Below are 115,343 nucleotides of genomic sequence, written 5' to 3'. Positions count from 1 at the left end.
TATGTGGGAAATAACATGCAACTCCAGTAGAGAAAACCAACAACCATTTTTTCTTTTATTTTTTAACTTAGCTTTTTTACTTTCAAAATTGGCCTAGCAATTTCTTGGAAAATATTGCTTTGCTATTTTAAGACAATTTCTTCCTGAAATAAAATCCTTCTTTTAAAATATCACTGTAATATCTTGCAAACTCATGTACTGCTCTTAGAGAAAGTTTGTAATAGGACCGTGCCTTACATGGTGTTTATTGTGATGTGTATAACGGAAAAATTAAGAGCGCGTATTATCTTTTCGACACTCAACCACAATCTTACTTTATCACAATATTTATCTTGAGAAGGTACTTTTACAAAGATACTGATAATCTATAAATCGCCCTCACCTAATTCACCTTCTCGCTCATCCTTCCATGCATTGCCCGTCCACCTTTTAAACTACCTTCAATTTTTGATATAGAATTTTTTCTTTAATTTTTTTATTGAATCATAAAAATGATATGTCTCAATCTCACCTCTATGCATCTTTATACGCTTTGATTCTTATTTCTAAAGCCCAGACAGCCCGCATATCGCACTGTTTTTTATATTTAATATATATTTTTAGATTTATTCGTAACTTGTTAGAAAAGTTGCTATATTTTGATAGAAAATCTTCTATCAATTCACTTTTTTTAAAAGGTTCTGAAAGGATTCTTAAAAAGTCTGTAAAGTTAAAGACTATTTAATACGTATTGTTTCTTTTTTAGAAATCAAAATTGGTGATGCCCATTCCTTACCAGCAATTGTGTTATTTGCAGAGCAATCTGTATAAGATGGTGTAACCTCTTTTATGAAGTTAACTAAAGTTTTTTGAATTTCTAGCATATTGCTTAAAGACAAAAAACTCCCCTTTATTTATGCAAACAGCTTAGACATCGGCTGATAATCCTCTCGCTTATAAAAAATCCTTTCTTTATAACCTTCAGAACCACAATTAAAGTGGTAAAAGATAGAACAAGATTTTTAGACGATCATAACGCACAATAAAAATAGACCAGTTTAAATGTTCAATGCTAACACCTGCTAAACAGAGGAAAATAAGTTTTAGCACGCCTTCAAATTGTAAGGGCTTAAGCCCCCGCGCGCTACGATGGGTTTCACCTCTCATCGTACGATTTACTTTCTCTCAAAAATTTAATCGCTGTAAATATAAAAATCTTGAAGCCCGTCTAAATCCGTGAGAGTTTCTGGAGCTTGCTGTATTAAACGTTGAAACTCCTCACAGCTGCTTATCTGAAGTGCTAACATTTTTCATAAAAGGACGATAGTGGTGTTGAAACATCCCCAAAAAGTTTACGCCATAACCTGAGAGATTATTGCTGATTTCAGGGGATAGAATCAATTTCAGCTCAAAGAAAATCCCACCCATACCAACAAAAAGGTTTAGTCTACATGCCATGAGGAATGTCCTCAATAATTTTGATAATTTTTTGGTAAAATTTCTTTTGCCACCAATATCAGCTGCAACAGGTGTGGAATTAACAGGATTATAATTTTTTATCCTAAAATGTATCCATCATTTTTTACATTCTTTCATCTATCTTCGCCTTCTTTTCACAGCTTCAAGTGATAAAAAGTAACTGCAATTTAAATTATCTTGCATCGAACAAATTGCTCGCAAACTATCCCTATTGGCTAGATGACAACCCATCATCTATTTAAAGAGAGAAAAACTTTTCTTTTTTATTCAGCGATATAGTAAATATTATCCAATTACTTATGAGAGTAATTCGATCAAATGGAAACTGCTAATCTGAGTAATCTTGTACCCGTTTATATAGGTTTAGGAAAGCGTGCTGTTATGAATATTCATAAAAATGCTTTAAAAATTGATATCAGCAAAACTTCTGTTAAAAAAAGGAAAAGATGTTCTCTTACTTGCTACTGAAAAAACTGTTCAGATTTGTCTTATATTACTGAAGAGCTTCAAAAAACATGAAGTTATCCCAATAATTACAAGTGTGCCAACAATTCAACTTTGAGATAATATATCTGTGCTAGAGTTATGCCAATCTCACCAATCTGTTGTTGTCTGTGAAGAGCATAGTATCCATGGAGAAGCTTGGAGATGTAATTGTTAAATCGATTATGGAACATTCTATGCCAATTTGTATCATTATGAATACACAACGACCCCATCTGTAATAAAAATAAACTGGATATTTTTAACAAATTATGAAATAAATCTAGAACACATAAATAGTGTTAGAAATGACATACTATACAAAAAAATATTCAACTGCTTCCTAATATGTTCGCCAGTTCAAAAACATCATAAATCATTGAGTATGCAAGAAAAGCACATTAATTCACGCAGTCTTGCTCTCAGTAAACCAGCTTTTTTTAAAGATAGTACAGGTATTTTTTTCATTGCTTAAAAACGTACTCCATAAAAACAATATCATATCCTTATAATATATTATTCAATAAAATTAATATAAATAATATATATATTATAGAAAAATTATTTATATTGATCCAATTTTATTATAATTAAATGTTACAATAAATACATATTGACATTTTTAATAATTTTATTTATATATCATAATTAATATTATTCTATATTAAAATAAAACTAAATGAGGTTTATATTTTATGCTAATGTGGAAAAAGAGTGATTAATATATTATGTTTTTATATATAGGAGGGAAAAATGCTCACAGCATTATTTATATCTATTTTTTCTATATCAACAGTTGTTTTGCCTTTAATATCAGCGCTTGTTCCTTTTTATCCATAGAATGAGCTGTTAATAACGTAAATAAAAGATGTATGCAATGTTATTAGTATTTTTTTTGTGTTTATTATTATTAAGATTTTTGCGTTAATATTATTGTAGTTACTTAGTATTATTGTAGTTACTTAGTATTTTCTGTGATTTTATAGAGGAGCTTCTTGATCTTTTCTATTTAAATTTAACTATCAACATATTTGTAAAGTATATAATTATGCTCCTCTATAAAAAGACTTTCTTTTTCTAAAATAAGTATAACATATTGATTTCGTTACTTAAAAACATCTATATTTACTAAACTCTTGCGTGTAATATCTTTGATTGTCTGAGTACCGGTCAGTGTCATAGCTACCCGCATTTCATTAGCAAAAAGATCAAGGAGATGCATAACACCTTTCTTACCTGCTGCTGCAAGCGCATAAACAAAAGCACGACCAATCATAACAGCATCCGCACCTTGTGCTATCATGCGTACAACATCAAGACCAGAACGAACACCTGAGTCCACTAAAATAGTCAAATGATCCTTTACAGCATCCGCAATTGCAGGCAACGCTCGTGTTGTTGATAATACACCATCAAGCTGACGTCCGCCGTGATTAGAAACAACAATACCATCCGCACCAAATTTTACTGCTTCTCGCGCATCTTCTGGATCAAGAATACCTTTCAAAATCATTTTTCCTTTCCAAAAATCGCGAATCCATTGTAGATCATGCCAACCAATTGATGGATCAAAATTTGCACCAAGCCAACCAACGTAATCATCCAATGCAATTTTCTTTTTGAGATAAGTGGAGACATTTCCAAGATCATGAGGGCGCCCCATAACACCAACGTTCCAAGCCCAATATGGATGAGTCAAAGCTTGTAAAAAACGGCGTAAACCAGCATAAGGACCAGACATTCCCGAATGCGCATCACGATAACGTGCACCAGGAATTGGCATATCAACTGTAAAAACCAACGTGCGTACACCAGCCAACCAAGCCCGTTCTAGTGCATCACGCATGAAACCGCGATCTTTGAGAACATAAAGTTGAAACCAAAATGCATCTCCAACCGCCTCTTGTACTTCCGCAATGGGACAAACTGAAACAGAGGATAGAGTAAAAGGAATCCCTTTTGCCGCTGCGGCACGCGCTGCTTTTACTTCTCCACGACGTGCATACATGCCCGTTAGCCCAACAGGTGCAAGTACAATCGGTAAATCAAGTGTCTGATCAAAAAGCTTGATTGAAAGATCAACTTCACCAACTTGCCTTAGAATCCTTTGACGCAATGCAAGTGCTTGAAGTTCTGTACAATTACGTCGCATCGTTTCTTCAGCATAAGCCCCACCATCAATATAGTGAAAAAGAAAGGGAGGAAGACGACGCTTTGCTGCTTTACGATAATCAAGTGTTGAAGAAATAATCATTGATGGCACCATTGTTCCTAAATGAAAAAAGAAAACATCCTAAAACGCATAAAAGCGAATCCGTATACCTACCTATTCGACATCCTCCCAAAACGCTCTATTGAATAGATAAAAGCAACAGAGATTGCAACTTTCTAAAAAAACTAATTGATAAAAACAACGTCTTTATTTCTCTTATCCAAATTTAAAATCTCACAGTATGTAGTATCATTAATAACGTATCTACTCATATATCGTTCATGTGCAATTGAAATGTTATACTCTCGTTAAACCAATACCTCTTCGAAAGCGATTGCTCCGTAGCTTAATTAGTTATAATTTAAAGTCGTTTCTCCCTCCAAAGGTCCTTACATTATCAGTTATTAAGAATATAGAGTGTCATTAAGTATAAACCATAATCTCCCCCAAAAGATGAAAAAATCCTTTATTAATACTGTAAATAAAGCTGTCGCATACATCCATAAATCTTCTTATATCAATATTCAAAACTGAGACCTGTTACTTGTTCATGAAAGTTTATAAAAATATACAGTGTCTAATTCACATAAAGCATAAAAAAACTTTTAATGTTCATACTAATAGAAGCTCTTCATATTTAATTGAATAATTTTCTAGCAATATTATATCTTGAGGCTATAAATGAGTTACTAAAATTAGAACAATGTTTAAAAAAATTGTTACTAAACTGTAGTGAAAAACTTATTTATTGGCTCTTAAGGATAATTTTTATACGAAATAAAATATACTGGTCATTTAAGCTCTAGAAAAATGGCGCCAAGTGTAGCATCCAATCTCGCATATTTACTTTGAAAAGTGAATACGCTACTGTTATATTGAATTTTATTAACCTATTGATTTATTATAATAATAAATATGAATAACATATTGAATATAGTAAAATTCTTTCATTGTAGATTTTGTCATGATGAAATAACCAAAACTATTCTTTTGCACATCATAAATGGAGTTTGTATAGATAAAACCTCTTTAAAAAAGAAGTAAAAATGCCTCTCATACCCTCTCAAATACAAAACCATAACTTTGAAAACTGAAAATAAAATGCATAGTGCCGGTTTTATGAAGGATAAATTTTTCTTTTATCTAAAATACGCTTTCTGCATACATGTTATCAAAATTCGTGGTTCCCAACTCATTTAAAATGCTTGGACAACTTTAAACCCTGTGCTTGATAATGTGATCCAACATCATGTCCATAAAGGGTTGATGGCCGATTAAGCATATGCTCATAGACCAAACGGCCAATAATTTGACCATGCTCTAAGATAAAAGGAACTTCATGGCTCCGCACTTCTAAAACCGCTCTTGCTCCTTTTCCACCCGCCTCCTTATGCCCAAATCCTGGATCAAAAAAGCCTGCATAATGCACCCTAAACTCACCAACTAAAGGATCAAAAGGAGTCATTTCTGCGGCATAAAGCGGAGGCACATGAACAGACTCTCGTGAAACTAAAATGTAAAATTCATCAGGATCAAGAACCAACTCTCTCTGACCACGATCAAAAAGAGGTTCCCAAAAATCTAAAACGTGGGCAACAGCACGTTTATCAATATCAATAACACTTGTATGATGTTTACCACGATAACCTATAAGCCCGTTTTCGTCTCCCTTTAAATTAATGGAAAGACCAATACCACCAACACTAATATTAGGAAAATCATCCGATATCAGTGTTTCTTGCCTTTGCAAAGTGTGCAACTCTATTTCATTTAAATAACTTTGCCCTTTTCTAAACCGAAGCTGTGATAAATGTGAGCCTGTATGCACCAAAATTGGAAATGTGCGTGGACTAATTTCCAAATAAAGTGGACCATGATAACCAGCACAAACTTTATCAAACTCCTGAGCATTATCCGTAATGACACGTGTAAAAATATCTAATCGGCCTGTAGAACTTTTGGGATTGGCAACAGCAGATAAAAATTCTGGTAACGCTAAACTTTCCAAAAGAGGAGCAATATAAACACACCCCGTTTCCAAAACGGCTCCGTCTCGTAAGTCAAACTCATGCAACTTTAACCGTTCAAGCTTATCCAAAACTTTTGTATTAGGGCCCGGCATAAAAGAAGCACGTATACGATAAGCCTTCTCCCCTAAACGAAGATCAAGGCTTGCTGGTTGTATTTGAGATCTATCAAATGGATACTGAGCCTTGAGAACGTTATTCTCAATCAAAGCTTGTATATCACTATCTGCTAAAATACCGCTTATACGCGCCATATATATTGCCTTCCCTTTTTACATTGTTTCTTTTTTGACCTAGATGATAAATCGGTGCAAGCTATTTTAAAGTGATAAAAACTATTTCTATGTTTTTTCCAACTGATTTGTTAACATAAAATAAAATAGGAGGTATTGTAAAAATAATACCTCTCAGCTCTCTTGTTCTTGAATGTCGCGCAAATGATGTTATCATAATTTTCTATAGAACCCTTAAGATTCCTGTTAGAATTTATTATGATTATACGCCATCTTAGCGAAAATATTATTAATCAAATCGCCGCCGGTGAAGTTATTGAACGACCAGCAAATGTTGTCAAAGAACTTGTTGAAAACGCTATTGATGCTGGTGCAACACGCATTGAAATTATTACAGCAAATGGTGGAAAAAATTTTATAAAGGTGAGTGATAATGGTTATGGAATTCCTGCAGATCAGTTAACTTTAGCAGTTTCTCGCCATTGTACCTCAAAGATTACCGATGACGTACACAATATCTGCTTCCTTGGATTTAGAGGAGAAGCCCTCCCTTCTATTGGTTCTGTTGCTAAACTTAAACTCATTTCACGAACAAAAGATGCTGAGAGCGCTGCTGAAATTTCCGTTACTGCAGGAAAAATTGTAGGACCCAAACCAGCTGCTGCAAATCTTGGAACAATTGTTGAAGTTCGTGATCTTTTCTTTGTCACGCCGGCACGATTAAAATTTATGAAAACTGATCGGGCTGAAACAAATGCTATTAGCGATATGATTAAGCGAATTGCTATTGCATTTCCACATATCCGCTTTTCTCTTTCAGGATTAGACAGAACATCTATGGAACTGTCTGCTACAGAAAATAATATTCAAGGACAATTACAACGTATTACGCAAATTATGGGAAAAGAATTTGCCCCTAATAGCATTGCGCTGAATGCTGAACGCGAAGGGGTGCGCTTAACAGGTTTTGCCTGTTTACCATCTTTCAACCGAAATAACAGCCTTCATCAATTTGCTTATGTTAATGGGCGTCCCGTGCGTGACAAGTTTCTATGGGGCGCTATCCGAGGTGCTTATGCTGATGTCATGACACGAGATCGTTATCCTGTCGCTATTCTTTTTATTGATCTCCCACCTGCTGAGGTAGATGTTAATGTTCACCCAGCCAAAGCTGATGTACGATTCCGTGATCCGGGATTAATTCGTGGTTTGATTGTTGGAGCTATTCGTGAAGCATTGCAGCAATCTGGTATTCGTCCTACCTCAACCCGTTCTGAAGCAATGCTTGCTGCATTTCAAACACAACAATCATTGGCACAACAATCATTGGCACAACAACCATTAGGCAATTTTAAGAACACGCACCTGTCCTCTTCTTACAGTTCACAGCCTCATCATTTTACCAGCGCTTCAATGGTCCAAAAACCATTGGATAGTACTAGCTCTTTTGATTTAAAAGAAGATGCCGCTCCTATTATGGAGGGCTTAAATATACCAAGTGGGGATGCATACATTCCAAGCACTACATCTTCATCAGAAGAGTTATCTTATCCATTAGGAGCGGCCAGAGCACAAATCCATAAAAACTATATTATCGCCCAAACACAAGATAGTTTGATCATTGTCGATCAGCATGCAGCTCACGAACGATTGGTTTATGAAGCACTCAAAAATGCACTTTATTCCAAACCACTTCCTTCACAGTTATTACTTATTCCTGAAATTGTAGAACTCTCTGAAGAGGATGCAACATGTCTTTTAACGCATAAAGATGCTTTGCAAAAATTTGGATTAGGAATAGAATCATTTGGACCAGGAGCAATTGTTGTGCGTGAAACACCTTCCATGTTAGGAGAGATCAACGTCCAAGCCCTTATTAAAGATCTCGCAGATGAGGCCGCTGAGTATGATACAACAAATAATTTAAAAGAAATGCTTGATTATGTTGCAGCAACGATGGCCTGTCACGGCTCAATACGGTCAGGGCGCCTTTTACGCCCCGAAGAAATGAACACACTATTACGGCAAATGGAGGCAATACCTAATACAAGTACATGTAATCATGGACGCCCTACTTATATTGAACTCAAATTGGCAGATATAGAACGGCTTTTTGGCAGAAAATAAACTCTTCATCATTTTGACAAGAAAAATATTTTTAAATTAACTCTCGACTTTATAATATATTTTATGGCACTTTTCTTGAATCTCTTGTATCAAGCAAAAAGGAGTTATAATGTTTTCCGATAGTGAACGCGAAGCAAAAATTCATTATTCTAATAACGGATATGACATTATAGAATATGGTACCTATACTATTTGTGCTGTTAGCGGGCAAAAAATCCCTATAGATGATTTAAAATATTGGAATCATCACCGCCAAGAAGCATATGCTAGTTGTGAAATCTCCTATCAACGTGAACTTGAGTGCAACCCATATCTCAAGCAATTGTTAAAAACAAAAGAAAAATAACCCTTTGAAAGCTATAAATTTAGCCTTTGCCTTTTAGACAAGAAAACTCAAGGGAACGTTTTCTAAAGCGGGTCATGACCTCCTCAAGAACCATGCGACAGAAGTCTTTTTGAACAAAATCGACATTCACATCAAAGACAATAAGATTTTTCAAATCTTTTTGCGTGTGAATTGTCTGTATACGGGTATAATCTTTAGCTGTTGTTGCGAGCCATAAATTGTGCATTTTAGCCTTTTGTATAAGGCTTTTTAAATTTTCATCTGTGAAAAAATAGTGGTCTGGATATATGTAAGTTTGCACCACATGACCAGACAATTCTTTAATAGATTTAAAAAATTTATCTGGATTGCCAATACCGGCAAATGCCAAAAATGATTTTCCTGAAACCTCATCAGAAGCACTGGCTTTAAGATGAGCACGATATAAAGGCTTTCCAGTACGCGAAACAAGAAAAGCAACATTATCAGGCACATCGGAGTGACCAATCAATAAAACACTATCCATAAAAGAAAACTGCGTTTTTAATGGTACGCGCAAAGGTCCTGCTGGAAAGACAGCTCCATTACCAAAACCGCGCATCGCATCAACAACGAGTAACGCATAATCCATATAAAGACGGCGACTTTGAAATCCATCATCCATTAAAATAAGATTACATCCCTCTTGCTTAAGCCGTTGCGCCGCTGCATAACGATTAGGTGATACAGCTACAAAAGCATGCCGTGCAAGTAAAAGTGCCTCATCTCCAACATTGTGTGGAGTATCATATTTCTCATTTACAAGATGTACCCCTTTAACTGATCCACCATAACCACGAGATACAATACCAGGTACAAAACCAAGTTCTTTAGCCACCTTGGTAAAAGCAATAACAACCGGCGTTTTACCCGCACCACCACATGTAAAATTTCCAATACACAAAACAGGCAGATTAATCACGGGAGGCTGTCTTGCCATAAAACGACTTGAAAAATAACCATACCCCCATGAAACTGGGGCTAATACAAAACGCAAAAAGCTTTTATTTTTCCACCAAAAATGGGGGGCGCTAATATGCATATCTACCCTGACGCTGACGTAAACCTGTTTGTATTACAAGGGGTTGTAAAAATGGATCTAAAATCTTTAATGTGCGCTCAAGTGCACCTGCCATACCTGTCGCCACTTCATGAGCCTTATCAACCATTTCTTGTCGCAATGTTTCATTTGTTAAAAGCTTATACACCTGAATAGCAAGCTGCTTTGTATCTTGAACCATATATGCTGCATCATGCGTTAGAAATTGTTTGAACATCTCTTGAAAATTTGAAACATGGGGCCCTGTCAAAATAGCGGAACCAAGTAAAGCCAATTCCAATGGATTGTGTCCACCATTTCCACATAACGATTTACCAACGAAAGAAACTTTCGATAAGCGAAGAAAAAGCCCCATTTCTCCAATGGTATCTCCCCATAAAATATCGGTATTCATGTTTGGAACAGCATCTCTACTCCTACGAATAAAACTTAACCCCTTATTATCGCATTTTCTGATAAGATCTTCTGAACGTTCAGGATGACGAGGCACAATAATTGTCAATAAATCTGGCAAATAATTTTTAACAATCTTATGGACCTCAAAAGCAATCTCCTCTTCCCCTTCATGCGTTGAAACAGCTGCCCAAACTGGGCGATTGCCGATAGCATTACGATAACGTGCAAGCAATGCTTGATTTTCAACCAGAAAAACATCAGCCTTGAGATTACCAGAAAACGTAACAGATTTTACGCCAAGTTTATGGTAATAAGCTACATCTCTTTCGTTTTGACCAATCGCCAAATCAATATCCTTAAAAATATGTTTGGCAAGAACGCGTCGTTTTTGCCAAGCTTTAAAAGAACGTTCAGACATATGGGCATTAACCAAAATCTGCGGAATACGCATTTTTGCAAGTTCTTTAATACGAAGGGGCCAAATTTCTGATTCACAAATCAAGACGAGATCAGGCTTCCAATGACTAATAAAACGGCGCACTGCAAAATCTAAATCCAAAGGAGCATATTGATGAATCAACCTATTACCAAAATGTTTTTTCACAAGAGTAGAAGAGGTCACAGTCCCTGTTGTCATTAATACATTGATTTTCAATGATAAAATATAATTTACAAGTGGAAAAAGTGCAAGTGTTTCTCCAACACTTGCTGCATGCAACCAAACTAATGAACCTTGGGGGCGTACATGAGAACTTTTACCTAAACGCTCTTTTTTGCGACACCACTCTTCTTTTCCACGAATAGCACGAAAGAACAAATAAAAAGGAATAACAGGACATAAGCAAAAACCAATTATCCGATAGCTTAAAAGAGCCGTATGTGCCTTTAATTCTACCATTTAAAATCACCTCATCCAGCTATTTTAAGATATCTATATGCTTATTTTGTTAAAAAATTCATCAACACTAGTGGTTGCTTCCGTATTTTTTTAATATCATCCATATCTTAAATAAAAAACGCTTAATCCATGAGAAAATTCAATACATAAAGGACAAAAAATGCAATTTTATCACCATATTTTTTTTAAAACTTTCCGATAAAAATAACATATACACATTATTTAAATCTCTTTTAATGAAATTTTATCACTTCATTCTGCCCCCTATAAAAATCTTACTCAAAAATAACAAAACTATTTTTCAATCAATTATAATTTTGAAAATATAAATGATAAATACCATACAACCTATGACATATTTTTTCAGCTCACTGAATAAATACTTCTTATAATTTTAGTGAGGCTTTGAATTGTACACGTTGGTATTTTAGAGAAAAAACTTATTTTTACATATGTTAGGTATTGTCAGTTTTTCAAAAAATAATCCATATAGACATTACAACCTAATATAAATAAAATATGTTTAAAAGGAAGCTCAATCTCTATTATTTCATTTCAATAAAATGAATATGTCAAACAAATCTTTTAAAAAAACTTTTGAATGGTATAGAGTTCTCATTTTAAATCGTGATATCATCTCTTAAAGGTAATCCAGAAAAATCTAATCTTGTTTAATAGAGAATTTCTTAAAAGTCTTACAGCAATTTAAATAAGAGTTTTCAAAATTTTAAATCCTCTCTTTTCAGGAGGTTGCATGATATCTTATTCCTTTTAAGATTGTATATAATCAACACAAAATGACTAACTTATAGATTGTAGTTTTAAACGAGTACTCAAGAAGCCCTTATGAGGTAAGTTAACTTTATAAATCTATTCAGTTTCTCTAAGTTTCTAATTTTGGTAAGTTTCTAACAACTTTCATGGTTTCTAAGCTTATAGTAATAACTCGTTGAAAAAATTCCAATGGATAAGTAGGGAGTGCTAATAATCTCAATAGAGTAGTAATTCGTATCATTAATAATGCTACTCTTTGTATTAATCTTAACGCATTAATGTCTCATACCCATTCAAGAGCAGAGCAACTATTCACAATATAATCATAAACTTCGAGTGATCGCTGTCATGATAATATTGCTGTTGCAAATAGGTTGATAGAACTGTCTTGCATTTTTATTAAGCGCAAAGATGGTGGTGCAACAATGGATTTTATACCTTGCACGAACACTATTATGAAATGGGTTTGGGTGCCTTGAGAGATGTTTTTTTAAGAAAACATATGAATTTTAAACAACAAGCATATTCTTTTTTACGACGTTCTATTTTACTCGAAGAAAGTACCTATGAAAAGGACGACTAAACAAAAGCGTGCAGCAATCTACAGGCTATAATAACCAAATATTCAAGCTTTATTCTGCATCGCCTAACTCAGCATCAAGAAACTGATGCAAATCTACAATGTAATAACGTTGTAATGCATTATCTACACTGCTTTGCGCTTTTGCCTGCCATGCTTCTTGAGCGGATTTATAATCTGAGAAAATACCAACCACATCTAAATCATCGGGATTCTTGAATTGATTACTGTTAAGATTTTTTAATTCCCCACCAAATACAAGATGTAAATATTGTTTTTTTTCGTTGGTTTCAGTCATATGTGCCTCTATATTATTTAGATTATTTTAGCATGCTTTTACGTGATTAAACTAACTTTGTTTGACGAACAACATCTATCATATCTTGACAGCAATTATTTTTACCAGCAATTAAAAGTCCATATTGGTAAGGTTCAATTCCATAAGATAGTAAAGAGGCATCAAGCGATAAAAAACACCCTCCACACTCCTGCAAAATAAGATCAGCAGCGGCAATATCCCATTCATGACAATTTGGACGAACTAATACGATATCAATTTCATCTTGAGCAACAAGAACAATACGATAAGCAAGAGAAGGAAGATAATGGTAAAGACTAACTTGATTGAGGAAATCATCTGGTAATTTTTGTGCGAGCGATTTATCAAGTGAAATTTTATATTTTCGATGAACCTGAAAGGCTAAACGAGGAAGTTTTATCCCATTTAATGTTGCCCCTCCACCCGTTACAGCTGTATAAACATCTCCTTGAGCCGGACATTGTAGTACGCCCACAATAGGACGCCCATTCTCAATAATGGCAACCGAAATACACCAATAAGGACTGCCAGAAAGAAAACCACGCGTTCCATCAATAGGATCAACAACAAAAGAGCGCTCATAATAATCTTGTTTTTCTCGATTATCTTTTGTTTCTTCTGAAATCCATCCATAATTTGGACGAGCTCCAAGAAGCTTCTCTTTCAAGAAATGATCAACAGCAAAATCTGCTTCACTGACCGGGGAATTACCTTCTTTAATCCAGACATCCAACGTGCATCCAAAATACCGCATTGCTAAATCTCCTGCCTCTCGACAAACGTCACGCAAAAGATTTAAATCAGAAGAATGATGCGTATTATTTTCCTGCAAGTGTCATCCCTTCAATTAATAATGTTGGAGCTGCTGTACCATAACGCCGATCAATATCATTGGCAGGTGTTAAATGTGCTAACATATGAAGCAAATCAGAGCCTAGCGTTACTTCACTCACCGGATAAGCAATTTCACCATTTTCAATCCAAAAACCGGAAGCCCCACGACTATACTGACCAGTAATAAAATCAATGCCATGACCGAATAATTCGGTCACATAAAATCCATTTCGCAAATCTTTTATCATATCGCAAGGCGATACTAAACCCGGTTCAATAGCAAAATTTGTACTGGTCGGCTGCACTAATGATGCTGAACGCACACCATGTCCATTTGTTTTAAGTCCCAGTTCACGTGCTGTAGATGATGAAAGAAGCCAATTTTTTAAAATACCATTTTCAATAATATTGAGTGTTTGTCCCTCTACCCCTTCTCCATCAAAAGGATGAGAAGCATTTCCACGTAATCGCAAAGGTTGATCGGTTACATTAACATTAGGCTTCATCACTTCCTTACCTAGGAAATTCTGTAAAAGACTCGTTTTTCGAGCCACAGAGGCTCCATTAACCATAGATGCGATATGCCCTGCAATTCCACGAGCCGTACGCGGATTAAAAATAACATCAACGCCCCCAGTTGCCGCACGAACTGCACCCAAACGTCGAACTGCACCAAGCCCTGCATTCTTTCCCACAGTTTCTGCTGCCTCTAAATCAGAAAAATGTAAGGCTGTTGTATAATCATAATCCCGCTCCATCTGTGTTCCTTCACCTGCAAGAGCACTACAAGAACGTGAAAAACAACTTGAGCGATAGGCTCCACAAAAACCATCGCTGGTCACAAGAATAAACCCACTACGGCCATAAGCTGTTGCAGCGCCACCAGAATTGCTTACACCTTTAATATCAAGAGCTGCTGCCTCTGTTTTTAAAGCATCTTCTGTTAAAAAATGACTGCTAGGTACAAAATCATCAAAAAGATCAAGATCTTTAGGATGCTTAACCAAACACTCTTTATCTGCCAAACCTTCAAATAAACTATCGGGAGAAGCTTTAGCCATCGCAACAGCACGTTCCGCAAGTTCTTGCGGATAAGATCCTAAATTAGCAGAAACACTTGCTACTTTTTTTCCAACAAAAACCCTTAGAGTAAAATCATTGCTCTCTGCTGCTTCTGTCGATTCAACTTTCCCAAAACGAACTGATACACTGGTAGAATGAGCATGAACAATAACAGCATCAGCAGCATCTGCCCCAGAACGCCTTGCTGCTTCAACCAGCGAAACTGCTTTCTCAATCTGGTTTTTGTCAGTCATCATAGACTCCCTAAAATATTTTATTATTTACATTGATAAGCATTCTGACAAATTTATACAAATCAGAATATAACTCTTGTGTGTTTATTCATAAGATTATGCATATTTCATGCATTCTTTTTTTTAATGCATTAAATCATTTCCCTTTTAGCTTCTTTATGAAAAGACGTAATATGCTGTATATGCCGTAAAATCTCTTTAGTTTCAAGATTTCTCATGGGCCCTTATCATTTTAGATAATCCAATCTGTACTGACAATCAAATCAACCGAAAATTTGGCAATTAACAAAAGGCCTAACAATAACATTTGAATTTAAGCCAAAATCCTCAAAAATTCGAAAAGTATAAAATGACTTAAGTCACAAGCCTTATGTCCTCTGGATAGTCAAATAACTTCCTTCATTCCTATAGCATTCTTTAATTTCCAAGCAAGAATCAAGAAAATGCCTTATATTTGTGTATACTTCTTCGCTTCTATAAACTCTCTCATAATAAGATGGCAATCTTGTAAACAAAAAAACACTTTGATTTATAATCATAATTGATCATTTTGTAATTTGCATAAAAGAATCAAATATCATTAAATTTTCTCCGTTTCGAACCTATTCATGTTGAATCAATCACAACTATTTGCGAGCATATCATCAGTAAGGGGCGTATGAATAAAAACTATTTAAGAAGGAGTCAAAATGTCTTTTATGAATGCTCTCAAATCAAAAACTATCGCAACATTAGAAACTGGCAAATATCATGACAATATCAACCTACAGATTCACAAGAGCAGAAATAAGCTTCTACAACTTTCTTTATTTTCAGTAAAAATGCGCGCCTTATAAGCTTTTATATATTGAATAAAATTCAATGGCTTTTATAAGATCTTTGGTGCAAAATTAATTTTCTCAGATGATTTGACACGATTTCAACGACTAACTAAAAAACAGATCATAGCTCATCGATTTGCTATATACTCATAACTGATTTCATTCTAACAAGGCTAAGATTTCTGCACCTTTTTTAAGGTATTAACTTCTTTATAAATGCCCCCCTTACGAGATGCTTTTGTTTTCAGTAAGAGCACGTCTGCTCATTTCAATCATTGCATCGCGAAGATGTAACTTAATTTTTGACCCAATAATCATTCCAAAGAAAGGAGAAAATAAACCAGACATGGTTACAGTATGACGAATTTTGTTATTTGAAGAACCCGATTTTGTTGAACAAATATATTCATGATCAAAACTCATACGTGTAAAAGGAAGTTTAGCATAATCAGAAAAACAAACATTTTTTATAACTTTATCAAGTGTAAAAGTTACTGTAGGTCCCTTTTTAGGTTTCATGCGTCCTATAGCACCTTCTTTGAAAGGACCAGAAAGTTCTACCCACTCAAGTTAAACACGATAATCTCCCCTTTTTTACAAATTACTTATCTTTAGTGATAAAGAATAATATAAAAAAGTATCCTTAAAGCTGCACAACGATAAGATAATTAATACTCTCAGATTTACTTAATATGTAATGATTAACTCAACAAGCGATATTACTAAACTAAACACACAAATATTCAGGATAAATGAACAATATTTTCAATACTAAACAAAATATCTTTTTTAAGTTTAGACAATAGCAAAAATAGAAGTTACGCATCATATAAGATATCAATGCAGACTGCATAGCTTAAAGCTTTCAACTGCTGATGAAATGTGATGATTAAGGTATGGCAGAAAGAAATTAGATAAAAAAGATCATAACTATTATCGAGGAATATATATCCTATTGGAGAAAAAACATCCTTCTGTATTAAAGCTAATCAAAATTCATCAATTCCTTTAACATTAGAATCTTTTATTGATTTTCTGCTTAACCTTTTAAAAACCATATAAAATGAAGAAAACTGTGAAGAAGCATTTTTTCATCCTATCGGATAAAAACAAGAACTTTCTCAAGATGTAAGCGATCGTAATTTATAGAGACGTATTGCTGTCTCACCATAAAACCGCTCATCATCTAAATAAAAGACATCAGGTAAATGAATCATTGTATCTTTCTTTTCTTCAAGTATGAAGAGTGTATCAGCTTTTGCCCACCCCCCTCGCAAAGCTTCTACGAAAGCACGTTCACCTAAACAACGGCTATAGGGAGGATCAGCGCAGATAACATCAAATGGCAGCATTGTGCCAATATTGCCAAGTTTGGTCGCATCACGACGCAAAATCCGTCCTATCGACTGTAATTCAAAGGCTTCTATATTTTTTTGAAGCAACCCACGCCCCTCAACCGAGTTTTCAACAAAAACAGCCGCCTTTGCTCCACGCGAAAGTGCTTCGATGCCTAAAGCACCAGTACCAGCAAAAAGATCAAGAATGCGTTTATTGATCCAAAATTCTTCTTCACGGCTAGAAAGAATATTAAAAAGGCTTTCACGTGTACGATCACTCGTTGGGCGAATCGACTGATTAACAGGCGAAAACAAAACACGCCCAGCAAATTTACCGCCTATGATCCGCACGTGGACCTCCAAATCGCTTAGAAGTTTTTGCAGCGTCCCTATGTGGTTTAGATTTTTTCATAGCACCACCAAACGATTTTACCTTTTTCTTTCTCTCAAAAGAATGTTCATCATGATCACCTTTTATCATTTTCTCTTTATCCTTTAAAAAGCGATCTTTCTTACCAAAGGGATGCGTCTCGTCATAAGATGTTTTTCCACGTTTTTGAACAAAACTTTTCCTCTTCTCTTTGTGTGACGGACTTTCTTTTAGTTTTTCCTTGCCTCGATGAAAGGACTTTCTACCATCCAAATCGCTCTTATGATCATGCGATTTCTCCTCACTATAGGAAGGCTTTCTACGTGCACTTTGCGGACGTGCACCAGGAGCCATCCAAACATTAGCACGGCGAGAACGCGGTAAAAAACGCTCTGCTTTTCCTTCTTCACTTTTCTCCTTCTTTATATTTTCATGAGACTTTGTACTTAATTGCGCGCGACTATGTTCAACAGAACCATCTCTTGGTCGGCGCCGTATCGCCCTTTCACTTGAGAAAACCCAACCATCATTTGCAACAGAAAGATCTTTCTGGCTTTGCTTTTCTGCAACAACTGCAGAATTTGAAAAGGGTTTCAGAATAGGAGCATCAAAATCTGCATTGGCTTGCATAATCAAACGCTCCCCCAACTGATCTCGTAACATCCGCCCTTTTAACTCTTGCACGGCTCCTTCTTCTAAATCAGAGAGATGAAATGGACCATAGGATACACGGATTAATCGATTAACTGATAATCCCAATGCCCCTAAAACATTCTTTATTTCACGATTTTTTCCTTCACGCAACGCAACAGAAAGCCATATATTCGACCCTTGTTCACGTTCAATTGATGCTTCAATCGAACCATAAAAAATACCATTAATCGCAATACCATTTTTAAGGTTATCCAGCGCACTCTGTTTTACTCTTCCATGAGCACGGACGCGATATTTGCGGACCCATCCTGTTACAGGAAGCTCTAATACACGCGCTAAGCCACCATCATTGGTTAAAAGCAAAAGACCTTCCGTGTTAATGTCAAGCCTTCCAACAGAAAGAACACGCGGCATTCCTTTTGGTAAGTTACTAAATACTGTAGGTCTGCCTTCAGGATCACGGTTCGTGGTGACAAGACCTGCTGGCTTATGGTAAAGCCATAAACGCGTTCGTTCTATAGGAGGTAAAGGTTTGCCATCAACTTTAATAACATCAGAGCGGCTAACATTACAAGCAGGCGTTGTCACGACTTTACCATTCACAGAAATACGACCTGCAACAATCATCATTTCTGCATCTCGACGCGAAGCAATACCAGCACGCGCTAACCTTTTAGCAATTCGTTCACTCTCATTATTTTCATTCATTTGCGTTTCAAACCAATCTTTGCAAGTATGTTCAGAAAATTATTCACATGCACCATACCGCTTATCCTGAAAAATGAAGTAGCATAATCATTTATCATTTTCTATCCTTTAACGACAATAATGTATCTGCCGACTTGCAAGTTTGTTTTAAACTCTTAAAAAAAATAGAGGTATTCTTTTCATTATAAAAGCGTAATAAATTATTCATTCTATAGCATTCCTTATCGAGATAACCTTTAGATTTTCTATACCTTCAGTAGAAAGAATATTATGACTTTGACGCCCATGGAAATAGCCCTTTTAGAAGCACAAGAGGCTGCAAAAAAAGATGAAGTTCCCGTAGGTGCTGTCATTACACGTGGAAAAGCTATCATTGCACGCGCTGGTAACTTTATAAAATCTGCATATGACCCTACAGGACACGCAGAAATACGCGCAATCCGTATGGCTTGCGAAACATTGCAAAACGAAAGGCTTCCTGATTGCGATCTTTATGTAACACTTGAGCCTTGTGCTATGTGTGCTGCTGCCATTTCATTTGCACGCATACGTCGTCTCTATTACGCAACAAATGATCCCAAAGGGGGTGCTATAGAAAATGGTCCACGTTTTTATCAGCAACCAACCTGTCATCACAAACCTGAGATTTATTCTGGTTTTAAAGAAAAAGAAGCTGCTCAATTACTTAAAGATTTTTTTGTACAAAAGCGATACTAAAAACAATTCTTCTTCCATAACTTTCACTCTTAAAAAACTATTAATTCTTCTGACATATGTAGTAAAAGCTATTTCGAAGCATTTTTCTCTCTTTTAATCATGCATATTGCTTCTATTAGATGATACATTCATTCATAAGAATAATTCATTATTTTGTATAATAAAATATAAATTCCAACATATCGTAGATATACTCTCTTTCAAATTACATTGAAGCAATAAAAATCACTTTCTTGCACATCATAAGCGAGATTATCGTCTGTATAAAGAACGTTTTACAAAAGACTAAAAATGTCTCTTATGAAGGCCCTCAAATGCAAGAATTGTCGCAACTGGAGTCTGGAAAATAAAATGATGGTATCAGCTTTCTCCTTCCTAAGCATCAAGATAGTGGAGCACAATAGATTTTACGTTATACTATCCACATGAACGATGTTGCAAAATGAACTTGAGAAATATTTCTTGTTAGGAAATGCATAAGGACTCTCTCGATGCTGTTGTCATATTGCTATTTCATGAGAATAACATCCCTCCTCCAACAGCATTATAACTGTGCGTGAATGAGAGCTTAGTATCATAAGTAATTGGAAAAATACTTTACTTTAAATATTTTGTCTTTCCCTTATCGACCAATAGGTGCGGTTTTTACCGGTTGGCGATAACTTAAAGGTGGTTCAGTGAGATAGCGACGGTATTTTGAACTTCCAACTTGTGCTCTCTGACGACGTAAATATTCCTGTCGTTGCTTCGCATTCAACTGTGAAGGGTTTTCTGAACCAGCGCCATTAACTGACGATCCTTTATGAGGAAAAGGAGTATTTCCTTGATGCTTCTTCGATGCTGCCATTTCATTGACAGATCTATCTTGTTGTGGTACCGGCAAAAATCTGCGTGAACTAGGGCTTGGTATTACAAGTTTTGGATGAGGTTTCATAACAATCTGGCTGCTATTATTTGTTGGTGTTAATGAAGTAATATTAGCAACATCTTCAAAAAACTGTATCGAAACCGGTTTATTGGTACCATAGGTAGGAGCGGATAAATTGCATCCCGTTAGAACAAAGCACATCCCTAAAATTCCTATTGGAAATATTTTTATTTCACGTTTTCTCACTGCCTATTCCATTTCCTAAGTATATGGCTGATTAATATTCCCGTTATTTATGAGAGAACGGTCCATACACAAATTTCCCCCCTGCAGAAAAAACAACGGAATTTACTTTGTACCACAAAAAACTATATTCATCAATATGAGAAATATACTTGTACTCCTTTCCCTTGATTTAAAATTTTAAATCTTACCAAGAATCTGTATTTCCCGCAAAGCAGCTGCATCACGAGCAGATACATCCGGATAAGCTGGATCACTCCCAACATCTTGTGTATAACGCCATGATCGAGCACATTTTTTTCCTAATGCCTTCTCTGGATATACACCAACACCTTCAACATCATTCAAAGTAAAAGCATCGGAAGGTATCGTGTCCTGCCTAATTGTGAGTGCACTGGTAATACAGATCTCCGCCATATCCACATTTTCTAATGCTTCTCGTAAAACCAGATTGGAAATAAAAACAATAGGCGCAGCTTCCAAAGAGGATCCAATACGCTTATTAGCACGTTCAAGCTCTAAAGCACCTGTCACAACTTTACGGACCTGCCGAATTTTTTTCCAACGCTCAGCCAAAGATTGGTTTTGCCATTCTTCTGGTACAGAGCGAAATTGTTCCAAATGCACCGATTGGCTTTCTGGATAACGCTCTAACCAAGCTTCCTCCATAGTAAAAGGCAACATTGGAGAAAGCCATGTTACCATACGCTCAAAAATCTCACGGACAACCTGCAAGGAGGCCTTGCGTTTTTTTGATGAAGGCGCATCACAATAAAGAGAATCCTTGCGGATATCAAAATAAAATGCCGATAACTCAATGATTGAAAAATCCAATAATGCACGCATAATCTTTTTAAAATCAAATTCATCGTAAGCGCGATTAATCAACTGATCAAGTTCAAAAAGCCTATGCAATATAAATTTTTCAAGATCCGGCAGTGCACCATAAGATATTTCTTCCCCATCATCATGTGTTAAAGTTCCTAGCATCCAACGAATTGCATTGCGTAGTTTACGATATGAATCCACATTTGTTTGAAGAATTTTTTTGCCTAAACGCTGATCTTCCCAATAATCGGTTGTCATAACCCAGAGACGAAAAATATCAGCTCCAGATGTTTTAATGATCTCTTGCGGAACAACCGTATTGCCTAAAGATTTAGACATTTTCTTACCATTCTCATCCAAAGTAAAACCGTGTGTGATCACGGCTTTATAGGGAGAACAAGCACGCGTACCACAGCTTTCCAAAAGAGAAGATTGGAACCATCCGCGATGTTGATCTGAACCTTCAAAATAAACATCAGCAGGCCATTTCAAATCAGCCCGATCTTCTAACACAAAGCTATGGCTTGCTCCAGAATCAAACCAAACATCCAAAATATCATAAACCTGTACCCAAGGCTCATGTGCACGCTCACCTAAAAAACGTTCACGTGCTCCTTCAGCAAACCATGCATCTGCCCCTTCTGCTTCAAAAGCCCGTAAAATACGCTCGTTCACACCTTCATCTTTTAGAATAACACCATCCTCATTCGCAAAAATACAAATAGGAACCCCCCAAGAACGCTGACGAGAAAGAACCCAATCAGGACGATCCTCTATCATAGAAGCTAGGCGGTTTTGTCCAGAAGATGGCACAAAACGCGTTTTTGAAACAGCTTCCAAAGCCCGACTACGTAAAGTTGAACCATCCCCAAAATCTTTATCCATTGAAATAAACCATTGTGGTGTATTGCGAAAAATAACGGGTTTTTTTGAACGCCAACTATGGGGATAGGAATGCTTTAAACGCCCCCGTGCAAACAATCGATCTGCTTTAATTAAAGCGTTAATGACCTCTTTATTGGCATCACCCATTTTTCCATTATCATCAATAACACGTGCAGGTCCTCCTTCACGATCTGGTCCTAAACCTGGAACATCTTTCGTATAGAACCCTGCATCATCAACAGGAAACGGTATAGATGAATCAATCCCCGCTTGCTCCAGTAAGGACTTATAATCATTCCAAATTTCAAAGTCCTCACGCCCATGGCTTGGTGCTGTATGGACAAAACCTGTACCAGCACTCTCTGTTACGTGCGAACCATCAAGCAATGGAATTTTATAATTATACCCTCCAGCTAAACCTTTGAGTGGATGAGAAAGAACAAGAGCTTTCAACTCTTCAGAAGAAATAACACGCAAACGCTTCAAAACAAGTTTGGCTTTTTCTCCACAACTCATCGCTAAAGCGTCTGCAAAAAGAAGCTTTTCTCCCACTTGAGGACCAAAATCATTTTCAGCACTTTCAACTTCGTAAATACTATAAGAAATCTGCGAAGAATAACTCACTGCACGATTGCTTGGAATTGTCCACGGTGTTGTTGTCCAAATGACGACATGAGCACCATATAAATCATCAGAATTTGCTTCAAAAACAGGAAACTTAACCCAAAGCACCTCTGATTCATGATCATGATATTCAATCTCAGCCTCTGCCAAAGCCGTACGCTCCACAACAGACCACATCACTGGCTTGGAACCACGATAAATCTGATCTGACATAGCAAATTTTATCAATTCACTGGCAATGCGTGCTTCTGCATGAAAAGCCATTGTAGTATAAGGCGCGTTAAAATCTCCCACAACACCAAGGCGTTTAAATTCTTCACTTTGAACGGTTACCCAATGCTGTGCAAATTCACGGCATTCTTGACGAAACTCGTTAAGAGGTACCTCATCCTTATTTTTTCCTTGTGCTCGATATTTTTCTTCAATTTTCCATTCAATTGGAAGCCCATGGCAATCCCAACCAGGAACATAATTTGCATTAAAACCGCGCATTTGGAATGAACGGACAACCACATCCTTTAGAACTTTATTTAAAGCATGCCCGATATGAATATGACCATTTGCATAAGGTGGACCATCATGAAGAATATAAAATGGACGATCTTTTGCTTGTTGGCGCAATTGCGCATAAAGCCCCATATTTTCCCAACGCGCCATCAATTCAAGCTCTTTTTGCGGAAGCCCTGCACGCATAGGAAAATTTGTCTGTGGGAGATAAAGAGTTTTTGAATAATCTATTGTTTCATTTTTCACAGCCATTGTGAAATATCCCTGTCCACTTTTACGATTTCATTTTTGCATAACTTCCCTGAACCCTGCAACTCTGGTTTTTATCTATAGGGAAAGCCGAGCTTATCATTCGTATTAAGCAGCGATCAGGAAAATATATCATCACACTCTATGGGCTTTATCATGAAATTCACAAGAAAAGAAACCAAAAAGTGATCTTTTAAAAAATAAAGGCTCCACTGACAGTGGAGCCTCTTAGAAATTTACTCTTTAAAAAATTAGAATTTATAAGCTACACCAACACGGAAATCATTGGTTTTGTAGTTAACTTCAAGTTTTTCCTTTGCAAATTTCTTTTTACCAAAATCAGAGTAACGATATTCTGCACGTACAATCACATTATCCAGAAGCGAGAAATCAACGCCACCACCAAGTGTGTAACCAATCATGGTTTTTGTTTCATCAGCTAAATTCTTAGAAGAAACGACTCTTCCATCCTCATCCTTAACGGATATTGATACAGTGTCTTGGAATTGCCCATAAGCAATACCACCAGCAAGATAAGGCATAAAGCGATCAGCAGCAAAACCAATACGTACCCGTGTAGCACCACCCCAATTTTGTTTGAAAGTATGACTTAACGTTTCAACTTCATACTCTTGATCAAGACCAAGTTCAGAAGCCATCTTTTTTATTTGTTCTATACCATATACACTGGAATCATTCTTATCCACCGCTTGTGTACTTTGTGCACCGTGTCCAGCCATATTCTGTCCACCATGAGAACGAGAAGCATGTGGATTAGCACCATGCGCATGAGCACCAGAACCATGCCCACCTGCATGAGATGCACCATGTGGATGAGCATTTCCGCTACCATGGAAAGAGCTATGATGATTCCCGTGTTGGGCTCCGCTTGTTCCATTAGAAGCTTTTGCTGATTCAGAGGATGCCCCTGATCTCGCGAGTATAAGTGTCCCTCCGCTCGGTACTGTTCTTTCTACTGCTGATGATTGTGATGCAGGTTGTACCGATGCAGGTGCTTTTGCTGCTGGCTGACTTGCTTCTGTTCCCGTTGTTGAGGTAGAGGGCGCGGGTTTTACAGCAACGGATTTTGTTGGAGTAGATTGCACTTGTACAGCCCCTGTTGATACAGATGACGTTTCTGCAGATTTTGCAGACGCCGTTACTCCATTTGTTCCTCTTACTGATGGTTGATCTCCTGTGTCTGATCTTGCCAATAGGAGCGGTGACCGCTCTGGTGAGCTTGCTCCTGTGGTAGAGGATATTGATTTAGATTCAGGTAATTTTAATCCATTTACCGATGTCTGTCCTACATCTGTTCTCGTCACTTGTCTGACGAGGACTGGTTGTGTTGTTGACGATGCAGATGACGTTTTTGATGATAGCGTTGAAACTCCTGATGCTCTTTCCACCGTCACTGTTTCTTCTGCTGTTGTAGAATGAACATTGCCAGAATTGCCAATTGTTGTGGGTTGACTTGATTGTCTTGCTTCTGCATTTGGTTGTTGAGCTGGATTTGCTTGTCCAGTTTGTGCTGTAGCAGGTTTTCTTGACTTGGATTTTTCTGTTGGAGTTACCGTTTTAGCTCCTGCACCTGCGGATATTCCTGAGCCTGCAGGTGCTCCTGCACTTGCAGCTCTTCCTGCGCCTGTGGATGCTGTTGATGCGGCTTTTTGTGTTTGTGATCTACTTGATGTTGTTACTTGTAGTGGTTGAGGCGTTGGTAGGCTTGCGGATCTGCGGGATCTTACGACTGCATTTTCTACTGTAGTGTTATCAGCTGCACCTATAGTAATGGTCTTTGTGTGTTTTTTTCCAGATATCATTAAATCCGTATCGACGCCAAAAATAAAGTTGTCACCGAGATCAATATTAGAACCTGCATAAAAACCACCTGCAAAACCTGAAAGTTTAGGAGAGAACTCTTTATCCAGTGGTAAACTCTTTTCTTGACCAACAAGAGCCATATCAGCTTTGCTCGAAAAACCACCCGCTTGAACACCTAAATAAAGACCTGTCCATGAAAAAGTAGGCGCGATAATGGTAGAAGAAGTCGATGATGCTGGCTGATGAGGAATTATAACATCAGCAGCTAGTGCTGTAGACGCTGAAATTAAAGAAAAAATAGACGCTGTTATTAAACGTTTTGTATTCATAAAATCTCTCCAAATATCCAAAATGAAATATATATAGAGCATCTTTTTTGAAAGATCTGTAGCAAAAATGACACACTCACAAAAAAATAAAGAATTTTTGAAAATAAGGCTTCTTAAACTTTTAATTTTGCATTCAATGAGCATTTGTAAACTAAATCACACTAAAATTATGTGTATTAAAGTTGGATTCATTTTCATTAAAGTTTCGCATAACTGTTAATGATAATATTCTTTATAAATTTCTTTTTATCAAAATCTAAATAACAGTATTCTGCATACAATAAACTATTATCTGTTATTGCAAAATCAATGCCAGCGCAAACAGTGAAATCAAATATTGCCTTTTTTAAAACCAAGCGCCATCAAAGTCTCATCTATTTACCAGCATGATCTACTTTTAGTACTTTAGCAATAGTATTTTGTATCTAAAATTCAGAAAAACAAAGGACTTATTCAAACACTCGCAAAAAAAACTTTTAGATTCTTTGCATAAACATCTTCATCCTGCTACATCACATTGATTTATAAGGATAACTTATTGTTTTCATATTGAATGAAAAAACTAATACTGTAGGATTCTCTCATTTTAAATCTGTTTATCTTGAATCAATCAAAACCGCTTGCTTGCACATCACAAGCGGGGCTGGCGTATGGGTAAAAACTATAGAAGAAAGGACTAAAAATGGCTCTTATGAACCGTCTTAATGCAAGGACTGTCGCAACACCCACGAGCTGGTAAATATAATGATGGTGCCGGCTTGTTACTTCATAAGTGTAAAGATGGAGGTGCTCAATGGATTTACCGTTTTACCATTCATGGTCGGCGCCGTGAAATGGGCTTGGGAGCGTTGCAAGATGTTTTTTTAAAACAAGCTCGTGAATTGGCAACTGGGTGGCGTTCTGTTCTTCGTGAAGGTCGTGATCCTATTAAAGAACGTGAAAAACAAAAGCGTGAGGCAATAAGTAATCTCCATTATTTAAAAGATATCGCGTTGGATGCTTTTGAAAGTCGTAAAGCTAAATTAAAAAATGATGGTAAAGATGGGGATTGGTTTTTACCATTACGCCTTCATATTCTCCCTAAACTAGGCTGTCTTCCCGTTTCTGAGATTACTCAAACAGAGATACGCAATACACTTGCCCCTATTTGGCATTCAAAAGCTGGAACTGCTTATAGAGCTCTTATTCGTCTCAATCTTTGTCTCAAACATGCGGCTGCATTAGGATTGAATGTTGATTTACAAGCAACAGAAAAAGCACGCGCGCTCTTAGGTAAACAACGTCATAAAACGCAAAATTTACCAGCCATGGATTGAAAAGATGTGCCGGCTTTTTATAAAACACTCTGTGAAGCATCAACCATAACACAACTGGCTTTGCGTTTGCTTATTCTTACAGGCGTTCGTACCAATCCTTTACGTCATATTCATAAAGATCAAGTTGAGGAGAATATATGGACCATTCCTGCTGAGAATATGAAAGGAAGGCGTGATGCTACAACAGAATTTCGCGTGCCTCTATCAACAGAAGCATTAGAAATTCTAAAACAAGCGCGCTTGCTCTCTCGTAATGATTTCTTTTTTTCTGCTAGAGTTCGTGGTCCCCTCGCTGAGAAATGTATGGCTACGTATATGAGAAAAAATAAAATTGAAGCCTGCCCCCATGGTTTTCGCTCTAGTTTACGCAATTGGCTCGCTGAAACAACCGATGCTCCCTATGAAGTCGCTGAAACTATTCTAAATCATACAGTAGGAGGACAAGTAGAGCGTGCCTATCGTCGTACTGACTATCTAGAACAGCGCCGTGTCTATATGGATAAATGGGCGGCTTATGTCACCGGTCAATCTTAAGATATGGGGTGCATAACCCCATTATCTGTGGATAACTTTAGCTCTCTTTTCTCTCATTCTCTCTCAATAAGAGTCATAATTTATCACATCAGAAAAAATATGATAAAATATTGTTTTCTATAAATAAAATACCTTCAAAAATGAACAAAAATATGGTTAATAAATGCTTATGATTTGTTACCATTTTTTTATAGTGAAAGGAAATTATTATGACAGAAAATGATATTCTTTTAACAGACCGTGAAAGTGCAAAATTGCTTCATATGAGTGTTTCAACATTCCGCCGTCATGTAACCAATGGCTCTCTCCCAAAACCTTTAAAATTTGGTTTTTTATCGCGTTGGTTGCAATCAGATCTTATCAATGTCATCGAGCAAGCAAAGCAGCAACGTTATAACGACGCGGCATAAAAAAAACCTTGTCACGTAAGGACGGACAAGGCTTTCTCAAGCTCATCAACCTAGAGCTTTATTTGGTGTAAATTCAAGGCTTTCTCTGCTGAAGCAAGACCTAAGGTTTGCATTCAAGTTGTTCTGAATGCTTTTTACAATAAGGGCTATTTAAGCGCTTCTTGACACTTCGCTGTGGTATGACAGTGCCTGGACGACAAATGGGAAGGTTTTCGTCTCTAAAAGTATAACACCATCCTCCCTCATGTTCATTTTCATAATGGAAACCTGATTGAACCATACACGCATGAATTGTTGCCCATGCATTGTTACTTAGCTTTCTGCTTTCTGGATCGGTATAATAAGGTGTTGGCATTCCACATTCTAACAAGGCTTTTCCTACCTCTGTAAAATCTGCTCCTGGTTTCTTCCACGCTGTCACCTCTCCTAGAGGAGGTTTGTTAAATTGACATCCGGCTATACTGAACAAAGTTACAGCGCTTAATAATTTTAGAGTTTGTTTCATTTGTTCCTCCTTAAAAGGACTTGTACTCGATTGGATGAGCCGTAAATATACCGACATGCTTGGCCCGCATCTCCAAGACAGGTATGGGAACTTATGGGATTTGTAGCCACTCTCAATCATTCTTTCCAAACGTTACTACCAGCAGGTATTGTCTCGTAGGTATACACCAATAATTCTGCTTACAAAGTCATATCTATTCCCATCAAAGCCAATAGTAGTTTGTTTGCCATCACTCACATAACCTAACAGACCAGATGCAACTAAAACATTAAAGGCTGGTCTATAGAAATTGATATTCGTGTTGTCGGCTATCCCGTGCATACCTTCTTGTTTGAAAGAATTCAGCATATTAAAGTCTGTCAAACTGCCACAACTATGGGCATCAATATGCAATCCTGTATTGCCATAAAGATACATTGTATCCTGAAATTTCTTGGTTGAATTGGTCAATCAAAAAAAGTTTACTTTCCAGAAGCTTCTGAAAAATCGCTATCCCTATTTCCACTTCCCAGTCTTTAGCTTGTGGGAAGTATGTAAAATAAAGGGGACCATGATCATTGTCAGCAAATTGGACAGCATAACACGCAGCATCATCGGATGTGTTAAAAATGCCATTTTAGAACATACGCCTGTTGCCATCAGAACCAACTTGTAAATGCTTGCTGCTCATCTTCAGCTTTTAAAAAGTGATACAGAGTAATATATTCTCCATCACTGTCTTTATATAGGTTCTCCATTTTCATCAGTTAAATAGAGGACATTGCCATTTTCATCATGCTCAACCTCACCTACTGGATGCTCTTTGACATTTGTCATTTCGCGCACTTTGTCCCAGTATCCAAGACCTTCATCCGATAAATCATTGATCATGTCTAAGCGATTATGAACGATGCCCTCAAGCAATATGGCATCTATCGGTGCGACAGCCCTAGTGGACTGCTGCGGTGTTGTGGTTGAGAGAGAGAGCCAATGATTTGTCCAGCATCTTGCCCCATCGCCCTCTGTCCAGTTGTATCAGTGAGGATGATGGTGCACCGCCGATAGAGGATTTGTATATCCTTCCGCTCCATTATGGGCTTTGCCGTGACTTAAAGCATTTTTGGCAATGTTTTTTATCGTGTCATTCCCAGAAATGCTAAACCCTTGGCTGCTAGCTTGAGCATGCGCACTGTTGCTGATATCACTGGTACTAATGCTTCCTGTGGTCAGGCTGTTTTTATCTGCCGGCGCGGTGCTGGCAATGATGCCTCCGGTCAGCGTTGTTTTATCTTTAACGTTGATCTTAAAGCCGCCATCACCCGCTTTGATGCCTGATTGTTCCACAACACTATGATAATCACTAGAGGATTTATCCTTTTGGAAAGAGGCGCTCATAGAGCCCCCACCCATTTACTAAGGAAATTAAATGTGTGTAACATCAAAAATATCATCATACAGCCTGCTAAAGATGAGAGCTTTATTTTTTTACCATTGGCTATGAAAGAAAATCCTCTGAGGACTATCTCAATCAACTGATCAAAAATAATATTAAACTTTTGTGTGATGTTCGTAAAAATTCAATAAGTAGAAACCTCGGATTTTCGAAAAGACAATTAGAGAAAGCTGTAAGCAACATTGATATTGAATATATGCATATGCCTGAACTTGGAATTGCTTCTGAAAAACGAAGAAATTTGAAAACACAAAAAGATTATGACCGCCTTTTTGAAGATTATCAAAATACAACTCTCAAGAATAATTCTTGTGCAATAAACAAATTATATCAAATTTTTTTAAAAAAGCGCGTTGCAATCACCTGTTTTGAAGCCAATGTATACATGTGTCATAGAGGACAACTCGCATTAGCTCTCACTCAATTGTCTGATTGGAAATATGAAATTAAGCACATTTTAAAAAATAAACTTACAAACTTTTTACATATGGGGGGCATTTACAACCTCTAGCCCTCTCCCCATTCCTAACAACTTTTAAATAATGCATGATTCACGCTACGGGTGGATTGTACGCAAATCAAGGAAATAAACCATGGAAAATAAATATAAACTGACTGATGAAATAACTGAGGTTGATGGAAAAACTCTTCACCGAATTCGTGCTTTAAGGGATTTTGATGCTGTTAAAGCAGGTGATCTTGGCGGGCTTTATACAAAAAAAAGACAACCTAAGTCATGATGGTAATTGCTGGGTAGGTGATGATGCAAAAGTCTATGGTTATGCCAAGGTTTTTGGTGATGCTTATATTGATAACATTTCTGATATTTATGAAAACGCATGTGTTTTTGCCAATGCACAAGTTTCCGGTGCTACATTTATTAGTGGAAAAGCTAAAATTTATAGAAATGCTAAAATTTATGACAGTCCTTTGATTTCCATCAGAGCAAATATACACTGGCTATTAAATAAGTGCAAAATGGCATCTCCAAGAAAATAACCAGACTTACAAAAGGCTCTTTCAATTGGTTATTGCATCAGTATTTACAAAGCATGCAATGGCATAATCAATCAGAATCTACTCAAAAAGTTAAATATCGAATTCTGAATAATGTTTCTAAACATATTGCTGATCGTGCATATAAAAGTATAGAAAGACACCATATCCTTGACGCCGTAGACAGAAGGCGAGCTACTCTCGCAGCAGCAAAACATTTTTTGACCTCTTTAAACGGTCTCTTTAATTGGGCGGTTGATAATGCCCTTTTAAATAAAAATCCTGCCTTTAATATAAAAGCACCAAAATCTCTTAACAACGAGGAATTACTGCCTTGGCTAGAATAGGACATAGACAAATATTATCACCGTTGGTCACATGGTACACATGAACGCATCTGGATTAACCTTCTTCTTTATACGGGCTTGTTTTACCAGAACTAGAGGCAACCCTTAAAATTGGTCCCATAGGTGATGAAACATTCATTTGTGGTAAAGATGGAAATAAGCTTATCAAAGAAAGTTTTGGCAACCTCTTTCGTGAAGCATGTAATGCGGCGGGTATTAAAAAATCAGCGCACGGATTGCAAAAATTAGCAGCAAAACATACTGCCAATGCTGGTGCTACGGTTTCACAAATGAAAGCGCTTTTTGGTTGAACCGAAGATAAAATGGCATCCCTTGATATAAAGAGTGCAGACCGTAAAAACTTTCCCTTGAAGCAATCAAAAAGCTCCAAAAAAGTTAGCCTCACAAAGCACCGCTTAACAAACTAAATTGCTATCAAAATTATTAACGAAATCAAAGCGGCGTTTGAGATGTATCAGAAACCAGAGGAGAAATAGGTGGTTGTGCCTGTTGCATTGTTTGCCATAAATTATAGTTTGTTTGCATATCCAACCAAAATTTTGCTTTACTAAAACCAGCTAATTCTAATTTAACAGCAAGCTCGGTACTTATAGAAGCATGTCCGTTAATCACTCTTGATAAAGAAGCTCTTGTCATATGGACATGATCAGCTAATTTTTGTATTGTTATCCCCATTTCTTCTAAGAAAGCTACTTTCAGAACTTTACTCGGATGTGCGGGGTTGTGCATCATTTTTTTTCATTCCTTTCATCAATGGTAATCTTGATAATCAACAAGCTCCACATCTGTTCCTATAAAGCGAAAAGTAGCACGCCAATTTCCATTCACCCATATAGAACAGTACTCTATAAGTTCACCTTTAAGATGGTGCATTTTAAAGGCAGGCTCTCTCAATATTTCAAGCGTAGTAGCACTTGTTAAAACCGTTAAGATAACGCGAATTTTTTTACATGATCTGGTCAAATAGCTTTTGTGGAACCTGTTGTACAAAATAATTTTAAGCCCTTATGTTTAAAACTCACAATTGCCATTACCACCCCTTGTCGTATATCATCGCTATACGGTTAATAACAAATAAGAGTTAAGCCCATGTTAGAAATATCTGATTCTATATCTGGAAAAAATAGATAGGAATAAGTGATAAAAAAGCTTCAAAAAGGTTAGGGATAGACACTCAAAAAACATAATAGAATCAATGATTATAAAACCCCTTACTCTTGTAATAAGTAACTGATTTTAATTACCTTTTTTACACTCTTTTAGTGGTGCAAAACTATAACGATGTAACCCTATAACTGGTCCATATTTATCAAGAGCTGTACGATGCGCTAGCGTTGCATAACCTACATGCTTCTCTAAACCATACCCTTTATAAACTTGTCCTGCACATTCCATCATCCGATCACGCGTTACTTTCGCAATAATAGATGCGGCTGCAATTGAAACTGAACGCTGATCGCCCTTAATCAACGCCATTGCAGAACAGGACAACTCAGAAGGAATATCACGCCCATCAACAAGGACATAGTGGGCTGGAATGGCTAATCCTATAATACAGCGACGCATTGCTTCTAAAGTTGCTTTTCTAATATTAGATTGATCAATTGTACGAGCACAAAGACTGGCGACTGAAACCGCTAATGCACTTTGCAAAATTTCATGATAAAGTCTATTTCGTTGGAAAAAAGAAAGTTTTTTTGAATCATTTAACCCATTAGGAATACGATCTCTATCCAAGATAACGGCTGCTGTTACCACAGGTCCCGCGAGAGGCCCCCGTCCTACTTCATCAACACCTGCTATATGAAAAAAACCCTGTTTTTGCAAATCCAATTCGCACGAAAAATTTGGTTGAAGCGGCAAATTAAACATCTTTGATAAATCACACATACAACAAACATACATCTATTTCTGTAGCCTGATCATTTTTTGCAAGCATTACAGTTTTAAATGGCTCTTCAAATATTCTGCGAACTCTTACACAAAAGATAAAAAGCACATTTCTTTGGTTCCCCTCTTTCATTATGTATAATAAAATCATGATGAAATAAAAGCTTTTATATTTATTTATCAAATATTTCCTAAAGTCATGATAGGTTTTACAAACCAATTTGGGTGCATTGATTTGATAAAAAGAGCTGCTTGTTGCGCCGTTTGTTTATTTTTAAAAATGCCAAAGCAAGTTGCTCCCGTTCCAGACATACGGGAAAAAAGAGCTCCACATTCATCTAATATAGATAACACTTCAGCTAACTGAGGTGCTATTTTTAATGCAGGAGAAAAAAGATCATTACGCGTTTCTTGTAAAGCTTTAACCAATGAATCAACACTTTTTAAAGCGTCTGTATTAATTTTTAAAGAAGGATTATGACGCTTCTCTAACGCTTTAAAAACAGTTGGTGTTGAAATCTCTTGTCCATGATTAACCAATACTATTGCAAGAGAACAGGCTCCTTTTATTTGTATCATCTCTTGACCAATTCCTTTGACCAAAAGCGGCTGCTGATATTCTAATGCACAAAGGCACATGGGAACATCAGCACCAAGAACTAAGCTCTTTTTTGCTAATTCTTCGTAAGGGCAATCAAGATTCCACTGTTGACGCAACATGCTGATAACCCCAGCTGCATCACCTGAGCCGCCACCAATGCCTGAAGCAACAGGTAATGTTTTTACAAGCCGAAAAAAAGCAGGTTGAGCACATTCCGGAAAAGTCTTATGCATAAAGTCCCGTGCGCGAATAACCAAATTGTCTAAATGAGAAACAAGTCCTTTTGCAAACGGCCCCGTCAAAACAAACTGATTATTTTCACAAGGTGCATAGTGTAGACAATCACCGCTAAGACTAAAATAAACCAAACTTTCTATTAAATGATACCCATCAGCACGTTGCCCCACAACATGTAGAGCTAAATTCAATTTAATAGGTGTAAATAAATAGGAATGTCTTTGGAACGAAGCTTGTACATTTGGCATCATATGACGTAATATTAACCTGTATAGGGTTCTTTTACAAATTCCCCCCTTTTATCCACACTTTTAGCACTAGCCCTATAAACAGCTTGGAATATTCTTAATCGTTTTCTAAAAAACAATAAATATAAAGAGTTCTCATACAAAACAAACGACATGTTCTCATTCGTATCATTTCAAGCCTTTTTTCTTCTAGCATCTGTTTTTAGATAAAAATCTCTCTGGCTTGAATGATCCTTTCCATCACAAACCATAACGCTGCCAAAGTGCTCGCTCTTCTGCTGCCATCAATGCACTATCAATGACTGTATAAACCGTATGTGCCGTCACTCCTGAAGGCGTTTTAGGTCCTAAAAAACTTTTTGGAGGCGTAATAAGTCGAAGTTTTGCATCATTACCAAAGCGCTCTTTAATAACAGAACGTACATCATTCAATCCATCAACAAGACCAAGCTCAACGCTTTGTTTTCCACTCCAAAACATTCCTGTAAAGAGATTCGAATCATCTGATAATTTTTCAGCACGCCGTTCTTTAACCAAATCGATAAAAGTTTGATGCACTTCAAGTTGGAGAGATTTCAAATGCTCAATATCCGCCTTTTTTTCTGGCTGAAATGGATCTAATGTAACTTTGTTCTTTCCTGCTGTGTAGACACGCCGTTCGATACCAATTTTTTTCAAAAGTTCCGGAAAACCAAAGGAAGCTGAAACCACTCCAATGGAACCAACAATTGAAGAAGGATCTGCAAAAATTTCATCCCCCGCACAAGCAATCATATAACCACCGGATGCTGCAATATCTTCAATAAACACAAGAACCTTTTTATTTTTTTCTTCTGCCAAATCACGAATACGCTTGAAGATAAAACGCGACTGTACAGGTGAACCACCAGGAGAATTAATAATAAGTGCAACAGCCGGTGACTTTTTGTGTCCGAAAGCCTTCTCTAAAAGATTTGCACACCTACTGAGGGAAAGAGTACGAGATATAGACGCTGATGAATCCATAATTGCTCCTTGAAGGCGCACCACAGGAATTTCAAGTTTATCGGAAGAAAAACGGCGTGGAATAAAACTTTTAATAAAATCCATCAAAACAAAATCTCCTTATAAATTAAGAACAATTAAATAGGAAAGGACAACAAAAAGGAAGAACGCGATAATATCCAAAAGCGCCAATCAATCCCCACATTACAAGCAGAAATATAACTTCACCCAAAGTCAAACCTCCCTAATAACAAAGTTTGGACTCTAAATAATAAACTAAAAAACACAAGATACTATTAGAAAAGTTCCCACAAGCTTATATATCCATTATTAATTGCATCAACCCGTGGTGAAAAAGTATGGTCATTACCTTCATGTATAACCAATGCCGGCAAAACAGATAAAGCTGCTCTGCTTCCTCGTTTTGCGTAAAATAAAAGACGAATTGCTGCTGTTTTCGCACGTGCATGCACAGGAATTATACAAATACCACCAAAACGCCCTTCTAAAGCACGCAAGATATCTGTCAGCGATTGTGGACGCGCAATGAGCCCTAAGTATCCACCTGGCTTAACAATGGCTGCTGCACTCCGCAACCAGTTATCAAACATCGCTTCAGACATAACATGTGCTTCAGATTTTTGTTTATCAGGTGTCTTACGATCGGTGGGATTATTAAAAGGTGGATTCATAATCGCAAAATCAAAGCTATTATCTATCAAACCTGCTCTTATACGGGCATTCCCTTTGAAGGTAACATCTGCTTCTAGCAAACAAATTCGGCTAGCAAATTGTTTATTTTGTTTTAGCATAAGCGTTTTTTGAGCGTAAGATACCATAAAAGCTGAACGTTCAACTAAGGTAACATGAACTTTCAGACAACGCGAAGCAACAGCCAACCCTGCAGCTCCAGCACCTGCCCCTAAATCAACAACCTTGCCCTTTAAATCACTTGGAACCAAACTAGCTAATAACATCGCATCCATTCCAGAACGATGACCATATTTATGGGGTTGAACCAAATAAAATTTTCCGCGGTGAAAACTGTCAATTGTTTCACCAATTTGATTCGCTGCTTTATTCATTTAAAAGCCTAATGTTCATCTTTATAAACTGCATTTTTGCCATTCAGCTGCTATTTTAAATTTTTTATTATTTCATAACAATAAGATTACACTCGCTAAAGAACATTTCTTGCCAATAACATTCCAAGCTAACACTTTTAAACGACATCAAAAGCTTGAGTAAAAACCAAACCCCCTTTATGCTAATGAATAAAGTAATTTTTATATATGTCCATTGCAATACTCTAGGAGTAAACACATTGAGTGCAGCTATCAAACTAAAACAAATAAGAAATAATCAAATTTCTCTTCAATCTCTTGTCAATCTTACTCAAAAAGATATGGATTGCGTAAATCAATTTATTCTCTCTATGGCAAAATCAGAGGTTGAGATGATCCCTGAAATTTCTAACCATCTTATTTCATCAGGTGGAAAGCGATTACGCCCAATGATTACGCTCGCTTCTGCTCATATGTTCGGTTATCAAAGTAACGGGCATATAAAACTCGCGACAGCTGTTGAATTTATGCATACAGCAACATTACTACACGATGATGTGATTGACGAAAGTAATTTACGACGTGGAAAATCTACAGCACGGATGATTTGGGGGAATCAAGCAAGTGTACTTGTTGGTGATTTCCTATTGGGCCAGGCCTTTAAAATGATGGTCGATGTCGGTTCCATAGAAGCGCTCTCTGTCCTAGCCAACGCTGCTGCAATTATTGCTGAAGGAGAAGTTATGCAACTTTCTGCCGCAAAAAATATAAAAACCAGCCCTTCAGAATATCTCAAAATCATCAATGCAAAAACAGCAGCACTTTTTTCAGCAGCCGCTGAAGTAGGACCCATTATTGCTGGCTATGGAAATAAAGAGCGTTCTTCATTACGTGAATATGGAACATCCTTAGGTTTAGCTTTCCAATTAATTGATGATGCACTTGACTATAGCGGTAGTGCTCAAAACTTAGGAAAAAATATAGGGGATGATTTTAGAGAAGGAAAAATCACAATGCCTGTTATTCTCGCATATGAGCGTGGGAATATGGTAGAAAAAGATTTCTGGAAAAAAGCGCTTGAAGATGGCAATAATAATGATGAATCCTTTGCACACGCGCAACACTTAATGGAAAAGTATGATAGTATCACAGATACAATAGAACAAGCACGCATCTATGGAAAATATGCAATTGATGCTCTTGTTCCCATGAATGAAAATCTTGCTTACAATGCTCTCGTTGAGACTGTTGAATTTTGTATTTCACGCGTAAACTGAATTCTTTGCAAGAATCGCAGTATTTCTCAACAAAGTAATGAGATATGATTTATAAACAACACCATCAATTGATTATCTTGAAAAGGATTAGCTCCATGTGCTCTGCAACGGTATCTCGACTTTTTGCCCTTTTTATCGTGGGTATCATGCTGATGCCATCCCCCACCTACAGTAAAATAAGTGCAGCAACTCATACAAGCTCATTTACAGGTGCTTATTTAGCTGGAAGGGTTGCAAATCATGAAAATAAAACAGAACTTGCTATCAATTATTTTAAACAAGCACTGGTTTATCAACCTGATAACATTGAAACACAAAAAGAGCTCCTTGAAGCTATGCTCTCGGTCGGAAACTTTAAAGAAGCTGTCCAACAAGCCCAAAAACTCAAAGAGAACGATGTTATAACTCCCTTTGTTTCCTTAACTTTGTCAGTAGAAAGTCTCATCAAAAAAGACTATAAGAATGCCAAGACTCTTCTCCAATTAAAAGAACTTCCTACGTCCAATAATCCAATACCTGAACTCATCGGCGCTTGGATTACATTTGGATCTGGACAAAAATCTCAAGCAATCGCTGATCTTAAGAAACTCAAAGGTCCTGTCTGGTATGACCTTTTTATATCTTATCATCTAGCACTTATGAGCGACCTTGCAGAACGGCCAAAGGATGCAAAAAAATATTTCATTAAAGCACTGAGTAACAAACAGGGAACTCTTATCGCTCCTAATACTTATGAGCGTATTATCATAGCCTATGCCTCATTCCAATTGCGCCATAGTATGCGCAACCAAGCTCTTCAAACAATCCAGCATGGCGAACAAATGTTGTCAGGTCGCGAAGTCCTTAAAAACTTTCGAGAAAAAATTGAAAAAAATGCTTTCTTAGAGAGAGTTATTAAAACACCTCAACAAGGAGCAGCCGAGGTATTATATAATTTTGGAACAGCCCTCAACTACAAAAACTCAGGGCGAATTGCACGTATTTTTAAGCAATTATCTTTCGCATTATACCCTCAAAATGACGCAACACTGTTTCAGCTCGCACACATTTCTGCTAAATTGAACGATCCACATCAAGCAATTAAACTTTATCGCGCTTTATCCCCTAAATCTCCTTATTATAAAGATGGACAACTTCATCTTGCATTCCTTCTTGCTAATAACAACAATTACAAAGAAGCAATAAAATTACTCACATTGTTAAATAAAAAATTTCCCAATGATCGTAATATTTTGATAACGCTCGTTGCTTTTTATATGCAGGACAATAAATTTCTTGAGGCCATTAAAACTCTAGACTACGCTATTACAAAGATAAAAAACTTTCAGCAGGACGATTGGAAACTCTTTTATCAACGTGGTATTGCTTTTGAACGTTTAAAGCAATGGCCAAAAGCAGAAATTGACTTGCGAAAATCACTTGAATTTTTCCCAAACCAACCGCAAGTTCTTAATTATTTAGCCTATTCCCTTGTGGAACGTGGTGAGAAGCTTGAAGAATCGCTCCGTATGCTGCAAAAAGCTTCTGCTTTGCAAGCTCACAACAGTCATATTCTCGATTCTTTAGGATGGGCTTATTATAAACTAAAAGAATATAATAAAGCAGTGCAAATATTAGAAAATGCTGTCAGATTACAACCTGAGGACCCAACACTGAATGATCATTTAGGGGATGCCTATTGGAAAGTTGGACGTAAACGTGAAGCAATCTTTCAATGGAACCACGCAATTGACGGAAAACCAGAAAATTCTGAACAAATTCAAGAAAAGTTGAAATTTGGTTTGCAATAAATGATGCTTAACCATAAACCACATGAAATAATAAATAGAGAAACTAAAATTACTTTGGTTTTTTGTTTAGTCCAATATAAAGAGTATAAAGCGTGAAACTGCCTGAACATCTTAACCCCAAACGTTCTTTTCAGGGACTAATCTTAACTTTGCAAAATTATTGGGCACACTATGGATGTGCAATTTTGCAACCTTACGATATGGAAGTCGGAGCTGGGACTTTTCATCCAGCAACAACATTACGCTCTCTAGGTCCACGCCCTTGGAAAGTTGCTTATGTCCAACCCTCTCGACGTCCAACAGATGGCCGATATGGTAAGAATCCAAATCGTTTACAACACTATTATCAATTCCAAGTGCTTCTCAAACCCTCTCCGCTCAATCTACAAGAACTTTATATAAAGTCGCTACAAGCTATCGGGCTTGATACAAAACTGCATGATATTCGCTTTGTTGAAGATGATTGGGAAAGTCCCACTCTTGGTGCTTGGGGGCTCGGATGGGAATGTTGGTGCGATGGAATGGAAGTCTCTCAATTTACTTATTTTCAACAAGTGTGCGGCATTGAATGCGCTCCAGTTTCAGGGGAACTCACATACGGTCTTGAGCGTCTAGCGATGTATATCCAAGGGGTTGATAACGTCTATGACCTTAACTTTAATGGTTTGGAGGGAGAAAACAAAATAAGTTATAGAGATATTTTTTTACAGGCAGAACAAGAATACTCATATTATAATTTTGAATTTGCTGATACAAAACTGCTCCATCAGCACTTTATCGATGCAGAACGCGAATGCAGCGCACTTCTTGATGCTGGAAAACCAAATAAAGAAAATGTATTCCATCGCTGTGTTTTTCCTGCCTATGATCAATGTATTAAAGCGAGCCATATCTTTAACCTTTTGCAAGCACGTGGCGTTATTTCTGTAACCGAACGACAAAATTACATTCTTCGCGTTCGTAATCTCGCGCGCCGTTGTGGGGAAGCCTTCTTACTCACAGAAGCTGGACAAATATACACTGGAGAAGCCTAATGTCTGATCTTCTTCTTGAACTTTTCAGTGAAGAAATCCCCGCACGTATGCAACGAAAAGCTGCTGCTGATCTTAAAAAATCTGTTACAGATCAACTTGTGAATGCTGGATTGATCTATGAAGCTGCTCGTGAATATTGGACACCTCGTCGGCTAACATTGGACATACGCGGACTTTCCACACGCTCAAAAGATATCCATGAAGAACGCAAAGGTCCCAGTATAAAATCACCACAGCATGTAATTGATGGTTTTCTACGTGCAACAGGATTAAACGATATTTCTGAAGCGCATATTGGACATGATGATAAAAAAGGTCATTTTTATATTGCTAAAATTGTTAAAAAAGGTCGAGCAGCAGAAGAAATTATTGCCGATATTTTACCGGATATTATCCGCAACTTTCCGTGGCCGAAATCTATGCGTTGGGGAAAAGATTCAGCACAAAGTGGTACTTTGAAGTGGATTCGACCTTTACAAAACATTCTTTGTATTTTCGGACCAGAAATTGGTGAAACACATGTTATTCCATTTACAATTGGTTCTCTTAAAAGCAATAATTTAACTTATGGTCATCGTTTCTTAAGTGATGGAAAGCCATTTCAAGTGCGCCGCTTTGATGATTATGTTACTCAACTTGAAACTCATAAAGTCATTCTGGATGCCGAGAGACGAAAGAATATTATTTTAGCTGATGCCCAAAATCTCTGCTTTGCAAACGGTTTAGAACTGGTTCAAGACAATCCTCTCCTAGAAGAAGTTGCTGGTCTTGTTGAATGGCCTGTTATCCTGATGGGTGATTTTGAAAAATCATTCCTTGATATTCCTCCAGAAATTATTCGCTTGACCATTCGAGCCAATCAAAAATGTTTTGTCACCCGTAAACAAGGAGAAAACGTAAAACTTTCTCATCATTTTATTCTCGTTTCTAATATTCTTGCAAATGATGAAGGCAAAGAAATTTCGAAAGGAAATAGTAAGGTTGTCCGTGCCCGTCTTTCCGATGCACTTCATTTTTGGCAAACTGATCAGCGTGATTTGCCTGATCTTCAACAATTGGAATCTTCTATAAAAAAATTTGAACTTGATATAAAAAAACCTCTCGATCAAAGAATGGCGCGACTTGATCATTTGAATGTAACTTTTCATGCTAAATTGGGTACGCAAGGTGCAAGGGTAGAACGCATTGCTACACTCGCACAAGAAATTGCCCCTTTGATACAAACAGATCCTCTTTTAGCAAAACGTGCAGCCATCCTTGCAAAAGCTGATTTGCAAACAGAAATTGTCGGAGAATTTCCTGAACTACAAGGTGTTATGGGGAAAAAATACGCCCTTCTTCAAGGGGAAAATCCTCGCGTAGCTGTAGCAATCGAAGACCATTATAAACCTCAAGGTCCAACAGATCGTCTTCCACAAGAACCACTTGCTATAACCGTTATGCTCGCCGACAAAATTGACATGCTCGTTGGCTTTTGGCTCATTAATGAAAAACCAACCGGCTCAAAAGATCCCTATGCGTTAAGACGAGCAGCATTGGGAATTATTAGGCTTGTACTTTCGCGAGATTGGAAAATCAATCTTATGCCACTGTTTCAGTTAGCAACGAATCTTTTCTTACAACAAAAAAACAAACATGAAATCTCTCAAAGAGAAAATTCACAATTGCAGAATCTGCTTCCAGAAAAAACAGAATATATTTTATCAGATCTGTTATTCTTTTTTCATGACCGTTTGAAAATCTATCTAAAAGAGGAAGGCGCTCGTTACGATGCCCTTGAAGCCGTTTTAAATAAAGATTCTGATGATTTTTTATTGGTTGCACGTCGTGTCGAATCGCTTATCGCTTTTATCAATACCCATGATGGAATGAACTTTGTAGCCTCTGTAAAACGTACTGCCAATATTCTTGAAAATGAATTTCAAAAAAGCACAACAATAGCGAATGAAATTAATCCTGAGCTCTTTATCGAGAAAGAAGAAAAGCAGCTCTATCATGCAATCTGTGAAGTAGAAAGAAAGGTTCTTGCTCCCATCAATGCAACAAATTTATCATTTGCACTCAGTGTGCTAGCGCCACTTGGAAAATTGATTGATATATTTTTTGAAAAAGTATTGGTGAATGATAAAAAACCTGATGTTCGTGCTAACCGTCTTGCTCTTCTCAAACGCACTCACATTGTTACACAATCAGTTGCAGACTTCTCAAAACTTGTCATTTAAAATCAAAGAGCCTATTAACTGGTAAAAACAATAAAGATAAATTTTTCTTTTTTATGACTTTTATTAATTAATACTGAGAAAATTATGCAACCAAAGAGAGTGTTCTTTATCTCTCAAATATCATTAATTAAGATATGTTTTCATTTTGATAAACGATTCTTTCTCAAGAGACTCTTTAATAAGTTCATCTGCCTTGTTAGAATCTATTTCCCTTGCAATAAGGGTACGTGCTGTAGAAATTGCCAAATCAATAGCCGATGAAGAAACCATGCGTATTGCATCCGCTTCTGCTTGAGCGATTTTTTGTTCTGCCAATTTATTACGGTTTTTTACATATTCTTCTGCTTTTGCACGGGCCTCAGCAATAATAGATTCAACTTCATGCTTTGCTGCTGCAACAATTTCTTGCGCATCTTTTTCTGCTTCTGCATGTTTGCGTTGATATTCAGCTAATATTTCCTGTGCCTCTTCACGAAGACGCAGAGCCTCATCCAGTTCATCTTTGATACGCTTCGCACGCGCATCAAGATGGTGTATAACCCTTTGTGGAATTTGGAAATAGACTAAAAGAGCCAAAAAAAGAACTAACCCAACAAATGCCCAAAAAGTATCAGTCATCTTTGTCTTCCTCAATAATCCGCAGTTTTAACAACTGAACGAACAGCCTCTTTGCTAATATCAACGTCAATCAATTTTTTCACAATTTCAAGAGCTACTTCTTCAGCGATAGAACCAACATTTTGCATCGCTTTATCCCGAATTTTTGCTATCTGTTTTTCAGCATCTGCGAGTTTTTTCTCTAAACTCTCTTCAATTTCTTTCCGTTCAAGCTCTGCCTTTTCTTTTAATTCTTCACTAGCTACCTGCGCTATAGCCTGCGCATTCAAACGCGCTTCTGCTAATTTCCGCTCATAAGTTTCAACGACAATGTCTGCTTCCTGCTTCATGCGCATTGCCTGATCTAAATCAGATGCGATTCGATCTCGCCGTGTTTCAATAACACCACCAATACGTGGTACAATTACACGAGAGATAAAAAGATAAAAAAGACCGAAAGAAATTGCCAACCAGAAAAAATGCGAACCAAAATGCACAAAATCAAAAGGCGGAAACACACGATTTGCATGCTCTGCCACCTTTTTAATATGTTCTATCGACGTTTCAGTGTTCTGTGCATAAGCGCTTGAAACAAACATCTTCTTTCATCCTTTAAATAGCTTATTAAAGCCCTCTATAACCGATGATAACTGACTGACATCTCTCTGGCATCTCTCTGGTTAAGAGCTAAAAGGGTAAATCTTTCCTCATGCAAGAACAGATATACCCTTTTGATGATGATCAAACCCCAAAAAGAAGTAATAAAGCAATGAGCAATGAAAAAATTCCCAAAGCTTCTGTTACAGCAAAACCAAAGACGAGACGTCCAAACTGACTATCTGCTGCTGATGGATTTCGTAATGCACCAGAAAGATAGCTACCAAAAATATTACCAAGTCCTAAAGCTGTTCCAGCCATACCAAAGCAAGCAAGACCAGCGCCAATATATTTTGCTGCAAGCACCATTTCCATGTTATTCTCCTTTAAAGCGAAATTGCATTATTCGACGGAATAACCGCCAGTTTTATTAATGTCCTGGATGAATTGCATCATTAAGATACATACAAGTTAAAACCGTAAAGACGTAAGCCTGAAGGAATGCGACCAAAAACTCAAGTGCAGTAATTGCTACAGTCATAATAAGCGGTAAAACCGAACCACCCACACCTACGAGTCCTACCCCAATCATTGAAACAACAAACCCAGAAAACACTTTAAGCGTAATATGACCAGCAAGCATATTCGCAAAAAGACGAAGAGAAAGACTAATTGGACGGGAGAGAAAAGAAATAACCTCAATCATTGTCACCAGAGGCAAAACCACAACAGGAACTCCACTGGGAACGAACAGTTTCAAAAAACTGACCCCATGCTTATAAAAGCCATAACCAATCACCGTCAAAATCACCACCATTGCTAACGAAAACGTGATCATGATTTGAGATGTAACCGTATAAAAATAAGGAAAGAGACCAATAAAGTTAGCAACTAAAATAAAAGTAAACAGAGAAAAAACTAAAGGGAAAAACTGCATCCCCTGCACACCAGATGATTCCCGCAGAGTCGATGCTACAAATTCATATGCCATTTCCGAAAGAGACTGCATCCGCGTTGGAACCAATCCACGACTCGATGACGAAATGAAGAGAAAAATAGAAGTTACAACAACCGTAAGGACTGTAAACAATGATACATTTGTAAACGATAAATCCATATTTCCTATGGAAATCTTAATCAGCCTTGAAACCTCAAACTGATGAATAGGATCTGGAGCGTGCGTTGTCACTTCAACCTCATTTATCGGACCTCTCATTGGCCCCTTTATCTTGTTTTTGGCGCAATGCGCCTTTTTTTCCTAATTGACTGGAGGAAACATACCCCACAGACCGAAGAATACTCAATACACCAGCAGCAAACCCAAAGAAGAGAAAAAATACTAATCCCCAAGGCCATGAACCTGCTAACTTATCAAACCCCAACCCCAAAACAATACCAACTATAACACTTGCCAGAAACTCACTGGAAAGCTTAATTGCGCCTGCCATCCTTCCTTGTGATTTTTCCCGCTTATTCTTATGCTCCCGCTTCTTTAATGCTTGCTTGCGCACTAAAGCTACGCTTAAATTCCTACTACGACATTCCAAATCCTCTGAATGAAGACACTCTCCTTGCTTTTCCTCTTCAGCCTCCTTACGGCTCATAACGGGTTTCTCGCCCATCGCCATCATTGGCTCCTTAATTAAAAAGCAACGTAAGAATACATTTCATAAAACCGTGTGCATCATATTGTTCCCGAATTTATTCGTCAAGATACTAAAAGAAATCTATCACAAGTTATCGTATAAATTTTATTGCAGAAATAACGTATTTTTCAATTTACATGCTTTCTTAAAAAGATATTCTGAGCACCTAAACCGATTTCACGACAGCACCCGTGAATGTATAACAAAAGTTCCCGTGAATAATATAAAACTCATAGAACAACCATTTTTACGCTTAACGAAAGGTGTCAACTGATACCATCTTATTTTCCGGCTCCCAATGTTATATCAATCCTAGTTTTGAAAGAGAACATAGAAAGCTAAAAAACAGTATGAGAGCGTTAGTTTACACCTTTTATTCAAATAAACTTGCACTTTTTATTTTATGAAAATAATAATCAATGGTTTCTATATGATCCTATTCGCAAAGTATTTTACATATGCCATTACAGGCCCCATCACGAAATGAGCTTGAGGGTATTAAGAGAAGTTCCTTTAAATACAAGATATTAATAAATCTAAAATTTCAAATAGATTAAGCCAATAGAACACAATAAAATTTAAATACGATTACCATACCACTTTATACAATTTTAATCCACTTTTATGAACTTCACTCTTTACAATTGAATATCGGTAGATTTAGCAAGTATTTTTGCTTTTTATTCAGACAAACTATCGTAAGCAAAAGCGCTTATTCATAATCTTTATTTTTATGAAACGATAATCTAATACTGCTTTTCACACAAGCATCATAATTATATTCCCCTACCCTCATATTGCATCTATTCTTGCACTTAAATAACCCATTAAGAGGATTATGTACTCTTTCTTAAATACTCCCTATCACACTCTTCTCATGACATGCAAATAAATGATCATCAATAAAATTAAAACTTTAGCAAATAAAATTTTAATTTTATGAAAAGAAAGATCATTGAAAAAACTTACTTTTAAGATTCTTAAGTATAGATTTCATTCACTCAAAAAATTAAAGAGTTATCATTTCTTCTTGGAACGTGTCGCAAAAGGATTATCAGAGGCTCGTAATGATATGCGAACGGGTATACCAGACATATCAAATGTTTCACGTAACCCATTGACAAGATAACGCAAATACGACTGTGGCATACTTTTGGGACGCGAGCAAGAAATCATAAATCCAGGAGGACGTGTCTTAACCTGTGTGATGTATTTAACCTTAAGTCGACGTCCAGAAACCGCAGGAGGTGGATGATGTGCCACAACAGTTCCAAGCCATTGGTTCAATTTAGCCGTCGAAATGCGACGATTCCATACACGGTGCATCATCATGACATTTTCCATCAGTTTATCAATCCCTTGACCATATTGTCCTGATAAAGGAACGGCTCTCAAACCACGAACTTGAGGAAGAAATCGAGCACATTTTTCATGCAAATCAATCAATGTAGTCTGACTGTTTTCAATAAGGTCCCACTTATTGAAAGCAATAACTGGAACACGCCCTTCACGAATCACAAGATCAGCAATTTGTAAATCCTGCTTTTCAAAAGGTATCGTTGCATCAAAAACAATGACCACCACTTCTGCAAAACGAATAGCACGCAAAGTATCTGCAACAGATAGTTTTTCTAATTTTTCTTGAATTCTCGATTTTCGACGTAAACCTGCAGTATCAAAAAGTTTAATATGACGACCACGCCATTCCCAATCTACAGAAATAGAATCACGCGTGAGTCCTGCTTCTGGTCCTGTTAACAATCGCTCTTGTTTCAACATACTATTAATAAGAGTGGATTTTCCTGTATTGGGACGCCCCGCAATCGCAATCCTAATGGGCTTACTTTCATCGTAAATAAGCTCCTCTTCTTCCAAATCCTTTACATCATCACCAACAGATGCAGGCTGTATCATCCTATTTTCTTCTTTGTTGTTGCCAAAAGCATGCTCTGACCCAACAGCATCTATAATTGCATCACGCAGATCACTAAGCCCCAAACCATGTTCAGCCGATATTGGGCACGGCTCTCCCAAACCTAATGACCACGCCTCATACTCTCCTCCTGTTGCCGCTCTTGACTCAGACTTATTGGCAACAAGCACAATTGGCTTTCCTGATTTGCGAACCAATGAAGAAAAATTTAAATCACTTGGTGTTATTCCGCTCTTTGCATCAAATACAAATAAAATAAGATCCGCTTCATCAATTGCAACTTTTGTATGAGAACGCATACGCCCCTCGAGTGTATGATCACCTGCTTCTTCCAGCCCAGCCGTATCAATCACATCAAAACGTAGATCTTGAAGTTTTGCCGCATGAATACGCCGATCACGTGTTACACCAGGCTTATCATCAACCAAAGCCAATTTTTGCCCAACCAAACGATTAAATAGTGTCGACTTCCCAACATTGGGACGACCAATGATAGCAATGGTAAGGCTCATCGATTTATTCCTTATTTGCCTTGCCCTCAGCTTGTATAAGCTCAAGCATCATTCGAGCCCGATCTGTTATTTTTGAACCCAAAGCACCTTCTTCAGAATTTTTTTTAAAATAATAAACCGCCTCATCCATTTTATCCGCCTTATAGGCAGCTAAGCCTAAAGCTTCTCTTGCAGACATACGCATAGGATCGGTATCACTTGCCATATCTTTGATGCGCTTTTCAACATCAGCTAATGTCCCTGTATCAACCAGAATATAAGCCGCCCGAATTTTTGCAACTTTCTGCAAAATCTGCGGTGCTTTCTCATCCGCTGCAATAGAATCAAAGATCTCCACTGACTTAATAATATCACCTTTCTCCATGAGTAAAGAAGCCTCACGTAAACGAGCAAGAAAAGGATACCCCCCAAAATGAGAGGTTTTAACAGTTTCTAATTGCTTTATCGCTTTATCAAAATCACGTGTATTCGCAAGATCAAGACTCTTTACAAATGCATCACCAATATAACCAGCTTTCTTTATTTGCGTATGATGATAAACTTGATAAGCAACTATCATGAATATAAAAAGAATAACTGCTCCAATAATTGAAAAACCATACCGTCTCCAAAAAGCAAGCGCCTTTTCCTGACGAAATTCTGCATTCACTTCAGCAATAAAACTATCATACGACATATATCATACCTTGAAAAAAGTTACTTTATCTGTGCTTTTACGCATAAATGGATAAAGATGGTAGTCCTAATTAACTAAAAATCTTTAAATTGCTCGTTTATTTATTTTAAATCAACATGTAGCCAATTCAATCGGATTTTTGCAACAGTCTTAATCGAAAATGATATAAGCACCCTGTTTGTACATATTACAGCTTTTACATATATTGAGTCTTATGAAAAATTCACTGCCTTAATATTTATCATGATTGCCTATCATCTCAAGCAGATTTTCTCCCCATTATATAGAGAGATAATCTTTTAAAGTCTTCAACCGCAATCGTTGGTTGTATTGGATTATAGAATTATAATAGAAAAACCACTTCTTGAAAAAACTTAAAAAAGGTAAATTTCCATGAAAGCCCCTTAAAACCCAATAAATAAATTTTTATCTGTATCAAAAATACCGAAGCGCCATGATTAAAGTGTGGTATAATTCCAAATCTTCAGTTAAAGCTCTTTATATAAAGTGTATCCCTTCAACTTATCTTCATACGATTAACAACCTTTTGTAATTGATCCTTAAAGTTTCTAAAAATATCCTATTGTAAGGGCCAAACCCACATAAGCATTGGAACAGCAATAATAACGATCAACACCGCCAATGGAGCACCCAAACGTGGATAATCACTAAAACGATATCCTCCTGGCGCCATCACGAGCATATTACTTTGATGTCCAATAGGTGTAAGAAACTCACATCCCGCACCAATTGCAACAGCCATCAAAAAAGCTTCAGGCTTATAATGAAGGGAATGAGCAAAACTTGACGCAATTGGTGCTACCATCATCACTGTTGCTGCATTATTCAAAAATGGCGTAACCAACATAGCTGTCACCAACATAAGCGCTAAAGCACCAGATGGCGGGAAAAATATTGCCAATTGGCTCAGCCATTGACCAATGAGATCCGTACATCCTGTTTTCTCTAACGCTTCACTCACTGGAATAAGAGCCGCTAATAGTACGAGTATTGGACCATCTAATGCCTGATACAGATCACGCGCGGGCAAAACACGAAAGATCACCATTGCTGCAGCAGCAGAAAAGAAAGAAAAAGCAACTGGAACAATATGAAAAGCTGTAAAAATAATTGCTATAAATAAAACAGCTAAAGAGATGAAACCATGTCGTAAATTTCCAAACACAATATTTCGTTTTGCTAGGGGCAAGCATTTCAATTCTCTTAATAAATTGGGAATAATTGCATCCTGTCCTTGCAAAACAATCACATCTCCAAGATGGAAAATAATATCATCAAGTCTTCCCCGCACCCTTTCATGTTGACGACTTAACGCAAGTAAATTTACATTATAGCGATCAAATAGGGAAAACTCTTTCGCACTAATACCAATAAGAGGTGAATTATGGGTAATGACAGCTTCAATAATATCAATGTCACTGTCCTTATCACCTGCAGCAATAGTTCGCCCCTTAGAAAACTCTAAACGAGCAGAGTTCATCACGCTATCTAACCCTGTATGTGACCCTTCCAGCAAAATAATATCATTTTCAGACAAAACAAAATCTGGTAATGGTGAAATAGATACTTTGTTTCTGATAATTTGAATTACCATAACATCACCACTTGATGGCTTAACCAAATCAACAATATTTTTCCCCACAATCGGTGAATTTATTGGAATATGCGCTTCTGCAACATAATTACGGATATCAATGGCATCATCAAATGATACACCTGAACGCACACGCACAGGCAAAAGCCAATAAAAACAGACCAAATATACAACACCAGCCGTCGCAATAACCGCACCAACTGGTGTAAAATCAAACATAGTAAAAGGTGTTCCTGCTAAACGTTCTTGCATCGCTGAAATAACAACATTAGGAGATGTTCCTATCTGTGTCATAAGCCCTCCCAACAAAGAACCAAAGGCCATGGGCATCAAAAAGACAGAAGGAGAAACCTGAGAACGACGTGCAAACTGAAAAGCTATCGGAAGCATAATCGCCAAAGCACCAATGTTTTTAACAAACATTGATAATACGACAACAGAAAGAACCAAAAAAGCTAATTGAAGACGCACCGATTTCACATCGGGCCATATCCGTTGAATAATAAATTCCATTATACCAGAGCGAGATACAGCAGTACTGACAACAAACACACTCCCCACGATAATAACGATATCATTACTAAAACCGCTAAACGCTTCCTTCGGGCTAACAAGACCAAGGACACAAGCTATTAATAATGTACAAATAGCAACAAGATCATAACGAAATCGATCCCAAATAAAAACAACCATCATGAGACCAATGATCGAAAAGGCCATTATTTGATTTTCTGTCATAACACTCACTTCTCCCCATTAAATTAATGAACAAAAACATATCTTTTATGTTTTAAATATTCCTATAAACAGCAGCAAGATAAAAGCAGACATCGGAATATTTTAGGATAATTTTAAAGTGATAAAAAATTATGATGCGCATAAACTCACCTCTCTTTATTATGCGTGCTTTTCTATAAAGTGCTGAACCCAAAGAAAATTGATAAAAGTTGATAAAGCTATATTGCAAAAAAGATGAGAATAACTCTAATATAGAGCGTAGATAATTGTTGAAACTGGTACACGCTATATTTAAACCTTTGTCGTTGCTTAAAAGAATTTATCTTCACTCTCAATTCAAAGAGTGATAAAAATGAAAGAAGAAAGAATGGTCAATCTTAATAGTGGGTATCAAAGTAACCTCAGATATTGGCTCACTTGCATTATTGGATTTGTTGCTATCTTGGCAATTATAATTGTTGGTGGATTTTATATCGCAAAACCCTATCTTGACAGTTTTGTAAGACAAGAAATAGCCCGTCGTGCCATAAAAGCCGAAACATCTGAAGTAAGCATTCTAGGTAAAGTCAACTTGAAGAATGTGACATTACCCGTTCCAGCTGGTACATCACTTAAAATTGGTGCCATTTCTGCCCGTCCTCCTCTTTCCTTTATTCCCGGAACTTTTACATTTTATAATGTTGATTTAAAGCATAATAATATTCATGTGCAAATTCCCCAAATTTCTCTTCGGAGTGTATCCCTAAAAGAAAAAGATAGAACGATAACATCACGTCTTTTACAATCAATGATGCGTATTGAGCTTTCCTCAATTATTGCTCCCAATATACAACTTTCTATAGAAAATAAAAATAACCAAACAGAAACGGTTGAAATCAAGAATTTCCAGCTTTCTGATTTTAGAAATAACCATATCCGTTCAGTTAGTATCAAAAATATGGATCTTAAAACGGTCGTAGCAAATGGTGCCAAACAGATGCAACTTATGGCTAAAAGTGATACAATAAAAGCCCATGATATCGACATCAACTATGCCTATTCTATCATTTTTGGAAAAAACAATGCTCTCAATCAAGGTAAAACCGTTACTGGCCCCATTTCTCTGAATAATATAAGTGTTGATATTTTTGAAGAAGCAGAAAAAAATAGCTCTTTCTTCCTTGGGCAGTTTAAAACATCTGGTTTAAAGATGAAACCGCTTGAACAAACTCCTGAAAAATTAATCAAAGCTTATCTTAATGCAAGAAAAGAGAATAATAAAATCGCTGAAAAAGTTGCACAAAATGGTCTTCTTCTAAACATACTGCTCGCCATTACCTCAGCGGATGCCAAAGTTGATAATATCACCGTTGATATACCGCAGTTGAAAGCAACGCTCGAATCATTCCAATTCAAACCAAGTTTGTGGAAACAACCTATCCCTAAAAAGCTTTTTCTTTCTCTCAACAACCTTTCCATTCTACCTAAAAAAATGAATGAAAAAGACTTAGAGTTTTTTAAAAATCTGAACTTTGAGCGCTTTAATGTTTCAGGAAAAGTTGATATTTCTTACGATGAAAAAAAACGTATGCTCTTTCTTGATACAATGTCTTTCAATATGAAAGACGTTGGATCTGGAGATATATCGGCTAAGGTTATTGATGTTGATGAAAAGCTTTTTTCTGGTCAGAAAAATATAATGATTGCTGCGTCTCAAGATCTTGGCATCAATGAAATTGATATACAATATACTGATGCAGGTTTCATTGATAAGCTTTTTTCTTATCTTGCGCAAAATCTTAATGACAGCCAACATGATCTTAAAAAGGAACTTTATGACGATTTCTATCTAATGATGACGCAGACCCCAAAAATTCTGCTAAAAAATCATGACGAAGCAGAAAAAATTTCAAAATCCTTAGGAGAATTTGCTAAAAATCCACAAACATTGATCGTGAAAATTAAAGCAAAAGATAATAAAGGTCTCGCAATAGTTGATCTCGAATCTGCTCTACAAAATGATCTATCCAAGGCTTTAAGCAAAGTACATCTTACTATTAAAAATGAAGCATCGCCTTAAACATTTTGTGCTTTAAACATGATGATCTTGTCTATAAATTAAGAACTTTATTCCTCTTTTTTCTTTTATATGATACAGAAGGTATCATACAGAGTTATTTATACAGAGAATATAGAATCTAAAATTGTCGATGCTTGGAGTTGTTCATGTCTGGTTTATCTTCAAATCGCCTGCCTAATCGCGCTTCTCGTGTCACCAATCAAGCGCTTTCTGCTATCGAGCGTTTTCTCCATATTGAAGCTCTTAGTGGTGTTGTTCTTTTATTAGCTGCTGCTTCTGCACTTATTTTTGCCAATTCTAAATATGCTGCTTTCTATGAATCTTTTTGGCATACACCTCTTGGCTTTAATTTGGGTCATTTCACTCTTTCATGGGATTTACATTTCTGGGTTAATGATGCCCTTATGACTATTTTCTTTCTCGTCGCAGGAATGGAAATTCGACGAGAAATTCATGAAGGTGCTCTTGCCGATTTTAAACAAGCAATCTTACCAATTGTTGCTGCAATAGGGGGCGTTTGTGTTCCTGCAATTATTTACTTTATCTTCAATTTTAACGAGGGACATATGCGCGGTTGGGCTGTGCCAACAGCAACAGATATTGCCTTTGCTCTAGGTATTCTAGCTCTTCTCGGAAAAAAAATCCCTTCTAATCTTCATATTATTCTTCTATCATTAGCGATTATTGACGATATTATCGCTGTTCTTATTATTGCTTTTTTCTACTCAACAAACATTGATCCTAGCGGTTTAATGATTGCAGGAGCGGGTATTGCTTTGGTACTATTTTTTCAGTGGATTGGGCTTGCATCAGCATGGCTTTACATTTTACCTGGTGCAATCATTTGGTGGGGTTTAATGGCAACAGGCGTTCACCCATCGCTTGCTGGCGTAATCTTAGGGATGATGACTCCCGTTCTTCCTACCCGTACTCTTGTAGCGCCACTCACCATGCTCAGTAACGCTATGCAAATTCTTCAAGAAAAAAATACAAAAACAGATCTGCATCATATTTCAACAGCATTAAAAAAGATGCGCAAAGGACAACGGGCCATGATTGCCCCAGTAACTCGTGTTCAAAAAGCATTACATCCATGGGTTGCATACGTTATCATGCCGGTTTTTGCCTTCGCAAATGCAGGAGTAAGTTTTGCAAACTTTGATCTTTCTTCTGACAAATCATTCTTGATTGTTCTGGGTGTTGTCATTGGTCTTTTCATCGGTAAGCCTCTTGGTATTATCACTGCCAGTTATATAGCTGTAAAATCAGGACTATGCCGCCTACCCCCTCATATGACCTGGACAGGTGTTTTACTCATTGGTTTTTTAGCAGGAATTGGCTTTACAATGTCTATCTTTGTTTCAATGCTCGCTTTTAAAGATATTATTCTGCTTGATGCGGCAAAAATTGGGGTCCTTTGTGGCTCTGGTTTATCTGCCCTTATAGGTCTGGGATATGGATTTATTTATATTAAGCGCAATAAAGGAATTTCTCATAGTTCCTAACAAACTAACTGAAAATACATTTTTATGCAGAAATTCTAAAAAGTAATTTTGCCCATTTGTTCGATTCGGACGATATTTAATGTAAAATCCGTTGTCTCGCCTCATCTTTACACTTATGAAGGAGAAAACTAACGTCATCATACTATTTACTAGCCTCTAATGTTGCAACAACCTTTGACACTCGAGAGGAATCATAAGAGATATTTTTATTCCTTTCTTCAATAATCTTTTACTCATGTACCAGCTCCACTCATGATATACACAGAAATGGTTTTAATTGTTTCAATAAAGGCTTCGTGGTTTCAGAAAAGCTGTTTTTTATTGGGACTATGATTCACTATAAAGAAGAATTTAATTATTATAAATCAATATCTTATGTTTAATAATAAGAAAAAGATAAGAATAAGCAAAGTTCAATAATCAGTTAAGTAATTCCATGGCTTATTTTTCCCAATAAACCACCCTCCTCGTTATTGATTTTATTGCCGGTATTCTAAACAACTTTAATTTTTATCTTCTTAAAAGCACATTATTTTTGGATAAAAATATTCCCGTTTTTTATCATCGACACATCACTTGTCTCACTCCATGAAAGAATTAAACTTGAAGCATGCTTCCATAGGAAGCACTCTAGTTTACGTAATTAACTCGCGGGAAAAAAGAAAACCCTAGTCATTTAGACTATTCTAAAACATATGATTGGTGGAAAAATAGAGCATGTATATCGTTGTTCTCCCCTTTTCCCGCTCTTATTTGATATTTATTTTCTTTTTGTTTAAAGAGCTCGCTCTATATTTCTTGATACCATAAAATACTCTTCACAGATAATTTAAAAAGCAATATTTCCGAGACTTTCGAATTTATACAACGCCACATAAAATACAAAAAGAGTAAAATAATATGGCTATATTTCTCACAAGAAGAGTTTTGCTTACAAAGACCACCATTTGCAAAATATGTAAACACGATAAAGAAACTAGCACGATATACTGAAAAAACGGAAGAATGTATTTCATGCGTGGTTGGCAGTATGACACAGAAAATACTTATAATAGAGTAGTTAAAGGAAGAAAGTTAACCTAAAGAACATATGGAGGTATCAAAAACTTTGAAAATCTTAATTATAATTCAAAAAAGAGAAATAGACATGAAAAAAATTTAATTAATAAAAGCAACACACTTGTAACATTATCATTAATTTTGATCTATAGTTACATAATTTTATGAAAAGTACTTCTGAAGAAGCTATAAACGCATAAGATATAGTAATTTTATAACGTATAGCGTAAACATAAATATTGTCTATAGAGATAGATTTTTTTATTGCCTCATAATATGGAAAAAATTAACTTTTCAAGATACACATAAAGTCATAAACAATCATTTGAAGATAAACTAAACATCTATAGAAAATACATCATCAATTTTACTTTTGGTAATTCCATCACTAATCTAATGAGCTCTAATTTCTCTAAGATTTATAATATTAAATCTGTATTGACGGGGCTGTCCCTCATGCAACATGCATCTTTTGAATAAACACTGTGCACTGCTCCTTATTCCATTAAGGCTTATCGTAAAGACTTCTCCATCCCTCTCTATAGGCTCTAAAACGTTTATAGACGGCATATTTTTTATCCCTTCTTAAACAGTTTTTTACCCAAACATCTTTCTCTTGTAATGTATAAGTGACCATTTTTAAATTCATCATGAACAAGTTTAAAATGAGAGAGTTTTGCTGTATTAAATATTCTATTTAAGTTAAAAATATAAATTGTTCTTAACAAAAATTATTAACATATATTAAAGCTTTATGTTATTGAAACTTTATTGAAACTAAAAAATACTTATCCCTTATCAAGAGCATAAACAGCATGTAATGTTCTAACCGCAAGTTCAGTGTAAGCACTATCAATCAAAATAGAAATTTTAATTTCTGAAGTCGTAATTGCTTGAATGTTAATACCCTTTTCAGCCAAAGCCTTAAATGCTGTAGCGGCAACACCTGCATGGCTACGCATTCCAATACCAATCACAGATACCTTGGCGAGATCGCCTTCAAATTGGAGAACATCAAATCCAATTTCTTTGCGATTCTTCTCAAGAAGTGTAACGGCTTTTTCTACATCTGATGATGGTACAGTAAAAGTCATATCAGTTTTTGAGCCATCTTCAGAAATATTTTGCACAATCATATCAACATTAATGCGTTCTTCAGCCAAGGGACCAAAAATTGCTGCCGAAATCCCTGGACGATCGGCAAGCCGACGAAGGGAAATTTGTGCTTCATCTTTGGCAAAAGCAATACCAGTAACATTTTGTTGTTCCACAATTTCATCCTCATCGCAAATAAGTGTTCCAGAAGAACTCATTGAATCCTCCATGCCTAACGCATCAGGATCCTCAAAACTTGAACGCACAAAGGTACGAACCTTATGAACCATTGCTAATTCAACAGAACGAACCTGTAAAACCTTTGCACCAAGAGAAGCCATTTCTAGCATTTCTTCAAAAGCTACTTTTGGTAAACGACGCGCTTTTGGTTCTATACGTGGATCCGTTGTATAAACACCATCCACATCCGTATAAATATCACAGCGATCAGCTTGTACAGCAGCGGCTATAGCAACAGCACTTGTATCTGATCCCCCACGCCCTAAGGTAGAAATCCGGTTATCCGGAGCTAACCCCTGAAAACCAGCAATAACGGCAACCTGACCTTCCTGAAAACACTCGATTAAAAAAGATCCATCAATATTAGTAATACGTGCACGGCCATGCGCATTGTCTGTATGAATAGGAATTTGCCAACCAAGCCATGAACGTGCATTCACCCCCATTTCTTGAAGTGTCAAAGCCAACAATCCTGAAGTAACCTGTTCACCAGAAGCAACCACAACATCATATTCACGAGCATCTCTATGCATGGAGGAAGCATCACTCGTCCACTGAACAAGTTCATTTGTTTTACCAGCCATCGCAGATACGACAACGGCAACCTCATTGCCTGCATCAACCTCTCTTTTGACATGCCGTGCAACATTATGAATACATTCAATGTTTGCTACAGATGTTCCACCAAATTTCATGACAATGCGCGCCATTAATAACACTCTTACCTTTACATCTCTTATCTCAAACAGTAATGAGAATTAGATGCTGTATCAACTAACCATTTTCTCGACATAGCGAATATCTATCATTTGTGCAAGTTTCATTATGATTATATTAATTTCTCTTGACTTTGTATAAAATCTACTTGACCTGATCATTAAAAATAAAAGGAAGGCAACATGATCGATGAAACACAAACAACTATTGATCAAAGTGAAATTGATCACTTTTCACGTATTGCTACAGAATGGTGGAATCCACAAGGAAAATTTCGACCTCTTCACCAATTTAACCCAACACGCCTTGCTTACATCAGAGAAAAAATCTGTTTAGAGTTTAATCGTGACCCTTCTTCACTTACGCCCTTTCACAATTTGAAAATTCTTGATATTGGCTGTGGAGGAGGCTTGTTATCTGAACCAATGGCACGTCTTGGTGCTATGGTTGTAGGCGTTGATGCTGCACAAACAAATATTGAAGTCGCAAAAACCCATGCTGCTCAAAATGACCTTTCCATTGATTACCGCACGACGACAGCAGAAGTACTTGCCAATGAAGGAGAAAAATTTGATATTATCCTTAATATGGAAGTTGTTGAACATGTCGCTGACGTTAATCTCTTCATAGCAGCTACAGCAAAAATGTTGAAACCACAAGGGTTGATGTTTGTCTCAACACTCAACCGCACATGGAAAGCATGGGGGCTTGCTATTGTAGGCGCTGAATATATTCTACGTTGGCTTCCTAAAGGAACCCACGATTATAAAAAATTCCTAAAACCTCTAGAACTTAAAAATTTCTTATCAAAAAACGCTCTGACTGTCATTGATGAGATAGGTATTACTTATAACCCTTTAAACGACAGCTGGAATCGCTCAAAAGACATGGGTGTTAACTATCTCCTTCTCGCAAAAAGGTCGTAAGGATATGTAATTTACAAATATTATATGCCTTGTAATAAAGAATTCAGCTTTCCCTCAGCCTCTAAAGCATAAAGATCATCACAACCGCCAACGTGATAATCATCTATGAAAATTTGTGGAAATGTATTACGTCCATTTGCACGCTGTACCATTTCTTGGCGAAGGGATGTGGAAGCATCAATATCTGTATACTTTACGCCTTTTTTATTAAGCAAATCACGTGCTTTTGTACAATAAGGACAGTTAGGGCGTGTATAAATTATTATCTCTTTCATAGGATTATCCTCCAATATTTTTTAATAATATTCATTTTAAATTCCTCTTAAGAAGAGGGAAAAATAGAATCTTCTTTGAGAACACGCGAAAATGTTAGCACATCAACCTGTCGTGCACCTGCATCTTTTAATGCAGCAGCTGCTGCTGTAACTGTTGCACCCGTTGTAAATACATCATCAATCAGCAAAACAGAACATCCTTTGAGATATTTTTTAACTTTATGCGAAACCTTAAAAGCATTTTTTACGTTAAGTTTTCTCTCTCTTGAAGAAAGACTAACCTGCGGACGGGTATGCCGACAACGAACAAGCCAACTCGGTTTTAAAAGCTTTTTTTGTGATGCTGCAATATAACGTGCAAGCTCAGCAGATTGATTATAACGCCTCTCCCAAAAACGACGAAAATGCAATGGAATGGGAATAATAACATCACAATCATCAATAACCTCGCGTCCAGCAAACATCATCCAATTGGCCATAAATGATGCCAATTCTATATGATCACCATATTTTAAGCGCGTTACTAAAGTTCGTGCAAGCCCTTTATGAACAATGACTGAGCGAACACGTGAAAAAGGATGAGTATTACGGAGTGCTTCACCACTAAGAAAACCATCCCCCATATCACAAACAAAAGGAGTCCCCATAACAGGACAATAAGGTTTCGTGATAAATTGAAGGTCTTTCCAACATTCGGAGCAAATCGTACCATAAGTAGAAACATTTTGCTTACATCCAGGACAAATTGGTGGATAAAGCATCGTTTTCAAGCGTTCAACGAACTTACTTAGTATATCCCCGCTATTTAACGCCGCTTCTCGAAAATACAACATTATAAATTTAGGCTTTTACAAGTTTCCCTCAAAACAAAAGTTCCTTTGTATTTCCTCAATTTATAATTTTAATTCCTTTAAAAACTCTTACCTTCTATAAATTTATTTTCTTTCATATTATAAACTTGACAGAGCTTGCACAAATAATGAACCTTTTCAAAATATATTCTTTCATAGATCGAAAGTGTTCCACAATATGTCGCATCCTTTAATTTTTGATCATAACCGCATTGAACAATTCCGAAAACGTGCCTTTCAAAAAGCAAAAAAAGGATGTGACTTTTTACTCTCTCACATGGCAGAAGATCTCTATAAACGCCTTAGCACTGTTGATCGCCTCTTTACATTAGCTCTTGATTTACACAGCCATACAGACCTTGCTGCGCAAGCTTTAATGAAATCTGGAAAAGTTTGTTCCATAGAACGCATTGAAACCGATACGCTTTATCAAAGCCATGATAAAAAATTCTATTTACGTCATCGAGAATTTCTTGATTTACCTCAAAGTTACTGTGACCTTATTGTTTCACTTCTTTCATTACAATTGACCAATGATACCCCTGGTGTTCTAAGCCAGATAAAAAATACCCTTAAACCAGATGGCTTATTTCTTGCTGTTATGGCAGGAGCTGGTACATTAAGAGAATTGCGGGAAAGCCTGCTGCAAGCTGAAAGTGAAATTTATGGTGGAGCAAGCCCTAGGATCTACCCTTTTGCCGACATTCGTGATGCAGGCGCTCTTTTACAGCGTGTTGGCTTTGCCCTGCCTGTAGCAGACGTTGAAGATATCACAATACGTTATAATACAATGTTTGACCTTATGCACGATCTTAAAGCTATGGGAATGCAAAATGCACTCATCAATCGTTCACGACGCCCTGTATCCAAACGTTTTTTTCTCCGCGCAGCTGAAATCTATGCACAACAATTTAGTGATCCTGATGGACGTATTCGTGCACATTTTTCTTTCATCTGGCTCTCTGGTTGGGCTCCTCATCCCAACCAACAAAAACCCCTACAACCTGGTTCAGCGCAAATATCTCTTACAGATGTTTTACAGCCCAAAAAAATATAACCTAAAATTATTTTTTTAAAATACTTTTATCTGTTGTCCGTAATATTTGACTAGTGACCGTTCCAGCTATCATTGAATCGCTCACGTTTAGAGCAGTCCGTCCCATATCAATTAGCGGTTCAATAGAGATAAGTACAGCAACCAAAGTAACAGGAAGCCCCATAATTGGTAACACAATCAATGCAGCGAAAATAGCACCTCCCCCCACACCAGCAACACCAATAGAACTCAATGTTACAACACCAATAAGCGTAGCAATCCAAGTAGGATCAAGAGGATTAATACCCATAGAGGGTGCAATCATGGTCGCAAGCATCGCTGGATAAAGACCAGCACAACCATTTTGTCCAATTGTTGCCCCAAAAGAAGCTGCAAAACTCGCAATGGATTGTGGTACACCTATCCACTGTGTTTGTGCTTCAATATTCAAAGGAATACTTGCAGCACTTGAACGACTGCTAAAAGCAAATGTTAAAACTGGTAAAACCTTTTTGAAAAAACGAAAGGGATTAATCCCAGAAATACCAAGCAATACACCATGAATTCCAAAAATTAAAATAATACCGACATAAGAAGCAATAATAAAAACCAGTAAATTTAAAATATCTGCAATACGCGATATTGCTCCTACTTTCGTCATAAGTGCAAAAATACCATAAGGCGTCAAAGCAATCACAATACGGACTAACCGCATAATCCAAGCTTGTGCCACTTGAATAAATAAAAGCGCTTTTTCTCCTTTTTCTGGCTCATCTTTCTTTAAAAGAAGAACCGATGCACCTAAAAATGACGCAAAAATAACAACACTGATAATTGACGTACGTTTAGCTCCACTCAACTCAGCAAATGGATTTTTAGGAATCATAGACAAAATCATCTTTGGTATATTCATATCTCCAAGTTTAGAAATATGACCTTCAAGAAGAGCAGAAACATTTTGCCCTTCATGCACCAAACCCTCGGTTGTTAATCCAAAAAAATTAACCACAAGCACACCAACCAATGCTGAAAGAGCCGTTGTAAAAAGCAATATTGAAATTGTTATTATACTCATCTTTCCAACAGCATAAACAGAATGTAAATGAGCAACTGCTGAAACGATAGAAATAAAAACCAGTGGCATAACAATCATTTGCAACAATAAAATATAGCCTTCACCGACAATGTTAAACCATTCAACGGATTTCAATAAAGTGCTTTCACCCTCTCCATAAATAAACTGCAAAACACTTCCAAAAATCAAGCCAAGGATAAGCCATAGCATAACACGTAGTGAAAGACTCCATTGCATTTTCTTACTTTGAGAAACCAATAATAAAAAAATAACAAATAGAAATAAATTGACGAAAAAATTAAATGTCATTGTCTATGCTCACTATTATTATGGTTGACATAAATAATCTGCATAATTCAAAATCAATGCATGATATTTAAAATTAACCTATAAAGCTTACAAGGCTTTTACAAAATCATTATTTTTTTAATTTATAGATTAAAAGAGAATTTTTTATCTACTAATAACTGTTTAAAGAAAATAAATAAAATTATTTTCTTATTCTTTAAATTTATGCTCTTATAAAATAGTTAAATAAGAAAAATATAAACAACATTCATTGCATCTTAATACTGAATAATTCCAGCGTATCTTATCCTATAAATGTCCTTACCACTCTCTTTTGCTATTTGAACTGAAGCGAGCTTTCCAAGAAAAGATGAATTAACAATCGAACATTCATGATTTTTCTAGAAAATACACCAACAAGCTACTTCTGCTCATTTTATGGACTGCACTCTCAATAGCTTTGATCAGCACTTCAAGTATAATTATTTTATTGAAAATACCTTTTATACATTCTTTCTTTGCTCTCAATGAAAGCTTTTTTATTTTTCAAAATTCTTTTATAGTCATAAAAAGGTTTTTAAAGACAACATGTTGATTTATAGTCATAATTTACTGTTTGCATATTAAATGAGAGTCCCGAATCACATAAGATTCTCTCATTTCAAACCTGTTTATCTTGAATCAATCAAAATCATTTGCTTGCACGTCACAAGCAGGGCAGATATGTGGATAAAAATGTATAAGAAAGGAGTAGAAATACCTCTTATGAAACGTCTTAATGCAAGAGTTGTCGAAACATTGAAGGGCGGAGCTTGAGCAGCAAATATAAATAATATGATTGCTTTTTATAATAGCGCAGTAAAACTTTTAACGATACCTATTCATATGCTGATCGAACAACACGTGCACGTGCTGTAGATAATTTTGTCATTTTAGATACAAAAAAGATAAGTTGGAGTTATAATGTTAAGCAAGAACTAATAAGAGGAAGGTTTTTGAATTTGAAGAGGCATGCCTCACGCAAAGTTCGTATCGCCCTTTTACACGACAATGGCTTTATTATAGTTGTATCTTCAATGATGGAGTTTATCAGATACCACATATATTCCCTATGGTGCCAGTAGTAGAAAATAGAGTAATACAAATTATAGGCATAGGAGCACGAAGCGTTTTTTCTGTGTTGATAGCTAAGAATTTGCCTAATCTAGATGCAATAGATACAGGTCAATGCTTTCCACGGTATCTTTATAAAAACGTTGAATCTCTGTAACTGATCGTGATGAGAAACAGTCCCTTTTATTTACAAATTCTACAGAAGAAAACACAACAGCTGGTTTACAGAGGCGTGATGCCATTACGGATGCACTTTAAAGCTGCTTATCCTAGTGAGAGCATAACAAAGGCGGTTACAAATTTCTAGATAATGAAAACAATGGAAAAGACTGAGGGTATATGATTAAAATGAGAGGCTTTAAGCCTACAAATATTATAAATTTTATGAATAGTACAGTTATAAAGCATTAAAAGAAGCTTTAAAAGAAGCTTTAAAGTAAATTTACAATATATGGGAGATAATTAATCGTCTATAATAAATTGCGCTCATACTGATAAAAATTATTCTGCTATAGAAATGTTGTTCTTTTTTGAATTTTTATGCGTATTCAAACACTCATTCGTTACAAGCTCAATCTCTTTATCTCTTTCATCTTTATCAAGAATAATAGTATTTTAATATAATAACCCCTTTGCATACAAATAGTTATTTCTTATCTATGAATAGCTTATAATTTCACATAACCCTATGAAGATAATATTTTTATTTATTAATATTTAATGATGTAATTAACACATTCATTCTATATATTATCATCTTTATTTCTATCTATTTATATAATATATTTCTTTTTTCTATAAAAATAAGCTTGAGTTATACATACATAGATCTATCGGTATTTTTTCTACTGTCTTTTTAGCGCACTGAAAGATTGATATCATAATTTTTGTATAATAAAATGCTCTTTCATATAAGCATCGTATATTGAATTATAATAATTGACTATTAACCGCAAATTATATTTTTTTATCCCTTTTAAAAGTGAAAAATATTATTTTCAGACCTATTCATAAGTAGATGAGCCAAGTGAATAAAAAATGTTTGATAATAAGCTTTATCTCTTATGAACTATCTTTAGTACAAAGGGACAACATTACGATTACGGAAATATCGTGATATTATTGGGTATAAAAATCACACTGCCCAAGAGATTTTTGTATTGTATCCTTTCCGTTATGAGAAATGTTAAAAGCAAGGTAGGATATGCTCTCTAGAGCAAATGAGTGAATGAACCACCACGGTTATATGCATTTTTAAAAAAGTAGGAAGTATCTTTGCTTCAAATTTAATAGGCACATTCTAAAAATAAAGGTTCTACCGACTCATTCCAAATAGAATAGTAATGGGACAAAAATTTTTCAGCATCTGTTTGTCCCATTGCAACAACCTCTTCTAGAGGATTAAGAAAATTTGTTTCATCAAAACCATTCGTATCATACTGTTTGCGATTTTTTAAGCCTTTGCGAGCAATAGCGAGAGATTGACGTGCTAACTCTAAAAGAATAGTTTGACGAAAAGGAGTTTTTAACCCTTCTTTAGGAACGCGTTGGCGCAACTCTAAAACTTCTTCAAAACACCAATCTTTTGTCAAAGCCTCTGCCTCATTAAGTGCTTCCCTATCATAAAGAAGCCCAACCCAAAAAGCCGACAACGCACAAATGCGCTTCCAAGAACCGCAATCAGCTCCCCTCATTTCTAAAAATCTTTTTAAGCGGACTTCAGGAAATAACGTTGATAAGTGATTAATCCAATCTCCCATGTTTGGAATTGAATTTGCAACTTGTCCTTTTAATGCTCCATTCATAAACTGACGAAACGTTATGTGTGTACAATCATAGTAACGACCATCACGCACAACAAAATACATTGGAACATCAAGGGCCCATTCAACATAATCAACAAAACCAAAACGCTCAGAAAATATAAAGGGAAGAACGCCTGTCCTCTGATTATCCGTATTACGCCAAATTTCAGAACGCCACGACAAAAAGCCATTTGGGCGCCCTTCTGTAAAAGGTGAACTTGCAAATAATGCTGTTGCAATGGACTGTAGCTTCATGGACACTTGCATTTTTCGCCGCATATCACTTTCAGATGAAAAATCAAGATTAACCTGAACTGTTGATGTGCGATACATCATATTAAGACCATTATACCCCACTTTAGGCATATAATCAGTCATAATCTGATAACGTGATTTAGGCATTCGCGGCGTTTCAGCTAAAGTCCACTTTGGACTAGCTCCAAGACCTAGAAAACCTATACCCAATGGTTCTGCAATTTTTTTGAGAAGAGTTAAATGCTCCATCAACTCGTAATATGTATGGCCTACTGATTTTAATGGTGCACCAGATAATTCAAATTGTCCCCCAGGTTCCAAAGAAATGGCTCCCTGATCAACTGATCCTACGAGCCCAATAATATTCTCTTCATCTAAAATAGGTTTCCATCCTAAGGCGCTTTGCATCCTCTCTAAAAGCGCTCGGATTCCCCTCTCTCCTTCATAAGGAACAGGGTGAAAACCATCTCTATAAAACGGAAATTTTTCATGTTCTGTACCAATGCGCCAATCATCTTCTGCTTTATACCCCCCTTGGAAATAGCTAACCAAAGAATCTAAGTTATAAATTTCACTTTCATCAGTTATATCAAGCGCCATAACTCATCGTATCCTATAATTGGTATCATCATCTTAAATGAATTGTTTAGAATGATTTTACAGATTTCTCAATCCATTGCCCAATCCCCCACGGTAGCATTAAGAAGAGCCAAAGCAGCAACAGCGGCAGTGTCAGCGCGTAAAATACGCGGACCTAATGATATTGGAACCACAAAAGGATGTTTTTTTAAAAAGCTCCGCTCTTCTTCACTAAAGCCACCTTCCGGTCCAATAAGAATACCAGGTGTTGTAACGTCACGCTTTTTAAAAGAAGCTAATGGATTATGCGATTTATGCTCTTCATCACAAAAGAATAAAGGCTGTGTCTTATCCCACCGTGCTAAAAGTTCTGCTAATGATAGAGCAGAGACGCATTCAGGAAGAGATAAAATTCCACACTGTTCAGAAGCTTCAATAACATTGGCTTCCATACGCGCCATATTGATACGCGTAACCTGCGTATGATGCGTCATAACAGGCTGCAAAATCGACACCCCCATTTCAACAGCTTTCTGCACCATATAATCCAACCGCGCGTTTTTGAGTGGAGAAAAGCAATAAATAAGATTGGAATGCGTCGTTTGTAATCTTTCTTGATGGATAAGCTGAACCACAACAAATTTTTTCTTAATAGCGATAAGTTTAGCAAGCCACTCACCATCCTGTCCATTAAAAAGTAAAATTTCTGCTCCTTCTTTCATACGCAAAACATGCACAAGATAAGAAGCTTGTGCCCCCTCTATCTTTATTTCTTCATTCAAAGCCAATGTCTGTCTGATAAATAATCTTTTAAGTTTATAATTTATGCGCATAAAAATTTTGCCAAAGCTCACTATCGTCATCGAGAAAATGAAGAAAAATATATAGCAAAAAGAAAAAATTATATCTATAGAACTATAATATATTAAAGAATTATAGAGTTTTTTTAGCTTTATGAGATAATAATAGGAACTTATAGATCCTTAAGTGATTCTGCTTTCATAAAAGTTTAAATAATGCACCATTCATCTTTGCATTCAGTCATTGATGCATCCGTGGAGGAAAAATATGTCTGCTAAAAAAGCTACAATTATTACGATTACAACCCTCTTAGCCTTTATTTTGATTACAGTGGGAATTGGTTCTGTTGGAGCAGACGGGAAGCATACAATTACCAAAGATGGCTATGGTATTTCTTCTGCGATTCAATAAGCACTGGCCAACATCCTCCTTAAAATTTTAATGTTTTTTAGCAACTTTTCTAAGATTTGCATCAATATTATGAATCTCTTGTATTTGAGAGATTCCATAAGAAGGATTTTTATTCTTCTCTTCAGTCATTTATCTATATCAACCACACTTATTATGACGGAGAGGACGGTTTTTACTGCTTCACGACGAACGGACTTAAAATGAGAGAATCTTTCGATAATGGGAGTTCTGATTTAAATTTAAAAGACAATTTTAAGTTGCAAAAAAACGAATTACCATTATAGGATAGAATATTATACAGATGAAAAACGATACTCAATCTGCGTCAATGTCTTTTGTAACCCAAAAATTACCATGATTTTGTCCTTTAGAGCTTAGAGAAAATGTAAAAGGCCATGCAAGGCTATTAGCAAGACATTGGACGTCTTTACATAAAGTTTCTGATCTATAGTTTTTGTCTAGTTGTGCCTGTAATATCAGTTCATTTTGCTTCCCTTGCGCAATAGCAGCTGCAATGGTTCCTTGAATGGATAAGCTCAAGTCTGCTGTACGCATTAATGACTCTGTCACCTTCATCATACCTTCTGAAAAGCTTGTCTGAATATCCCAGTGATCAAATGTTGTTGAAAAAGTATCATTATTCATTAAAAGAAATTGTTGTTTATTTGAAAGTCTTGTTTGTAATTCATTCAGATCATACCCTAATAGCCGACCAGAAGACATCTTCAGTGTTAATTCACCCTGCATTTTCGTGAAAATTTCTGGCCAAGAATCAGCAAGTGTTCGTACCGTTGCAGTAAAATTCGTTTTGCTTTGTATAAATGGAATAAATCCCAAGGTTTCTAAAGTCTCCTGCATATCAATAGAAGCGCCTGAAATATTTCCTCCAATACGCACTCTCTGTCCAGCTGACGTAACTTCAATATTACTTTGCACGGATCCACCAAAAATATTAGCATGTCCAAGATCAAAAATACCATGCCCATCTCTTATTTGTATTGCAGCAGCTAAATTTGTGAGTGAAATATTTCCTATTTTAGCTTGTGGCGCAGAAAGTCGTATATCCACGCCAATACGATCAAAAGTTCTCATGTCAAAGCAGGCATTTTTCTTTTTGCCTGAAAAAAATATTGAACTCAAGAGGCTAAGGTCTAGGTTATCAAAAGCTAAAGAGCCCATGACATTTGGTACATAATCTTGAAAATCGAGTTTTAAAGCTCCTCGCGCATTGGCTTTTCCCATCGTAAATGTAACATTGTTCATTTGGATATGCATTGGCTGCGCTAAAAAATGAGATTCCCATACAATGGGTATTTTTAATTTATGTCCCCAAAACTGATTTCCACCAACCCAAGACAATGTCTGATTCCATCCAGGAGAACGCATCGATACTTTTCCGTCAAAAATATAATATTCAGATAACCGAGCCTTTCCTGTAAAAGTTATTCCCCCACGTACAGAATTGAGACTTGCCCTAATATGACTTTTGCCTCCTGCAAGAAGCAACAATGCTTGAGAAGCATCAATTGATAACTTTGTAAATTCTCCACGCCAACGCGCATCTGCGCGTAACCGTACTTCCTGAGTTGATTTCGGACAATCTAAAGTTGCATTTAATCCTGTTATTTTTTCTGCTGCTCCTGAAAAACTATCGTGATACACAAGAACACCATTTTTAATGACAATCCGCCCAAAAGGTTGTTTTAAAAGTTGCTCTATCTCTGGATGTTCAGGATTATGTTTTAATATTTCACGCGTATTACGTATTGCCAACCCTAATGCACCTTGTGAGCGAGAAAACCGATCAAAAAAATCTGCTATTGTTTTAACAGGCTTTTCCATAACAAATTGAGGACGCATAATCCGCGTCTCTGAAAAAGAAATATGTCCCCAAAGAAGATCGACGACAGAAAGATCAACTTCTATTGATTCAGCTTCCATTAATGGCGCAACATCATCCATTTTTGATGTTAAAGTAACGCCAGAAAGAAATGCTTTAGGATAAGGAAAAAGATGTAATCGCGGTGGATCACGCAATTGCACATTGTAACCCGTCCATGCACTCAAATCCTGCGCTAAACGAATACGAATCGCATCTGTAGAGATAAGATAAGGTAAAACGAGAATCCCCACTCCCAATAAAAAGATAATTGTAATAAAAATTCCGCTCAAAAGTTTTATTATTCTGATGCGCACAATATCCCTCTATACTTATCCCCCTATAACAGATTAAAAACAAACTTAAATGATCATAAAAAGTTTTTATAACCCTATAATTCACTATATCCACTTTGTATCTTCATTATTTTTGTTCTTTATCCAAAATTTATTCAAACAGCAATGTTGCTGCTTCTTTATAAAGCAATTATTTAAAAGTCTTCAAAACTATAAATCCACAACATTATAAAACCATTCTTACTGTTCTCATATGAATATTGCTATAAAACTCTATCGTATTATTAGAAAATGCTTTACAAAAAAAAACAAACAGCCTTACCGAAAGGATCTCTGAATGAATAATATTATCGACGGAAAAAAACTTGCTGAAGAGATTATTGTGAAAGTTAAGGCCGAAACAACAAAGCTCCGCCATCACTATAATATACAACCTAGTATCGCTGTTATTATCGTTGGAGATGATCCTGCAAGTCAAGTATATGTCGCCTCAAAAAATAAAAAAGCCGAAGAATGTGGGTTTCTTTCAATCAAACATGCCGTTTCCAAAGAAACACAAGAAAAAGAACTCCTTCAACTTATTGCAACATTAAATTCTGATCCCAAAATTCATGGTATTTTGGTACAGCTGCCTCTCCCTGCTCATATGAATACAAATCGCATAACACAAGCCGTTGCTTTCCAAAAAGATGTTGATGGTTTTCATTATATTAATGTAGGAAAACTCGCGGCAAATGCACTTGAAGATGCAATTATTCCCTGCACTCCAGCTGGTGCCATGATGATGATTGAACAACATTGTGGGCAAGATTTATCTGGACTTGATGCTGTCGTTGTTGGACGCTCTAATATTGTTGGAAAACCTATGGCTGCCCTTTTAACAGCAGCCAATGCCACTGTGACAATTGCCCATAGTCGTACCCGTGACCTTGATGATGTGTGTCGAAGCGCTGATATTCTAGTAGCAGCTGTAGGCCGCCCACAAATGATTAAAAAAGACTGGATAAAAGATGGTGCAATTGTTATTGATGTCGGTATTAACCGCGTTGCTGCACCAGAAAAAGGTATAGGGAAAACACGTCTTGTTGGTGATGTCGATTTTGAAAACGTAAAAGAAAAAGCTGCTGCGATCACCCCTGTTCCAGGAGGCGTTGGACCAATGACAATTGCCATGCTTATGGTTAATACACTCAAAGCTGCTGCGCGATCACACAATCTGCCTATACCAAAATTCTAAGAATTGTAACAATTCCTTGTATATGGTTTCCTTGTATATGATTCAGCTTATTATTTTTGCATTTTTCATGTCATAAAAACAGATGCCCCTTGATCTGCACGATTAACGGATTGACGAAAAATATGAAAAAGTTCGCGTCCAACACCATGTTCGTTTTTTGAAAGATCTGGAGGTATGATTTGTCGCGCGTTAAATTTTGCTAAATCCTCCAAAAGAGTTAATTTACCCTCATGAGCATCAAGAAAAACAATATCACCATCCTGCAAACGTGCAATGGGGCCATTATCCACTGCTTCTGGTGTCACATGGAGGGCAGCAGGAATTTTTCCTGACGCTCCTGACATACGCCCATCGGTTATCAATGCTACCTTTTGACCGCGATCTTGTAAAACGCCTAAAATGGTCGTTAATTTATGAAGCTCTGGCATACCATTGGCTTTTGGTCCTTGATAGCGAATAACAGCGATAAAGTCTTTATTATGCAACACTCCAGATTTAAAAGATTTTTGTAGTTCCTCTTGATCATTAAAAACAAAGACTGGTGCTTTAATCTGCCAATACTCTGGTTTAACAGAGGAAACTTTTATAATAGCTGTTCCCAAATCTCCTGATAAAACACGAAGACCACCATCAGACTGAAATGGCTTTCTCCACCCTGCTAACACCTTATGATCACCACTTTCCTTAAGAGCCGCTTCACGCACCACATGACCATCAGTAGAAAGCTTTGCTTCAATTGCATAAGCATTGAGATCTTTACCAAAAACCGTAGAAACATCTTCATGGACCAAGCCTGCCTCGATAAGCTCGCGAATAATAAATCCCATTCCCCCCGCAGCATAAAAATGGTTAATATCTGCTAAACCGTTAGGATAAATGCGCGCTAAAAGAGGCACAACGGATGAAATTTCTGCAATATCATGCCATGTCAATTTAATACCGCAAACAGCAGCCATAGCAATCAAATGAATCGCATGATTGGTAGAACCTCCTGTTGCATTTAATCCTACAATGGCATTCACAAAAGAACGCTCATCAATGATCATACCAAGTGGACTATAATGATCACCAAGATCTGTCATTTCAAGTACACGTTTCGTAGCTTCTTTTGTTAAAGCATCACGCAACGGTGTATTAGCATTAATAAAAGAAGCTCCAGGCATATGAAGCCCCATCATCTCCAGTATCACCTGATTAGAGTTAGCTGTTCCATAAAATGTACATGTTCCTGGCCCATGATAAGAACGTGCTTCTGATGCTAGAAGTGTTTGGCGATCTATTTTATTTTCCGCGTAAAGTTGACGTATCTTCGCTTTTTCATCATTACCTTGACCACTCGTCATGGGACCAGCTGCTATAAAAATTCCTGGTAAATGACCAAATGTTAGTGCACCAATCAATAAACCTGGTACAATTTTATCACACACCCCAAGATACAATGCTGCATCAAAGACATCGTGTGATAAGCTTATAGCTGTCGCCATTGCAATTACTTCACGCGAAAAAAGGGAAAGCTCCATCCCCGCATTTCCCTGCGTAACACCATCGCACATCGCGGGAACACCACCTGCAACCTGTGCAACACCACCAACCATACGGGCCGACTCTTTAATTAAGTGAGGAAATTTTTCAAAAGGTTGATGCGCTGAAAGTATATCGTTATATGCCGTGATAATGCCAATATTCCCAACAATATTTCCCTTCAAACGCTCTTTATCTATTGCACCACAAGCAGCAAAGCCATGCGCCTGATTGGCACATCCTAAAAAACTTCGTTTGGGGCGATGAACTTGTGCTTTTGCAATACGATCTAAGTAAATTTCTCGTGTTGATTGAGACCGTTCATAAATCCTTCGTGTAACTGTGGCAATTGTCTTGGAAAGTGCCATATTTCTCTCCCCCTTTCATTGTTGCTGCCCCTCATTCATTGAGAGAGATTATGTTTTTATTCACCTTGTGTCGCATATTTTGATTCACTTATTTCATTTTCTGCAGGCGACCAATAAACCTGAACGAGATGAGGGGAATTACGCAAAATTGCCCGAATAGGCATTTCTATTTCAGCCCCGTCTTGACAAGCCTCTTCAAAACAATCGCGTTTCTGAAAACCTTCAAAATGGAGAATAATACAACGAGATTGCATAATAACTGGCAAAGTTAGTGAGAGTCTTGGCTCAACAGCACTCTTAGCATGAAGGGGTAAAACAAGTGCTTGTGTTCGTAAATCAAGCGCTTGCTTTAAACGATCAGCATCAGGAAAAAAAGAAGCCGTATGTCCATCCTGCCCCATTCCTAAAACAACAACATCAAAGGGTTTAGGCAAAGTATTAACACGACTCGCCGCTGAAAAAGCAGCAAGTTCAGCAGTAATTGCTTTATGATAAAGCCCTACAAAACGTGCTTTTTCGGCAAAATTTTGTAACAAATGACACCGTACCATATGTTCATTTGAACGTTCATCGTGTGTAGGGACAAAACGTTCATCGACCAAAGTGATAATAATATTTTGCCAATCAATATCCGCTTTTGACAAATAATGAAAAAACAATGCTGGTGTTTTACCACCAGACACCGCTAAAACTGCTCTCTTGCGCTCAAGAACAGATACACTAAGCTCTGCGGCTACTCGATCTGCCAATGCCAAGGCTAAAGTCTGAGGGGTTTCAAAATCTAAACGGTCAATATTCATTCTATACATACTTATTGCTCTAAACTAAATTGTTCCATATACGCCCATCACGTTCCATGAGGCTCATCGAAGCAGACGGCCCCCACGAACCAGCATTATAACTGTGAACAGGCTGTTTTATTGCTTCCCACCCCTCAATGATTGGATCAATCCAACGCCAAGCAGCCTCAACTTCATCACGACGCATAAACAGTGTTTGATCTCCACGAATAACATCCATTAATAAACGTTCATAAGCATCAGGATTACGTTCAGAAAATGCGGAAGCAAAACTCATGTCTAATGGAATGTGACGAAACCGCATACCGCCATAACTTGGATCCTTAATCATCAACCATTGTTTTACACCTTCATCAGGTTGGAGACGAATTACAAGCCGATTAGAAAAAATTTCATCTAAATCCACATTAAAAATATTATGAGGAATAGGTTTAAAAACCACAACAATTTCAGACATTCTCGTGAACATGCGCTTACCTGTTCGTAAATAAAAAGGCGTATTAGCCCAACGCCAGTTATCAATCTTAACCTTAAGGGCTACAAATGTTTCGCTCTTACTCACTCTTCCCAAATCATCAAAATAAGACTCTACAGATATACCATTTGATAGACCAGAAAGATACTGCCCACGTACAGTATGCTGCCCTACATTATGGACATCAAGCGGTGTTAAAGAATGTAAAACTTTAAGTTTTTCATCACGTACAGCATTAGCACTGTTGGTAAATGGTATTTCCATCGCAACCAAACAAAGTAATTGTAGCATATGGTTTTGAACCATATCGCGTAAAGCACCAGTGCTTTCATAATATTCTGTACGCCCTTCTAACCCTAAAGATTCAGCAACGGTTATTTGAACATGATCAATATAATTGGAGTTCCATAGCGGTTCATAAAGTGTATTAACAAACCGCAATGCCATTAAATTTTGAACAGTTTCCTTCCCAAGATAATGATCAATACGAAAGATCTGCTCTTCATTAAAGGCGCTTGCAAATACATCATTAAGTGAAACCGCTGTTTTTACATCGCAACCAATTGGTTTTTCAATGATAATCCGTGTTTGTGGTGTCACCAAATCATTTTTTTCCAACTTCATCGCAATATCAGCAAAAAGTGACGAACCAACAGCCAAATAAAAAGCTCGAATATCCGCTGAATCTTGTGACAGAAGGAGGGCTAAATCCTCCCACCCTCGATTTGAGGAAACATCAACAGAAACGTAAGTTAAACGTGCAAGAAAACGATTGAGTTCTGTTGAATTTAGATCTTTTGGATGGATATGTTTTTCTAAAGAAATGCGGACAAAATTTTGATATTCTTCACGACTTAAGGAAGTGCGCGAAACCCCAATAATACGTGTTGGCTCACTGAATTGCCCAGCACACTGACAATGATACAAAGCCGGCAAAAGCTTGCGCAACGCCAGATCACCATTGCCACCAAAAACAATACAATCAAAGGAAGAAACTGGAATAATTTTACGCACCATGAACTTGTTTATTTTTCTATTCGATTATGAAATCCCATATCACTTATAAAAGCTTTCATCATTAAAGCAGACAGATACTAAATAAGCCATTAATTTTCTTCATTTCAAGCAATGTTTCCATTAAAGGCGATCCAATAAAGAAAACCAACGCATTGCTAAAAATATAAGCGGATAACGCAAAACTCTTCCCCCCGGAAAAGATGAAATCTTTAAGTCTTGGAAATAGGAAAAACGTTCATATTTTCCAGTTAACCATTCTGCGTATAATTTTCCCACGAAAGGAGCCAGCATAACGCCATGCCCTGAATAACCACCACAATAAGTCATCCTTGAAAAAATTTGGCGAACATAGGGCATGCGTTCAACTGTGATGGCAACCGTTGCTCCCCACCGATGGCTTAAATTGATAGAATGTAATTGAGGATAAATTTCAACAATTTGCCGTTTTATACGTTCATCTAAATTTAGAGGATGCTTATTATCATAACTTTCTACACCACCAAATAAGAGACGATTATCAATGCTTTTGCGAAAATAGCGAACCATAAAACGGGAATCATCAACCGATTCCCCCCCTATAAGAATTGAACTATGCTTTGGTAATGGGTCCGTTGCTCCAATATAAGAGCGAATAGAAACAATATTTTTTTCAATAAAACGCTCCAGACCAAGTTTATACCCATTTGTTGCAAGTAAAACATGCTCTGCTGTTACACTGCCTTTTTCTGTTATTACTTTCCAATGTGCTCCCTTGCGCCTTACGGTCGTTACTTGTGACTTCTCATAAAGCTTAGCACCAGCATCTTGTGCTCTTTTTGCCAACCCAATAATCAATTTTAAGGGATTTATATGACCGGTATCCGCATCATAAATACCACCACAATAAAAAGTTGATCCAAGTCGCTCAAATGTTTCAGCCTTATCCATAAAAGTAAGCGCGTGATAGCCATAACGCTGCATCGCCTCAATATGCCGTTGATAAGAGAGAAGCTCACGCCTTTTATGAGTTACAGAAAGCTGTCCTCCTATCAAATCACACGGACAATTAGGCATTGCGCATAAAGCTAAAATATCTCTTTTAGCTTCTTCTGCCAAATCAAACAGAGCCTTACTTCGCTCAAAACCATACTTTTTTTCTAATGTTTCTACCCATTGCCGTTGCCCTGTTCCCAGCTGTCCACCATTGCGCCCTGAAGCACCATCACCAAAACGTGATGCTTCAAATAAAACAACATCTACTCCAGCTTTGGCTAAATGATAAGCAGCCGAAAGACCCGTAAATCCGCCTCCAATAATGACCACATCACACTGTCTGTTTTCACAAAAAGAAGGATACGATGGACGTTCTCTTAAAGCATCTTCATACCAAGAAATTCCTGGAGAAATTGAATTATAATCAATCATCGTCATAAAATTTAAACATTCAGCAGGAGATATTCACGCTCCCACGGACTGATTACTTCCATAAAAGTTTCAAACTCTTGGCGTTTGATTGCAGCATAAGTACTGACAAACACATCCCCTAAAATAGCACGTATCACTGTATCTTGTTCAAACAAATTGACTGCCTCAATGAGTCCACGCGGCAACTCAATATTATCAGCGTTTACATTATTTGTCGCTGGCTCATCCGGCTCAATTTTTTGTTGCAAACCAATAAGACCACACGCTAAAGAAGCTGCAAGGGCTAAATAAGGATTCGCATCTGATGAAGGAAGTCTATTCTCAACACGCCGCGCTTGAGGAGCAGAACGAGGAACTCGAAAAGCTGTAGTACGATTATCATATCCCCATCGCAAATTAACAGGAGCCGAATTATCAGGAACAAGACGTCGATAAGAATTCACATAAGGTGCAAGCATCACAAGTACCCCTGGCATATGTTTTTGCAATCCACCAATAAAATGGCGAAAACAGATACTTTCTTCACCATTTTCCTGTGTAAAAATATTCATACCGGTTTTCTTATCAACAACCGATTGGTGAATATGCATAGCAGAACCCGGCTGCCCTTGAATGGGTTTTGCCATAAAAGTTGCATACATATTATGTTTTAGTGCTGCTTCACGAATTGTTCGTTTAAACATAAAAACTTGATCCGCTAACTCAATAGGATCACCATGACGTAAATTAATTTCAAACTGACCTGCTCCTTCTTCATGAATGAGGGTATCAATTTCCAATCCTTGTGCCTCTGAAAATTGATAAATATCATCAATCAAATCATCAAATTCATTCACACCAGCAATGGAATACCCCTGTCCACCACCAATTGAACGTCCAGAACGACCAACCGGTGGAACTAACGGATAATCAGGATCGGGATTTTTTTGTACCAAATAAAACTCAATTTCTGGTGAAACAACAGGGCTTAAACCCATTTTTGTGTAAAAGTGAACCACCGTTCGTAAAACATTGCGTGGTGTGTAATCCACAACCTGACCATTTTGATACACAAGATCACAAATCACCTGTGCCGTAGGAGCATCTTCCCATGGAACAATGCTTAACGTAGAAAGATCAGGCTCAAGGCGTAAATCACCATCTGCTTTAGGATATTCAAAACCATGACCATCTTCCGGATAATCCCCTGAAATTGTTGCCATAAAAACTGCTGAAGGCAATGCCAATGATGTTTCCGATGTAAATTTTTTAGAAAGCATCATCTTGCCCCGTGGTACCCCTGCTTGATCAGGCGTAATACATTCAATATCCTCTACCTTACGGAAAGCAAGCCATTGTGAAACTTGTTCCCAATTGTGCACACCACGTAAACTTTTGAGAAAACGAGAAACAGGTTTAAAATTCTTACTTTTCGTTTGTTTACCATTTTTTACATCCATAACATACCAACTTTAAAAACAATCAAGTCCTATTCTTATTGTATCAGCCCATGCATAAACGACACGAAAAAAATTTATCAACTGATATTTTGAATAATACTATAAGATCCATCAAGGTAAAAGAACTTTACGCTCAACAAGCTATCCTATCACCATAGTGAAAAAAATGATATTGCACGCGATACATCGGTGCTAACCTTCTCCTTATATAAAACAGCGAGAAATACCATATTGTACGTAACCTAATTCCGATTCAAATAATCATATATAAGCAAACATTGGTGAGAATAATAAAGGCGAGATATTTAATTTCCTTTTGGTTGTCGCAATGCTTAATTAAAAGAAAGGAAACTTTTCTTTTAATATGAAGCAAGTTTTGTAACTCTATTGTTATCCACATAGAAGTAAACACCCTAGTCATGGTGAGTAGCCTTTACAGCTGTGCTTACAAACACTCACCCCGCCATAATATGCGTAAATGTATTTTCAGGATAAGACATACGCTCAGCATTTCCGACATGAAACTTAACCATCGCCTGCATAACAGAGCTATCAACCTTGTTCTGAGCGAATGGTACAAACTCTGCACTTATATCAATTTCCACCGCTTGACATTGCACTTCGCACACAATATTTAGAGCTGAGAATCCAGTAGAGCATACCAAATCCAATAGATAGGAATTTTTGCTAATTGCGCCATGCGTGATCCAACATTTGATAGTCTCCAGCCCACTAGGAGGTGTGTTATTTATATCTAAAAAGCCAAAAAATCAGGATATGAGAACACAATAATATCAATTTCCTTTGAACTAAAGTCCTTCATCGTCGATCTTCCACCATCGTAAAATCTTTTTTGTATCAGTTGCTTTCACATACTTTGACTTATGACCTAGTGATACTGTGCAGATTGAGTACACATCCCCAGAGCCCAGATTGTAATTAAGTTCGTACCACTCTGCTCTTTTATAGAAAATAAATAACCATAATCTTCAGATATAATATGCCTAGATTCAATAATTACCGTAAGCTTATGTAAATCACAACCCAATTGTGATAATGCCTCATAAATTTTACGAGGGTATTCGTCATTGATCGTCACGGCATCGCAGAATGCTGTGGAAGTCGGATATCCCCCGCCTAGACTGATAAAACTTTTTTGATCCTTCAATGCGTAAATATCCTTTCCAGCCTTAGTTAAGGTGGATACTATTAACTCAGTCGAATTCAAATTAGAGCCCACATGCAAAGGCGCCCCATTAAGCCTAATCCTATTGGATTCTAGCAAAGATAATGCGGCACGTAACTCCGCCGCAGTCATACCAAAACGCAATCTATCCCCGTTTGCCAGTACATGGCACAATCTCAATGAGATTTTAGGCAATATGTCAAAATGGCGGGCAAGAGCGATGATGTCATGTAATTCGATAATATTATCACACTGGACATTTATATGTTTTCTAATAGATAATTCTATCTCTTCTCGAAGTTTTACAGGGATATCAAAAAATATATATCTACCTTTAAAATCATCTTTTTGCACTAATGATATTTCATAACCAGACGCAAATTCCAAGTCCCAGCAACATAACAATGATGCCCCGCACGTCCATTAAAATACCCTGCTTTTTCTCGCCCTAGGCATTCATAGCCCGACCACGTAAAACAGGATACCAATTACAATATCAGACCATAAGGCTGCAAGAGAAAGTTCTTTTATATTTTTATCTTTACATTGCCTCTTAAACAAGCTCGCCTGTTCATATAAGAAGTTATATGTATAATACATATAACTTCTACAAAAGGAGGATTCATTATGTTCCGTGAAAATCTTTGGTAATACACTCGGGTGATTGGGTCACCAGTCGCCCGTCAATAATATAGTGCGAGTTAAGAAATTGGGGGAGGTAAGTTATGCAACTCGTGGATCATCCTTTTGTGAAGTTCGACCAACTCAAGACGATTTACAACTTCACATATCCGTTATTTCGCACTATTTCAAATGAATTTTACGATTACCTAGACTTTAATAAACTAGCGCACAGTAAGCAAATTCCACAAGCGCGTACCATTTCTCTTTATTTGCATATTCCCTTTTGCGAAACCATCTGTTCCTTCTGTCCCTTTCAGAAAGGAGCCTACAAGCACGTTAAGCAAATCGAATCTTATATGTCAGCGCTTACCACAGAGATCAGAGCCAAAGGAAATTTCATTCGCTCGCTTAGAGGGCCCATCCGCAGCATCTATATAGGGGGCGGCACACCGTCGCTCTTGTCCGCAGATAATATCCGCCACATCGGAAAAGTATTGCATGCTGAATTTGAGCTCTCTTCCTTAGCCGAATTTACACTGGAAAGCAAACCGAAGAGCGTCACACGTGATAAACTTTATGCTGCCCGTGAGATCGGCGTTAACCGGATCAGCTTCGGTATACAGAGTTTCATTGAGCGTTTCCGATCATTGTTTAACCTCACCTCAACACGTGAACAAATCAACAATACCATGGCTTGGTCACAAGAGATAATTGGGACATGTCGGTTTCGACCTACTATATGGCAGCACAGCCAGCAAGCCGAAGAACTATTATACGATTTGAAGCAAGCCAGCGAGCTTCATCCTGAAACCATCAACCTCTATGCAATCAACAATCTGGCTATCACGTCGCAACTGCATAAGTCTTACGTACCAAAAGGGCTAAAGTCATCCAGCCTACAGCATCGACAGATGCTTCGATTATTTAGCGATATCGTTATGCGCAGCTGCTGCTATGCGCCGTGTAATGGGCATTCCTATATCAAAATTGCCAATAACACTCCTCTAACGCTCGCTAAAACGAGTTCAGCTAATTATTTCCGCTATCACAAATATTTGTATGGTTATCATGACGATTATGTGGTTGGCTTCGGGGCGTCAGCACTGTCGATTCTCGGCTCACTCGTCACACGAGCCAATCCCAGTCGAAGCGGATACATTACCGACATACAACTTAAAGGCAAATCCAAAGTATACTACAATTGGGTATCAGCGGAGCAACAAGCCTCCAAAGCTTTGTGTATGCGGCTACCTTATAACGGCTATGCCAAAAAAGAAAGAATTGACTGGACCGCACTCCCCTCTTTCGTATACAATAACCTACAACAGCTCATAGGTGCAGGTCTCATCGTAGAAAGTGATAACGATCTCCAGCTGACTCAGCGTGGTTGGCAATGGTATTCCAACCTTATGTATTTTCTTCTACCTCAGGCAGATAGGAATATCTTGGACGGCTATGTCGCAAACATGCTGAATACAACCGCCGTACTTGATGGAACAGCGGAAACCTGTATGGCATCTTAAGGAGAAAAGAATGTTCACGCTTTTTGCCAACAGGAACATACGCTATTTTTGCCTAACCGTTAGTCTGCTCGCCTTACTCAGCGGTGCTTTGCGCACTGCCATCCCGCTATTAGCAAGACAATCTGGATATGGCGTAGTCGGAGTAAGTTGGGCGCAAGGTCTCTTCTCATTAGCGTGGCCAATTTTCGGCATCCTTGCAGGCGCTTTACTTGATCGCTGCGACAAAATAAAACTTGCCACCACAGCTCTCCTCATCTTCATGCTACTGCATATTGTCCTGTTCGTACTGCTCATGATACAGATTGCTCCAGCCGAACAAATTTTCTTCTATGCAACCATTGCTGGATTCATCGTCGTTTCTGCCGAAGCTTATATAATGACGATTCCACCACTTATCATGGAGGGAGAGCGATTGATGACCTTCTACTCAATTGTCTTGTTTTTAGATTTCGGGGTCTCCTATTTTCTTGCCCCTGTCATAACAAGCAGCATTTTAGGGCATGGCACACTGCTATTTCTTGGCTTGTTAATCGTGCTTTTTATCACATTGATTTTTACCGCTCGCCGTGCTGTTCCGACATCGCCAACACTTGATAAAGAAAACATCACTTTCCGTTATATTATTGCCGGCTTTCGTTTCATTTTTTCAAATCGGCATCTTACCTCCCTTACATTACTCACATTCTTTCTATCGGTGGTATTTGGAGCATTCCTAACCTCGTTCATCTTCTTCGTTACCGACAGTCGGTATCTGGGCCTACATAGCAGCCAATATGGCGTGATGTTTGCGGCCTACGCGCTTGGAACAATGGCAGGTGCCCTATTTGCGCCGCGTATACGTTATGCACCGGTGCGCCTAGCTGTTCTCACTGACGGTTTAGGAACGGTTGTCTTGCTGCTGATTCCAGCCTTTTCAAAAAGTGCTGTCGTCGTATGGGGCGTCACCTTTATCGCTGGCGTTGGAGCAAGTTTATGGTTTATTGGTGTTACCGCCTTCAGGCAGCGCCTCACACCAAAGCAACTTCTCGGGCGAGCTAATTCTGCTTTTCGGGTGATAGGCTATGCTGGAATGCCGGTCGGAAGCTTTTTGGTCGGCGTCCTTGGTTCTTTTATATCATTGCAGTTTGCTGCCGCCTTTATCGCTGGACTACTATTGGTGGCTATCGCGATAACGCTTCCATTTCTTTGGCAGGCTGATCATATAAACACACCCAATCCTGCCACGAGGTAACAGCTGCTTTTTAAAAAAGACACGGTCAAAAAAGGCACACATACCCTATTACGCAATCGATTGATCTGTTCTTTGGACGAGGAAATTATAACCATAATGGCTGATAGAGCCAGCGGCACTATAGAAGCAGCCAAACAAGCGCTAAAGACAAAACAGCCCCTTTACGTTGCATTGGGCGATGATCCAACGCCTATATGAAGGATGCAGAGAGCTTATAGCGCACAGAGCGCAATTCTTAACTAAAAACTCCGCCCTAGCAATGCCTACTTATACTCCAGTTAATCCGTCACCCGCTGGACATCAAATGCCTCACCCCTTTACCGCTCCTCAAAATACATTTTGTTGCACTTACGCGCCGTATTCTTCCTTTGTAATTAAAAGACCAGCCCTCCTTTCCTAATTTAGGATCTCTGCCTACACAACGAGCAACAGATGCGACCATATATGCAATCACGCCTTAGGGCCTGCATAGTAGGAAGCTTAGTTCGAGAGATTCATAAAGCCTATATCCCAATAAATTTTCCACCCAATCCACCTTTTAAAAGGGCGGATTTATATAAACCGTTAGAGCAAGCTATGAAATCCTTAGGTGTATTAGAAATAATTGGCTGTTTTTACCTCAGACCAATGTTGATTGACTTTTACTCGTGCATATACGCAAGCGGTGCTACTCTTTTCTCAGATAGAAAGGACATAATCGTTACCATCTGACCTATTATTGTTTGAAAATAAAGAACAAGTATCAGTGCGACTGATGATATTGAAGAGCTATCTCATTTGTGGCTGTACTTAATTACGGCATTGGGAAGCTAGACACGCAATCCCCCATTTCTGCGCGCCTTCTGCATGATATTCATAAGATTTTACGCGGTACGTCCAAAAGCCTTGGCTAATTTCGCAAAGCACAAAATTAGCTTGGCGGTACGCAATTAAAGACAGCGTCATTCGTGCCGCCCACTCCTACCACAGCCCCCCACTCTTTCTACCACCATCCCCCGCTTAGAATCGCGCCAACTCATCACCGGTGCCTCGTTAAACACCACACCAGTCTCAAGGGCGGTAAAATGCGCCTTGCCACATTTAATCTTCAGCATTTCTTTAAGGCGCAAATCAAACTCGCTATTCGTTCCTTTTGTTTCCAGTACAAAATAAAGCTTTTGCGCGCCATCTCACTCTAAAACACCCCCAAATCCGGCGTGTAAGAGCCTATGAGCGCCACGATTTTAAAGCTCCTTGGCAATTTAAAAAATAATTTTACTTCGGAGGCATTATCATTAATTTTGCGCAAATTCTTTCTCAATATTACTCTTATAAACCCCACATGATCATATACACTCTTCTCATTGACCACCGCCGGCCATATGATCGCCTTTTCCGACCTAATTTTACAGATATGGGATCAATCTCATTGTGATGCGCACATCCAGAGATTATTTTATCCTCTGCATTAGAACCAAAAACATGAACAATACGCAGAGGCTTCGGTAAGAAGGCCAACCGCTCAATCTCAACCTACACGAAAATGCATGTGCAAGCGAATGCCCCCCCCATAATATGCAATATTTCAAGCCTGTCCAGAGGGGTACCCCTTTTAAAAATTGTGCCTATGGCTTATAATAATCTCCAAAATATACATTTAGCCCTTGTCTGAAATAACTCAATTTTGGATTGATGAGAACGAAAACGCGCTGCGATAATCACGTTGTTCAGCCCTAATAACCGGCGAAGGGAGCCAATATTCCTGCACCACCAATGACTAAATAACGGTATTTCCTATCATTTTTGATCATATCCTCCACCCTTATTGTACATTTTATCAGCAAGATGTGCGCAGCAAGCCCGTACATTTACGCTGCTAAGTCTCCGTGTGCGGTTTTCATTCTCAAACGCAAAATCATCTTTAGCCGAAGCAACTTGATATTGCAGCGCCTGTCCATAAAGCGTATGCACAATTGGTACCAAATATACACAGGGCAGTGCGCATTTTGGGTTATATTGTCATGAGAGAGATGACCAAAAACTTTATCCCAAAAGCATTATACTCTAAATTATCAAGAGCATTCTTCAATCCCCCTGAATAAGACCCGTGATAAACAGGGCTTGCAAGAATAACATCGTTAGCGTCTGCGATTGTTTTGACAAATGCATGCGTTTTAGCATCACAATGGTAATGACTTATAAAAACAACAACTTTTTTAAATGCCTCCTCAACGGCGTATGAATATAAGCACGTTTTTTCTCGTCATTTTTTAAGGTATTAAACTCTTCCAATCTACCGAACTTACTCTTAAATTGTAGCCGAATGATTTTAATAAACCCATATTATTTTAAAAACTCAACAAATAATATTGAGGCTACAATCAAAGACACTTCTTTTCAATATTAAGCAAGTTTTGTAACCTATATTGTTATCTCCATAGAAGTAAAAACAGCCTCTATGGATGGTGAGTAGCTAAGCCTTCACAGCTAGTGCTTTACAAGCGCTTTTATAACACTCACTCTGCCCCAAACATAGGATTGCATTTTATTAAATAACCCACGCGCATATAATTAAAGAGAGAAACGATTAAGCTTGCACCAATCATGCCAAGCCAATAGCCAATAAAGTCATATTCAAAAAAATTTGCCATTAGCGCTCCCCCAAATAGGCCTAACCCCCAATAACTTATTGCTACAACAATTGTTGACCAAAACGTATCAAGCAAACCCACAAGTATGCCATTGAGCATAGCTCCTAAAGTGCCAAAAGCAAAAGACAATAAGATGAACGGAAGCAACTTCCAAGAGAAAACAACAACGCTGTCTTCAGAAATATTAAAGATGGTTGTAAGGATAAATTCATAAGAGAGATAAACAACCACTGATAAAAATAAGACATAAGCTACAGCAAAAACTGTGACACTCATACGCAGCTGTTTTAGAGCCATATTATTCCTATCTGCTCTATACCACGCTGCTATTGTCGCGGCTGCGCTGGAAATCCCCAAAGCCACCACAGAAATAAGCATATCGAGTCGCATCCCTATCGTATGTGCGGCCAAAGATTCGATCCCATAAGCCGTAATCATGAATGCAATAACCGAAGGAAAGCCCTCCGCAATAAGAATACGTATACCAATAGGTAGCCCTACTCGCAGCAATTTTATTATTCGTGAAATCTCTAACTTTGGTCTCAAATAATTAAAGCAAAAAGAATGAAAAGCAGAATTGCGGGACAAAATTATTGCTGCTGCAATAACAATTAAAATACGGATCAAACTGCTCGCAATTCCTGCACCAAAGACACCTAATCCGCTTGCAGAACCTATACCAAAAATAAGCAGCCAAGAGATAAAAAAGTTCACGATGATAGCCGCAAGCATAACCTAGGTTAAGGGCTTTGGATTACCAATTGCTGACAGTAATCCCCGGCTATTCACATAAAGATAAAAAAACACCACTCCTATAGCAGCACCACTATTATATTCCTGCGCTATATTGGCAATTGTCCCATCTTGGCCGAGAAAACACAAAATATTCCTCGTGTTGAGTAAAATGATCGCACTCATCATTCCAATCACAAGGGAAAGCCATATTCCTTGATCAAACCATGCCTTTAATGCATATCTATCTTGTCTACGAAAACTTTCCGCAAGTTTTGGTGCAACCGCGGTAATAATACCTAGCCCAAACAACATAACAAAACTAAATATACTCAGAGCTAACATTGTACCACTCAAGGCTTGCACGCCTAAATGCGCTACAAGCGCTGCATCTGTGAAGGAAATCATCATCTGAAAGATAAACCCAACAGCCAGAGGCATGCCAAGAGAGAGCAATTGCTTCATCACAACAAACATTGTGAAATATCTTTCCATATTGAAGGGCATATTAAGCTCGGATCTTTTAAACAAAACACATTGATTTTTTCCGTAAAGTCTTTCCATCGCAAGTCTTGTGTAAAGGATGCATAATGAGAACGCATTAAGGTAAGAGGAGATGCCCAGTTCTTAAAAAAGAAGCGCAATGCACCTTTATTGGTTTTTTGGACTTTATGCCATGCGTTTTTTTGTACAATATTATGCCCCCAAGCAACTACAGTCATTGATAAAAGATCCTCAGCGAGCCGTTTGTTCGTCTTGTATATCCATTTTTAGTATTTTTAATCAAACTTTTTGGTACTGCAAGTAATACACCTGTGCTAACCTTTGCTTACTCGCTGCTTACATACGTAAAAAAACAAAGCCGACCAAGTTGTCAAAAAACACAGGCATTAGCATTTTTACAATCCATTGTGCCTATACACCAATTAAAAAAGAGCATTTATGATACATAAGGCACCTCGATGCCCCACCGCTTTACGATCTAAAATTATGAAACTTTATTTCAACAACCAACGCACAATATTTTACGGACGCAAAAGCACCATCTAGCACTCACTAGGAGAGCATTCTATAACTATACGCACCATGTCCACATCACAAAACTATAGAGACTTCATATGAATGATTGCCCTCTCCAAAAATAATAATTTTGTCCACCTCCGAATCCAATCTGAAGTATTCATTTAACAACACATCAATATCATATCCTCTTGATATGCTCGTTCGCGATATTTCTGGCTAATAGCCGCACAATCATTTGATGTATTCAAATCGGTAAGCATCTCTACTAAAAACGATGGACAGCTATTAATTTCGACTCAATCCATATAAGATGACCCACACACTATTCTTTCCTGTGTCTTTATGTAAGTCACAGGCAAGGCCCTATTCAACTGTATCTTCACTCTCAGACCTCTTCGTTTTTTATTAACTTTTTATCAGTATAAAGCCAGGCCAAATTAAGCGGGATAATTAAACATATACACACCAAGGCAAAACAAAAAGCTGCTTCTATACAAACATTATTTGCCAACCAACCAATCAGCACAAGCGCTAAAATACCCAAAATACGCGCAAGAAAACTAACAATGGATAAAACCGTATTTGCATTCTTTTGTTGAATATGTTTAAAAAACTCTGCTTCAAACTGCGTCATAGGAACAGAAAAAAAACTATGAAATACGGTGAATAAAATAATAGGAGCCCAACTGTTTGCAACGAGGAGCAGAGCAAGCATAACAACAGCACTTAGGACGAGTGAGCACAAAGTTATCGCCATAGGAGCATATTTTTGCATAAGATATTTAATTACAAAGCGATTAAATAAGTATTTTACGAGAGTATAAGACACAAAGCACAGGCCAAGAATAAGAATTTTAGTCTTTCCTGTCGCATTGTCTAATACTCCTGTCTGTCCCAAAATAAAAGGTTGCCAAAAATGAAATATTGGCTGCAATGCAGCAACAATAAAACCACATATCAATATATAATATAATCCGATTTTTGAGGTAACTAAATAAGTAAAAGCTTCTGTTGCATGCAACAAAGAACCCGAGTCTATTGACTGACTATCCGAAGCGGATGCAATACCTATCCCCGTCACCCGACTAAACAAGAATACAAGCACGAGAAACCCGAAAGAACAAAAATAATATGCCGACTGATAATTATCCATACACAAAACAATAAGAACACCTAGCGCACCAGCAACCATATTCATGAATGCCGTTAGTTCCCGTTTATAGGCATTTACTTGGTGGTAGATCAAACTACCCTTGTATCCACCGCCGTCGATTAAGCCTTTAATCCATGTGCTATCAGCGCCAGAGCATAAAGCAAAGCCTAAAGCATAAATAATTTCTGCCGGAATTAAGACAGAAAGATTAGGCGCGTAAATACATAAAAAGAAGAAGAGCGAAAAAAAGAAACATGATAAGATAACATTTTTTTTAACGCCAATTTTATCTCCTAAAATCCCACAAGGCACTTCAAAAATACAAATAGCCGCGCTAAACACAATTTGCAATAAGGCTAACTGTGCTATACTAACGCCCATAGACAAGAAAAAAAAAGCATGGAAGGAACCTGTAATCAACCGAACCCCGCTCATTGCCCCACAGCCATAGAGCAACTTTTTAACTTCATAATCTATCGTCATTAATATATCCAAAAGCTATAAAGCTGGCGGCTTTTTTGCCGCCAGCTTTATATATTTTAAAACTTCAATTCATAGAAGCGCCTCAAGCAGCCATTTTCTGCTCACTTGCTCGGGCTTTGAGCGCAGCAACATCAACCCGTTTAATTTTTTTTCAGGGGTTTATACATATCTTTAGTTTTCATAACTTTACCTCCTGTATTAAATGAAAACAATTAAATTCAACATGAAGTGTACATTATAACTACCTTTTATCAATTTATTATTTTGATATAAAAAGCTTTTCTCCCCTCCCCCTTAAGTATTTCATGCTCCAATCATTCTGTAACAACCACCGCAGCACTTGGAAACTCATGCGCCCCTTCGGGCAAAGTACGCTTATATTCACGCCAATTTATCACCGGCTGGTCGTTAAACGCAACGCTCGTTTGCAGTGCAGCAAAATGCGCTTTGCCGCATTTAATCTTCAGTATTTCTTTAAGTCGCAAATCAAACTCGCTATTTGCCCCTTTTGTCTCCAGCACAAAGTAAAGCTTTTGTTCGCCATCTCGCTCTAAAAAAACTGCCCAATCAGGCGTATAAGAACCAATGGGAGTGGCTATTTTAAAACTTCTTGGTAGTTTAAAAAACAATCTGACTTCAGGATCATTTTCAAGACTTTGTGCAAACTCTTTCTCCACACTGCTTTCATAAACCACATGATCATACACACTCTTCTCACTCACAACAGCTGTACGCTCTAAATTTGCCACAAGCTCTTCACTGGTAAAAAGCTCTTGCACACTATATTCTTGCCCGACCAGCTTTAAATATTTAATGCCATCAATTGTAAGATTAACATGGGTTTTATTGAGTATTTCTTCTATGCGCTCTAAAAAAGCTTGTGGATTTTTTACAAACTCATGCTCACGGCCACTCTTGGTCAAAATACCAATAATTGTCTTTGTGGTTAATTTCAGCTTTAAGGTCAAATAATGTACAATGTTCGGCAGTGCACAAAAACTATAATCAAGCGCACTCTGCTTTAATAACTGCTCTTCATAGGTCACACCAGCACTATCCAGTTCTATCTCTGCTGTCTGATAAACCAAATGCGCGGGCGCAACTGGCGCCATTTTTTCCACTGCATCCACTGCTTTGGCAACAAACTCTGTGCGATCAAGCTTTGCACGATAAGTGGTCTTTTTATTGATCTTTTCCCACAAGGCCAAAAACTCTGGTGAAGCCACTGTTTGCTTTTTAAGCTTAACCCGCACCTCGCGCGTAGCATTACGAATAATCGGCATGGCTTGGCTCGCTTCTAGCGCCTGCAGCACAGCCTGCTTCTGCCCTTTACTAAAACGTTCACTTAAATCTAACGTCCCAGTCGCCCATTGCGCTTTTAATGTATCTGTGATTTTTCCTGCTGATGTAAGCAAGGCTTTTTCACGCAACTCAACCAATATATCAGCAGCCTCTTGCGAAGACAGAATTTTTGTTTCTGTCACAGTTGTCATATAAATCAGATCTTGCAGCGTCTCAACATTAATAAGCGCGCCCGCATCAGTTTTTTTCACAATTTCTTGACGCAATTCGCGTGGCATTTCCTCCGCCCCTATAGCATCAAATTCGCTCGCTACTAAATCTTGATCTACTTTAACGACACCTGCCTCATCAATAAAATCTTTTGCAACAAGTATTTTAACAATTTTTTGTGCTTGCGATACTTCCACTTTAGCGGCCACATATTTTACATCTTCATAAATACGGCCAACCAAATGCTCCATCTGCAATGTACCAAGTTTATAACCAATATCCGCCTCTAATTCTTTTTGCAATGTACTCACAAACTCAGCAAAGCTTTCATTCACCATGACATGCAGCACATTTATATCTTTATCTTCTACCTGTTCACCGTGTTGGTTTACGCACAAGCGCAAACCGCGACCAATCTTTTGCCGTACGGTAAAATTCGATTTTTGCTCAATCAACATACACACTTGAAACACATTCGGATTATCCCAGCCTTCTCTCAAGGCCGAATGCGAAAAGATAAAACGCAAGGGGCATGCAAAAGATAATAACCACTCCTTATCACGCATAATCGTGTTATAAGTGTCATCATCAGCTTGGCTGTCGCCCTTTGTATCCTTATAGACGCCTTTTTTGTCTTGCGAGAAATAACCGCCGTGCACGTTCCGAACATTTTGTGCAAACTTAGTTCGCAAGGAGGCATATTTCTTTTTCGCCAACAGCTCTTCATAACATTCTTCAAACATACGCTCATAAAGTGCTGGCTCTTCATCAGAGCTACGATATTTAGCCACCTCATCAATAAAAAAAAGTGATAAAACTTTAATCCCTAAAGGCGCAAGCCGCAATTCTTTATCTAAATGTGTTTCTATAGTGCGATAAATTTGCGCGCGTTTAAGCTCTATTGTATTCACATCACCAAGGGCGTGGCCAAATTTGACAATTTCAGTATCAGAAAACTCAACAGCTTCATCCCCCGCCATGCAATTGATACCCGAAACAATATAACCCCTATAAAGCTCACGCCCGCCCGTAACGCGATACAGATCATCGCCTTGTCTCACTGTAACTGTTTTGCGGCTCACAGTGCCATTCTTTCCCGCAATATCCAACTCTAAGCGCGCCTTAAAGCCATGTTTGTGAGATACGGATTTCAAGGCAATATAGGGACGGTTAAAATTTTGCTCTATCTGATTAGAAGAAACACAAATTTGCTTTACCAGTCCTTTTTTATAAGCATCAACAGGTGTTAAACGATATAAAAGATTAATCTCATCTTTATGCGTGGCACTATAGCGGAAAACACAAAGCGGATTAAGGCTCGCAATAGCCTCCTTCGCTTTTGCTGTATTATCCACCGATTGCGGTTCATCTATGATCACAATCGGATTTGTATCTTGGATATAGCGCATAGCACTTTCGCCATTCAGTCTATCTTGCGGAAGGTTGATAATATTTTCTGCTTTTTTAAATGCATCAATATTGATAATCATAATTTCAATATTGGTTGAGCTTGCAAATTGGCGAATTTGCGAAAGATCTTTTGAATTATAAATAAAATAACGATAGGGCAGATTATCAAACTCTGCTTGAAAATGCTCCCTTGTTACCTGAAGTGATTTATACACCCCTTCGCGAATAGCAACACTTGGTACGACGATAATAAATTTGGTAAAGCCATAGCGTTGATTTAACTCAAAAATCGTCTTGCTATAGACATAAGTTTTGCCTGTTCCCGTTTCCATCTCAATAGAAAACTGCTTTTGCTCTAGCGTCTTACTCGCCAAGAGTTTATTGTTCTGTTGCACCTCTTGTAAATTTGCTAATATGCTTTCATCACTGATCAATAATTGATTACCATAACCAAATTCATTTAACGCTAATTGTCCTTGTTCTGAATGCAAGAAAATAGAAGAATTCCGTCGTGGTTGGCCTTTAAATAAATCAATGACGCTTTTAACCGCATCATTTTGAAATTCTTGTTGTTTAAATTTAAGTTTCATATCGCCGCCCCAATCGTCTCTCTATAGTTTAAATTTTATCAAAACTTACTTCATTGTCTTTAAAGATAAAGTCGCAATTAATAAGCGCCTCATCACTTTTAAAGGCCGCATCAAGCGCTACGATTTTTACGGGCAAATACTTTATCATCTCTTCCGCATCTTCGGGTTCAAAGGGCGGGTCTATGGCTATAATTACCAAGACATCGCCTTCGCTCTCGCCTATATAATAGAATTTTTTGCCATTGATTGGTAAAGGGTAAATTTTTAAATCCAGTGGCCAACCATATTTAAGTATGATTTCGAAGATAATATCTTGATGAGAGCGCTCGGGATTCACCCCCTGCAAAATATGATCCAAGCGCATTTGCAATTGTTCTTTAACATCAAGTGCATTCGGATCAATCGGGCTATCGTCCCATATGGAAAAGTTGGAACTATCGAGCTCTAGAACGCGAAATCCGGTGTCTAGAGGCTGCTCACTTGTGAGTTCTGCTTCATGCTTTTTCTTAATTTGTGCACCAGCGCGGCGAATACGTTCAATACCTATATCGCAGATAGTTTTATAACCAGTTTTATAGGCTTCGCTCTTTTCATCACATAATTCAGGCAATTGCACCATGATGAATTTGCGATTACCACCATCTTCAGCATTCAAAGCCATCACTGCATGCGCCGTTGTACTAGAACCAGCAAAAAAATCGAAAATGATGTCGTTGTCACTGGTCGTCTGTTCAATCAATTGCTTTATAAGACTCACACCCTTGGGATGATCAAAAAATTGGCCGCCTAAAAGTTCTCGTAATTGTTTGGTCGCTATAAAATTCATATCTGTTTCAAGCATTGTACTAAATGGTTTAGTTTGAGATTTAACTTCTGTTTGATGACGTTTATAAGTAGGCGTACCTTGTCCGTTTTTTGGGAAGATCACCTTGCCTTCTTTGATGATGTTTGCCATTCGTCCTTTTTCATAAGCCCATACACGATTGGGATTACACTGGTAAACTACACCCGTTTTTGGATCAGTAATCGGGTAATTAAGATTTGGCCGCTCTGATGCTGTTTTATTGCATGTCAAATTATCAGCCATCCAAGGCCCGCGCGGGTCATTATCGGGGTTGGTATAATTTGCAAAACTCTTTTGTACTCCACTAAAAACAGTGTGCCTGCGACTATAACACAAAATGTAATCATGGTCTGTACTTACATTGTTTTGCGCATCATTAGCACCAGTGCGTTTCCTCCACACCAGCTGCGCAACAAAATTCTCTTCGCCAAACACTTCATCACATACTTTGCGCAAATTATGAACTTCATGATCATCTATTGAGATAAAAATCACCCCATCGTCACGCAATAAGGTCTGTGCCAAACGCAAGCGCGGATAAATCATATTGAGCCAAGCCGTGTGAAACCGCCCCATTGTCTCAGGGTTCGATTTTGTCGTTTGGCTCGTCACTTCCTTATATCGCGCCAATGGGTCTTTAAAATCATCATCATAGATAAAATCATTACCCGTATTATAGGGCGGGTCTATATAGATCATCTTCACTTGGCCAAAATAAGCCCGCTGGATAAGTTTTAACACTTCAAGATTATCGCCCTTAATATAAAGATTATGTGTATTATCAAAGTTTACGCTCTCCTCGCGCTTCGGGCGCAATGTCGCAAATGAAGGCTTTTGAGCAAGCTTTAAACTTGCTCCTTTGCCCTTCCATTCAAATTTGAACTTCTCAAAATCATTATCAATATATTCGCCGCATAGATTAAGAAGCTGATCTATATCCAGCTTTCCCTCAGCAAAACATTGCGGAAAGACTGCTTTTAACTTTTCTATGTCTGGATTAATAGGGCTTTGACTCATGCCCTCTATTTTATCTTCACCCGCTATTATACTCATCTTTGCGCTTCTCCGTTACGCTTAGTATAAAATATGTCTATGAATATTTCTTTTGTACGTCGCAATTCCTTTTATCCTATTTATTTCTATATCCTCTGCAAATTTACTTTCATGAAAAATGTCGTATAAGCTGTTCTCTTTATTTTTTAAAGTTTCTTGTGCTTGTTTTATTTCTTTTTGCTTACGCAAGTCAGCTAAATAAATTCGCATTACCACATTTTGATCATTTTGCTTTTCTTTGATTTACTTTGCAAAAGCAATAATTTCGCGCTCTAAATTAGCCGCTGTTTGGCATAATAAAGACAGCGATTTTATATTTTTTCTTGTGTGCTATTATGGCACTTACAAATATTATCAATAAGCTTATCAATTGGCACAAGCACATCCAAGTACTATCACTGCCAACGAAAACATAAATTTCTTCATCATTTATTTCGACGCAATAAAAACCATTTCACAAGGGATTATGTCAGCATCCACTTCTAGTTTTCCCTTGTCCGCACAAGCAAGATTTGCTAAAATACCTTTTACGGAAGGTAAAATAAAAACACCCTCAAACGCCCACCAGTAGGCTGAAAATCCTTCCCATGCCATAAAACGCTTTGCCTTTATAGGTTTTATACTGTGTGTCAGATTCATAATAAAATATAGCTCTTATCATTTTGTCCCTGAGTAATTTGTATTGCCTTATCAATCATATAATTAGGCTCATGTATAAACCATGCTTTTACAATCTGCCATAGGAATGTATTAATCTCTTGCACTCGCTCCTTAAATATATTGCGGCATGATTTTTACATTATCAGCAACGTTGGTATTAATTGCCAACCTTCATGACGGTAAGCTTTAACAAAGCTTTCGTCTGCTTCTTTTTGTCGTCCCGTTAGTTAAACTCTTGCTTTAAACCTTCTTCGGTTTTACGTCTATATATAGCGCCGCGTATTGGTTTTATCGCTTGTTTAAGCACCTTTCTTGTCCCCTGTCATCCTCTCATCCCCGCCTTACAAGGCCAAAAAACAAATGGCTATTCCAATTGATGCCGGTAATATGCTTGGCAATAACTTTCAAGCTTTTGTAAATCTTGCCCTCATTGATAGCCTTTTGGCACCACAAGCACATGATGCGTTTGTCCTAAATAATCGTCACTGAAATAAGTGTGCCATAAGGCTTTGGGCTCCTACATTGACGTATACTTTACTGTGGCTATTTCTTGCTCTAATTGTTTACAACTCATTGTCTAATCCTCTCAAACACATGAATGTTCTATTTCCTCGATTAGTCCAGAAAATAGTGTGTGTTCACAAAGTCAGACAAAAGTGCAATTTATTCTTTTGCATTGGATAGCTCAACTCCCTCCACGCTTAGAACCAATAAACCTAAGCTTATTGCTGCTATAAGTTTACCGCGCACCCAAAACGAGAAATTTATATCCTATTGAAAAAATAAATTTAGAAGATCCCTTCTTAAACAAAGTCTCGACTAAATAAGATGGTTTGGGCATTTTTAGCAAAAGAGATAAAAATTCACTATCTCAAGGATCTTAACTACGTTATCGATCATACGCAAAAAAGGTGAGAAGTGCAGATTTCTAAAAGAAATGATAATAGTCTTATAAAGAGAAATGGTACTGCAAGCGATACATCGGTTCGAACGTTCTCTTTAAAAACACACCGTAATTACAAGCGGCTTCAAAAAACAGCCTTACTAATATAATATTAGCTAGAGGGTTACATGTATATCGCAATAATAATGCACTCATTCCCGCAAGAGTGCTCCACATATTATGGCGTAGACTGTACAAACTCTGCCGCTCTTGCATACTCAGGCGTAAGGCCACTTAGTCGTATAGCAGCCGCAGTTTCAACGTAAAATAGCGGACGCTTCTGTATCATAATACTTGACAGAAGCATCAACAGCTAAGGATATAGGAACTAATTTGGATTCTTTCGAAATGCTATATATAAATTTAATGTGCCGCCCCACAACACACCACCAGTAAACCCACTTAAAAGACCAAAAAGAAGGTTAAAATCAAATGCATATTTCAAATCAGGTACAACCTTGAGAAAAACAATCAATGTGAATTTGATGACAAAAGCGATAAGAATAAATGTCAGCGTCAACGGCGTACCAGGCAGAATAATGAAATCCGTTCCCTCTTTGATTTTTAAACGCGCAGTAGCACGCCAGAGCAACCAGCCAACGCCAAAGCCGATCATCAGCCCTGCCAACATTGCGATTGCTCCCCAGCGTGGGAAAGCCAGCTGGTTAATCACATCGCTTGCGCCCAAAAAAAGAAAGACTAACGGCAAGAGAAAAAGGCGGTAAACCTTCGTTTCCCTATCTTTCAATGCGATTATTCCCCTCGCAATGAGAAAAATAAGCAAAATCCAAGCCCATAAAGGGGTTCCGGTCAGAATGTTAAACAATGACATATTATGCTCCATGATGTTTGATGCGATAAAAATATTGCATGATGTTAGGAAGATATTTAGAAAAAAGAATACCAGTACAAATTAAACCCATAGTGACCAACCAAATCTGCGGGGTCCATGTAAAAAAAGCCACTAGAAGGCCATTGGCAAAAAAGATGATTACCCAAATCCATGTAATATATTTATTGATGAGATAAAATAGGATATGTTTGCGTTTTTCTTCAGAAACACCAGCACTGGCATAAAAAATGGTAAAGGGTTTCTTTACCAGCAAGCTAATCAATGAAACCAGAGCAAGTGACAGATAGCAAAAAACTGTGGGGTAGTTCAGTAAAAGTGTAGACCATCCAGCGAAATAATTAACAAACAGGACAATAACTGTCAGAATGTTAGTAATCATCACGGGTTCTCCCTGCCGGACAATTTTAATATTCACAGCAATAATGAACAATGAAATCACAGTTAAGATGAGAGAGCGTTCGACCAGAGTTAAAAAGTTTCCATTGATAACCCAGGAGTAAATACTCCACGGAATAAAAGAGATTATTATGTTAAACATGGCGCATCCTCCTTTTTATATTTGATAGAAAACTTACCGCAAGTGCTTCGTTTTTTAGTTTCCGTATGAATATAAAAAACGCCACCCGGTTCATACTCTGTATCCTGTTTAATGGTCAACTGATAGGTATCTCCCGGATAAACTGCTTCAATGAACTTTACTTTTTTCAGCGCAACAGATGCGATATTTTTTGTCCTACCCTGCGTGGCTAAAGCCAGAACCATCTCAATCATAGTGAACCAGGACATACGGCGCGGGAGGGGAAATGTTCCTCAAAAAGCGGGTGATGCGCATTAAAGGAAAAAGTACAAGAATCTCCGGTTACGGAGGAAATCTTACATAAATCGCCTAGTAATGGAAGAGCGGCTTTCTCAGAACACGAGCTAAAGAAGCAGACCTTACTGACCATGATGATTGCCTGCGCAATAACGGCCTTTCCATTGTCATATGTGCTAGCCTTACAGTGAATACGGTAGGCCTCATTAATGCGTTCAATATGTCCTTCAACGCATAACCGATCGCTATCAAAATGGGTGGTAGAGAAAAACTGTTCAACCATAACAGGGAGATAGCGATAAGTGAGATCCGAGTTTTTAGCCACCACGGTGGCGAATCGAACTGAAAACTGATGCAAGGCTTCGAGTAACAAGCCCTGTTTCAAATAGTTATGGGCTAAATTCCAGTGAGAAATATCGATTTGCCCGCAAGCACGCATCGGTGCGGTTAAGGTAATACTCTGACATATACCCAAGAAATTTGGCTCGGTGTGATGCTTTATAGCCATAATTGGGAGACCTTTTTATATTTTTCTCTTAAATCCTTTGATGATAAACTGAAGGAATGAGTGCTAAACCGCGCTTGATAGTGCGCGAGAAGTATCGGCATACGACAAACGAAAAAAGCCAACAATCCCAGCTCAGGAGCAGCCCGATGTTTGCTCATGATGCTTGCAATTAGAAAATCGACATTGGGTTGCTGTCCTGTATTGTCCGAAATAGATCGCGCAAGCGAACTGAAGGGGCGCATAGGCGCCTGAAAGCGTAAAAAAAAAGAAATCAACCCAGACATCCCGTTGCATAATCGGATGACCAAACCCTAGCCAGGGTTTGTCTTTGCAATAATGCGTTACCGCCACCTCAAGATTCTCTATTTCAATCTCATGGAGGACACTAGAAAGTCGCATGGCAGCATATTTGCAGGCTCCTATATGCGCGAGACCAGTAGCACAAAATCCACCGATTAGTGCAGAAATGACGTCTCTCTTGGTACGGTTGGTGGGATTTGAACCTACGACCTCTGGTGCCACAAACCAGCGCTCTAACCAACTGAGCTACAACCGCATAAAAAGAAAATGTATCATAAATGTTCACGATTTCGTAAACATTTATTCTTACGCTTATGTGACATAAGGAAAATCAACAAAGTTTGCAAGCCCCTTAAAAAAAATCTCGCAATTTTTTGTGAAGAAAAAAGCGTTTTTTTACAAAGGAAATTTTGCCCAATGTTCAAGACTATGATCACGATAGCTTTTTATGTTATCAACTCCATCTTGTTGCATCATCTGCAAAATCTCTTGCAGAATAGTTATGACAAGATCTGGACCTTCATAAACCATCCCACTATATAATTGAATTAAATCTGCACCAGCTTTTACTTTTTCCAAAGCGGTTTGTGCGTCCTTTACACCGCCAACACCAATAATTGCAATCTCCTTCCCTAATTTTTGACGCATTTTTGCAAGCACAATAGTAGAACGCTCAAAAAGTGGACGTCCAGAAAGCCCACCCTGTTCATTACTGAAGTGACTATTGCTAAGCCCCTGGCGTGAAAGAGTTGTGTTAGAAACAATCAGTCCATTAAAATCAGAAAGTTTTATTTCTTCAGCAACATCATCTAATTCTTTCTCTGATAAATCGGGAGCAATTTTTAAAAAAATAGGAATGGAGAATCCATGCTTGTTCTCTTGCTCATTTCGCGCTTTCGAAACTGCACTCAACAAAAGATGCAAACTGTCACGGGCCTGTAAATCACGTAAACCTGGTGTATTAGGAGAAGAAATATTAACCGTAAAATAATCAGCAACATCATAAAAATGAACAATACCAACAGTATAATCATCAATCTTATCGACCGTATCCTTATTGGCTCCAATGTTGACTCCTATAACACCAGTTTTTTTACACGCACGCAATCTATTGTAAACAACTTGATGTCCGTCATTATTAAAGCCCATTCTATTAATAATCGCTTCATCTTCTTTTAAACGGAAAAGCCGTGGTTTAGGATTTCCAATCTGAGGCTTTGGTGTCACTGTCCCAATTTCAGTAAAACCAAATCCTAAACGAAAAATACCATCTACAACCTCTGCATTTTTATCAAACCCCGCTGCAAGACCAATAAAATTTTCAAACTCAAGACCAGCAACAGTTACACACAAACGTTTGTCGATAACCTTTTGACAACCATTTAATCCACTTTTCAGCCCGAGAATCGCTAAACCGTGTGCTTGCTCTGGATCCACCATAAATAAGGCAGAACGGCCAATACAACGAAAAAAACTCATTAATCCTTCTCCACAACATAAAAATGATCCATCGCACCTCACCTATATCTTTTAACACAAAAGATTTCCAATCAAAGAAAGCATATTATCCAAATAATATTCCCCTTCTAGAAGAAAAATCATCATATAATAGCCATACATGTTTATATTGATATATACTGTGTAAAGAACTTTTTATTCTTAAAAAATGTTTCTCTTTTTCGACATTTTTTAAAGATTAAAATATGAATCCTAATCTTATAAAATGCAGTATGAATTGAAACATCAATGGCTCTTTACCATAGTCATGGTTTTGTGGCATCTTATGCAGGCAAGCTCATAATTCTCTTAAATATGCATGCAAATGCCCTCTATTCCCAAAGTTCCTTTGTGTAATATTGTTTTCAACAGAAACAAAGCTTGTTCTATCAAGCTATTTTTTTCCTAGCATTTATAGGATACATGGTTCATAAAAACATCTAAATTCATACTATTGTTGCACCATTTATTAGCAACAGAATGTTCAATCAATTTGTACTCTATTGATAAAATTTTGAAGAATCTGCGTTGTTTCCTTTGCCATTTCTGATGCGTTAAATACAATTTTGCATCTATTAAGTGCTCTGTCTAACATATATTTTAAGCAATGACAGTTGATCGTTGAACTCACACCTATCATACCAACGACTTCCAAACCAAAATGATCTTGCAAACCCTAGAGCTCTGCTATTTATAAACTGATACAATCTTCCAGCAGATGAAATGTGTTTCTTCCATCGGAATTATCTCCATTTTAGCTCATGCAACCCAGTACAAATAGCTTTTAGATAAGCCATAATGCCCTCCTAATTTCTATTATCGCTTACTAAATTAAAGGGGAATTAAATTATAAGTTTTACTGTGGTATTGTGTAAAAATCTCTCTTTTTAATGTTAACATAAAAATCTTGAGGCAATTATATAAATTAAGCTACAGTTTTCTACTTTCTGTTGAAAAAGCAGATATAGTTTTTATTAAAAAAGCTTTTTTCTAGGAAAGGTTCTATGTACATTCAAATAGAGCCTAAAATCCAAATAGAACCCTAAAGCTCTTTATTAAACCTTATAAAGTCTTTGAAAATAATATTAATATTGTAATATAATCATAAAAACAAAATCTGCCCTTTCCTTTTTCATCAAAAGCGGTAAGTAGATTACCGTATATCACTTACATAAAGGGGAAAATGCAATGCTTAAAGAATTCAAAGAATTTGCCCTAAAAGGTAATATGATTGATCTTGCTATCGGTGTGATTATAGGGGGTGCTTTTGGTAGCTTGGTCAACTCAATTGTCAATGATATTTTTATGCCAATCATTGGATTGATTACAGGTGGAATTGATTTTTCTAATATGTTTATTCAACTTGCTGGCGAAAAACAAGCAACATTGAGTGCCGCCAAAGCAACTGGAGCAACCATTAGCTATGGACACTTTATTACTTTACTTATCAATTTTCTCATTATTGCTTGGGTGCTTTTTTTATTCGTTAAAGCTATGAACAAAATCCGTAGAAAAGAAGAAGAAAGCCCCCAAAAAACGTCTTCAGAAGAACAACTGTTAACAGAAATTAGAGATCTTTTGGCTAAGAAAAAATAATTTTATGCAAGATTTACATCATGGAACACGAGGAAAAAACATTTCCACAGTTGTTCCGTAATTGGGTTTGGAGAACAGTAAAAATTGTCCCCCTCTTTCTTCCACCATTGCTTTACACATTGGGAGCCCTAAACCTGTTCCCATAAAAGCGCTATCACCAGATCGGCCATCCTTGCGCTCTACTTGACCATAAGGTTGCAGTGCCTGTATAATCTCTTCTTCGTTCATCCCTATACCATTATCACTCACTGAAATTTTTACACGTTCTTTTCTATAAGAAACGTGAACAATAATCTGTCCACCCAAAGGTGTAAAACGAATAGCATTGGAAAGAAGATTCCATATAATCTGGCGAAACACTTGTTGTGATACAGGAATAAATGGAACATGAGGTGGAGCAACAATACGCATGATAATGCCGTTCTGATTGGCTTGAGTCTCAAGAAAAGCTATCGTCGCACGTAAACAAGATATCACATCAAATGTTTCAGAAATAAGGGAAGAATCAATCTGGTTATCGGAACCAGAATAATTTATCTTCGAGCACTCTAGTAATTGATTAATCAGCAATAATATATGTTTTCCAGAGGAAATAATATCGCGTAAATATCCATGATAGCGCTCATTTTCTATCGAACCAAAACGGCCTTCTCTCATAATTTCTGCAAAACCAATAAGAGCATTCAAAGGTGTTCGTATTTCATGAACAACTCCAACGATTTTATCCTCTTCTGCTTTTTTTTCTCCTGATGGAACTGTTTGTGTCCTATCACGCAACATAACAGCATAATTTCCTTGCTTTGCCAAAAATACAATCGTTATCAAAACGGTTATATTTTTATGATTTTTCGTCATTAAATCAGCTGTTTCTCTGCGATTTAAAACCTGATTTTTTCCCTCCATGCGGATTGATTTAAAATATTTTTCAACCAAAAGTCGGCTTTGAAAAGTAAATAATGAAGAGAGTGGCTGTCCTCGCAGTTCATTTATTTCATAACCCATTAATGCTAAGGCTGCCCTACTCGCTGATTGAATAAAGCCTTCTTCATCCAACCATAAAACACCATCTGTTGCTGTATCCAACAATGATAAAACTGCAGCGGGCTCTTTTACGAGAGCTTGTTCTATAGCATTTACCGGCAATGTTTGTGCATATGGTAACTGAATAGCTGTTTCTTCAACTAAATTTTCTTCTTTTACCGATGAATTTAATTCATCACGCAATTGCTCTGCAATTTCATGAAAAGCTGAGCGTTCTATCTCCGTAAGACATGGTATTTCTGTTGCTAGCTTTTCATTTCTTTTTTCTTGGACTTTTTTTTGTATTTTTAAAACACCAAAGCCACGAAACCCTTTAAGCTGCTTTGTAACATCAAAAATTGGCAAAGCCGACAATTCAACATCAAGCCATTGTAAGCAACCATCAACAGGCCATTGAACAATCTCTTTACTCCAAGGCATAGCCGCTTCAATAAAACGACTGAGAACCAGATATCGATCATCATTAAATTGATGAGCAAGTTCATGAAAACTACACCCTAAAATAGAGGAAGAGAGAGGACCAACAACTTCAGCTAGCTCTTTTGAGACTTCACAAAACAAACCATTGTGATCGATTTCCCACGTAAAAGGCCGTGGCAAAAGCTCTGGTGTAAAACGAAAAGCTTCTTGCTGAGATTTTAATTCATTTGTATTTAACTTTAACTCATCTGCTTTTAATGGCATAACTAAAACTAAAAAGTGTTGGATTTACTCTCAAATGAATAATGCTAATTTGTTTACAATTATCTGTTCTGGTTAAAATAACTTGATATCTCATATAAATTGTCTGTAGCAAAATTTTGACTGTTTCATCAACAAAACAAGAATAAAAAGAAGCTTCCAGCTCTTGTTGCTTATTCACCCATTATGTAATAAATCTTGTTACAATAATGGTAACATCTCCCTCGCATAAATAGTACTCAAAAAGAATACACTTATTTTACACATTCATGCGCCTTTTTTGAAAAGATATCTCCCAAGATCCCCAAGCTTATTTTACGACGTCATCTGTAAATGGTGTAATGTAAAAGTCCCTATAGAGGATATCAAGGCATTGTGCATTACCATTTTTATACTTATAAAAGAGCTGGTTAGCACCATCATTATACTAATTTCAGCCCCTAATGTTACCAATAGTTCTTGGCATTTGAAGGCATTCATACAAAGATCTTTCTTTCATTAGAATCGCTACAAAAGAACAAACAAAAAATATACCACCGCACTATTTTATTAAAAATTTTCTCTGTAAAAAAGAGAACACAAATTATCTGTCTTCATATAAAGATTTGTTTAATTTCTTTATATTCCAGATCATTTAGAAATGTTAAAATATCTCATAATCTCCTTTGATATCAGCTTGTTTACCTCATCAGAAGTCTTAATACAAAAGATCGCTTTTGCTTTATTACTCTCCATTTAAATTTTTAATATTATATAAAAAAATAAAACAAGCACATTTAAATAATAACTGTCAGATATTTAAAAAATTGCATATTTTTAAATGCGTTTGTTTATTTTCCTTCATTGAGTAAAATTTCACGTTTTCCAACATGATTAGCGGCTCCAACAATGCCTTTTTCTTCCATCCGCTCGACGAGAGAAGCTGCTTTATTATAGCCGATTGAAAGTCGGCGCTGAATATAAGATGTTGAACATTTTTTATCACGCATAACAATTTTTACAGCTTGGTTATAAAGTTCCTCACCCTCTTCATCAAAATTTTCTTCCTCAGAAATTTCAGCCGCTGAATCAGCAGAAGTATCCTCTTTGTTATCGTCTTCATTATCCGTTACCGTTGCCAAATAATCAGGTTTTCCTTGCATTTTAAGATGTGCAACGATGGATTCAACTTCTTCATCTGAGACAAAAGGTCCATGAACGCGCACAATGCGTCCACCACCAGCCATATGAAGCATATCCCCCTGACCTAAAAGCGTTTCAGCACCTTGTTCACCCAAGATCGTACGACTATCAATTTTTGACGTTACTTGAAAAGAAATGCGGGTAGGAAAGTTTGCTTTAATTGTACCGGTGATAACATCAACAGAAGGACGTTGCGTTGCCATAATAAGATGAATACCTGCCGCACGCGCCATTTGCGCTAAGCGCTGAATGGCATTCTCTATCTCTTTCCCTGCCACCATCATAAGATCAGCCATCTCATCAACAATCACAACAATATAAGGAAGCTGCGTGAGATCCATGGCTTCTTCATGATAAAGCATTTCCCCTGTTTCCTTATCAAAACCCGACTGAACAGTACACATGATCGTTTCGCCTTTTTGAGCTGCAAGTGCAACGCGTGCATTAAAACCATCAATATTACGCACACCCAACTTAGCCATTTTGCGATAACGCTCTTCCATTTCACGAACCGCCCATTTTAAAGCTGTTACTGCTTTTTTGGGATCTGTGACAACGGGTGTTAAAAGATGTGGAATGCCATCATAAACAGAAAGCTCTAACATTTTAGGATCAACCATGATCAAACGACACTGCTTTGGTGTCATACGATAAAGAATCGACAAAATCATTGTATTAATTGCAACAGACTTGCCTGATCCTGTTGTTCCTGCAACCAATAAATGAGGCATTTTTGCTAATTCTGCAATGACCGGTTCACCATTAATCCCCTTCCCCAAAGCAAGAGCAAGTTTAAATTCACTTTCACGAAAAGAACGTGTTTGGATTAATTCCCGTAAATAAACGGTTTCACGAACCGCATTGGGTAACTCAATCCCGATAACATTACGTCCAGGAATTACAGCAACGCGTGTAGAAATAGCAGACATAGAACGCGCAATATCATCAGAAAGATTAATAACGCGCGATGACTTTACGCCCGCGGCGGGTTCAAATTCATACATTGTTACCACTGGCCCTGGATGAACATGGATAACTTCACCCTTAATGCCAAAATCTTCCAAAACACTTTCCAAAAGTCCAGCACCACGTTCTAATGTTTCTTGAGGAATCATCGTACCTTCATGAAAAACAGGTTCCTGTAATAAGTTGATCGGAGGAAATTCATAAACATCACAGTCAATAGATTGAATATTTTGCATAAAAGCAGAATCATAATTACCTAATGGCATACGAGTAGATTGTAATGTTTTAGTTTTACTGTTTGCTTGCATCACAGAAAAATCTTTTGAATTCTTTGTGACGGCTTTGTTTATACAATCAACAGTATTATTGGCGACAGTATTATTGCTATTTTCAGTCTCTATACTCGCCCCTGCATCGCTTAACGCCCCTGTATTACTTAACGTATGAGCAGAATCTTCAACAGAAAGCTTAGAATGACTCTCTTTAGTAGTATCATTATTTGTATGCATTAAATCAGAAATTTTCTCAACGCCTCGCATCCTTTCCGCTGGAGATTCTGATGTAATTGAATCATAGAGTTGTGGAAAGCGGTATTCAAGAACACGGTAAAGAGCCGTTATTGACTCATCAAAGGCTGTGGGAATATCCGGTGTAATTTCATTTGTCGTATCAATTGATATTCCATCCTCTTTTGACGTTTGAGTCTCCACATGTTCAAATATCAAAGATTCACACTCAAAAAATGCATCATCGGAAAGATGCAAAGCAGGTTTTATTTTTTGTAGCACATTTTCCACTTGTAATTTACGTTCTTGTTCATCCTCCTCAAGTGGAATATTTGCTGACGGCATATGAATAGCTTGTCGTGACAACTGCTTCAGAACCGTTGAATGACAAACTGATGTTTTATTCTCTATTGATTGAGGATTAATGACTTTTTTTGTCGAAAGAATATTGGTTGTTTTCTTGTTACAACGTACAATATCTGTATCTGTAATTTTTTTTTGATCTTGCTTCGTAAAAATTTTAAACTGTTTTGCAAAAACTGGATCTGTTTCTATACGACGACGCAAAATCTCAACTTCTGGGGTTCTCGTGAAACGGACGTTTTTTCCGAGGGCAAATGCCTTTTTCCACACTTCCGGATAAGGAAATATCTCAGTAATCTTAACAGATAAATCTTCTCTTGATGCACCTTCCGTACTATCATCAGAAAAAGAAGACGTAGAAATAGATTTTGTTTTCGAATTATGCATGGCACCCAACAAATTTATAGCAATGAGAAAAATAACCTTTTCAAAAAGAATTCGTAGAAACTATCATACGAAGGTTAATAACCTTTTGCTGATGGTTACTTTTTAATGAAAAAAATAATGCCATAATGCATATTCATAATCTGCCTTTTGCATATTTACGATATAAATTGCTCAGTTTATGGTGTCATAGAGCTCGTATTTCATTTGTTTTGAAAAAAACTTCATGATAAAAAAGCTTCAAGAAAATTGTCTATGCCTCTCTATTCTCTCCCTTTTCATAAAAGAAACTAGTCTCAATAATACAATAAGCATTGCTCTATTGAATTCTCCATGCTCAATTATCACGATATAATCTAATTTCTCGCGTTTTTATAAGATTACCCTTGTTATCCTCGTTTAAAAAGGCTTAGACTAAGACAATCATAATTACATAAATACAAATAGAAAAAAGGGAGTGAATTATGTTTAATAAACGGAAATTTTATATCAATGGTCTATGGGATGAGCCAAGCATTCCTCACGATTTTGACGTCATTAATCCATCAACAGAGGAGGCTTGTGCTGTCATTAGCCTTGGAAGTACAAAAGATGCCGATAAAGCAATTAATGCGGCTAAAGAAGCGTTTCAAAAATGGAAAACAACGTCACCAAATGAGCGTCTTGGATTTGTTGAAAAAATTCTAGAGATCTACGAAAAACGTTCCAAAGACATGGCAAAAACCATTTCAATGGAAATGGGAGCACCGATTGATATGGCGCTTAATGCGCAAACTGCAACCGGAAGTTCCCATATTCGCAATTTTATCGAAGCTTATAAAGAGTTTTCGTTCCAAGAAACTTTAATAAAGGGAAATGAGCAAGCAATCCTTCACTACGATCCTATCGGCGTCGTAGGATTAATTACGCCATGGAATTGGCCCATGAATCAAGTAACTCTTAAAGTTATTCCTGCTCTCTTGGCTGGCTGTACCATGGTGTTAAAGCCCTCTGAAATTGCGCCTCTTTCTGCTATGCTTTTTGCTGAATTTTTAGATGAAGCCGCACTTCCAGCCGGTGTTTTTAATTTAATCAATGGTGATGGTGCGACTGTCGGCTCTTACCTCTCTGCACATCCAGATTTAGAAATGATCAGCTTTACTGGTTCAACTAGAGCAGGAAAAGATATTTCTAAAAATGCCAGCGCTACTTTAAAAAGAGTCTGTCTGGAACTTGGTGGAAAAGGAGCGAATATTATCTTTGCTGATGCCGACTCAGATGCTATTCAACGTGGTGCACGACATTGCTTTTATAATAGTGGACAAAGTTGTAATGCACCGACTCGTATGCTTGTGGAACAGAGCATCTATGACAAAGCCATAAAAATAGCCAAAGATATTGCAGAAACAACAAAAGTAGGACCAAACTGCCAAGAAGGAAATCATATTGGACCTGTCGTTTCAAAAAAACAATATGATAAAATTCAGGATCTTATCCAATCGGGAATTGATGAAGGTGCAACTCTTGTTGCAGGCGGGACTGGTTTACCAAAAGGAATGGAACGCGGTTATTATGTCCGTCCAACAGTCTTTGCTGATGTAAAACCTCATATGCGTATTTTTAAAGAAGAAATCTTTGGTCCAGTTCTCTCGATTCTTTCTTTTAGTACAGAAGAAGATGCCGTCGCTTTAGCGAATGAGACTGAGTATGGTCTTACAAACTATATTCAATCGCAAGATCGCAACAAATGTCGTCGTATTGCGGCACAAGTACGCTCTGGTATGGTAGAAGTTAATGGACATGGATTACCCAGTGGAAGCTACTTTGGAGGTGTAAAATTTTCTGGGCGCGCTCGTGAAGGAGGACATTGGGGAATTAAAGAATTTCTCGATAGTAAAGCAATTTCGTACTGGTAAAATCTTATTAAAAACTTAATAGGAATCGTATGGTAATACAGAAAATAACGGATGAAGGTGCTCTTGGGCAACGTCTTGATCAGTGGCTCGCAAAACAATATCATGATGTGCTCTCACGTTCGCGTTTGCAAACCCTCATCCGTGAAGGCTGTCTTAAAATTGATGGTCAATTCATAAAGGAACCAAAAACAAAATTAAAACCTAACCAAATAATTGAATTGGAAATGCCTGACCTTCGTGATGCAGAACCTAGCGCTGAAGCCATTGCATTGGACATTCTTTTTGAAGATGATCATGTCATTGTTATTAACAAACCAGCTGGTCTTGTTGTTCATCCTGGGAATGGCAATTGGACCGGTACATTGGTTAATGCCCTTATTTACCACTGTGGGAATAGTTTATCTGGTATAGGTGGTGTTAAACGCCCTGGCATTGTCCATCGTCTTGATAAAAATACAAGCGGTGTTATGGTTGTTGCAAAAAATGATCTAGCTCATAAAAGTCTCAGTGCTCAATTTTCTGATCATGGACGTACCTGCGCATTAGATCGACGCTACCATGCCTTGATTTGGGGAACACCTCAGCGCAATGTCTGGACAATTGATGCATCACTTGGCCGTTCGCCCCATAACCGGACAAAGCAAGCTGTCATCCATAACCAAAACCCTTATGCTCGTCATGCTGTTACACATGTTTCTCTGCTTGAAAAATATGGCTCTCATGCAGACTCAACATCTTTTGCTAGCCTTCTGGAATGTCGCTTGGAAACTGGACGCACCCATCAAATCCGTGTTCATATGACTCATATTGGGCATCCACTCATAGGCGATACAGTTTATGGAAACGCTTTTAAAACAAAATCAAACACATTCAACCCCACTATTAGAAATGCAATCGATCAATTCAACCGACATGCACTCCATGCTGCAAGTCTTACTTTTGAACATCCTTCTACCGGTAAAGTTATGTCGTTTTCCGCACCACTGCCTCAAGATATGGCTAAACTTATTAAACTTTTTAAAAAAATGAATTGAAACTTTTCCCCTTCTCAAGATTTCACAATAAAATATCTTTTTTTGAACAAAATTGAAAAATATGCTAGAGTGAGGTTATGAGGATAGTTAGCTATCTAAAACATAGAATTTGCCTTATCAGGGAATTCAAACAAAAGGAGGGTGCTATATGGCCCATATGAATTTATTATCAGTAATGACAGGTGATGGTGGTTTAAACCGTTACTTGGAAGAAGTGCGTCGTTTTCCAATGCTTGAGCCAAAAGAAGAATATATGTTAGCTCAGCGTTACCGTGAGCATAATGATCTAAAGGCTGCGCATAGGCTAGTAACCAGCCATTTGCGTCTCGTAGCTAAAATCGCGATGGGATATCGGGGCTACGGACTTCCCATTGGGGAAGTCATTTCAGAAGGCAATGTTGGACTCATGCAAGCTGTTAAACGTTTCGAACCAGAGCGGGGTTTTCGTCTTGCAACCTATGCAATATGGTGGATTAAAGCATCAATCCAAGAATATGTATTGCGCTCTTGGAGTTTGGTGAAAATGGGGACAACAGCTAATCAAAAGCGTTTGTTTTTCAACCTTCGTAAGTTAAAAAGTAAACTTCAAGCACTTGATAGTGGCGATCTCAATGCAGAACAAGTGAAAAAAATTGCAATCCAGTTGAATGTCACAGAAGATGAAGTTGTATCAATGAATCGTAGGCTTGGTGGTGATACTTCACTCAACGCACCAATTCGAACAAAAGAAGGGGAAAACAGTGAGTTGCAAGATTGGTTGGTGGATGAATCTAACGATCAAGAACAAATTTTAATTGAAAAAAGTGAATTAGAAAATCGCCGTTCCATGCTCATAAATGCCATGGACAATCTCAATGAACGCGAAAAGCGTATATTTAAAGCGCGTCGTTTAAACGATGTACCACTAACCCTAGAAGAACTCTCTGGTGAATTTAATATTAGTCGAGAACGAGTAAGACAAATTGAAATGCGTGCATTTGAAAAAGTGCAAAACTCTATCAAAGATTCTACTTTATCTCAAAGTCAAGTATAAAACCTAGAGTTAAGTATAAAGCCAATGGTTTGCACATTCTTTAAATGTGAAAATGAAAAAAAGCATGCCTTGGCTTTATACTTGTAAATTAGCCTATCGAATTCTTTAAGTTATTGATATGTAAAGCTTTATTGAATATATTTGGTATATAATTGATAAAGACGGTCGTAGAAAATTCTTCACAGCCGTTTATTTTTTTGCATCTATGTTTTATTTTTTTGACCAAGAACTGTTAACTTATCTTGTTGTGCAAGCCATTGTCCAATAACTTCATTAAAAATAGACTTACCTGTTGGTCCTTTTGCAAAGGTTAATTCACTTATACGCCCGTTTTTATCCGTTAACACCAAACGCATCCAATCTAATTCTCGCATCAATTGTAAATTTCGATCAAGAAATGGATGATTACCACTCAATGCGACAAGAAAAAAGTCATCGTTAATCTTTGCAGCAATGGTTCTTGTTAAAGCCTGTCCAATGGATTGTTCACTTGCTTTAAAGGTTAATGCTTGAACATTGCTTATAGCTTTACCTGAAAATTTATCAGAAAGAATAAAAACAAGGTCCATAATATATGCAGCAGGAAATGACTGATCGGTATTACGACGTAAAATTAACCGTAATGATACCCCTTCATCAGGAATTGTTATATCACCTTGTATAGTTGTTTCTTCTGGAGCCCCCTTCACTTGAGATTCTTTTATAAGCGTCCAGCGAGCACTTCCCGTTGCTATCTTTTCTGCATCATAATTTGTACGTGCTTGATAGAAAACAGCTTCACCTGATTTTTCAAGCGATTGCAAATTGCTATCAACAACTGTTGAGAGTACTTCTTCATCCGAAGAATCTATCGCTTGTTTTAAACCAACATCAATTTCACTTCCATCCTCTAATAAGCGTTGTGTTAACTTTCTCTTAATTGGAAATGCCTTTGGTACTCTGTGAGAAGCTTGAAGATTTTCTTCTAAAAACTGATGATCATTTGATACAAATACACGCTCACCAACAAAAAAAATACCAACAATTAAAACAACAAAACTAACAACAGAAACAGCACTTATTACAATACGCCTTTGCACTAACGATTTATTAGCACGACGTAAAGCCTGAGAAAAAATGTGCGAAACAATATGCGAATTATCTTCCTGCGAAGGAGAAATCTTTAACACACTGCTATTAACATGCTGAGAAGGCACATCAGCCTCCATATTAACAGGCTCTGCATCTGGTATATCGGATACACAAAGCTCATCAAATACCTTGTTATCCTTTGAACGCGTAACAAAATCCTGTTTTCTTTTTATATTTACCTCTGAAAATTCATTATTCTTTGGTAATATAGTTTTTTTTGTATATTTCTTATCTTCATTTATATTTGTGGGATTCCACCCAATAACTGAAGAAAGCCGCTTCTTTTCAACTGCTAAATATTCTCCTTCAACAGTTGCAATAGAACTTTGAAGAATCTTTCTCTGTTCATCCGCTATTGCTTGTGGTATTTTTGCTGTTAAAAATTGATGTTCTAGTGTTTCGGTAGCACGCTTATAAATCCGCTTACGCACTTGTGGTGTAATATTATTTTGTGCATTAATTGTCTTTTTTAAGATTCCAACGAAATCTACCATTTCCTCTATAATCTCTCTTAAACTGAGAAAAAATCAATAGTAAAGCCAAAAAACTTTATTTTAGCCTTCTAAATTGATTGCCATTTAATATTGGTACAACTATCGCAATAATGTAAAATGAATATGAAAAATAAACAATGCTATTTTGCACCTTTCTCTCACGTGCTCTTAAAAACTTTTTTTGTAAAAAGAGACAAAAACGCACAGAGAACATATATAGAAATCTAAAAATAATAATCAATTAACAAAGGGATCCGTAATAAGAATAGTATCTTCACGCTCTGGACTTGTGGATAATAAAGCCACTTTTGTATTAATCAGTTCTTCAATATAGCGTATATATTTAATAGCCTGCACTGGTAAATCTTCCCACCTCAATGCATGTGCTGTTTCTTCCTTCCAACCTTCTAATGTTGCATAAACAGGCTTCACCCGATCCTGAGCTCCCATGGAAGAAGGTAAATAATCAATTCTTTTACCATCAAGCTCATAACCAATACAAATTTTTATTTCATCCAAACCATCTAAAACATCAAGTTTTGTCAATGCTATACCTTGAACACCGCAAATTGTTACCATCTGACGTACTAAGACAGCATCAAACCAACCACATCGACGCTTTCGACCCGTTACAACACCAAATTCATGTCCACGCACTCCCAGAAATTCACCAATATCATTTATCTGCTCTGTCGGGAACGGCCCTTCTCCAACGCGTGTAGTATAAGCTTTTGCAATACCCAAAACATAATGAATTGCATCAGGTCCCATCCCCGAACCTGTACATGCTTGCCCAGCAACTGTATTAGATGACGTTACATAAGGATAAGTTCCAAAATCATTATCTAATAAAGCACCTTGCGCACCTTCAAAAAGAATGTGTTTCCCTCCTCGATAACCTTCATCTAAAAGACGCCACGTACAATCCATAAAGGGCAAAATTTTATCCGCAACTTGCATCAATTCATCATAAAGTGCTCGAGAATCAATCTCTGCAACACCCATCCCACGACGCAAAGCATTATGATGCCTCAAAAGCCGCTCAATCTTAGCCATAAGTGTATCTTTTTCTGCTAAATCCATCACTCGGATAGCACGACGTCCCACCTTATCTTCATAAGCCGGTCCAATACCACGCTTTGTTGTACCAATTTTTAAACCAGATAAACCGCTTTCTCGAATTGCATCAAGATCACGATGCAAAGAAAGAATCAAAGGAGCATTTTCAGCAATACGCAAAATTTCTGGTGTGATTTTTACACCCTGATCACATAGTTTTTTTACTTCTGCAACAAAATGATGAGGGTCAACAACAACACCATTGCCTATAATTGATAACTTGCCACGCACTAAACCAGACGGTAAAAGTGATAATTTATAACTGACTCCATCAACAACCAATGTGTGGCCAGCATTATGCCCCCCCTGATACCTCACCACGATATCTGCTCGCTCAGATAACCAATCTACAATTTTACCTTTGCCTTCATCACCCCATTGTGTACCGACAACAACTACATTGGCCATAACTTTCTCCGTCGTGTTTGGTTAAAAAAACCAGCATTCAAAAACAAACACTTCTTTATAACGAAACCTTAGAGCAAGTGCGACTCCTCATTTCAGATTTTTCTCAATCTTCAAGTGATTAAATTTTCAAATTTATGATAATAAAGATAAGCAAATACCAAAATATTTTAAATCTGTTATTTTTGCTACAACAAAGTAAAAAAAATAGAGATTTTAATTTGTGCGTATCCAACACCTGACAGAGCATTCATTCTCTCTCTTAATCTTTTACAATTCACGTAATATTTAGATGCTGTCTGTCTGATACAAGAATACGAAAGATCATCATAATCTTTCGTATCCTTTTTTGTTTAAAAATACGTTGTGAAAATCACCAGTAATTATTTAAAGCTGTGCTTTTTCAACTTGGAACGCCCACTCAAGCCATTGTGTCAAAATTTCAAGATCGGAAGCCTCAATTGTTATACCCGCCCAAATTCTAAGCCCAGGAGGAGCATCGCGATACGAACCGATATCATAAGCAACCCCTTCCTCATCAAGACGTTTCACAACCGCTTTTATAAAAGATACTCGCTTTTCCGTATCCAAAGCAGTAATCACTGGATCCACAATATCTAAACAAATAGCGGTGTTAGAACGCACTTCAGGATCTTTTGCCAAATATTCTAACCATGGCGTTTTGCGAACAAAAGCATCAAGTACAGAAAAGTTTTTCTCAACCCGTGCTCTTAATGCCGCTGCACCTCCTAGAGACTTTGCCCACTTCAACCCATCAAGAAAATCCTCAACACAAAGCATAGAAGGTGTATTGATTATCTTTCCTTTAAAAATATCTTCGTTCAATTTTCCATTTTTTGTCATATAGAAAAGTTGAGGCATAGGCCAAGCTGGAACATGATTCTCAAGCCTCTCAACAGCACGAGGACTTAAAATCACCATACCATGTGCAGCCTCACCTCCCAAAACTTTCTGCCATGAAAAAGTAACAACATCTAATTTTGAAAAATCAAGATATTGCGCAAAAGCTGCCGATGTTGCATCACAAATGGTCAATCCAGCCCGTTTATGCGGAATGAAATCCGCATTAGGAATACGCACACCAGAAGTTGTCCCATTCCATGTAAAAACAACATCCCGATCAAAGTCAAGTTGTGTTAAATCTGGTATTTCACCATAAGGAGCTTCAAAACGACGCACATCAGAAAGCTTTAATTGCTCGACAACATCTTTATTCCACCCAAATCCAAAACTTTCCCACGCCGCCATATCAATGCCACGCTCACCTAATAGAGACCATAGAGCAGCCTCAACAGCACCGGTATCTGAACCGGGCATAATTCCTATACGATGATCAGAAGGAACCTCAAGAATCTCACGGGTTAAATTAACAACTTCAGCAAGTTTTAATTCTGCTTCTCTAGATCTATGTGAACGCCCAACTACTGCATTTTTAAGAACATCAAGAGTCCAACCAGGCCGTTTACTACAAGGGCCTGAAGAAAAATTAGTATTATTGGGACGACTACTTGGTTTTTGTAACATTATCATTATTTCTCCCCTTTTAGATGTTTTTTTCTTTATAAAGAAAAACAAATTATTATAAAGACTAATCAACAATCTTTTTAGAAAAAGTCAAAAATGTTGTCTATTATTTCGTATGCTTAAAATTCACGGAAACTTTATAAAAAAATCTTTCTTAATCATGCTTCTCGATTGATTCTTTTAATTTTTTTCGTATCACCACCACGATAAGACAGCATTCTAATAACAATACACTAAAGTGTCCAATATACCTATCAAATTTATTTTATGATAAAGATTCATTGATAACGCTCTAGAATAGGGAGATAAACTTATTAAAAAATCAATTATTTTTCTTTTGATGACTGGACAGAGAAAATTTTAATGTTATAACCGCAAACGCTTTATGTTTTTTATGAAGCATGCCCAGATAGCTCAGTTGGTAGAGCAGCGGACTGAAAATCCGCGTGTCCGTGGTTCGAATCCGCGTCTGGGCACCACTTTTTGTTTTTAACATATTGAAATATATAGATTTTTTCTTTAAATAGCTATTTTCAGACCACCTTTTAGACCACCTTCTACAGTTTATATAATTTTACCTAATTTGTTCTTATTTGCTCCTTATTT

The 115,343-nt window shown here is 37.3% G+C and carries 91 protein-coding genes, 2 tRNA genes and 6 pseudogenes (1 of these 99 running past the window's edge); 28 read left to right on the top strand and 71 right to left on the bottom strand.

Annotated features, from left to right (window positions below):
• From ACFILY_RS03720 to ACFILY_RS03700, 5 genes and pseudogenes are all read right to left on the bottom strand, one after another.
• A pseudogene (locus ACFILY_RS03720) lies at nucleotides 1-382 on the bottom strand (integrase); its annotated part reaches 60 nt to the left of the window's first position; the annotation flags it as partial.
• Between the two features lie 334 nt (nucleotides 383-716).
• Nucleotides 717-878 carry a hypothetical protein gene (locus ACFILY_RS03715; RefSeq protein ID WP_375637501.1) on the bottom strand — a complete coding sequence of 54 codons (162 nt, stop codon included), beginning with the start codon at nucleotides 876-878 and terminating at the stop codon, nucleotides 717-719.
• A 94-nt stretch (nucleotides 879-972) separates the two neighbouring features.
• Entirely contained in the window at nucleotides 973-1,146 is a 174-nt protein-coding gene (locus ACFILY_RS03710; RefSeq protein ID WP_375631037.1) for a hypothetical protein, read from the bottom strand.
• A gap of 1,900 nt (nucleotides 1,147-3,046) precedes the next feature.
• Nucleotides 3,047-4,195 (bottom strand): FMN-dependent L-lactate dehydrogenase LldD, encoded by a 1,149-nt coding sequence (lldD, locus tag ACFILY_RS03705; RefSeq protein ID WP_273790428.1) that lies wholly within the window; start codon nucleotides 4,193-4,195, stop codon nucleotides 3,047-3,049.
• A gap of 1,150 nt (nucleotides 4,196-5,345) precedes the next feature.
• Nucleotides 5,346-6,434 (bottom strand): 2'-deoxycytidine 5'-triphosphate deaminase, encoded by a 1,089-nt coding sequence (locus tag ACFILY_RS03700; RefSeq protein WP_375637502.1) that lies wholly within the window; start codon nucleotides 6,432-6,434, stop codon nucleotides 5,346-5,348.
• 237 nt (nucleotides 6,435-6,671) lie between these two features.
• Between ACFILY_RS03700 and mutL the strand changes: the two genes are divergently transcribed.
• The gene (gene mutL / locus ACFILY_RS03695; protein ID WP_375637503.1) at nucleotides 6,672-8,540 is read left to right on the top strand and encodes a DNA mismatch repair endonuclease MutL; all 1,869 of its coding nucleotides are present in this window, start codon (nucleotides 6,672-6,674) and stop codon (nucleotides 8,538-8,540) included.
• 109 nt (nucleotides 8,541-8,649) lie between these two features.
• The gene (locus tag ACFILY_RS03690) at nucleotides 8,650-8,886 is read left to right on the top strand and encodes a DUF2093 domain-containing protein (RefSeq protein WP_273787833.1); all 237 of its coding nucleotides are present in this window, start codon (nucleotides 8,650-8,652) and stop codon (nucleotides 8,884-8,886) included.
• Nucleotides 8,887-8,905: 19 nt separating this feature from the next.
• Here the strand turns inward: ACFILY_RS03690 and lpxK are convergent, their stop codons facing one another.
• The 5 genes from lpxK to ACFILY_RS03665 form a co-directional block, all read right to left on the bottom strand.
• A complete protein-coding gene (gene lpxK / locus ACFILY_RS03685) occupies nucleotides 8,906-9,946 on the bottom strand; it encodes a tetraacyldisaccharide 4'-kinase (RefSeq protein ID WP_273790425.1) in 1,041 nt (346 codons plus the stop codon).
• A complete protein-coding gene (waaA, locus tag ACFILY_RS03680) occupies nucleotides 9,936-11,258 on the bottom strand; it encodes a lipid IV(A) 3-deoxy-D-manno-octulosonic acid transferase (RefSeq protein WP_375637504.1) in 1,323 nt (440 codons plus the stop codon). The genes lpxK and waaA overlap by 11 nt, the downstream gene beginning before the upstream one ends.
• A gap of 1,406 nt (nucleotides 11,259-12,664) precedes the next feature.
• Nucleotides 12,665-12,910, bottom strand: coding sequence for a DUF4170 domain-containing protein (locus tag ACFILY_RS03675; RefSeq protein WP_273790423.1), 246 nt, complete (start codon nucleotides 12,908-12,910; stop codon nucleotides 12,665-12,667).
• A 46-nt stretch (nucleotides 12,911-12,956) separates the two neighbouring features.
• Complete coding sequence (locus tag ACFILY_RS03670) at nucleotides 12,957-13,763, bottom strand: 3'(2'),5'-bisphosphate nucleotidase CysQ (RefSeq protein ID WP_273790422.1); 807 nt, start codon at nucleotides 13,761-13,763, stop codon at nucleotides 12,957-12,959.
• Nucleotides 13,750-15,081 (bottom strand): TldD/PmbA family protein, encoded by a 1,332-nt coding sequence (locus ACFILY_RS03665; RefSeq protein WP_273790421.1) that lies wholly within the window; start codon nucleotides 15,079-15,081, stop codon nucleotides 13,750-13,752. The genes ACFILY_RS03670 and ACFILY_RS03665 overlap by 14 nt, the downstream gene beginning before the upstream one ends.
• Before the next feature lie 689 nt (nucleotides 15,082-15,770).
• On the opposite strand from ACFILY_RS03665, the gene ACFILY_RS03660 reads away from it, so the two are divergent.
• Nucleotides 15,771-15,917 (top strand): hypothetical protein, encoded by a 147-nt coding sequence (locus ACFILY_RS03660; protein ID WP_273790420.1) that lies wholly within the window; start codon nucleotides 15,771-15,773, stop codon nucleotides 15,915-15,917.
• 210 nt (nucleotides 15,918-16,127) lie between these two features.
• Here the strand turns inward: ACFILY_RS03660 and ACFILY_RS03655 are convergent.
• From ACFILY_RS03655 to ACFILY_RS03645, 3 genes and pseudogenes are all read right to left on the bottom strand, one after another.
• A pseudogene (locus ACFILY_RS03655) lies at nucleotides 16,128-16,472 on the bottom strand (hypothetical protein); the annotation flags it as partial.
• Nucleotides 16,473-17,023: 551 nt separating this feature from the next.
• A complete protein-coding gene (gene rsmD, locus ACFILY_RS03650) occupies nucleotides 17,024-17,590 on the bottom strand; it encodes a 16S rRNA (guanine(966)-N(2))-methyltransferase RsmD (RefSeq protein ID WP_375631031.1) in 567 nt (188 codons plus the stop codon).
• Nucleotides 17,571-18,971: a pseudouridine synthase gene (locus ACFILY_RS03645; protein WP_375637505.1), complete on the bottom strand. Its 1,401-nt coding sequence runs from the start codon at nucleotides 18,969-18,971 to the stop codon at nucleotides 17,571-17,573. The genes rsmD and ACFILY_RS03645 overlap by 20 nt, the downstream gene beginning before the upstream one ends.
• Before the next feature lie 270 nt (nucleotides 18,972-19,241).
• On the opposite strand from ACFILY_RS03645, the gene ACFILY_RS03640 reads away from it, so the two are divergent.
• Nucleotides 19,242-19,688 carry a nucleoside deaminase gene (locus ACFILY_RS03640; RefSeq protein ID WP_273790416.1) on the top strand — a complete coding sequence of 149 codons (447 nt, stop codon included), beginning with the start codon at nucleotides 19,242-19,244 and terminating at the stop codon, nucleotides 19,686-19,688.
• Between the two features lie 622 nt (nucleotides 19,689-20,310).
• Here ACFILY_RS03640 and ACFILY_RS03635 read toward each other — a convergent pair.
• From ACFILY_RS03635 to ACFILY_RS03625, 3 genes are all read right to left on the bottom strand, one after another.
• Nucleotides 20,311-20,802 (bottom strand): hypothetical protein, encoded by a 492-nt coding sequence (locus tag ACFILY_RS03635; protein WP_375637506.1) that lies wholly within the window; start codon nucleotides 20,800-20,802, stop codon nucleotides 20,311-20,313.
• A 177-nt stretch (nucleotides 20,803-20,979) separates the two neighbouring features.
• Nucleotides 20,980-23,895, bottom strand: coding sequence for an isoleucine--tRNA ligase (gene ileS, locus ACFILY_RS03630; RefSeq protein WP_375637507.1), 2,916 nt, complete (start codon nucleotides 23,893-23,895; stop codon nucleotides 20,980-20,982).
• A gap of 248 nt (nucleotides 23,896-24,143) precedes the next feature.
• Nucleotides 24,144-26,045 carry a porin gene (locus ACFILY_RS03625; RefSeq protein WP_375637508.1) on the bottom strand — a complete coding sequence of 634 codons (1,902 nt, stop codon included), beginning with the start codon at nucleotides 26,043-26,045 and terminating at the stop codon, nucleotides 24,144-24,146.
• A gap of 682 nt (nucleotides 26,046-26,727) precedes the next feature.
• On the opposite strand from ACFILY_RS03625, the pseudogene ACFILY_RS03620 reads away from it, so the two are divergent.
• Both ACFILY_RS03620 and ACFILY_RS03615 read left to right on the top strand, forming a co-directional pair.
• Nucleotides 26,728-27,895 (top strand): annotated as a pseudogene (locus tag ACFILY_RS03620) (tyrosine-type recombinase/integrase).
• A gap of 209 nt (nucleotides 27,896-28,104) precedes the next feature.
• Nucleotides 28,105-28,305 (top strand): AlpA family transcriptional regulator, encoded by a 201-nt coding sequence (locus ACFILY_RS03615; protein WP_004860538.1) that lies wholly within the window; start codon nucleotides 28,105-28,107, stop codon nucleotides 28,303-28,305.
• A gap of 100 nt (nucleotides 28,306-28,405) precedes the next feature.
• On the opposite strand, the gene ACFILY_RS03610 is transcribed toward ACFILY_RS03615, so the two are convergent.
• The 4 genes from ACFILY_RS03610 to ACFILY_RS03595 form a co-directional block, all read right to left on the bottom strand.
• A complete protein-coding gene (locus ACFILY_RS03610) occupies nucleotides 28,406-28,810 on the bottom strand; it encodes a hypothetical protein (RefSeq protein WP_273790412.1) in 405 nt (134 codons plus the stop codon).
• A gap of 135 nt (nucleotides 28,811-28,945) precedes the next feature.
• Entirely contained in the window at nucleotides 28,946-29,260 is a 315-nt protein-coding gene (locus ACFILY_RS03605) for a hypothetical protein (RefSeq protein ID WP_375637509.1), read from the bottom strand.
• A 270-nt stretch (nucleotides 29,261-29,530) separates the two neighbouring features.
• The gene (locus ACFILY_RS03600) at nucleotides 29,531-29,713 is read right to left on the bottom strand and encodes a hypothetical protein (RefSeq protein ID WP_273790410.1); all 183 of its coding nucleotides are present in this window, start codon (nucleotides 29,711-29,713) and stop codon (nucleotides 29,531-29,533) included.
• Nucleotides 29,714-29,824: 111 nt separating this feature from the next.
• Nucleotides 29,825-30,184 carry a hypothetical protein gene (locus tag ACFILY_RS03595; RefSeq protein ID WP_375631024.1) on the bottom strand — a complete coding sequence of 120 codons (360 nt, stop codon included), beginning with the start codon at nucleotides 30,182-30,184 and terminating at the stop codon, nucleotides 29,825-29,827.
• Between the two features lie 161 nt (nucleotides 30,185-30,345).
• Here ACFILY_RS03595 and ACFILY_RS03590 point away from each other — a divergent pair, with 161 nt between their 5' ends.
• From ACFILY_RS03590 to ACFILY_RS03575, 4 genes and pseudogenes are all read left to right on the top strand, one after another.
• A complete protein-coding gene (locus ACFILY_RS03590; RefSeq protein ID WP_375631023.1) occupies nucleotides 30,346-30,753 on the top strand; it encodes a DUF488 family protein in 408 nt (135 codons plus the stop codon).
• Between the two features lie 82 nt (nucleotides 30,754-30,835).
• A complete protein-coding gene (locus ACFILY_RS03585; protein ID WP_375637510.1) occupies nucleotides 30,836-30,982 on the top strand; it encodes a hypothetical protein in 147 nt (48 codons plus the stop codon).
• A complete protein-coding gene (locus ACFILY_RS03580) occupies nucleotides 30,942-31,241 on the top strand; it encodes a hypothetical protein (protein WP_375637538.1) in 300 nt (99 codons plus the stop codon). The genes ACFILY_RS03585 and ACFILY_RS03580 overlap by 41 nt, the downstream gene beginning before the upstream one ends.
• A pseudogene (locus ACFILY_RS03575) lies at nucleotides 31,193-31,985 on the top strand (phage integrase central domain-containing protein); the annotation flags it as partial. The gene ACFILY_RS03580 and the pseudogene ACFILY_RS03575, both read left to right, overlap by 49 nt.
• 53 nt (nucleotides 31,986-32,038) lie before the next feature.
• On the opposite strand, the gene ACFILY_RS03570 reads toward ACFILY_RS03575, so the two are convergent.
• The 6 genes and pseudogenes from ACFILY_RS03570 to ACFILY_RS03545 all read right to left on the bottom strand — a co-directional run bounded on the left by ACFILY_RS03570 (nucleotide 32,039) and on the right by ACFILY_RS03545 (nucleotide 36,651).
• Nucleotides 32,039-32,338 (bottom strand): HigA family addiction module antitoxin, encoded by a 300-nt coding sequence (locus ACFILY_RS03570; protein ID WP_375637511.1) that lies wholly within the window; start codon nucleotides 32,336-32,338, stop codon nucleotides 32,039-32,041.
• An 18-nt stretch (nucleotides 32,339-32,356) separates the two neighbouring features.
• A pseudogene (locus tag ACFILY_RS03565) lies at nucleotides 32,357-32,637 on the bottom strand (type II toxin-antitoxin system RelE/ParE family toxin).
• Between the two features lie 205 nt (nucleotides 32,638-32,842).
• Complete coding sequence (locus ACFILY_RS03560) at nucleotides 32,843-33,511, bottom strand: ribonuclease HII (protein WP_375631022.1); 669 nt, start codon at nucleotides 33,509-33,511, stop codon at nucleotides 32,843-32,845.
• 165 nt (nucleotides 33,512-33,676) lie between these two features.
• Nucleotides 33,677-34,585, bottom strand: a complete 909-nt coding sequence (locus ACFILY_RS03555) for a 4-(cytidine 5'-diphospho)-2-C-methyl-D-erythritol kinase (RefSeq protein ID WP_273790406.1) — start codon at nucleotides 34,583-34,585, stop codon at nucleotides 33,677-33,679.
• Nucleotides 34,586-34,822: 237 nt separating this feature from the next.
• Complete coding sequence (locus ACFILY_RS03550) at nucleotides 34,823-35,671, bottom strand: S49 family peptidase (RefSeq protein WP_273790405.1); 849 nt, start codon at nucleotides 35,669-35,671, stop codon at nucleotides 34,823-34,825.
• Between the two features lie 191 nt (nucleotides 35,672-35,862).
• On the bottom strand, nucleotides 35,863-36,651 hold the full coding sequence (locus tag ACFILY_RS03545; protein WP_375631021.1) for a tRNA1(Val) (adenine(37)-N6)-methyltransferase: 789 nt from the start codon (nucleotides 36,649-36,651) through the stop codon (nucleotides 35,863-35,865).
• 179 nt (nucleotides 36,652-36,830) lie between these two features.
• On the opposite strand from ACFILY_RS03545, the gene ACFILY_RS03540 reads away from it, so the two are divergent.
• From ACFILY_RS03540 to glyS, 4 genes are all read left to right on the top strand, one after another.
• Complete coding sequence (locus tag ACFILY_RS03540; protein ID WP_273790403.1) at nucleotides 36,831-37,907, top strand: polyprenyl synthetase family protein; 1,077 nt, start codon at nucleotides 36,831-36,833, stop codon at nucleotides 37,905-37,907.
• A 95-nt stretch (nucleotides 37,908-38,002) separates the two neighbouring features.
• Entirely contained in the window at nucleotides 38,003-39,697 is a 1,695-nt protein-coding gene (locus tag ACFILY_RS03535; protein ID WP_273790402.1) for a tetratricopeptide repeat protein, read from the top strand.
• A 92-nt stretch (nucleotides 39,698-39,789) separates the two neighbouring features.
• Entirely contained in the window at nucleotides 39,790-40,731 is a 942-nt protein-coding gene (locus tag ACFILY_RS03530) for a glycine--tRNA ligase subunit alpha (protein WP_375606430.1), read from the top strand.
• Nucleotides 40,731-42,953: a glycine--tRNA ligase subunit beta gene (gene glyS / locus ACFILY_RS03525; protein ID WP_375637512.1), complete on the top strand. Its 2,223-nt coding sequence runs from the start codon at nucleotides 40,731-40,733 to the stop codon at nucleotides 42,951-42,953. The genes ACFILY_RS03530 and glyS overlap by 1 nt, the downstream gene beginning before the upstream one ends.
• Before the next feature lie 123 nt (nucleotides 42,954-43,076).
• Here glyS and ACFILY_RS03520 read toward each other — a convergent pair whose 3' ends face one another.
• The 8 genes from ACFILY_RS03520 to ACFILY_RS03485 all read right to left on the bottom strand — a co-directional run bounded on the left by ACFILY_RS03520 (nucleotide 43,077) and on the right by ACFILY_RS03485 (nucleotide 51,267).
• A complete protein-coding gene (locus ACFILY_RS03520; protein ID WP_273790399.1) occupies nucleotides 43,077-43,571 on the bottom strand; it encodes a F0F1 ATP synthase subunit B in 495 nt (164 codons plus the stop codon).
• An 11-nt stretch (nucleotides 43,572-43,582) separates the two neighbouring features.
• On the bottom strand, nucleotides 43,583-44,149 hold the full coding sequence (locus ACFILY_RS03515) for a F0F1 ATP synthase subunit B (protein WP_273790398.1): 567 nt from the start codon (nucleotides 44,147-44,149) through the stop codon (nucleotides 43,583-43,585).
• Nucleotides 44,150-44,291: 142 nt separating this feature from the next.
• Entirely contained in the window at nucleotides 44,292-44,522 is a 231-nt protein-coding gene (locus ACFILY_RS03510; RefSeq protein WP_005773968.1) for a F0F1 ATP synthase subunit C, read from the bottom strand.
• A 55-nt stretch (nucleotides 44,523-44,577) separates the two neighbouring features.
• Nucleotides 44,578-45,336, bottom strand: coding sequence for a F0F1 ATP synthase subunit A (locus ACFILY_RS03505; RefSeq protein WP_273790444.1), 759 nt, complete (start codon nucleotides 45,334-45,336; stop codon nucleotides 44,578-44,580).
• 7 nt (nucleotides 45,337-45,343) lie between these two features.
• Nucleotides 45,344-45,775: an AtpZ/AtpI family protein gene (locus tag ACFILY_RS03500; protein ID WP_375631017.1), complete on the bottom strand. Its 432-nt coding sequence runs from the start codon at nucleotides 45,773-45,775 to the stop codon at nucleotides 45,344-45,346.
• A 1,038-nt stretch (nucleotides 45,776-46,813) separates the two neighbouring features.
• On the bottom strand, nucleotides 46,814-48,238 hold the full coding sequence (gene der, locus ACFILY_RS03495) for a ribosome biogenesis GTPase Der (protein WP_273790396.1): 1,425 nt from the start codon (nucleotides 48,236-48,238) through the stop codon (nucleotides 46,814-46,816).
• 4 nt (nucleotides 48,239-48,242) lie between these two features.
• A complete protein-coding gene (locus ACFILY_RS03490) occupies nucleotides 48,243-48,914 on the bottom strand; it encodes a tetratricopeptide repeat protein (RefSeq protein ID WP_273790395.1) in 672 nt (223 codons plus the stop codon).
• A 580-nt stretch (nucleotides 48,915-49,494) separates the two neighbouring features.
• Nucleotides 49,495-51,267 carry an SLC13 family permease gene (locus tag ACFILY_RS03485; protein ID WP_375637513.1) on the bottom strand — a complete coding sequence of 591 codons (1,773 nt, stop codon included), beginning with the start codon at nucleotides 51,265-51,267 and terminating at the stop codon, nucleotides 49,495-49,497.
• Between the two features lie 352 nt (nucleotides 51,268-51,619).
• Here ACFILY_RS03485 and ACFILY_RS03480 point away from each other — a divergent pair, with 352 nt between their 5' ends.
• Together ACFILY_RS03480 and nhaA are read left to right on the top strand one after the other, a co-directional pair.
• On the top strand, nucleotides 51,620-53,326 hold the full coding sequence (locus ACFILY_RS03480) for a hypothetical protein (protein WP_375637514.1): 1,707 nt from the start codon (nucleotides 51,620-51,622) through the stop codon (nucleotides 53,324-53,326).
• A 146-nt stretch (nucleotides 53,327-53,472) separates the two neighbouring features.
• Nucleotides 53,473-54,831: a Na+/H+ antiporter NhaA gene (gene nhaA / locus ACFILY_RS03475; RefSeq protein ID WP_273790392.1), complete on the top strand. Its 1,359-nt coding sequence runs from the start codon at nucleotides 53,473-53,475 to the stop codon at nucleotides 54,829-54,831.
• A gap of 1,847 nt (nucleotides 54,832-56,678) precedes the next feature.
• Here the strand turns inward: nhaA and ACFILY_RS03470 are convergent.
• Complete coding sequence (locus tag ACFILY_RS03470; protein WP_375631013.1) at nucleotides 56,679-57,935, bottom strand: aspartate kinase; 1,257 nt, start codon at nucleotides 57,933-57,935, stop codon at nucleotides 56,679-56,681.
• Between the two features lie 189 nt (nucleotides 57,936-58,124).
• Between ACFILY_RS03470 and ubiG the strand changes: the two genes are divergently transcribed.
• Complete coding sequence (gene ubiG / locus ACFILY_RS03465; protein WP_273790390.1) at nucleotides 58,125-58,868, top strand: bifunctional 2-polyprenyl-6-hydroxyphenol methylase/3-demethylubiquinol 3-O-methyltransferase UbiG; 744 nt, start codon at nucleotides 58,125-58,127, stop codon at nucleotides 58,866-58,868.
• A 20-nt stretch (nucleotides 58,869-58,888) separates the two neighbouring features.
• Here the strand turns inward: ubiG and grxC are convergent, their stop codons facing one another.
• Entirely contained in the window at nucleotides 58,889-59,143 is a 255-nt protein-coding gene (grxC, locus tag ACFILY_RS03460; protein WP_273790389.1) for a glutaredoxin 3, read from the bottom strand.
• Between the two features lie 47 nt (nucleotides 59,144-59,190).
• Nucleotides 59,191-59,976: a ComF family protein gene (locus ACFILY_RS03455; protein WP_273790388.1), complete on the bottom strand. Its 786-nt coding sequence runs from the start codon at nucleotides 59,974-59,976 to the stop codon at nucleotides 59,191-59,193.
• Between the two features lie 196 nt (nucleotides 59,977-60,172).
• On the opposite strand from ACFILY_RS03455, the gene ACFILY_RS03450 reads away from it, so the two are divergent.
• Complete coding sequence (locus tag ACFILY_RS03450) at nucleotides 60,173-61,051, top strand: methyltransferase (protein WP_375631010.1); 879 nt, start codon at nucleotides 60,173-60,175, stop codon at nucleotides 61,049-61,051.
• A 7-nt stretch (nucleotides 61,052-61,058) separates the two neighbouring features.
• On the opposite strand, the gene ACFILY_RS03445 is transcribed toward ACFILY_RS03450, so the two are convergent.
• On the bottom strand, nucleotides 61,059-62,414 hold the full coding sequence (locus tag ACFILY_RS03445; RefSeq protein WP_375637515.1) for an L-cystine transporter: 1,356 nt from the start codon (nucleotides 62,412-62,414) through the stop codon (nucleotides 61,059-61,061).
• A gap of 795 nt (nucleotides 62,415-63,209) precedes the next feature.
• On the opposite strand from ACFILY_RS03445, the pseudogene ACFILY_RS03440 reads away from it, so the two are divergent.
• Nucleotides 63,210-63,795: pseudogene (locus ACFILY_RS03440) on the top strand (type ISP restriction/modification enzyme); the annotation flags it as partial.
• Nucleotides 63,796-64,792: 997 nt separating this feature from the next.
• On the opposite strand, the gene ACFILY_RS03435 reads toward ACFILY_RS03440, so the two are convergent.
• Complete coding sequence (locus tag ACFILY_RS03435; protein WP_375637516.1) at nucleotides 64,793-66,166, bottom strand: glutamate--cysteine ligase; 1,374 nt, start codon at nucleotides 66,164-66,166, stop codon at nucleotides 64,793-64,795.
• A 68-nt stretch (nucleotides 66,167-66,234) separates the two neighbouring features.
• The gene (locus tag ACFILY_RS03430) at nucleotides 66,235-66,978 is read right to left on the bottom strand and encodes a 16S rRNA (uracil(1498)-N(3))-methyltransferase (protein WP_375631008.1); all 744 of its coding nucleotides are present in this window, start codon (nucleotides 66,976-66,978) and stop codon (nucleotides 66,235-66,237) included.
• Between the two features lie 235 nt (nucleotides 66,979-67,213).
• On the opposite strand from ACFILY_RS03430, the gene ACFILY_RS03425 reads away from it, so the two are divergent.
• Nucleotides 67,214-67,357 (top strand): hypothetical protein, encoded by a 144-nt coding sequence (locus ACFILY_RS03425; RefSeq protein WP_273790383.1) that lies wholly within the window; start codon nucleotides 67,214-67,216, stop codon nucleotides 67,355-67,357.
• 315 nt (nucleotides 67,358-67,672) lie between these two features.
• Here the strand turns inward: ACFILY_RS03425 and ACFILY_RS03420 are convergent, their stop codons facing one another.
• A complete protein-coding gene (locus tag ACFILY_RS03420; RefSeq protein WP_375637517.1) occupies nucleotides 67,673-69,553 on the bottom strand; it encodes an AsmA family protein in 1,881 nt (626 codons plus the stop codon).
• Between the two features lie 316 nt (nucleotides 69,554-69,869).
• Between ACFILY_RS03420 and folD the strand changes: the two genes are divergently transcribed.
• Nucleotides 69,870-70,769 (top strand): bifunctional methylenetetrahydrofolate dehydrogenase/methenyltetrahydrofolate cyclohydrolase FolD, encoded by a 900-nt coding sequence (folD, locus tag ACFILY_RS03415; protein ID WP_375623523.1) that lies wholly within the window; start codon nucleotides 69,870-69,872, stop codon nucleotides 70,767-70,769.
• Between the two features lie 65 nt (nucleotides 70,770-70,834).
• Here the strand turns inward: folD and edd are convergent, their stop codons facing one another.
• From edd to ACFILY_RS03380, 7 genes are all read right to left on the bottom strand, one after another.
• On the bottom strand, nucleotides 70,835-72,658 hold the full coding sequence (edd, locus tag ACFILY_RS03410; RefSeq protein WP_375637518.1) for a phosphogluconate dehydratase: 1,824 nt from the start codon (nucleotides 72,656-72,658) through the stop codon (nucleotides 70,835-70,837).
• 56 nt (nucleotides 72,659-72,714) lie between these two features.
• On the bottom strand, nucleotides 72,715-73,467 hold the full coding sequence (gene pgl / locus ACFILY_RS03405) for a 6-phosphogluconolactonase (protein WP_375637519.1): 753 nt from the start codon (nucleotides 73,465-73,467) through the stop codon (nucleotides 72,715-72,717).
• Nucleotides 73,468-73,477: 10 nt separating this feature from the next.
• On the bottom strand, nucleotides 73,478-74,950 hold the full coding sequence (zwf, locus tag ACFILY_RS03400) for a glucose-6-phosphate dehydrogenase (protein ID WP_375637520.1): 1,473 nt from the start codon (nucleotides 74,948-74,950) through the stop codon (nucleotides 73,478-73,480).
• Nucleotides 74,951-75,070: 120 nt separating this feature from the next.
• Nucleotides 75,071-76,354, bottom strand: coding sequence for an NAD(P)/FAD-dependent oxidoreductase (locus tag ACFILY_RS03395; protein ID WP_375637536.1), 1,284 nt, complete (start codon nucleotides 76,352-76,354; stop codon nucleotides 75,071-75,073).
• 11 nt (nucleotides 76,355-76,365) lie between these two features.
• On the bottom strand, nucleotides 76,366-77,793 hold the full coding sequence (locus tag ACFILY_RS03390) for a glutamine synthetase family protein (protein WP_273790377.1): 1,428 nt from the start codon (nucleotides 77,791-77,793) through the stop codon (nucleotides 76,366-76,368).
• Between the two features lie 455 nt (nucleotides 77,794-78,248).
• Nucleotides 78,249-78,485, bottom strand: a complete 237-nt coding sequence (locus tag ACFILY_RS03385) for a class I SAM-dependent methyltransferase (protein WP_273790442.1) — start codon at nucleotides 78,483-78,485, stop codon at nucleotides 78,249-78,251.
• Nucleotides 78,486-78,682: 197 nt separating this feature from the next.
• A complete protein-coding gene (locus ACFILY_RS03380) occupies nucleotides 78,683-79,366 on the bottom strand; it encodes a hypothetical protein (RefSeq protein WP_375645303.1) in 684 nt (227 codons plus the stop codon).
• A gap of 338 nt (nucleotides 79,367-79,704) precedes the next feature.
• On the opposite strand from ACFILY_RS03380, the gene ACFILY_RS03375 reads away from it, so the two are divergent.
• Together ACFILY_RS03375 and ACFILY_RS03370 are read left to right on the top strand one after the other, a co-directional pair.
• Nucleotides 79,705-81,126, top strand: coding sequence for a radical SAM protein (locus tag ACFILY_RS03375; protein ID WP_375637522.1), 1,422 nt, complete (start codon nucleotides 79,705-79,707; stop codon nucleotides 81,124-81,126).
• A gap of 10 nt (nucleotides 81,127-81,136) precedes the next feature.
• The gene (locus ACFILY_RS03370; RefSeq protein ID WP_375637523.1) at nucleotides 81,137-82,357 is read left to right on the top strand and encodes an MFS transporter; all 1,221 of its coding nucleotides are present in this window, start codon (nucleotides 81,137-81,139) and stop codon (nucleotides 82,355-82,357) included.
• Nucleotides 82,358-83,298: 941 nt separating this feature from the next.
• Here ACFILY_RS03370 and ACFILY_RS03365 read toward each other — a convergent pair.
• The 18 genes from ACFILY_RS03365 to ACFILY_RS03280 form a co-directional block, all read right to left on the bottom strand.
• The gene (locus ACFILY_RS03365; protein ID WP_375637524.1) at nucleotides 83,299-83,466 is read right to left on the bottom strand and encodes a hypothetical protein; all 168 of its coding nucleotides are present in this window, start codon (nucleotides 83,464-83,466) and stop codon (nucleotides 83,299-83,301) included.
• Nucleotides 83,467-83,531: 65 nt separating this feature from the next.
• Entirely contained in the window at nucleotides 83,532-83,678 is a 147-nt protein-coding gene (locus tag ACFILY_RS03360; protein WP_375643366.1) for a hypothetical protein, read from the bottom strand.
• Between the two features lie 455 nt (nucleotides 83,679-84,133).
• Entirely contained in the window at nucleotides 84,134-84,307 is a 174-nt protein-coding gene (locus tag ACFILY_RS03355) for a hypothetical protein (RefSeq protein ID WP_273790372.1), read from the bottom strand.
• A gap of 40 nt (nucleotides 84,308-84,347) precedes the next feature.
• Nucleotides 84,348-84,536 carry an NADPH-dependent FMN reductase gene (locus ACFILY_RS03350; protein ID WP_375612108.1) on the bottom strand — a complete coding sequence of 63 codons (189 nt, stop codon included), beginning with the start codon at nucleotides 84,534-84,536 and terminating at the stop codon, nucleotides 84,348-84,350.
• Nucleotides 84,537-84,852: 316 nt separating this feature from the next.
• Nucleotides 84,853-85,701 carry an MATE family efflux transporter gene (locus ACFILY_RS03345; protein WP_375637526.1) on the bottom strand — a complete coding sequence of 283 codons (849 nt, stop codon included), beginning with the start codon at nucleotides 85,699-85,701 and terminating at the stop codon, nucleotides 84,853-84,855.
• A gap of 21 nt (nucleotides 85,702-85,722) precedes the next feature.
• Nucleotides 85,723-86,196 carry an MATE family efflux transporter gene (locus ACFILY_RS03340; protein ID WP_375637527.1) on the bottom strand — a complete coding sequence of 158 codons (474 nt, stop codon included), beginning with the start codon at nucleotides 86,194-86,196 and terminating at the stop codon, nucleotides 85,723-85,725.
• A 931-nt stretch (nucleotides 86,197-87,127) separates the two neighbouring features.
• Complete coding sequence (locus tag ACFILY_RS03335; RefSeq protein WP_375637528.1) at nucleotides 87,128-88,378, bottom strand: MFS transporter; 1,251 nt, start codon at nucleotides 88,376-88,378, stop codon at nucleotides 87,128-87,130.
• Nucleotides 88,379-88,692: 314 nt separating this feature from the next.
• Nucleotides 88,693-91,890 (bottom strand): DEAD/DEAH box helicase family protein, encoded by a 3,198-nt coding sequence (locus tag ACFILY_RS03330; protein ID WP_375630996.1) that lies wholly within the window; start codon nucleotides 91,888-91,890, stop codon nucleotides 88,693-88,695.
• 28 nt (nucleotides 91,891-91,918) lie between these two features.
• On the bottom strand, nucleotides 91,919-93,787 hold the full coding sequence (locus ACFILY_RS03325) for a site-specific DNA-methyltransferase (protein WP_375630995.1): 1,869 nt from the start codon (nucleotides 93,785-93,787) through the stop codon (nucleotides 91,919-91,921).
• A gap of 429 nt (nucleotides 93,788-94,216) precedes the next feature.
• Nucleotides 94,217-94,426, bottom strand: a complete 210-nt coding sequence (locus ACFILY_RS03320) for a hypothetical protein (RefSeq protein ID WP_375630994.1) — start codon at nucleotides 94,424-94,426, stop codon at nucleotides 94,217-94,219.
• 351 nt (nucleotides 94,427-94,777) lie between these two features.
• Nucleotides 94,778-94,906, bottom strand: coding sequence for a DUF2924 domain-containing protein (locus ACFILY_RS03315; protein ID WP_375630993.1), 129 nt, complete (start codon nucleotides 94,904-94,906; stop codon nucleotides 94,778-94,780).
• An 812-nt stretch (nucleotides 94,907-95,718) separates the two neighbouring features.
• Nucleotides 95,719-96,222, bottom strand: coding sequence for a DUF6622 family protein (locus tag ACFILY_RS03310; protein ID WP_074380593.1), 504 nt, complete (start codon nucleotides 96,220-96,222; stop codon nucleotides 95,719-95,721).
• A gap of 1 nt (nucleotide 96,223) precedes the next feature.
• Nucleotides 96,224-96,781, bottom strand: coding sequence for a hypothetical protein (locus tag ACFILY_RS03305; protein WP_375637529.1), 558 nt, complete (start codon nucleotides 96,779-96,781; stop codon nucleotides 96,224-96,226).
• Nucleotides 96,769-97,014, bottom strand: coding sequence for a hypothetical protein (locus ACFILY_RS03300; protein WP_375637530.1), 246 nt, complete (start codon nucleotides 97,012-97,014; stop codon nucleotides 96,769-96,771). The genes ACFILY_RS03305 and ACFILY_RS03300 overlap by 13 nt, the downstream gene beginning before the upstream one ends.
• Nucleotides 97,011-97,565: a beta-hydroxyacyl-ACP dehydratase gene (locus ACFILY_RS03295; RefSeq protein WP_375637531.1), complete on the bottom strand. Its 555-nt coding sequence runs from the start codon at nucleotides 97,563-97,565 to the stop codon at nucleotides 97,011-97,013. The genes ACFILY_RS03300 and ACFILY_RS03295 overlap by 4 nt, the downstream gene beginning before the upstream one ends.
• Nucleotides 97,556-97,849 carry a hypothetical protein gene (locus ACFILY_RS03290; protein ID WP_375630989.1) on the bottom strand — a complete coding sequence of 98 codons (294 nt, stop codon included), beginning with the start codon at nucleotides 97,847-97,849 and terminating at the stop codon, nucleotides 97,556-97,558. Before ACFILY_RS03290 ends, ACFILY_RS03295 begins: the two co-directional genes overlap by 10 nt.
• 195 nt (nucleotides 97,850-98,044) lie before the next feature.
• Nucleotides 98,045-98,121 (bottom strand) — tRNA-His (locus ACFILY_RS03285).
• Nucleotides 98,122-98,261: 140 nt separating this feature from the next.
• Nucleotides 98,262-99,344: a quinone-dependent dihydroorotate dehydrogenase gene (locus tag ACFILY_RS03280; protein ID WP_375637532.1), complete on the bottom strand. Its 1,083-nt coding sequence runs from the start codon at nucleotides 99,342-99,344 to the stop codon at nucleotides 98,262-98,264.
• Between the two features lie 1,206 nt (nucleotides 99,345-100,550).
• Between ACFILY_RS03280 and mscL the strand changes: the two genes are divergently transcribed.
• Nucleotides 100,551-100,958 carry a large conductance mechanosensitive channel protein MscL gene (gene mscL, locus ACFILY_RS03275; protein WP_273790360.1) on the top strand — a complete coding sequence of 136 codons (408 nt, stop codon included), beginning with the start codon at nucleotides 100,551-100,553 and terminating at the stop codon, nucleotides 100,956-100,958.
• Nucleotides 100,959-100,976: 18 nt separating this feature from the next.
• On the opposite strand, the gene ACFILY_RS03270 is transcribed toward mscL, so the two are convergent.
• Both ACFILY_RS03270 and ACFILY_RS03265 read right to left on the bottom strand, forming a co-directional pair.
• Complete coding sequence (locus ACFILY_RS03270) at nucleotides 100,977-102,683, bottom strand: ATP-binding protein (protein WP_375630987.1); 1,707 nt, start codon at nucleotides 102,681-102,683, stop codon at nucleotides 100,977-100,979.
• Between the two features lie 827 nt (nucleotides 102,684-103,510).
• Nucleotides 103,511-106,084, bottom strand: a complete 2,574-nt coding sequence (locus ACFILY_RS03265; RefSeq protein WP_273790358.1) for a DNA translocase FtsK — start codon at nucleotides 106,082-106,084, stop codon at nucleotides 103,511-103,513.
• Between the two features lie 461 nt (nucleotides 106,085-106,545).
• On the opposite strand from ACFILY_RS03265, the gene ACFILY_RS03260 reads away from it, so the two are divergent.
• The 3 genes from ACFILY_RS03260 to rpoH all read left to right on the top strand — a co-directional run bounded on the left by ACFILY_RS03260 (nucleotide 106,546) and on the right by rpoH (nucleotide 110,043).
• Nucleotides 106,546-107,976 carry an aldehyde dehydrogenase family protein gene (locus tag ACFILY_RS03260; protein ID WP_375637533.1) on the top strand — a complete coding sequence of 477 codons (1,431 nt, stop codon included), beginning with the start codon at nucleotides 106,546-106,548 and terminating at the stop codon, nucleotides 107,974-107,976.
• Nucleotides 107,977-108,005: 29 nt separating this feature from the next.
• Nucleotides 108,006-109,010: an RluA family pseudouridine synthase gene (locus ACFILY_RS03255; protein WP_273790356.1), complete on the top strand. Its 1,005-nt coding sequence runs from the start codon at nucleotides 108,006-108,008 to the stop codon at nucleotides 109,008-109,010.
• 148 nt (nucleotides 109,011-109,158) lie between these two features.
• Entirely contained in the window at nucleotides 109,159-110,043 is an 885-nt protein-coding gene (gene rpoH / locus ACFILY_RS03250; RefSeq protein ID WP_273790355.1) for an RNA polymerase sigma factor RpoH, read from the top strand.
• 203 nt (nucleotides 110,044-110,246) lie between these two features.
• Here rpoH and ACFILY_RS03245 read toward each other — a convergent pair whose 3' ends face one another.
• From ACFILY_RS03245 to ACFILY_RS03235, 3 genes are all read right to left on the bottom strand, one after another.
• The gene (locus ACFILY_RS03245; RefSeq protein WP_375637534.1) at nucleotides 110,247-111,668 is read right to left on the bottom strand and encodes a hypothetical protein; all 1,422 of its coding nucleotides are present in this window, start codon (nucleotides 111,666-111,668) and stop codon (nucleotides 110,247-110,249) included.
• A gap of 237 nt (nucleotides 111,669-111,905) precedes the next feature.
• Complete coding sequence (locus tag ACFILY_RS03240; protein ID WP_273790353.1) at nucleotides 111,906-113,195, bottom strand: adenylosuccinate synthase; 1,290 nt, start codon at nucleotides 113,193-113,195, stop codon at nucleotides 111,906-111,908.
• Between the two features lie 384 nt (nucleotides 113,196-113,579).
• A complete protein-coding gene (locus tag ACFILY_RS03235) occupies nucleotides 113,580-114,743 on the bottom strand; it encodes a phosphoserine transaminase (RefSeq protein ID WP_273790352.1) in 1,164 nt (387 codons plus the stop codon).
• Between the two features lie 397 nt (nucleotides 114,744-115,140).
• Here ACFILY_RS03235 and ACFILY_RS03230 point away from each other — a divergent pair.
• A tRNA-Phe gene (locus ACFILY_RS03230) sits at nucleotides 115,141-115,216 on the top strand.
• The last annotated feature ends 127 nt before the right edge of the window (nucleotides 115,217-115,343 follow it).

This window comes from Bartonella sp. CL25QHWL (assembly GCF_042195335.1).
Classification (GTDB): domain Bacteria; phylum Pseudomonadota; class Alphaproteobacteria; order Rhizobiales; family Rhizobiaceae; genus Bartonella.
This window is presented reverse-complemented; position numbering and strand designations above follow the sequence as displayed.

What these genes read in the sequence shown, in the direction of transcription:
- ACFILY_RS03710 (WP_375631037.1), bottom strand. Translation starts at nt 1,146, where the DNA reads ATGAGAGGTGAAACCCATCGTAGCGCGCGGGGGCTTAAGCCCTTACAA.
- lldD (WP_273790428.1), bottom strand. Translation starts at nt 4,195, where the DNA reads ATGATTATTTCTTCAACACTTGATTATCGTAAAGCAGCAAAGCGTCGT.
- ACFILY_RS03700 (WP_375637502.1), bottom strand. Translation starts at nt 6,434, where the DNA reads ATGGCGCGTATAAGCGGTATTTTAGCAGATAGTGATATACAAGCTTTG.
- mutL (WP_375637503.1), top strand. Translation starts at nt 6,672, where the DNA reads ATGATTATACGCCATCTTAGCGAAAATATTATTAATCAAATCGCCGCC.
- ACFILY_RS03690 (WP_273787833.1), top strand. Translation starts at nt 8,650, where the DNA reads ATGTTTTCCGATAGTGAACGCGAAGCAAAAATTCATTATTCTAATAAC.
- lpxK (WP_273790425.1), bottom strand. Translation starts at nt 9,946, where the DNA reads ATGCATATTAGCGCCCCCCATTTTTGGTGGAAAAATAAAAGCTTTTTG.
- waaA (WP_375637504.1), bottom strand. Translation starts at nt 11,258, where the DNA reads ATGGTAGAATTAAAGGCACATACGGCTCTTTTAAGCTATCGGATAATT.
- ACFILY_RS03675 (WP_273790423.1), bottom strand. Translation starts at nt 12,910, where the DNA reads ATGACTGAAACCAACGAAAAAAAACAATATTTACATCTTGTATTTGGT.
- ACFILY_RS03665 (WP_273790421.1), bottom strand. Translation starts at nt 15,081, where the DNA reads ATGACTGACAAAAACCAGATTGAGAAAGCAGTTTCGCTGGTTGAAGCA.
- ACFILY_RS03660 (WP_273790420.1), top strand. Translation starts at nt 15,771, where the DNA reads ATGTCTTTTATGAATGCTCTCAAATCAAAAACTATCGCAACATTAGAA.
- ACFILY_RS03645 (WP_375637505.1), bottom strand. Translation starts at nt 18,971, where the DNA reads ATGAATGAAAATAATGAGAGTGAACGAATTGCTAAAAGGTTAGCGCGT.
- ACFILY_RS03640 (WP_273790416.1), top strand. Translation starts at nt 19,242, where the DNA reads ATGACTTTGACGCCCATGGAAATAGCCCTTTTAGAAGCACAAGAGGCT.
- ileS (WP_375637507.1), bottom strand. Translation starts at nt 23,895, where the DNA reads ATGGCTGTGAAAAATGAAACAATAGATTATTCAAAAACTCTTTATCTC.
- ACFILY_RS03625 (WP_375637508.1), bottom strand. Translation starts at nt 26,045, where the DNA reads ATGAATACAAAACGTTTAATAACAGCGTCTATTTTTTCTTTAATTTCA.
- ACFILY_RS03615 (WP_004860538.1), top strand. Translation starts at nt 28,105, where the DNA reads ATGACAGAAAATGATATTCTTTTAACAGACCGTGAAAGTGCAAAATTG.
- ACFILY_RS03610 (WP_273790412.1), bottom strand. Translation starts at nt 28,810, where the DNA reads ATGAAACAAACTCTAAAATTATTAAGCGCTGTAACTTTGTTCAGTATA.
- ACFILY_RS03595 (WP_375631024.1), bottom strand. Translation starts at nt 30,184, where the DNA reads ATGAGCGCCTCTTTCCAAAAGGATAAATCCTCTAGTGATTATCATAGT.
- ACFILY_RS03585 (WP_375637510.1), top strand. Translation starts at nt 30,836, where the DNA reads ATGGAAAATAAATATAAACTGACTGATGAAATAACTGAGGTTGATGGA.
- ACFILY_RS03570 (WP_375637511.1), bottom strand. Translation starts at nt 32,338, where the DNA reads ATGATGCACAACCCCGCACATCCGAGTAAAGTTCTGAAAGTAGCTTTC.
- ACFILY_RS03560 (WP_375631022.1), bottom strand. Translation starts at nt 33,511, where the DNA reads ATGTATGTTTGTTGTATGTGTGATTTATCAAAGATGTTTAATTTGCCG.
- ACFILY_RS03555 (WP_273790406.1), bottom strand. Translation starts at nt 34,585, where the DNA reads ATGATGCCAAATGTACAAGCTTCGTTCCAAAGACATTCCTATTTATTT.
- ACFILY_RS03550 (WP_273790405.1), bottom strand. Translation starts at nt 35,671, where the DNA reads ATGGATTTTATTAAAAGTTTTATTCCACGCCGTTTTTCTTCCGATAAA.
- ACFILY_RS03545 (WP_375631021.1), bottom strand. Translation starts at nt 36,651, where the DNA reads ATGAATAAAGCAGCGAATCAAATTGGTGAAACAATTGACAGTTTTCAC.
- ACFILY_RS03540 (WP_273790403.1), top strand. Translation starts at nt 36,831, where the DNA reads ATGCTAATGAATAAAGTAATTTTTATATATGTCCATTGCAATACTCTA.
- ACFILY_RS03535 (WP_273790402.1), top strand. Translation starts at nt 38,003, where the DNA reads ATGTGCTCTGCAACGGTATCTCGACTTTTTGCCCTTTTTATCGTGGGT.
- glyS (WP_375637512.1), top strand. Translation starts at nt 40,731, where the DNA reads ATGTCTGATCTTCTTCTTGAACTTTTCAGTGAAGAAATCCCCGCACGT.
- ACFILY_RS03520 (WP_273790399.1), bottom strand. Translation starts at nt 43,571, where the DNA reads ATGACTGATACTTTTTGGGCATTTGTTGGGTTAGTTCTTTTTTTGGCT.
- ACFILY_RS03515 (WP_273790398.1), bottom strand. Translation starts at nt 44,149, where the DNA reads ATGTTTGTTTCAAGCGCTTATGCACAGAACACTGAAACGTCGATAGAA.
- ACFILY_RS03510 (WP_005773968.1), bottom strand. Translation starts at nt 44,522, where the DNA reads ATGGAAATGGTGCTTGCAGCAAAATATATTGGCGCTGGTCTTGCTTGC.
- ACFILY_RS03500 (WP_375631017.1), bottom strand. Translation starts at nt 45,775, where the DNA reads ATGGCGATGGGCGAGAAACCCGTTATGAGCCGTAAGGAGGCTGAAGAG.
- der (WP_273790396.1), bottom strand. Translation starts at nt 48,238, where the DNA reads ATGAGCCTTACCATTGCTATCATTGGTCGTCCCAATGTTGGGAAGTCG.
- ACFILY_RS03490 (WP_273790395.1), bottom strand. Translation starts at nt 48,914, where the DNA reads ATGTCGTATGATAGTTTTATTGCTGAAGTGAATGCAGAATTTCGTCAG.
- ACFILY_RS03485 (WP_375637513.1), bottom strand. Translation starts at nt 51,267, where the DNA reads ATGACAGAAAATCAAATAATGGCCTTTTCGATCATTGGTCTCATGATG.
- ACFILY_RS03480 (WP_375637514.1), top strand. Translation starts at nt 51,620, where the DNA reads ATGAAAGAAGAAAGAATGGTCAATCTTAATAGTGGGTATCAAAGTAAC.
- nhaA (WP_273790392.1), top strand. Translation starts at nt 53,473, where the DNA reads ATGTCTGGTTTATCTTCAAATCGCCTGCCTAATCGCGCTTCTCGTGTC.
- ACFILY_RS03470 (WP_375631013.1), bottom strand. Translation starts at nt 57,935, where the DNA reads ATGGCGCGCATTGTCATGAAATTTGGTGGAACATCTGTAGCAAACATT.
- ubiG (WP_273790390.1), top strand. Translation starts at nt 58,125, where the DNA reads ATGATCGATGAAACACAAACAACTATTGATCAAAGTGAAATTGATCAC.
- grxC (WP_273790389.1), bottom strand. Translation starts at nt 59,143, where the DNA reads ATGAAAGAGATAATAATTTATACACGCCCTAACTGTCCTTATTGTACA.
- ACFILY_RS03455 (WP_273790388.1), bottom strand. Translation starts at nt 59,976, where the DNA reads ATGTTGTATTTTCGAGAAGCGGCGTTAAATAGCGGGGATATACTAAGT.
- ACFILY_RS03450 (WP_375631010.1), top strand. Translation starts at nt 60,173, where the DNA reads ATGTCGCATCCTTTAATTTTTGATCATAACCGCATTGAACAATTCCGA.
- ACFILY_RS03445 (WP_375637515.1), bottom strand. Translation starts at nt 62,414, where the DNA reads ATGACATTTAATTTTTTCGTCAATTTATTTCTATTTGTTATTTTTTTA.
- ACFILY_RS03435 (WP_375637516.1), bottom strand. Translation starts at nt 66,166, where the DNA reads ATGGCGCTTGATATAACTGATGAAAGTGAAATTTATAACTTAGATTCT.
- ACFILY_RS03430 (WP_375631008.1), bottom strand. Translation starts at nt 66,978, where the DNA reads ATGCGCATAAATTATAAACTTAAAAGATTATTTATCAGACAGACATTG.
- ACFILY_RS03425 (WP_273790383.1), top strand. Translation starts at nt 67,214, where the DNA reads ATGTCTGCTAAAAAAGCTACAATTATTACGATTACAACCCTCTTAGCC.
- folD (WP_375623523.1), top strand. Translation starts at nt 69,870, where the DNA reads ATGAATAATATTATCGACGGAAAAAAACTTGCTGAAGAGATTATTGTG.
- edd (WP_375637518.1), bottom strand. Translation starts at nt 72,658, where the DNA reads ATGGCACTTTCCAAGACAATTGCCACAGTTACACGAAGGATTTATGAA.
- pgl (WP_375637519.1), bottom strand. Translation starts at nt 73,467, where the DNA reads ATGTATAGAATGAATATTGACCGTTTAGATTTTGAAACCCCTCAGACT.
- zwf (WP_375637520.1), bottom strand. Translation starts at nt 74,950, where the DNA reads ATGGTGCGTAAAATTATTCCAGTTTCTTCCTTTGATTGTATTGTTTTT.
- ACFILY_RS03395 (WP_375637536.1), bottom strand. Translation starts at nt 76,354, where the DNA reads ATGATTGATTATAATTCAATTTCTCCAGGAATTTCTTGGTATGAAGAT.
- ACFILY_RS03390 (WP_273790377.1), bottom strand. Translation starts at nt 77,793, where the DNA reads ATGGATGTAAAAAATGGTAAACAAACGAAAAGTAAGAATTTTAAACCT.
- ACFILY_RS03375 (WP_375637522.1), top strand. Translation starts at nt 79,705, where the DNA reads ATGCAACTCGTGGATCATCCTTTTGTGAAGTTCGACCAACTCAAGACG.
- ACFILY_RS03370 (WP_375637523.1), top strand. Translation starts at nt 81,137, where the DNA reads ATGTTCACGCTTTTTGCCAACAGGAACATACGCTATTTTTGCCTAACC.
- ACFILY_RS03340 (WP_375637527.1), bottom strand. Translation starts at nt 86,196, where the DNA reads ATGTTTGTTGTGATGAAGCAATTGCTCTCTCTTGGCATGCCTCTGGCT.
- ACFILY_RS03335 (WP_375637528.1), bottom strand. Translation starts at nt 88,378, where the DNA reads ATGACGATAGATTATGAAGTTAAAAAGTTGCTCTATGGCTGTGGGGCA.
- ACFILY_RS03330 (WP_375630996.1), bottom strand. Translation starts at nt 91,890, where the DNA reads ATGAAACTTAAATTTAAACAACAAGAATTTCAAAATGATGCGGTTAAA.
- ACFILY_RS03325 (WP_375630995.1), bottom strand. Translation starts at nt 93,787, where the DNA reads ATGAGTATAATAGCGGGTGAAGATAAAATAGAGGGCATGAGTCAAAGC.
- ACFILY_RS03320 (WP_375630994.1), bottom strand. Translation starts at nt 94,426, where the DNA reads ATGAATCTGACACACAGTATAAAACCTATAAAGGCAAAGCGTTTTATG.
- ACFILY_RS03315 (WP_375630993.1), bottom strand. Translation starts at nt 94,906, where the DNA reads ATGTGCTTGTGGTGCCAAAAGGCTATCAATGAGGGCAAGATTTACAAA.
- ACFILY_RS03310 (WP_074380593.1), bottom strand. Translation starts at nt 96,222, where the DNA reads ATGTCATTGTTTAACATTCTGACCGGAACCCCTTTATGGGCTTGGATT.
- ACFILY_RS03305 (WP_375637529.1), bottom strand. Translation starts at nt 96,781, where the DNA reads ATGTTTAACATAATAATCTCTTTTATTCCGTGGAGTATTTACTCCTGG.
- ACFILY_RS03300 (WP_375637530.1), bottom strand. Translation starts at nt 97,014, where the DNA reads ATGATTGAGATGGTTCTGGCTTTAGCCACGCAGGGTAGGACAAAAAAT.
- ACFILY_RS03295 (WP_375637531.1), bottom strand. Translation starts at nt 97,565, where the DNA reads ATGGCTATAAAGCATCACACCGAGCCAAATTTCTTGGGTATATGTCAG.
- ACFILY_RS03290 (WP_375630989.1), bottom strand. Translation starts at nt 97,849, where the DNA reads ATGTCTGGGTTGATTTCTTTTTTTTTACGCTTTCAGGCGCCTATGCGC.
- ACFILY_RS03280 (WP_375637532.1), bottom strand. Translation starts at nt 99,344, where the DNA reads ATGAGTTTTTTTCGTTGTATTGGCCGTTCTGCCTTATTTATGGTGGAT.
- mscL (WP_273790360.1), top strand. Translation starts at nt 100,551, where the DNA reads ATGCTTAAAGAATTCAAAGAATTTGCCCTAAAAGGTAATATGATTGAT.
- ACFILY_RS03270 (WP_375630987.1), bottom strand. Translation starts at nt 102,683, where the DNA reads ATGCCATTAAAAGCAGATGAGTTAAAGTTAAATACAAATGAATTAAAA.
- ACFILY_RS03265 (WP_273790358.1), bottom strand. Translation starts at nt 106,084, where the DNA reads ATGCATAATTCGAAAACAAAATCTATTTCTACGTCTTCTTTTTCTGAT.
- ACFILY_RS03260 (WP_375637533.1), top strand. Translation starts at nt 106,546, where the DNA reads ATGTTTAATAAACGGAAATTTTATATCAATGGTCTATGGGATGAGCCA.
- ACFILY_RS03255 (WP_273790356.1), top strand. Translation starts at nt 108,006, where the DNA reads ATGGTAATACAGAAAATAACGGATGAAGGTGCTCTTGGGCAACGTCTT.
- rpoH (WP_273790355.1), top strand. Translation starts at nt 109,159, where the DNA reads ATGGCCCATATGAATTTATTATCAGTAATGACAGGTGATGGTGGTTTA.
- ACFILY_RS03245 (WP_375637534.1), bottom strand. Translation starts at nt 111,668, where the DNA reads ATGGTAGATTTCGTTGGAATCTTAAAAAAGACAATTAATGCACAAAAT.
- ACFILY_RS03240 (WP_273790353.1), bottom strand. Translation starts at nt 113,195, where the DNA reads ATGGCCAATGTAGTTGTTGTCGGTACACAATGGGGTGATGAAGGCAAA.
- ACFILY_RS03235 (WP_273790352.1), bottom strand. Translation starts at nt 114,743, where the DNA reads ATGATAATGTTACAAAAACCAAGTAGTCGTCCCAATAATACTAATTTT.